89 protein-coding genes and 3 pseudogenes (2 of these 92 running past the window's edge) are annotated in these 113785 nt (G+C 72.1%); 42 read left to right on the top strand and 50 right to left on the bottom strand.

What is annotated here, in order from left to right; translation table 11 throughout:
* A protein-coding gene (locus N4G63_RS01835) for a sensor histidine kinase (RefSeq protein ID WP_260789048.1) crosses the window boundary here: on the bottom strand, positions 1-1374 show its 5' portion. The gene continues 156 nt to the left of window position 1, outside the view; only the first 1374 of its 1530 coding nucleotides appear in the window; it begins with the start codon at positions 1372-1374; its stop codon lies beyond the left edge, outside the window.
* Between the two features lie 70 nt (positions 1375-1444).
* Positions 1445-2116, bottom strand: a complete 672-nt coding sequence (locus N4G63_RS01830) for a response regulator (RefSeq protein WP_314599276.1) — start codon at positions 2114-2116, stop codon at positions 1445-1447.
* Between the two features lie 210 nt (positions 2117-2326).
* Here N4G63_RS01830 and recA point away from each other — a divergent pair, with 210 nt between their 5' ends.
* The 12 genes from recA (at position 2327) to N4G63_RS01770 (ending at position 15684) form a co-directional block, all read left to right on the top strand.
* Positions 2327-3373, top strand: a complete 1047-nt coding sequence (recA, locus tag N4G63_RS01825) for a recombinase RecA (RefSeq protein ID WP_260789050.1) — start codon at positions 2327-2329, stop codon at positions 3371-3373.
* Between the two features lie 49 nt (positions 3374-3422).
* On the top strand, positions 3423-4046 hold the full coding sequence (locus N4G63_RS01820) for a regulatory protein RecX (protein ID WP_260789051.1): 624 nt from the start codon (positions 3423-3425) through the stop codon (positions 4044-4046).
* Positions 4047-4445: 399 nt separating this feature from the next.
* Positions 4446-5606, top strand: a complete 1161-nt coding sequence (gene sucC / locus N4G63_RS01815; RefSeq protein WP_260788372.1) for an ADP-forming succinate--CoA ligase subunit beta — start codon at positions 4446-4448, stop codon at positions 5604-5606.
* A 17-nt stretch (positions 5607-5623) separates the two neighbouring features.
* Positions 5624-6523, top strand: a complete 900-nt coding sequence (sucD, locus tag N4G63_RS01810; RefSeq protein WP_260788373.1) for a succinate--CoA ligase subunit alpha — start codon at positions 5624-5626, stop codon at positions 6521-6523.
* A 189-nt stretch (positions 6524-6712) separates the two neighbouring features.
* A complete protein-coding gene (locus N4G63_RS01805; protein WP_260789054.1) occupies positions 6713-7435 on the top strand; it encodes a TerC family protein in 723 nt (240 codons plus the stop codon).
* Positions 7436-7541: 106 nt separating this feature from the next.
* Entirely contained in the window at positions 7542-8462 is a 921-nt protein-coding gene (locus N4G63_RS01800; RefSeq protein WP_260789055.1) for a serine/threonine-protein kinase, read from the top strand.
* Between the two features lie 74 nt (positions 8463-8536).
* Entirely contained in the window at positions 8537-9322 is a 786-nt protein-coding gene (locus N4G63_RS01795) for a Stp1/IreP family PP2C-type Ser/Thr phosphatase (RefSeq protein ID WP_260789057.1), read from the top strand.
* 73 nt (positions 9323-9395) lie between these two features.
* Positions 9396-10100: an FHA domain-containing protein gene (locus N4G63_RS01790; RefSeq protein WP_314599275.1), complete on the top strand. Its 705-nt coding sequence runs from the start codon at positions 9396-9398 to the stop codon at positions 10098-10100.
* Between the two features lie 480 nt (positions 10101-10580).
* Positions 10581-11351 carry an MBL fold metallo-hydrolase gene (locus N4G63_RS01785; protein ID WP_260789059.1) on the top strand — a complete coding sequence of 257 codons (771 nt, stop codon included), beginning with the start codon at positions 10581-10583 and terminating at the stop codon, positions 11349-11351.
* Positions 11352-11540: 189 nt separating this feature from the next.
* A complete protein-coding gene (locus tag N4G63_RS01780; RefSeq protein ID WP_314599274.1) occupies positions 11541-12005 on the top strand; it encodes a pilin in 465 nt (154 codons plus the stop codon).
* A 55-nt stretch (positions 12006-12060) separates the two neighbouring features.
* The gene (locus N4G63_RS01775) at positions 12061-13836 is read left to right on the top strand and encodes a pilin glycosylation ligase domain-containing protein (RefSeq protein ID WP_314599273.1); all 1776 of its coding nucleotides are present in this window, start codon (positions 12061-12063) and stop codon (positions 13834-13836) included.
* A 54-nt stretch (positions 13837-13890) separates the two neighbouring features.
* Positions 13891-15684 (top strand): PglL family O-oligosaccharyltransferase, encoded by a 1794-nt coding sequence (locus tag N4G63_RS01770; RefSeq protein WP_260789060.1) that lies wholly within the window; start codon positions 13891-13893, stop codon positions 15682-15684.
* Between the two features lie 13 nt (positions 15685-15697).
* Here N4G63_RS01770 and moaC read toward each other — a convergent pair whose 3' ends face one another.
* Positions 15698-16186 carry a cyclic pyranopterin monophosphate synthase MoaC gene (gene moaC, locus N4G63_RS01765; protein ID WP_260789062.1) on the bottom strand — a complete coding sequence of 163 codons (489 nt, stop codon included), beginning with the start codon at positions 16184-16186 and terminating at the stop codon, positions 15698-15700.
* A gap of 256 nt (positions 16187-16442) precedes the next feature.
* On the opposite strand from moaC, the gene N4G63_RS01760 reads away from it, so the two are divergent.
* Positions 16443-18119, top strand: coding sequence for a M48 family metalloprotease (locus tag N4G63_RS01760; RefSeq protein WP_314599272.1), 1677 nt, complete (start codon positions 16443-16445; stop codon positions 18117-18119).
* A gap of 127 nt (positions 18120-18246) precedes the next feature.
* On the opposite strand, the gene N4G63_RS01755 is transcribed toward N4G63_RS01760, so the two are convergent.
* The gene (locus N4G63_RS01755) at positions 18247-18606 is read right to left on the bottom strand and encodes a phage holin family protein (protein ID WP_260789542.1); all 360 of its coding nucleotides are present in this window, start codon (positions 18604-18606) and stop codon (positions 18247-18249) included.
* 326 nt (positions 18607-18932) lie between these two features.
* Between N4G63_RS01755 and N4G63_RS01750 the strand changes: the two genes are divergently transcribed.
* Positions 18933-19367 carry an SWIB/MDM2 domain-containing protein gene (locus N4G63_RS01750; RefSeq protein WP_260789543.1) on the top strand — a complete coding sequence of 145 codons (435 nt, stop codon included), beginning with the start codon at positions 18933-18935 and terminating at the stop codon, positions 19365-19367.
* Positions 19368-19461: 94 nt separating this feature from the next.
* Here the strand turns inward: N4G63_RS01750 and N4G63_RS01745 are convergent, their stop codons facing one another.
* Complete coding sequence (locus tag N4G63_RS01745; RefSeq protein WP_443112031.1) at positions 19462-20331, bottom strand: amidohydrolase family protein; 870 nt, start codon at positions 20329-20331, stop codon at positions 19462-19464.
* Between the two features lie 277 nt (positions 20332-20608).
* On the opposite strand from N4G63_RS01745, the gene N4G63_RS01740 reads away from it, so the two are divergent.
* Positions 20609-21652 (top strand): GGDEF domain-containing protein, encoded by a 1044-nt coding sequence (locus N4G63_RS01740; RefSeq protein ID WP_260789069.1) that lies wholly within the window; start codon positions 20609-20611, stop codon positions 21650-21652.
* 72 nt (positions 21653-21724) lie between these two features.
* Here the strand turns inward: N4G63_RS01740 and N4G63_RS01735 are convergent, their stop codons facing one another.
* The 3 genes from N4G63_RS01735 to uvrA form a co-directional block, all read right to left on the bottom strand.
* Entirely contained in the window at positions 21725-22894 is a 1170-nt protein-coding gene (locus N4G63_RS01735) for a hypothetical protein (RefSeq protein ID WP_260789071.1), read from the bottom strand.
* Positions 22894-23697, bottom strand: a complete 804-nt coding sequence (locus N4G63_RS01730) for a P-loop NTPase family protein (RefSeq protein WP_260789072.1) — start codon at positions 23695-23697, stop codon at positions 22894-22896. The genes N4G63_RS01735 and N4G63_RS01730 overlap by 1 nt, the downstream gene beginning before the upstream one ends.
* A gap of 137 nt (positions 23698-23834) precedes the next feature.
* Positions 23835-26870, bottom strand: coding sequence for an excinuclease ABC subunit UvrA (gene uvrA, locus N4G63_RS01725; protein WP_260789073.1), 3036 nt, complete (start codon positions 26868-26870; stop codon positions 23835-23837).
* 220 nt (positions 26871-27090) lie between these two features.
* Between uvrA and N4G63_RS01720 the strand changes: the two genes are divergently transcribed.
* A complete protein-coding gene (locus tag N4G63_RS01720; protein ID WP_260789074.1) occupies positions 27091-28203 on the top strand; it encodes a PEP-CTERM sorting domain-containing protein in 1113 nt (370 codons plus the stop codon).
* Positions 28204-28313: 110 nt separating this feature from the next.
* On the opposite strand, the gene N4G63_RS01715 is transcribed toward N4G63_RS01720, so the two are convergent.
* Positions 28314-29522 carry a glycosyltransferase gene (locus N4G63_RS01715; protein WP_260789075.1) on the bottom strand — a complete coding sequence of 403 codons (1209 nt, stop codon included), beginning with the start codon at positions 29520-29522 and terminating at the stop codon, positions 28314-28316.
* Positions 29523-29764: 242 nt separating this feature from the next.
* Here N4G63_RS01715 and N4G63_RS01710 point away from each other — a divergent pair, with 242 nt between their 5' ends.
* Complete coding sequence (locus N4G63_RS01710) at positions 29765-30466, top strand: Crp/Fnr family transcriptional regulator (RefSeq protein ID WP_260789076.1); 702 nt, start codon at positions 29765-29767, stop codon at positions 30464-30466.
* Positions 30467-30496: 30 nt separating this feature from the next.
* Here the strand turns inward: N4G63_RS01710 and recQ are convergent, their stop codons facing one another.
* Positions 30497-32407 carry a DNA helicase RecQ gene (gene recQ / locus N4G63_RS01705; protein WP_260789077.1) on the bottom strand — a complete coding sequence of 637 codons (1911 nt, stop codon included), beginning with the start codon at positions 32405-32407 and terminating at the stop codon, positions 30497-30499.
* Positions 32408-32612: 205 nt separating this feature from the next.
* Here recQ and ssb point away from each other — a divergent pair, with 205 nt between their 5' ends.
* From ssb to N4G63_RS01685, 4 genes and pseudogenes are all read left to right on the top strand, one after another.
* Positions 32613-33173 carry a single-stranded DNA-binding protein gene (gene ssb, locus N4G63_RS01700; protein WP_260789079.1) on the top strand — a complete coding sequence of 187 codons (561 nt, stop codon included), beginning with the start codon at positions 32613-32615 and terminating at the stop codon, positions 33171-33173.
* 93 nt (positions 33174-33266) lie between these two features.
* Positions 33267-33938, top strand: a pseudogene (locus N4G63_RS28380) (AlbA family DNA-binding domain-containing protein); the annotation flags it as partial.
* Positions 33939-34021: 83 nt separating this feature from the next.
* Positions 34022-34441: pseudogene (locus tag N4G63_RS01690) on the top strand (ATP-binding protein); the annotation flags it as partial.
* 51 nt (positions 34442-34492) lie between these two features.
* A complete protein-coding gene (locus N4G63_RS01685; RefSeq protein ID WP_260789560.1) occupies positions 34493-35161 on the top strand; it encodes a hypothetical protein in 669 nt (222 codons plus the stop codon).
* Positions 35162-35199: 38 nt separating this feature from the next.
* Here N4G63_RS01685 and N4G63_RS01680 read toward each other — a convergent pair whose 3' ends face one another.
* A complete protein-coding gene (locus tag N4G63_RS01680; protein ID WP_260789080.1) occupies positions 35200-36303 on the bottom strand; it encodes a cyclase family protein in 1104 nt (367 codons plus the stop codon).
* 223 nt (positions 36304-36526) lie between these two features.
* Between N4G63_RS01680 and N4G63_RS01675 the strand changes: the two genes are divergently transcribed.
* The 3 genes from N4G63_RS01675 (at position 36527) to N4G63_RS01665 (ending at position 39664) form a co-directional block, all read left to right on the top strand.
* Positions 36527-37564, top strand: coding sequence for a Tim44 domain-containing protein (locus N4G63_RS01675; RefSeq protein WP_260789081.1), 1038 nt, complete (start codon positions 36527-36529; stop codon positions 37562-37564).
* Between the two features lie 155 nt (positions 37565-37719).
* Positions 37720-39015: a hypothetical protein gene (locus N4G63_RS01670; protein WP_314599271.1), complete on the top strand. Its 1296-nt coding sequence runs from the start codon at positions 37720-37722 to the stop codon at positions 39013-39015.
* 64 nt (positions 39016-39079) lie between these two features.
* A complete protein-coding gene (locus N4G63_RS01665; protein WP_260789084.1) occupies positions 39080-39664 on the top strand; it encodes an NnrU family protein in 585 nt (194 codons plus the stop codon).
* Between the two features lie 30 nt (positions 39665-39694).
* Here the strand turns inward: N4G63_RS01665 and N4G63_RS01660 are convergent, their stop codons facing one another.
* From N4G63_RS01660 to N4G63_RS01645, 4 genes are all read right to left on the bottom strand, one after another.
* Positions 39695-39907, bottom strand: a complete 213-nt coding sequence (locus N4G63_RS01660) for a hypothetical protein (protein WP_260789085.1) — start codon at positions 39905-39907, stop codon at positions 39695-39697.
* A 101-nt stretch (positions 39908-40008) separates the two neighbouring features.
* The gene (locus N4G63_RS01655; RefSeq protein WP_314599270.1) at positions 40009-42156 is read right to left on the bottom strand and encodes a TonB-dependent receptor; all 2148 of its coding nucleotides are present in this window, start codon (positions 42154-42156) and stop codon (positions 40009-40011) included.
* Between the two features lie 79 nt (positions 42157-42235).
* The gene (locus N4G63_RS01650; protein ID WP_260789088.1) at positions 42236-42631 is read right to left on the bottom strand and encodes a hypothetical protein; all 396 of its coding nucleotides are present in this window, start codon (positions 42629-42631) and stop codon (positions 42236-42238) included.
* Between the two features lie 206 nt (positions 42632-42837).
* Positions 42838-43569 (bottom strand): SOS response-associated peptidase, encoded by a 732-nt coding sequence (locus N4G63_RS01645; protein ID WP_260789090.1) that lies wholly within the window; start codon positions 43567-43569, stop codon positions 42838-42840.
* 178 nt (positions 43570-43747) lie between these two features.
* Here N4G63_RS01645 and N4G63_RS01640 point away from each other — a divergent pair, with 178 nt between their 5' ends.
* The gene (locus N4G63_RS01640) at positions 43748-44056 is read left to right on the top strand and encodes a hypothetical protein (RefSeq protein ID WP_260789091.1); all 309 of its coding nucleotides are present in this window, start codon (positions 43748-43750) and stop codon (positions 44054-44056) included.
* Here the strand turns inward: N4G63_RS01640 and N4G63_RS01635 are convergent.
* The 5 genes from N4G63_RS01635 to N4G63_RS01615 all read right to left on the bottom strand — a co-directional run bounded on the left by N4G63_RS01635 (position 44039) and on the right by N4G63_RS01615 (position 48956).
* The gene (locus N4G63_RS01635; protein ID WP_260789092.1) at positions 44039-44716 is read right to left on the bottom strand and encodes a phosphatase PAP2 family protein; all 678 of its coding nucleotides are present in this window, start codon (positions 44714-44716) and stop codon (positions 44039-44041) included. The two genes, N4G63_RS01640 and N4G63_RS01635, sit on opposite strands and share 18 nt — an antisense overlap.
* Positions 44717-44725: 9 nt before the next feature.
* The gene (locus tag N4G63_RS01630) at positions 44726-45319 is read right to left on the bottom strand and encodes a DUF3299 domain-containing protein (protein WP_314599269.1); all 594 of its coding nucleotides are present in this window, start codon (positions 45317-45319) and stop codon (positions 44726-44728) included.
* A 78-nt stretch (positions 45320-45397) separates the two neighbouring features.
* Positions 45398-46738: an ABC transporter permease gene (locus tag N4G63_RS01625; protein ID WP_260789095.1), complete on the bottom strand. Its 1341-nt coding sequence runs from the start codon at positions 46736-46738 to the stop codon at positions 45398-45400.
* Positions 46735-47538 carry an ATP-binding cassette domain-containing protein gene (locus tag N4G63_RS01620; RefSeq protein WP_314599268.1) on the bottom strand — a complete coding sequence of 268 codons (804 nt, stop codon included), beginning with the start codon at positions 47536-47538 and terminating at the stop codon, positions 46735-46737. Before N4G63_RS01620 ends, N4G63_RS01625 begins: the two co-directional genes overlap by 4 nt.
* 167 nt (positions 47539-47705) lie before the next feature.
* Entirely contained in the window at positions 47706-48956 is a 1251-nt protein-coding gene (locus N4G63_RS01615; RefSeq protein WP_260789097.1) for a glycerophosphodiester phosphodiesterase family protein, read from the bottom strand.
* A 262-nt stretch (positions 48957-49218) separates the two neighbouring features.
* Here N4G63_RS01615 and N4G63_RS01610 point away from each other — a divergent pair, with 262 nt between their 5' ends.
* Positions 49219-49401: a hypothetical protein gene (locus N4G63_RS01610; RefSeq protein ID WP_260789099.1), complete on the top strand. Its 183-nt coding sequence runs from the start codon at positions 49219-49221 to the stop codon at positions 49399-49401.
* Positions 49402-49528: 127 nt separating this feature from the next.
* Here the strand turns inward: N4G63_RS01610 and N4G63_RS01605 are convergent, their stop codons facing one another.
* Positions 49529-50968 (bottom strand): methyl-accepting chemotaxis protein, encoded by a 1440-nt coding sequence (locus N4G63_RS01605; protein ID WP_314599267.1) that lies wholly within the window; start codon positions 50966-50968, stop codon positions 49529-49531.
* A gap of 340 nt (positions 50969-51308) precedes the next feature.
* Here N4G63_RS01605 and N4G63_RS01600 point away from each other — a divergent pair, with 340 nt between their 5' ends.
* Positions 51309-52601 (top strand): DUF4397 domain-containing protein, encoded by a 1293-nt coding sequence (locus N4G63_RS01600; protein WP_260789101.1) that lies wholly within the window; start codon positions 51309-51311, stop codon positions 52599-52601.
* On the opposite strand, the gene N4G63_RS01595 is transcribed toward N4G63_RS01600, so the two are convergent.
* The 5 genes from N4G63_RS01595 to N4G63_RS01575 all read right to left on the bottom strand — a co-directional run bounded on the left by N4G63_RS01595 (position 52602) and on the right by N4G63_RS01575 (position 62025).
* Entirely contained in the window at positions 52602-53849 is a 1248-nt protein-coding gene (locus N4G63_RS01595; RefSeq protein WP_260789103.1) for a hypothetical protein, read from the bottom strand.
* Entirely contained in the window at positions 53849-56371 is a 2523-nt protein-coding gene (locus N4G63_RS01590; protein WP_260789104.1) for a hypothetical protein, read from the bottom strand. Before N4G63_RS01590 ends, N4G63_RS01595 begins: the two co-directional genes overlap by 1 nt.
* 128 nt (positions 56372-56499) lie before the next feature.
* Entirely contained in the window at positions 56500-57564 is a 1065-nt protein-coding gene (gene queA, locus N4G63_RS01585; protein WP_260789106.1) for a tRNA preQ1(34) S-adenosylmethionine ribosyltransferase-isomerase QueA, read from the bottom strand.
* Positions 57565-57739: 175 nt separating this feature from the next.
* Positions 57740-59443, bottom strand: a complete 1704-nt coding sequence (locus N4G63_RS01580; RefSeq protein ID WP_314599266.1) for a GGDEF domain-containing protein — start codon at positions 59441-59443, stop codon at positions 57740-57742.
* 50 nt (positions 59444-59493) lie between these two features.
* A complete protein-coding gene (locus N4G63_RS01575) occupies positions 59494-62025 on the bottom strand; it encodes a penicillin-binding protein 1A (RefSeq protein WP_314599265.1) in 2532 nt (843 codons plus the stop codon).
* Between the two features lie 193 nt (positions 62026-62218).
* Here N4G63_RS01575 and N4G63_RS01570 point away from each other — a divergent pair, with 193 nt between their 5' ends.
* The gene (locus tag N4G63_RS01570; protein ID WP_314599264.1) at positions 62219-64405 is read left to right on the top strand and encodes an ATP-dependent DNA helicase RecG; all 2187 of its coding nucleotides are present in this window, start codon (positions 62219-62221) and stop codon (positions 64403-64405) included.
* A 129-nt stretch (positions 64406-64534) separates the two neighbouring features.
* Here the strand turns inward: N4G63_RS01570 and N4G63_RS01565 are convergent, their stop codons facing one another.
* From N4G63_RS01565 to N4G63_RS01535, 7 genes are all read right to left on the bottom strand, one after another.
* The gene (locus tag N4G63_RS01565; RefSeq protein WP_314599263.1) at positions 64535-65515 is read right to left on the bottom strand and encodes a 2-hydroxyacid dehydrogenase; all 981 of its coding nucleotides are present in this window, start codon (positions 65513-65515) and stop codon (positions 64535-64537) included.
* A gap of 73 nt (positions 65516-65588) precedes the next feature.
* Positions 65589-66128 (bottom strand): CinA family protein, encoded by a 540-nt coding sequence (locus N4G63_RS01560; protein ID WP_260789111.1) that lies wholly within the window; start codon positions 66126-66128, stop codon positions 65589-65591.
* Positions 66125-66700 carry a phosphatidylglycerophosphatase A family protein gene (locus N4G63_RS01555; RefSeq protein ID WP_443111992.1) on the bottom strand — a complete coding sequence of 192 codons (576 nt, stop codon included), beginning with the start codon at positions 66698-66700 and terminating at the stop codon, positions 66125-66127. The genes N4G63_RS01560 and N4G63_RS01555 overlap by 4 nt, the downstream gene beginning before the upstream one ends.
* Positions 66697-67737 carry a thiamine-phosphate kinase gene (gene thiL / locus N4G63_RS01550; protein ID WP_260789112.1) on the bottom strand — a complete coding sequence of 347 codons (1041 nt, stop codon included), beginning with the start codon at positions 67735-67737 and terminating at the stop codon, positions 66697-66699. Before thiL ends, N4G63_RS01555 begins: the two co-directional genes overlap by 4 nt.
* A 42-nt stretch (positions 67738-67779) precedes the next feature.
* A complete protein-coding gene (locus N4G63_RS01545) occupies positions 67780-71055 on the bottom strand; it encodes a transporter substrate-binding domain-containing protein (protein ID WP_260789113.1) in 3276 nt (1091 codons plus the stop codon).
* Between the two features lie 39 nt (positions 71056-71094).
* Entirely contained in the window at positions 71095-71793 is a 699-nt protein-coding gene (locus N4G63_RS01540) for a response regulator transcription factor (protein WP_260789114.1), read from the bottom strand.
* 70 nt (positions 71794-71863) lie between these two features.
* Positions 71864-74047 (bottom strand): two-component system sensor histidine kinase NtrB, encoded by a 2184-nt coding sequence (locus N4G63_RS01535; RefSeq protein ID WP_260789116.1) that lies wholly within the window; start codon positions 74045-74047, stop codon positions 71864-71866.
* A gap of 277 nt (positions 74048-74324) precedes the next feature.
* On the opposite strand from N4G63_RS01535, the gene N4G63_RS01530 reads away from it, so the two are divergent.
* From N4G63_RS01530 to N4G63_RS01520, 3 genes and pseudogenes are all read left to right on the top strand, one after another.
* Positions 74325-76619, top strand: coding sequence for an NADP-dependent malic enzyme (locus tag N4G63_RS01530; RefSeq protein WP_260789117.1), 2295 nt, complete (start codon positions 74325-74327; stop codon positions 76617-76619).
* A 407-nt stretch (positions 76620-77026) separates the two neighbouring features.
* Positions 77027-77383 (top strand): guanyl-specific ribonuclease, encoded by a 357-nt coding sequence (locus N4G63_RS01525; protein ID WP_314599722.1) that lies wholly within the window; start codon positions 77027-77029, stop codon positions 77381-77383.
* Between the two features lie 49 nt (positions 77384-77432).
* Positions 77433-77822 (top strand): annotated as a pseudogene (locus tag N4G63_RS01520) (barstar family protein); the annotation flags it as partial.
* A gap of 290 nt (positions 77823-78112) precedes the next feature.
* Here the strand turns inward: N4G63_RS01520 and N4G63_RS01515 are convergent.
* The 4 genes from N4G63_RS01515 to N4G63_RS01500 all read right to left on the bottom strand — a co-directional run bounded on the left by N4G63_RS01515 (position 78113) and on the right by N4G63_RS01500 (position 87279).
* Positions 78113-82432, bottom strand: coding sequence for a response regulator (locus tag N4G63_RS01515; protein WP_314599262.1), 4320 nt, complete (start codon positions 82430-82432; stop codon positions 78113-78115).
* A 131-nt stretch (positions 82433-82563) separates the two neighbouring features.
* Positions 82564-83334, bottom strand: a complete 771-nt coding sequence (gene rsmA, locus N4G63_RS01510) for a 16S rRNA (adenine(1518)-N(6)/adenine(1519)-N(6))-dimethyltransferase RsmA (protein ID WP_260789121.1) — start codon at positions 83332-83334, stop codon at positions 82564-82566.
* A gap of 124 nt (positions 83335-83458) precedes the next feature.
* Complete coding sequence (locus N4G63_RS01505) at positions 83459-84859, bottom strand: peptidylprolyl isomerase (protein WP_260789122.1); 1401 nt, start codon at positions 84857-84859, stop codon at positions 83459-83461.
* Positions 84856-87279 carry an LPS-assembly protein LptD gene (locus N4G63_RS01500; protein WP_260789123.1) on the bottom strand — a complete coding sequence of 808 codons (2424 nt, stop codon included), beginning with the start codon at positions 87277-87279 and terminating at the stop codon, positions 84856-84858. The genes N4G63_RS01505 and N4G63_RS01500 overlap by 4 nt, the downstream gene beginning before the upstream one ends.
* A gap of 157 nt (positions 87280-87436) precedes the next feature.
* Between N4G63_RS01500 and N4G63_RS01495 the strand changes: the two genes are divergently transcribed.
* Both N4G63_RS01495 and N4G63_RS01490 read left to right on the top strand, forming a co-directional pair.
* Positions 87437-88531, top strand: a complete 1095-nt coding sequence (locus tag N4G63_RS01495; protein WP_260789124.1) for an aminoglycoside phosphotransferase family protein — start codon at positions 87437-87439, stop codon at positions 88529-88531.
* Between the two features lie 178 nt (positions 88532-88709).
* A protein-coding gene (locus tag N4G63_RS01490) for an IS5 family transposase (protein WP_260789125.1) occupies positions 88710-89472 on the top strand; the annotation gives its coding sequence in 2 pieces (ribosomal slippage) (positions 88710-89029 and positions 89028-89472; 765 coding nt in all).
* Between the two features lie 6 nt (positions 89473-89478).
* Here N4G63_RS01490 and N4G63_RS01485 read toward each other — a convergent pair.
* Positions 89479-90441, bottom strand: coding sequence for a LysR family transcriptional regulator (locus N4G63_RS01485; RefSeq protein WP_260789127.1), 963 nt, complete (start codon positions 90439-90441; stop codon positions 89479-89481).
* A gap of 230 nt (positions 90442-90671) precedes the next feature.
* Here N4G63_RS01485 and N4G63_RS01480 point away from each other — a divergent pair, with 230 nt between their 5' ends.
* Complete coding sequence (locus N4G63_RS01480) at positions 90672-91073, top strand: hypothetical protein (protein ID WP_260789128.1); 402 nt, start codon at positions 90672-90674, stop codon at positions 91071-91073.
* An 89-nt stretch (positions 91074-91162) separates the two neighbouring features.
* On the opposite strand, the gene N4G63_RS01475 is transcribed toward N4G63_RS01480, so the two are convergent.
* Together N4G63_RS01475 and N4G63_RS01470 are read right to left on the bottom strand one after the other, a co-directional pair.
* Positions 91163-92638, bottom strand: a complete 1476-nt coding sequence (locus tag N4G63_RS01475) for a M20 family metallopeptidase (RefSeq protein WP_260789129.1) — start codon at positions 92636-92638, stop codon at positions 91163-91165.
* An 84-nt stretch (positions 92639-92722) separates the two neighbouring features.
* Complete coding sequence (locus N4G63_RS01470) at positions 92723-93640, bottom strand: alpha/beta hydrolase (RefSeq protein WP_314599261.1); 918 nt, start codon at positions 93638-93640, stop codon at positions 92723-92725.
* A 103-nt stretch (positions 93641-93743) separates the two neighbouring features.
* Here N4G63_RS01470 and N4G63_RS01465 point away from each other — a divergent pair, with 103 nt between their 5' ends.
* The 6 genes from N4G63_RS01465 to N4G63_RS01440 all read left to right on the top strand — a co-directional run bounded on the left by N4G63_RS01465 (position 93744) and on the right by N4G63_RS01440 (position 100332).
* Positions 93744-94382 (top strand): hypothetical protein, encoded by a 639-nt coding sequence (locus N4G63_RS01465; RefSeq protein ID WP_260789133.1) that lies wholly within the window; start codon positions 93744-93746, stop codon positions 94380-94382.
* Positions 94383-94440: 58 nt separating this feature from the next.
* Entirely contained in the window at positions 94441-95154 is a 714-nt protein-coding gene (locus N4G63_RS01460) for a S1C family serine protease (protein WP_260789134.1), read from the top strand.
* Positions 95155-95255: 101 nt separating this feature from the next.
* The gene (locus tag N4G63_RS01455; RefSeq protein ID WP_260789135.1) at positions 95256-96317 is read left to right on the top strand and encodes an efflux RND transporter periplasmic adaptor subunit; all 1062 of its coding nucleotides are present in this window, start codon (positions 95256-95258) and stop codon (positions 96315-96317) included.
* A 40-nt stretch (positions 96318-96357) separates the two neighbouring features.
* Positions 96358-99693, top strand: coding sequence for an efflux RND transporter permease subunit (locus tag N4G63_RS01450; RefSeq protein ID WP_260789136.1), 3336 nt, complete (start codon positions 96358-96360; stop codon positions 99691-99693).
* A gap of 38 nt (positions 99694-99731) precedes the next feature.
* The gene (locus tag N4G63_RS01445) at positions 99732-99956 is read left to right on the top strand and encodes a YgaP family membrane protein (RefSeq protein WP_260789137.1); all 225 of its coding nucleotides are present in this window, start codon (positions 99732-99734) and stop codon (positions 99954-99956) included.
* 85 nt (positions 99957-100041) lie between these two features.
* Positions 100042-100332, top strand: a complete 291-nt coding sequence (locus N4G63_RS01440; protein ID WP_260789139.1) for a metal-sensing transcriptional repressor — start codon at positions 100042-100044, stop codon at positions 100330-100332.
* A gap of 85 nt (positions 100333-100417) precedes the next feature.
* Here N4G63_RS01440 and ubiA read toward each other — a convergent pair whose 3' ends face one another.
* Positions 100418-101335 carry a 4-hydroxybenzoate octaprenyltransferase gene (ubiA, locus tag N4G63_RS01435; protein ID WP_260789141.1) on the bottom strand — a complete coding sequence of 306 codons (918 nt, stop codon included), beginning with the start codon at positions 101333-101335 and terminating at the stop codon, positions 100418-100420.
* Positions 101336-101397: 62 nt separating this feature from the next.
* Between ubiA and N4G63_RS01430 the strand changes: the two genes are divergently transcribed.
* Both N4G63_RS01430 and N4G63_RS01425 read left to right on the top strand, forming a co-directional pair.
* Positions 101398-102339 (top strand): pseudouridine-5'-phosphate glycosidase, encoded by a 942-nt coding sequence (locus N4G63_RS01430; protein WP_260789143.1) that lies wholly within the window; start codon positions 101398-101400, stop codon positions 102337-102339.
* Positions 102340-102537: 198 nt separating this feature from the next.
* Complete coding sequence (locus N4G63_RS01425) at positions 102538-104100, top strand: protein adenylyltransferase SelO (protein ID WP_260789144.1); 1563 nt, start codon at positions 102538-102540, stop codon at positions 104098-104100.
* Positions 104101-104125: 25 nt separating this feature from the next.
* Here N4G63_RS01425 and N4G63_RS01420 read toward each other — a convergent pair whose 3' ends face one another.
* The 9 genes from N4G63_RS01420 to N4G63_RS01380 all read right to left on the bottom strand — a co-directional run.
* The gene (locus N4G63_RS01420; RefSeq protein ID WP_314599260.1) at positions 104126-105181 is read right to left on the bottom strand and encodes a Bug family tripartite tricarboxylate transporter substrate binding protein; all 1056 of its coding nucleotides are present in this window, start codon (positions 105179-105181) and stop codon (positions 104126-104128) included.
* The gene (locus N4G63_RS01415) at positions 105181-106290 is read right to left on the bottom strand and encodes a porin (protein WP_260789148.1); all 1110 of its coding nucleotides are present in this window, start codon (positions 106288-106290) and stop codon (positions 105181-105183) included. Before N4G63_RS01415 ends, N4G63_RS01420 begins: the two co-directional genes overlap by 1 nt.
* Positions 106291-106343: 53 nt before the next feature.
* On the bottom strand, positions 106344-107243 hold the full coding sequence (locus N4G63_RS01410; RefSeq protein ID WP_314599259.1) for a metal-dependent hydrolase: 900 nt from the start codon (positions 107241-107243) through the stop codon (positions 106344-106346).
* Positions 107227-108210, bottom strand: a complete 984-nt coding sequence (locus N4G63_RS01405) for a Bug family tripartite tricarboxylate transporter substrate binding protein (protein WP_260789152.1) — start codon at positions 108208-108210, stop codon at positions 107227-107229. The genes N4G63_RS01410 and N4G63_RS01405 overlap by 17 nt, the downstream gene beginning before the upstream one ends.
* A gap of 94 nt (positions 108211-108304) precedes the next feature.
* Positions 108305-109594, bottom strand: coding sequence for a LysR family transcriptional regulator (locus N4G63_RS01400; RefSeq protein WP_314599258.1), 1290 nt, complete (start codon positions 109592-109594; stop codon positions 108305-108307).
* A 42-nt stretch (positions 109595-109636) separates the two neighbouring features.
* Complete coding sequence (locus N4G63_RS01395) at positions 109637-111271, bottom strand: peptide chain release factor 3 (protein ID WP_260789156.1); 1635 nt, start codon at positions 111269-111271, stop codon at positions 109637-109639.
* A 136-nt stretch (positions 111272-111407) separates the two neighbouring features.
* Positions 111408-111926, bottom strand: coding sequence for a Dps family protein (locus N4G63_RS01390; protein WP_260789157.1), 519 nt, complete (start codon positions 111924-111926; stop codon positions 111408-111410).
* Between the two features lie 59 nt (positions 111927-111985).
* Positions 111986-113017 (bottom strand): ABC transporter substrate-binding protein, encoded by a 1032-nt coding sequence (locus N4G63_RS01385; protein ID WP_314599257.1) that lies wholly within the window; start codon positions 113015-113017, stop codon positions 111986-111988.
* Positions 113018-113022: 5 nt separating this feature from the next.
* Positions 113023-113785: the 3' portion of an ABC transporter permease gene (locus N4G63_RS01380; RefSeq protein ID WP_260789158.1), read on the bottom strand. Its footprint extends 23 nt past the window's final position; 763 of the gene's 786 nt are visible here — the last part of the coding sequence; the start codon falls outside the window, past its right edge — the gene reads right to left on this strand; the stop codon is at positions 113023-113025.

Raw genomic sequence — 113785 nt, 5'->3', positions numbered from 1 at the left:
GGCCGCGTGCTGCTGCACGATCTCGTTGACGATGGCCAGACCCAGGCCGCTGCCGTCGGCGTTGGTGCCCAGCGCACGGTAGAAGGGCTCCAGCACCAGGGTGCGCTCGACCTCGGGAATGCCCGGGCCGGTGTCCTCCACCTGCAGCACCACCACCTGGCCGAAGGGGTCGTCCATCACGCGCACCGTCACCGTGCCGCCGGTGGGCGTGTACTGCAGCGCGTTGTCCACCAGGTTGCGCACCAGCTCGCGCGCCATCACCGCATGGCCCAGCAGCCGGCCGTGCAGCGCGTCGTCGCTGTCGGGGCCCTCGTAGCCGAGGTCGATGCGCTTGTCCATCGCCTTGGGCACGAAGTCGCGCACCGTCTCGCGCGCCAGTTCCACCAGGCACACGGTCTCGGGCTGGCGCGACAGCGTGCGCGCCTCGGCCCGGGCCATGGCCAGCAGCTGGTTGACCATGTGCGCCGCGCGCTCACTCGAGTGGGCGATGTACTGCAGCGAGCGCCCGAGCGACTTGGCGTCCTGCTGGCCGGCATCGATCTCGCGCTGGGCCAGCTCGGCCTGCATGCGCAGGCCGGCCAGCGGCGTCTTCAGCTGGTGCGCGGCGTCGGCCAGAAAACGCTTTTGCGTGCGCATCGACTGGTCCAGCCGCGCCAGCAGGTCGTTGATGGCGCTCACCAGCGGCGCCACCTCTTCGGGCACATCGCGCTCGGGCAGCGGCGCCAGGTCGTGGCTCTCGCGGCGGCGGATGCGCTGCTGCAGCTCGTTGAGCGGCTTGATGCCGCGCGCCAGCGCAAACCACACCAGCAGCACCGCCAGCGGCAGCACCACGAACTGCGGCACGATCACGCCCTTGATGATCTCGGTGGCCAGACGCGAGCGCTTGTCCAGCGTCTCGGCCACCTGCACCAGGGCCGGCAGCTCCCCCGGCACGCCGGTGGGCGGCAGCCACAGGTAGGCCACGCGCACACCGTCGCCCTGCAGCTCGTCATCGCGCCAGCGCAGCTCCTGGCCGGGCACCGGGTTCTCCTCGGGCACCGGCAGGTGGCGGTCACCGGCCACGAACTCGCCGCGGGCGCCCAGCACCTGGTACAGCACGCGCTCGGCATCGTCGGTGCGCAACACCTCGCTGGCCACCTCGGGATGGCGCAGGCGGATCGCGCTGGGCTTCTCGGTGCTGCCCGGCTCCACCACCACCTGGCGGGCCACGGTGCGCGCCATCGCCGCCAGGTCGCGGTCAAACGGCCGGCTGGCAATGCTTTGGGCCACCAGCCAGGTCAGCGCCACGCTCAGCGGCCACAGCAAGAGCAGCGGCGCGAGCATCCAGTCGAGGATCTCGCCGAAGAGCGAGCGCTGTTCGCGGGGGGTGTCCATGGTGGTTCGGGGCAGCATAACGCCGCCTGTCGGCACGGCCCCGGCCCGCCTGGCGGCGGCGGCGGCAGCCTCAGTTCGGGATCTTCTCCAGGCAATAGCCCAGCCCGCGCACCGTGGCGATGCGGATCGGCCCCTGCTCGATCTTCTTGCGCAGGCGGTGGATGTAGACCTCGATGGCGTTGTTGCTCACCTCTTCGCCCCATTCGCACAGGCGCTCGACCAGCTGGTCCTTGCTCACCAGCCGGCCGGCGCGCTGCAGCAGCACCTCCAGCAGGCTGAGCTCGCGCGCCGACAGCTCGACCATCTGGTCGCTGATGTAGGCCACGCGGCCGGTGGCATCAAAGGTCAGCGGACCGTGCTTGATGACGTTGGACGCCGCGCCCAGCCCACGCCGCGTGAGTGCGCGCACCCGCGCCTCCAGCTCCTGCAGCGAGAAGGGCTTGGCCATGTAGTCGTCGGCGCCCAGATCGAGGCCCTTGACGCGCTGCTCCACGCTGTCGGCCGCCGTGAGGATCAGCACCGGCACCGACGAACCGCGCCCGCGCAGCTTGCGCAGCACATCGAAGCCATGCATCTTGGGCAGCCCCAGATCCAGGATCAGCAGGTCGAATTCATGGGCCGCCAGCGCCGCATCGGCCTCGCTGCCACTGCCCACCTGGTCCACCGCATAGCCGGTGGCACGCAATGAGCGCAACAATCCGTCAGCCAGCACCTGGTCGTCTTCCGCGATCAGAATCCGCATCTTCGTCTCCCGCTGGTGCCCACCGTGTTCTGCATCGCCCGATCCGCACGATCCCGGCAGGCGACGAATTGATTCTAGGCAGCCCGACACTTGCACAGCCTGACAGCAACCCGGGGCACGGGTTCATCTGGGCTGTGGAAGTTGACAGGCTGTTCAGACATACAGTATCTCGGCTATCATCGGGCCATCTCGACCCGAGGAGAGCCCCACATGGACGCACCCGTGAAAGCACTGAACACCGAAAAAGCCAAGGCCCTGCAGGCCGCGCTTGCCCAGATCGAAAAGCAGTTCGGCAAGGGTTCCATCATGCGGCTGGGCGACGGCGAAGCCGTCGAGGCCCTCGAGGTGGTGTCCACCGGCTCGCTGGGCCTGGACATCGCGCTGGGCGTGGGTGGTCTGCCGCGTGGCCGCGTGGTCGAGATCTACGGCCCCGAGTCCTCGGGCAAGACCACGCTCACGCTGCAGGTGGTGGCCCAGATGCAGAAGCTGGGCGGCACCTGCGCCTTCATCGACGCCGAACATGCGCTCGACACCGCCTATGCGCAAAAGCTCGGCGTCAACCTGCAAGAGCTGCTGATCAGCCAGCCCGACACCGGCGAGCAGGCGCTCGAGATCGTCGATTCGCTGGTGCGCTCGGGCTCGGTTGACCTGGTCATCATCGACTCGGTCGCCGCCCTCACGCCCAAGGCCGAACTCGAAGGCGAGATGGGCGACAGCCTGCCCGGTCTGCAGGCCCGTCTGATGAGCCAGGCGCTGCGCAAGCTCACCGGCACGGTCAAGAAGACCAACACCATGGTCGTCTTCATCAACCAGATCCGCATGAAGATCGGCGTGATGTTCGGCAACCCCGAAACCACCACCGGCGGCAACGCGCTCAAGTTCTACAGCTCGGTGCGCCTGGACATCCGCCGCACCGGCAGCATCAAGCGCGGCGAAGAGGTGATCGGCAGCGAAACCAAGGTCAAGGTCGTCAAGAACAAGGTGGCCCCGCCGTTCAAGACCGCCGAGTTCGACATCCTCTACGGCGAAGGCACCAGCCGCGAGGGCGAGATCATCGACATGGGCGTCGAGGCCAAGATCGTCGACAAGTCCGGCGCCTGGTACGCCTACAACGGCGAGAAGATCGGCCAGGGCAAGGACAACGCCCGCGAGTTCCTGCGCGAGAACCCCGAGATCGCGCTCGAAATCGAGAACCGCGTGCGCGAAGCCCTGGGCGTGCCGCTGCAGCCCGGCCCGGTGGGCGACGGCGAGGCCTGATCCCCGCTCGTTCGCGGCCCGAGCGCCATACCCACGCCACGGCAGCGCGATGGCGCCCCGCCCCGCCTCGCTGAAGGTGCGTGCGCTGCAGTGGCTGGCGCAGCGCGAGCACAGCCGCACCGAATTGCGTGTGCGGCTGCTGCGCGCAGCGGCCGGCCGGCCCGTGGCGGCCATGTCCACCGACGCCGACGCCGACGCCGACCATGGCCACTGCGTCGAAGCCGCAGGCCTGGCGTCTGGCGATGCGCTGACCGAAGTTGATGGGGCCGGGCCAGGCATCGGTGCCGAGGTCGATGCCCACACCTCGCGCGGCCGTGGCCTTGACCACGCGCCCGAGGTCGACGCCCTGCTCGACTGGTTGAGCAGCCGCGGCTACCTGTCCGACCAGCGCTTCATCGACAGCCGCATCCACAGCCGCCAGTCGCGTTTCGGCAACCTGCGCATCGAGCGCGAGCTGGCCCAGCACGGCCTGGCCGCCGGCGACGAGACGCGCCAGCAGCTGCGCGACTCCGAGCTCTCGCGCGCGCGCGAGGTATGGCAGCGCAAGTACGGCGCCAACGCCACCGCCGACACCGCCGAGCGGCTGCGCCAGATGCGTTTTCTGGCCGGCCGGGGTTTCTCGCACGAGGTGGTGCGGCGCATCGTGCGTGGACTGCCTGACGACGACTGCTGACAACGCCCGAGCAAGCTGCCACGCAGACTCGCGGCGGCCCTGCCCGCCTCGCGGCGCACCAGCGCATCGGCGCATCGGTGCATCGGTGCATCGGCGCACCGGCGCATTGCGGCGGCGCGCGCGCCGGCCCGGGCCCGCTCGCGAGGCCTGCTTTGCCGCGTGCCCACCTCCGGCCGGCTTGGCCGCACCCAGCAACAACAGCCTCAAACCGCGTGCCGTTCTGGCACAGACCGCAAACCCGACTGCGTCACCGCGGCACTGGTTCGGGTTTTCCTGAGTACAACATGATAAATTTCGCAGGTTTGCTCGCCCCGCCTCGGGCGCCGGGCCGACACCGGGCCTGACCACGCCTTGCCGTGGCCAGGCAGCACCCATCCCCTCGACAGCCACGAGCCCACGATGAAGATCCACGAATACCAAGGCAAGGAAATCCTGCGCCAGTTCAATGTGCCGGTGCCGCGCGGCATTGCGGCGTTCTCGGTGCAGGAGGCGGTGGAAGCCGCGCAGAAGCTGGGCGGCCCCGTGTGGGTGGTCAAGGCGCAGATCCATGCGGGCGGCCGCGGCAAGGGCGGCGGCGTGAAGGTCACCAAGAGCCTGGACGGCGTGAAGGACCTGGCCGGCCAGATCCTGGGCATGCAGCTGGTCACGCACCAGACCGGCCCCGAGGGCCAGAAGGTGCGCCGCCTGTACATCGAGGAAGGTGCCGACATCAAGAAGGAGTACTACGTCTCCCTCGTCACCGACCGCGCCTCGCAGAAGGTGGCCTTCATCGCCAGCAGCGAAGGCGGCATGGACATCGAAGAGGTGGCCCACAGCACGCCCGAGAAGATCAGCACCGAGCTGATCGACCCGCTCACCGGCCTGGGTGATGCACAGGCGGCCAAGATCGCGCGCGCCATCGGCCTGCCCGAGGGCTCGGTGGCCCAGGCGGTCGAGATCTTCCAGAACCTCTACCGCTGCTACATGGCAACAGACGCCAGCCTGGTCGAGATCAACCCGCTGAACTGCGACAGCCAGGGCAAGCTGATTGCGCTGGACGCCAAGTTCAACTTCGACGCCAACGCGCTGTTCCGCCACCCCGAGATCGTGGCCTACCGCGATCTGGACGAGGAAGACCCGGCCGAGGTGGAAGCCAGCAAGTTCGACCTCGCCTACATCAGCCTGGACGGCAACATCGGCTGCCTGGTCAACGGCGCCGGTCTGGCCATGGCCACCATGGACACCATCAAGCTGTTTGGCGGCGAGCCGGCCAACTTCCTGGATGTGGGCGGTGGCGCCACGGCCGAGAAGGTGACCGAGGCCTTCAAGATCATGCTGAAGAACCCGGATGTGAAGGGCATCCTGGTGAACATCTTCGGCGGCATCATGCGCTGCGACACCATCGCCGAAGGCGTGATGACCGCGTGCAAGGCGGTGAACCTGTCGGTGCCGCTGGTGGTGCGCATGAAGGGCACCAACGAAGACCTGGGCAAGAAGATGCTGGCCGAAAGCGGCCTGCCGATCATCGCCGCAGACACCATGGCTGAAGCCGCCACCAAGATCGTGGCGGCTGTGGCCTGAGCCCAGGAGAAATTCAAATGTCCATCCTCATCAACAAAGACACCCGCGTCATCACCCAGGGCATCACCGGCAAGACCGGCCAGTTCCATACCAAGGGCTGCCAGGGCTACGCCAACGGCCAGGCCGCCTTCGTGGCCGGCGTCAACCCGAAGAAGGCCGGCGAAAGCTTCGAAGGCATCCCGATCTACGCCAGCGTGAAAGAGGCAGCCCAGGCCCAGAGCGCGACGGTCAGCGTGATCTACGTGCCGCCGGCCGGTGCCGCGGCCGCCATCTGGGAGGCGGTGGAAGCCGACCTCGATCTGGCGATCTGCATCACCGAAGGCATTCCGGTCAAGGACATGCTCGAAGTGCGCAACAAGATGAAGGCCAAGGAGGCCGCCGGCGGCAAGAAGACGCTGCTGCTGGGCCCCAACTGCCCGGGCCTGATCACGCCCGACGAGATCAAGATCGGCATCATGCCGGGCCACATCCACCGCAAGGGCCGCATCGGCGTGGTCAGCCGCTCGGGCACGCTGACCTACGAAGCCGTGGCGCAGCTCACCGAGATCGGCCTGGGCCAATCGAGCGCGGTCGGCATCGGCGGCGACCCGATCAACGGCCTGAAGCACATCGACGTGATGCGCCTGTTCAACGACGATCCCGACACCGACGCGGTGATCATGATCGGCGAGATCGGCGGCCCCGACGAGGCCGAGGCCGCACGCTGGGTGAAGGATCACATGAAGAAGCCGGTGGTCGGCTTCATCGCCGGCGTCACCGCCCCTCCGGGCAAGCGCATGGGCCATGCCGGCGCGCTGATCTCGGGCGGCGCCGACACCGCCGACGCCAAGCTGGCGGTGATGGAGGAGTGCGGCTTCACCATCACCCGCAACCCCAGCGAGATGGGCAAGCTGCTCAAGGGCCTGCTCAAGCTCTGAGGCACAGCGCGCCTTCTGGCGGACGCAGGTTGTTGATGACCTGAGCCCGCCACCGCGACCAGGCCACCTGCTGCAGGTGGCCGTTTTCTTTTCTGCGGCCCTGGCCACGTCTGCGGACTATGTAGTTTCCGCAGCGCGGGCACACGGCCGCCGCCTACACTTCCGCCGCTTTTCCAAAGAGAACACGCCATGGACCTGCTGTTGCACGCCGACTTCTGGATCGCCGTCGGTCAGATCATCATGATCGACATCCTGCTCGGGGGCGACAACGCCGTCGTCATCGCGCTCGCCTGCCGCAAGCTGCCGCCGCAGCAGCGCGCGCAGGGCATCCTGTGGGGCACGGTGGGCGCCATCCTGCTGCGCGTGGTGCTGATCTTCTTTGCACTCACGCTGCTGCAGGTGCCGTTCCTGAAGCTGGTGGGCGCCGCATTGCTGATCTGGATCGGCGTCAAGCTGCTGGCCCCTGGCGACGAGGACGAGCACGGCAACATCGAAGGCTCCGACAAGCTGTGGGCCGCCGTGCGCACCGTGATCGTGGCCGATCTGGTGATGAGCGTGGACAACGTGATCGCCATCGCCGGTGCCGCCGAAGGCGCTGGCGGCGACCACAAGATGCCGCTGGTGGTCTTCGGCCTGCTGGTCAGCATCCCGATCATCGTGTGGGGCAGCCAGTTTGTGATCAAGCTGATGGACCGCTTCCCGGTGGTCATCACCATCGGCGGCATGCTGCTGGGCTGGATCGCCGGCACCATGTCGGTGGGCGACCCCGCGCTCGCCAAGCTGATCCCGCAGGCCGCCGTGGGCGAGGCCGTGGCTTCGGTGCGCTACAGCGCCGGCGTGGCCGGTGCCCTGCTGGTGCTGGCGCTCGGCATGCTTCTCAAGCGCCGCGCCCAAGCCGCCAAGACCGACTGAACCAGCGGCCACGCCTCCCCCGCCTGCGCGAGCGGCGGGTGACCACAGGCAGCCGCCTGTGCTAACGTGCCCCGGCATGTCACCACCGGGCATCACGGGAGGCGTTGTGGCCTGGTTCTCGTTTCTCCGCCGCGACGCGGCCTCGGCCAAACCTGCGCCGACCCCGCCGCTGCTGGCGGGCCGCTACCGCATCGGCGCCCGCCTGGGCGGCGGCGCCGTGGGCGAGGTCTACGAGGCCGTTGACCTGCGCACCGGCGCGCCGGTGGCCGTCAAGCGCATCCCGCTGGCGGCCGACATCCCCTCGGCCGAGCGCGCCGAATGGCTCTCGCGCCTGCACCGCGAGGCCGACATCTCGCACCGCCTCGAGCACCCCGACATCCTGACCGTGCACGAGGCCGGCCTCACCGCGCAAGAGGCCTGGCTGGCGATGGAGCGGGTGCATGGCAACGATCTCAGCCGCTACACCCAGCCGCAGCGCCTGCTGCCCGAGACCCTGGTGCTGCGCATCGGCGCGCGGGTGGGGGCGGCGCTGGCCCACGCGCATGTGCGCGGCATCGTGCACCGCGACCTCAAGCCCTCCAACGTGGTGGTCGATCTGGGCACCGGCGTGCTCAAGCTGATCGACTTCGGCGTTGCCCGGGTTGACGATGCCAGCCAGACCCGCACCGGCATGACCCTCGGCACACCCGCCTACATGGCGCCCGAGCAATTGGCCGGCGCACCGGCCAGCGCCGCCACCGACACCTATGCGCTGGGCGTGATGCTGTTCGAGCTGCTGTGCGGCCGGCGACCCCACCAGGCCGACACCCTGGGCGAACTGCTGCGCTCCACCCACCGTGAGCCGCCGGCCCGCCTGGGCGTGCTGCGCCGCGATCTGCCGCCGGCGGTGGTGGGCGCCATCGAGCGCCTGCTGGCGCGCGAGCCCGAGCAACGGCCCGCCGATCTGGCCGACTGGTCGTCCGAGCTGGCGGCACTGGCCGCAGTGATGGCGCGCGTTCTCGCGCCCGATGTCGCGTTCCGTCTGTAGGGGGCAGCCGCAATGGCCACCGGGTTCCGATGCAAAATCGCCGGCTCTTCCGGCCCTCGCGCGCAGCGCACAGCATGAGCTTCGAGTTCTTTCACGCCGTCGACACCGGTCGCTCGCGCACCAACAACGAGGATTCGGTGGCCGTCGACGAGGCCAATGCGCTGGCCGTCCTGGCCGACGGCATGGGCGGCTACAACGCCGGCGAGGTGGCCAGCGGCATGGCGACCAGCTTCATCTGCACCGAGCTCGGCCGTTGGCTGGCCCAGGCCGCCCAGCGCGCCAGCGATCTGGAAGTGCGGCGCGCGATGGACATCTGCGTCGACAACGCCAACCGCGCCATCTTCAACGCCGCCAACGCCAACCCGCAGTACGCCGGCATGGGCACCACGCTGGTGGTGGCGGTGTTCCGCGAAGGCCAGCTGCGGCTGGGGCATGTGGGCGATTCACGCGCCTACCGCTGGCGCGGCGGTCAGCTCAACCAGATCACGCGCGACCACTCGCTGCTGCAGGAGCAGATCGACGCCGGTCTGATCACCCCCGAGCAGGCGGCGTTTTCGGCCAACAAGAACCTCGTCACGCGCGCAGTGGGGGTCGAAGACACGGTGCTGCTCGAGACCCATCTGCACGAGGTGCAGCCTGGCGACGTCTACCTGATGTGCTCGGACGGCCTGTCGGACATGCTCGACGACCCGATGATTGCGCGGCTGTTGCAGACGCACGACGCCCTACCTGCCGCGGGCAAGGCCCTGATCGACGCCGCCAATGAGGCTGGTGGAAAAGATAATATTGCGTTGATACTCGTGCGCGTGGCGGGTGGTTCGGCAGCACCCGGACGTCCGTGGTGGAAGTTCGGGCGCTGAAGCGGCGGTTCTGCAGCAAACGCAGACTCTGCATTGCCTGATCCAGGACGGAATAAAGCGAAGAAGGTCAAGCATGGGCAAGCTGGTTGTGTCTCTCGACGGTGTGGTGATCAAGGAGGTCCAGATCACCAAGGACAAGACCACGCTCGGCCGGCGGCCTTACAACGACATCGTCATCGACAACCTGGCAGTCAGCGGCGAGCACGCCGTGCTGCAGATGGTGGGCAACGACGTCTTCATCGAAGACCTCAACAGCACCAACGGCACCTACATCAACGGCAAGGCCATCAAGAAGCAGCTGCTGGCGCACAACGACACGGTCGAGATCGGCAAGTACAAGATCAAGTTCCTGGTCGAAGAAGGCAACGACTTCGAAAAGACCATGATCATGCGACCGGGCAGCAGCACCGGTGTGCCGCCGCACCCCTCGTACGCCCAGGCCCCCGCCAGCCACACCAGCTCGCTGGGTGGCGGCATGTCGGCGGGCATGGGCTCGATGGGCGCCGGCATGTCCTCGGCTGCCGCGTCGATCAAGGTGCTCACCGGCGCGGCGGCCGGCCGGGCCGTCACCCTGACCAAGGTGGTTACCACGGTCGGCAAACCCGGCGTGCAGGTGGCCTCGATCACGCGCCGGCCCAACGGCTACGTGCTGGCCCATGTGGAAGGCGTACAGCGCCCCACGATCAACGGTGTGCCGATTGCCGGTGACACCGCCCCGCTGCATCACGGCGACCTGATCGAGCTGGCCGGCACCCAGATGCAGTTCGTGCAGGCCTGAACAGGCGCGCACGAACCGGCCGCTCGGCCCCTCTCGGCCCCTCTCGGCCCCTCTCGGCCCGTCTCCACCCGTTTCAGCACATCGCCGCCCGCGGCTTGCCGGACGGCTGTGCGGCCGATGCGCTCGACCAGCCTGTGCGCACTTGCGGCATCTCTTGCGCCCCTTGCACGCCCTCCCCCTGGCGCCAAGGCTCGGCTTTGATCTGGCCGCGATCGGCGCACGCGCCTTGTCGCACCGCCGCCTGAGGTCCCGCCGTTCGGCGCCGTGATCGACTTCACGCCACCCCGGCCACCGCCTCACGCAGCGGCCTTGACCGTGGAGAACTGAGCGCACCCACGCTTGCGCCACTGGCGTGGGGCAGCGAGGATGCGCGCATCGGCGTCGGCAGGTATCGCGACGCCTGAACGCCTCGCCGGCCCTGATCTGTGGCGGCGCCTTCCACCATCGTTGCAGTCCGCCCAGGTGGCGGCACCGTTCTCCATGCAGATTCGCGTCCTGGGCTGCTCAGGCTCCATTGCCGCCGGCAGCCGCACCACGGCCTTCCTGCTCGACGACGACGTCCTGATCGACGCGGGCACCGGCGTGGGCGATCTGACGCTCGACGAGCTCGCCCAGGTCCAGGACATCCTGCTCACCCATTCACACCTCGACCATGTGCTGGGCGTGCCGCTGCTGGCCGACAGCGTGATGCGCCGGCGCGCCGGGCGCGCACCGATCCGCGTGCACGGCCTGCCAGCCACCCTGCAGGCCTTGCGCGACCATGTGTTCAACGGCCAGATCTGGCCCGACTTCACCTGCCTGCCTTCGGCCGAACGGCCGATCCTGAGCCTGCACCCCTTCGAGACGGGCCAGGTGCTGGCGCTGGGTGACCGCCGCATCGAGGTGCTGCCGGCCCTGCACACCGTGCCGGCCGTGGGCTTTGCGGTGCTGGCCCAGCCGGGCGCCTGGGTGTTCACTGGCGACACGGCCCCCAACGACGCGCTGTGGCAACGGCTGCAGACCCTGCCCGTGGCGCACCTGGTGATCGAGACCGCATTCCGCAACGACGAGCACCGCCTGGCGGTGCTGAGCCGCCACCTGCACCCGGCCGCCCTGGGCCAGGAACTGGCCCACCTGGCGCCCGGCGCCCAGGTGTGGATCACCCATGTGAAGCCCGGCGAGCTGGATGCCGTGATGTCCGAAATCGCCGCGCTGGCCCCTGGCCACACCGTCACCGCGCTGACGGCGGGTCAACGCATCGTGCTGACCTGATGCGGCAGGGCTGACGAAAAACGTCACCCCGCCAGCACGTGAAGTGACACAACGCGGCAGTTCGGCCGGTCAATCGTGATGTATCACCGGCAGAAGTGGCCCGCCCCCTCATGTTCAGCGTTGGCACGCGTCCTGCAACTTGGAAACCGTCGTTCACCCCCTGTTCGTCCCATCCGAGGAGCACGCATCATGAAGCGCAACCTGCAACAAGGTTTTACCCTGATCGAACTGATGATCGTGATCGCGATCGTCGGCATCCTGGCCGCCGTGGCCCTGCCCGCCTACCGTGACTACACGCTGAAGGCACGCAATGCCGAGACGATTGCCGCGGGCTCGGCCATGCAGAGCACGATCGCTGAATTTGCCTCGGTGAACAAGGACATGCCCACCACCGTGGACAGCCCGACCCTCGCCAGCACCTCGCATGTGGGTTCGGTGGCCTGGACGCGTACCAGCGCAACTGCCGGCACGATCCTGATCACGATGAAGGCGGCCGCACCGGCGCAAGAAGAAATGCGCAGCAAGACCGTGGTGCTGAGCGCTTCGATGTCCAGCGACGGCGGCGTGGTCTGGACCTGTGGCCCGGGCGCCACCGAGCCGATGCCGGTGAAGTTCCTGCCGTCGACCTGCCAGACCGCAGCCGGTTCGTCCTGATCCGCCTGAGTCCTGAATCAGCAAGCGTGGGGGCCATTGGCCCCCACTTTTGTTTGTGCGATTCACCCGTCCGCGTCCGCTGAACCCGGCCAACGCCGCGCCTGAAGGCTGGCCGGTGGCCGCGATGGCTGCCATCGCGCTGCCGCTGCTGTTCAGCTACGAACTGCCGCCCGCCCATCGCACGGTGCAGCAATGCCTGTCGGTGCTGGGATGGGGTTTGTGCCTGATGCTGGCGGCGCGTCTGAACGCTGGGCACCGGCGCGCCCACTGGCCATTGCCTGCGGCCCTTGGCGCGCTGTTGCTGGCCGCGCTGGCCAGCGTGGTCTGGCTGCAGGCCGCCCGCGCGCCGGCCTTGACCAGCGCAGGCCTGCTGCTTGTTGCGTTGCTGGTGGCCGATGCCGGCCACCGACAGGCCCAGGGTGCACGGGCGCAGGCGTGTTTTGAGGCCGTGTGCGCGGCCATTTTGCTGGCCGCCCGGCTCAACGCCGTGATCGGCATCGTGCAGCTGGCACTGCCCTTGCTGCCAGATTTGCCGATGCTGGCCACCACCCGCGTGCCAGGCCGTGCCACCGGCAACCTGCGCCAGGCCAACCAGCTGGCCAGCCTGATGCTCTGGGGGCTGGTGGCCACGGCCCACCTGCACGGTGCGCGGGCCGGCACACGCCGCGGCTGGGTGCTGGCCATCGACGCGGTGCTGCTGTCGGCGGCACTGGCTCTGAGCGGCTCGCGCTGGGGCCTGGCCGGCCTGGCACTGCTGGCCGCCTGGGCACTGCTGGATCGGTGCGCCTCGCCCGCCCTGCGTCGCGGGCTGGCCATCGCCGCCGCTGCTTGCCTCGCCACCGCCCTGCTCGGCCTGTGGCTCAGCGAGCACGGCGCGCAGGCCTCAGGCCTGGCCGCCCGTCTGCAGGCCGACACCGGCCCCGACGCAGGGCGAAATGGCCGGTGGCCGCTCTGGCAGGCAGCCTGGTCGCTGGCCCTGCAGCACCCTTGGACGGGCGTGGGCTGGGGCCAATTCAACCTCGCCTGGTCACTGCAGCCGGTGGCCCATCGCGGCACGGCCTTGTTCAACCACGCGCACAACCTGCCGCTGCAGCTGTGGGCCGAGATGGGCCTGCTGGCCGGCTCGGCCGTGCTGGCCATGCTGGGCCTGGCGCTGGCCAGGCTGCTGCGGCGCTGCATCGGCGACACCTCGCCGCAGGGCGCCATGCGCCGCAGCTGCTGGCTGTTCATGCTGGTGATGCTGGGTCACAGCCTGCTGGAGTTTCCGCTGTGGCACGCGTACTTTCTGCTGCCCAGCGTGTGGCTGCTGGCCTTTGGACTGGCGACAGAACCGAACCAGACACCCGAACAAGCACCTGGCCCTGCGCGCCATGCCGGCATGGGCCGGATCAGACTCGGGCTTGCGCTGGCCTGCGTGATGGCCGGCGCGGCCGCCCTGCTCGACTACCTGCACCTGACCCACGCGCCCTTGCCGGCCGATGCGCGCGGCCGCCCGCCGTCTAGCAGCCTGCTTTTCGCCCATGTGGCCGATCATCGAACGGCACGCGAAACGGCGGCCGTTGATCCTCCGGTGCTGCGCAGTGCACTGGCTTTTCTGGTCGACCCCGTGTTGCTGGACCGATGGGCCACGCATCTCGAGACCACGGGGCGGATCGACGATGCCTGGGCCGTTCGGCGGCGCCTGCACGAGTTGGCGTCCCGCACCGACCGCAGCGCGACAGCGCCCTTGCCCGACTGCCCTGGCGACCACCGCGCCGACCGCTGGCGCGAGCTCTTGGCCCTCGCACCCGGAGCGCGGCGCCATGAAACCGTCGCGGCAGGCGCCTGCTAGCATCTGCCGCTGTTTTTCCAGCGCTGCACCGCCGTGCAGATGCCCTGCCTGACGATGCGTTCCGCCCCTGCCCCGCAACGGGCCCATAGCAGCGCTGCGCTGCCCCTCTGGCTGGCCGCCCTGCTGGCGGCCTGCGCCCCCACCCTGCTGGCCTACAACGCCCCGCCGTCGGCCACGCTGCTGAACCAATGCGTGGCGGTGGCGGCCTGGGGCGTGTGGCTGCTGGCGCTGGCGCCATCGCGGCGCCCGCACGGCAGTGGCGTGCTGCTGGGCGCGCTGGGCCTGATGGCGGCGGCGGCGCTGGCCTCGTGGCTCTTTGGCGCGCTGCCGCGCTCGCTCAGCCTGGCGGCCATCGGCCTGCTGGGCGCGGCGGCGCTGATGGTGGGCGCGGGTGCCGAGGCCGCACGGCGCATCGCCCGCGTGGCCGTCTTCGAAGCCTTCTGCGTCGGCCTGCTGGTTGCCGGTGTGGCCAGCGCCCTGGTGGCCTTGCTGCAGGTGTTTGCGCCCGACCTCACCGACGGCAGCCTGATCGCCACCAGCGGGCTGCCCGGGCGCGCCGTGGGCAATCTGCGCCAACCCAATCACCTGTGCAGCCTGCTGCTGTGGGCGGTGGTGGCGGCCGTTGCGCTGCATGAACTGGGGCGCCTGCCGCGTGCGGCAATGGCCGGCCTGGTGGCGCTGCTGGTGCTGGGCGTCGAGCTCAGCGCCTCGCGCACCGGCGCCGTGGGCCTGGGCGTGCTGATGCTCTGGGGCCTGATGGATCGGCGGCTGTCGCCTGCATCGCGCTGGCTGCTGCTGGCCACGCCGCTGCTCTACGGCCTGGCCTATCTGGCGATGGGCTGGTACGGCGAACTGGCGCATCAGGCGCTGGGCGCCGAGGCGCGGCTCGACGCCGGTGGCCTGGGCGATGGCGGCAGCCGCAATGGCCGCAGCAACATCTGGCGCAATGCCTGGGCCCTGGTGATGGCCCATCCGTGGCGCGGCGTGGGTTTTGGCGAGTTCAATTTCGCCTGGACGCTGAGCCCGTTTGCCGGCCGGCCCACGGCCTTCTTCGACCACACCCACAACCTGCCGCTGCAGCTGGCGGTGGAGCTGGGCCTGCCGCTGGCTGCGCTGGTGTTGGCGCTGCTGGGCTGGGCGCTGTGGCAGGGCGCCAGCCGCGCCCTGCAGGCACCGGCCGAGGCGGGCAGTGCGGGCCGGGCTGCGCTGGTGCTGGTGCTGCTGGCGGCCTTGCACAGCATGGTCGAGTACCCGCTGTGGTACGCCTACTTCCTGCTGCCCACGGCCTTTGCCTGGGGCTGGATGCTGGGCCTGGCCGAGCCGGCCCCGGCATCGGCCGAGCCTGGCCTGGAGGCTTCACCTGCCGGGCCCTGGGCGGCCACGCTGGGCCTCGCCCTGGGCCTGATGATGAGCTTTGGCGGCGCACTGGCGGTGCTGGACTACCGCCGCGTGGTGGTGATCTATGCCCCGCCCGTGGGCAGCAGCTCGCTGGCCGAACGCATTGCCCAGGGCCAGCGCAGCCTGCTGTTTGCCCATCACGCCGATTACGCGGCAGCCACCAACGAGGCGCCCGCTGCGTCGCGTGAGCTGGGCTTTGCGCGCGGCACCCATTCGCTGCTGGACACCCGCCTGATGAGCGCCTGGGCGCAGCACCTGCACGCCCAGGGCCACGACACCCTGGCGCGCGGCGTGGCCGCCAGGCTGCGCGAGTTCGACAACCCCGAGTCGGATGAGTTCTTCGCGGCCTGCGCGGGCCAGCCCCAGGCACCGGCCTTTCCGTGCCTGGCGCCGGCGCCGGCACCCGGCTGGCACGACTACGCGGCGGCCGCCCGCCCTGCCCGGCGCTGAGGCCGTTGCGCCATCAGGCGCTGGGCTCGGCCAGCCAGTGCCCGCTCTTGCCGCCCAGCTTCTCGACCAGGCGGATGCCGGTCATCTCCATGCCGCGGTCGGCGGCCTTGCACATGTCGTAAATCGTCAGCAGGCCGACCTGCACGGCGGTCAGGGCCTCCATTTCCACCCCGGTGCGGCCCACGGTCTCGGCGGTCACGGCGATGTGCACCGCGCTGGCCGCGGTGTCGAGCTCGAAGCTCACGGCCACGCGGGTGAGCGGCAGCGGATGGCACAGCGGCACCAGCTCGGCCGTGCGCTTGGCGGCCTGGATGGCGGCGATGCGCGCGATGCCGATCACATCGCCCTTCTTGGCCGTGCCCGCGGCCACCAGCGCCAGCGTGTCGGCCTGCATGCGGATGCTGCCCACGGCGCGCGCCACGCGGTGCGTCTCGGCCTTGGCCGCCACATCCACCATGTGGGCCTGGCCCTGGGCGTCGAAATGGGTCAGCGGCGAGCTCATCGGCGGCATGTCCTGGCGTGGCGGTCGGGGCGATCGCGCGCCGGCTGCGCGAGCAACAGGCGGGCAAAGAAGGGGTGCGATGATAGGCGAAGCGAACCCGGCGGCCGCCGGCGAGTCCAAGCCCCGCCGGCCGGGCGCCGGCACCTGCGGCAGGCCGTCAAAGCAGGCCTGGCGGGGTGCCCGCCCGGCGCCACGCCGTCCACCTCGAGGCCCACGCTTGAACGCCCCATCCGCACGCTGCAACGCCCTCCGTTCCATGCCCACGCCGGGCCGTGTCGGCGTTCTGCAGCGGCGGCACTCGCCACGCCCGCCGCGCCTGCGGCCGCTGTGCCTGATGCTGGCGGCCAGCCTGGCCCTGCTGGCCGGCGGCCCGGTGGCGGCCCAGGGCGCACCCGCCCCGGCCCCGGCGCTGCGCCTGCCGTCGCTGGGGGAATCGGCGTCCGACGAGTTCGGCCTCAGTGCCGAAAAGCGCGTGGGCGAGGAGATCATGCGCGAGATCCGGCGCGATCCCGACTACCTGGACGACGCGGTGCTGCTGGCCTATGTGCAGTCGCTCTGGCAGCCGCTGGTGAAGGCCGCGCAGGCGCGCGGCGACATCGGCGTCGACACCGCCACGCTGTTTCCGTACGAGGCCTTCCTGGTGCGTGACCGCAGCGTCAACGCCTTTGCCCTGCCCGGGGGTTACGTCGGTGTGCACCTGGGCCTGATCGCCATGACCAGCAGCCCCGACGAGCTGGCCTCGGTGCTGGCGCACGAGCTGTCGCACGTCACGCAGCGGCACATCGCGCGCAGCGTCACCGCGGGCTCGCGCAGCAGCTCGCTGAGCCTGGCCGCCATGCTGCTGGGCCTGCTGGTTGCCGGCCGCACCGGCAATGCCGACGTGGCCCAGGCGGCCATTGCCAGCGGCCAGGCGGCCATGGTGCAGGCGCAGCTGAACTTCTCGCGCGACATGGAGCGCGAGGCCGACCGCAACGGCTTTGCGCTGATGGCCGACGCCGGCTTTGCGCCCTCGGGCATGGCCGCCATGTTCGACAAGCTCGACCAGGCCAACCGGCTGAACGACAGCGGCGGTTTCCCCTACCTGCGCAGCCACCCGCTCACGGTGGACCGCATCGGCGAGGCGCGCCAGCGTGTCGAGACCAACGGCAGCGTCACGCTGCCCCCACCCACGCTGCGGCACATGCTGATGCAGGCCCGCGCACGGGTGCTGATGGATGCCTCGGTGCAGGCCCTGCGCCGGCTGCAGGACCTGGACCGCCGCGCCGCCGAAACGGCCGCGCCCTGGGCCGAACGGCTGGCCGCGGCCACCGGCGCCGCGCTGGCCTCGACCCAGCTGCGCGACTTTGCGCGCGCTGAACGTGCTGCGCAGCAACTGGTGGCACTGCAGGCGGCGGCGCCGGCCGACGCGATCGACGCGACCACCGCGCGCGACCTGCGCCACCTGGCCGCCGAGCTGGCCCTGGCGCGCGCCGACCTGCCCGCCGCGCGCCAGGCGCTGCTGCCCGATTCAGCCGACGCCAGCCGCACCAGCCTGCTGCTGCGCGCACGCCTGGCCCTGGCCGACGGCCAGCCCGCCGGCCTGCGCAGCAGCAGCGAAGCCCTGCAGACCTGGCTGGCCGAGCATCGCCACGATGGCAGCGCCTGGATGCTGATGGGCCAGACCGCCGACCGCCAGGGCCTGAAGCTGCGCGCCGTGCGTGCCGAGGCCGAGGCCCAGGCCGCGCTCGGCAACCTGCAAGGTGCCATCGACCGCCTGCGCGCCGGCCAGCAGCTGGCGCGCAGCGGCCAGGCCGCGCCCGACTTCATCGAGCTGTCGGTGATCGATTCGCGCCTGCGCGACCTGCAGGGCCAGCGTCGCCAGCTGATGGCCGAGCAGCAACAGGGCCAGCGCGGCAACCGCCCCGACAACGGCGAGGGCAACCTGCACGACTAGTGGCTGTGGCTGTGGCTGTGGCTGTGGCTGTGGCTGTGGCTGGGCCTGCGCCCAAGCCAGCGGCCGGCTTGCGGCCGCCCGGCCGCCCGGATACCCGGCCGCCCAGCCACTATCGGCGGCGGGCCGGTCAGTACTCGCCGCGGTTGAACAGCCGCTCGATGGCCACATCGATGACCATGCCGCACAGGCTGTAGATCAGCGAACCGATCAGCGCGGCGCCGAAGCCGGTGACGTTGAAACCCGCCAGCACGCCGGCGGCCGACCAGAACATCAGCGCGTTGATCACGAACAGGAACAAGCCCAGCGTGACCAGCGTGACCGGCAGCGTGAGCAGCACCAGCAGCGGACGCACCAGCGTGTTCAACAGCCCCAGCACCAGCGCCGCCACCATGGCCGCACCGAAACTGGCCACCGAAACCCCTGGGTACAGGTGCGCCACCAAGAGCAGCGCGGCAGCCAGCAACATCCATCGCACAAGCAGCTTCATCATGGCCGCAAGCATAGCGCCGGCACTGCGCATGGCGCGCAGTTGCAGTGCCCCGGGCAGCACACCGGGCCGCCCGGACGTATACGGGTGACGGTACCCGCCGACACGCCTTGGCCCGCCTGCCCGTGCCCAGGTGATGCCTGGGGGCGACAAAAGCGCTTGCCACGAGGGTGGAAAGCGTGTTTTCAGAGGGAAAACAGCTTCTCAGCCCCATGGGGTGGCAGTACCATCGCGGCTGCTGCAGGCTACAGAGAGAAGCGTGGGTTCATGCAACCCCCGACCCAGGCCCCGGCACATCAACCACTCACGTGATGGAGAGCATCCAAATGGCAACTGCGAAGAAGGCCGCTCCGGCCAAGAAGGCCGCCCCGGCAAAGAAGGCCGCGCCTGCTGCAAAGAAGGCAGCACCGGCGAAGAAGGCCGCCGCTCCGGCAAAGAAGGCAGCACCGGCCAAGAAGGCCGCTGCGCCGGCCACCAAGGCCGCTCCGGCCAAGAAGGTCGCCGCCAAGAAGCGCACGCCGAACGCCGCCTTCATGAAGGCCCTGACCCCCAGCGCGGCCCTGGCTGCCGTCATCGGCGACAAGCCGCTGCCGCGCACCGAGGTCACCAAGAAGGTCTGGGAATACATCAAGAAGAACAAGCTGCAGGATCAGGTCAAGAAGACCATGATCAACGCCGACGCCAAGCTGAAGGAGATCTTCAAGCAGGCCCAGGTGTCGATGTTCGAGATGACCAAGCTGATCAACTCGCACCTCAAGTGATGCCAGCGGCGGGCCTCGCATGGCGAGGCCCGCTGTCAGCGCACTGTTCACGGCCGGCTTTTGCCGGCCGTTTTCATTTCAGCCGCCCTGCGGCTCAGGGTGGATCGGGCAGGCCGAACAGGCGCGCGCCATTGCCCCAGCCGATGCGCCGTGCGGCCTCGGGCGGCAGGCTTCCCAGCCAGCGCCGAGCCTCGGCCATCAGCGTCTCGTAGGCGCCCCAGCGCGGATTGACCCAGGTGTCCGAGCCCACCAGAAAACGCTCGCTGTGTTCAGCCAGCAGGGCCTGCCACTCGGCGCTCAGGCGGCCATCGTGGGCCGTCAGGCCGGGCCGGTAGGACAGCTCGCCCATCAGCGTGGGGTGGCGCTGCAGCAGCGCACGCACCCGCTCGACCGGCACGCCGCCGATGCCCGTGTGCGCCCACACCAGCCGGGCCCGCGGCGCATGGGCCATCAGGCGCTCGATGGCCTCGTCGTCCACGTGCGCCAGCACCACCAGGTCGCGCGCCTGGGCCAGCTGCATCAGGCGCCGCGCGATCGGGCCATCGGCATTGCGGCTGTCGTAGAGGTGGAACTCGCCCAGGCCGCGATAGGGCCCGGCCGGTGTGCCCGCCGCCAGCTCGTGCTGCACCATCGCGGCAATGCTGTCGTCGGCAAACCAGCCGGTGTAGTCGGCGCGGTTGCGGTACAGGCGCACGAAGGGCACCACCGCGACGCCGGCCGCACGCGTGGCCGCGGTGGCGGCGGCCAGGGTCTTGGTGCCGTCGTTCGGCCGGCTGTTGGCCACCACCGCACGCACGCCGGCGCGCTGCATCATGGCCAGCACCTCGGTCAGTGGATAGGGGCAGTCGGCGCCCAGCGCGCAGGCCTCGTCGTTGTAGTGCAGGTGGGCATCGAACAGCGGGCCGGCATAGGCCGGGCCGGTGGCCAGGGCCGGCCCGGGCAGGGGCAGCAGGGCCAGCACCAGTGCAGCCTGGGCGGCCCATGCGAGACGGCCCGCAACACGATCTCGGCGCGGCACGGCTTGATCTGGCGCAGGCTGGCGGGCGCCCGACGGCGCGGCGGACGAAGGGTCTGGCATCGTTTGCTCCACTTGTCACGCTGGCGCCCTGCACGGGCACGGGCACCGTTCAGCCTTGCGCCGGCGCTGCCGAAGATACGTCAACGGCCGCTTCCATGGCCCGCGCCACCGCCGGTGCGGGGCCGCGCAGGGGCCGGGCGCCTTGTTGTACTTTCGAGCTGTCATGCAGTACCCACACACCCCCGAGCGCAGCACCGAGCTGCTGCGACAGGCCCTGCCACTGATGTCGCGCCAGTCGGCGGCGCTGCATCCGATGAGCTATGCAGTCTGGTATGCCTACGTGGCCGACAGCGCCTCGGCGCTGCGGGTGGAGGTTGACCACCACCTGGCACAGCGCGGTGCGCTGGATGAAGCCACCACCGCGCAGCTGTACCGCCGGCACCTGGCCGACCTCGACCCGCAGGCGGCGCAGCGGGTCAGCGACGGGCTGCAGCAGCTGATCGGCGGCATGTCGGCGCAGGCCGCACTGGCCAAGGACCAGACCTCGCGTTACGGCCATGCCCTCGAACGCATGGCCGCCGAGCTGGCCGGCAACACCCACCCCGACGGCGCGCCGGCCGAGGCCGCAGGCCCGCCCGCCCTGCTGGACGAGCTGCGCACCCACACCCGGCAGATGCAGCTCGACATGGCACAGATGCAGCAGCGGCTGTCCGACAGCCAGCGCGAGATCGACCAGCTGCGCGGCGAGGTCCAGCGCGCGCGCGCTGAATCCCAGGTGGACGCACTCACCGGCCTGCCCAACCGCCGCGCCTTCGACGCGCGCCTGGCCGAGTGCCTGGCAGCCGCCAGCGCCACGCGCACGCCCTGCCTGCTGATCCTGGACCTCGACCACTTCAAGCGCATCAATGACAGCTACGGCCACCCGTTCGGTGACCAGGTGCTGCGCGCCGTGGCCCAGCTGCTGCAAACCCTGGTGAGCGAGCCGGCCATGGCCGCCCGCGTGGGCGGAGAAGAATTTGCCGTGCTGCTGCCGGCCACCACGCTGGCCGAGGCGCTGGCACTGGCCGAGAAGCTGCGCGTCACGGTGGCGGCCAGCCGCATCAAGCGCAAGGGCAGCGATCAGCCGATCGAGCGCATCAGCCTGTCGCAGGGCGCGGCCCTGTGGCGGCCGGGCGATGTGGCCGAGGCGCTGGTCGACCGCGCCGACCGCGCGCTGTACACCGCCAAGGCCGCCGGCCGTGACCGGGTGGCCGTGGCCGACCACTGACCCGGCGCACCCGCGCAGGCCCCTGGGCACCGGGCTCGGCCCGGCGCGCCGATGCCATCAACCAGCAGCCGCTCAGGCCGGCTTGGCACCAGGGCGTGCGGCCGCCGGTGCCGCCGCGCGCGTGGCCGGGCGACCGGCGGCTGCGGCCGCTGGCGCGGGCGGCTGGCTTTCCAGGTGATCGAGCCAGGCCAGCGCCAGCTCACCGGCCGCCGCCGCCTGCTCGTTGAGCGCCAGCAGCAGCGCCTGGTAGGCGCGTGCGCTGGCGGCATCGGTGGGCAGCCCGGCGGGATTGTCCGCGGGGTCGGCCGCGGGGTTGGCCGTGGCGCTGGCCATGGCGCCGGCCGGCTGTGTGCGCGCCTGAGCTTGAGCTTGAGCTTGAGCTTGAGCTTGAGCTTGAGCTTGGGCTTGGGCTTGGGCCTGGGCCTGGGCCTGCCGCCAGACCTGGCGCGCCGCCAGCACGGCCCGGTCGGCCTGCAGGGCGGCCTCGTGGCTGGCATGCAGCGTGGCCACGCGCTGTACCTGATCGCTGGTGCGGGCCGAGACGGTCATGCGCAGCGTGGGCGGCTCGGCCACCAGGTGCGGCAGGCGCCATTGCGCCAGTGGTGTGCCGATCTGCGCCACCAGCCCGTTCACCGGCACGCCGGCCAGGCTGGCCACGGCGTGGATGGCCTGGTCGCGCTTTGCCGCACGTCCGGCGGCAAAGCGCTCGGTCTGGGCCAGTTGCTCGGCCACGCGGGCCAGCGCGGTCTCGCGGGTCTCGGCCGAGCCGGCATCGGCATCGGCATCGGCATCGGCATCGGCATCGGCATCGGCATCGGCCGGCAGATCCATCAGCGCGGCCTGCTCGGCACGGGCCAGCGGCAGCAGGGCATCGGCCACCGACCATTGCGCGTGGTACACGCGCACCGCCACCCATTGCCGCGCCAGCGCCTGGGCGCGTGCGGCATCGTGCGGCGCCACCGGGGCCAGCAAGGCGGTGAGCACCGGGTCGTCGAAGCGTGTCCACCAATCGGCGCGCAAACTGGCGGCGGCGGCGGCGGCGGCGGCGGCGGCGGCGGCCGGCACGCCAGCGCCGCTGGCGGGGTTGGCCGCGGTGCCGGTTGCGGCAGCCGGTGCGGTGCCCGCCGTGGCCGCCCGGGCGGCCGGCCCGGCCAGGCAGGCCAGCACGGCCAGCGCTGCTGCCGAGCGCAGCGCCACGCGGGCCAGCACGCCCGGCACGGCGTCGGGGCGGAGCGGGCGCATCACGCCGCCACCCAGCGGCCGGCACCGCGCCCGCCGTGCAGCGGCACGCTGCGGTTGGCGCTGGCCGCCAGGCGGGCGTGGTCGGTGCTCATCAGAACGCAGCAGCCGTGCAGCGCGGCGGCCGTCCACAGCGACAGCCGCACTGCCGTGACCTGCAAGGGCGAGAGCCCGGCCTCGGGTTGCTCCACCACCACCAGCCGGCGGCGGCCCACCAGCGCACGGGCCAGCAGCACCAGGCGCTGCTCGTCGGGGGCCAGGGCCGACGGGCGGCGATGCATCACCTCCGACAGGCCCAGCGCATCCAGCTCGAGTGCCGCCAGATCAAAGGCATCGCCGGCCTGCGGCTGCACCAGGCGGCGCGCCACCGCCACATTGCCCAGCGCGGTGAGCGCGGGGTCCAGCACGTCGCCCAGCAGCGCCCGGCCGATGTGCCGGCGCTGCAGCAGCTGGCGCTGCTCGCCGCTCAGGCGCTCGGCATCCAGGCCCAGCACCTGCCAGCGGCCCAGCGGCTGGCGCTCGAGCACGGCGGTCTCGAGCACCGCGCGGCGGGTGGCGGCCACGCCCCCACGCAGGTGCACGATGTCGCCGCCCTGGGCCTCGAAGCCCACCGGCTGACCGTCGGCCGTGCGGCCGTGCACCCACAGCGCGGGTGACGCCTCGTCGCGCAGGCCCGGGTAGCGCGCCGGCAGCGCGGTGAGCGCACGCACACGCCGCCACGACGGCGTGATGGCCGTGGCCAGCGTGGGCACCGGCGCCGCAGCGCCGGCACGGGGTTCGGAAACGGCAAGCACAGCGGAGTTCATCGCAGGCCTTTCACGGCAGACACCATGGCGGTGAGCCTAGGCCGCGGCCTGCGCCGCGCTGTTGCGCGAACGTTGTGTGAGGTAAAGACCCGCGGCGGCGGGTGGCGTCGCGTACCCGCGGCGCCGGGTGCCCCACCTCAACGCGCCAGCAGCGGCTTCAGAAAGCGCCCGGTGAAGCTGGCCTCGCAGGCAGCCACGTCTTCGGGTGTGCCGGCGGCCACCACGGTGCCGCCGCCGGCGCCGCCCTCGGGGCCCATGTCGATCAGCCAGTCGGCGGTCTTGATGACATCGAGGTTGTGCTCGATCACCACGATGGTGTTGCCGGCCTCGCGCAGCTGGTGCAGCACGCGCAGCAGCAGCTCGATGTCGGCGAAGTGCAGGCCGGTGGTGGGCTCGTCCAGGATGTAGAGCGTGCGGCCGGTGTCGCGCTTGCTGAGCTCGAGCGCCAGCTTCACGCGCTGCGCCTCGCCGCCGCTCAGCGTGGTGGCGCTCTGGCCGAGGGTGATGTAGCCCAGGCCCACGTCCAGCAGCGTCTGCAGCTTGCGCGCCAGTGCCGGCACGGCGCTGAAGAAGCCGCGCGCCTCCTCCACCGTCATGGCCAGCACCTCGTGGATGTTGCGGCCCTTGTACAGCACCTCCAGCGTCTCGCGGTTGTAGCGCTTGCTGGCGCAGGTGTCGCAGGGCACGTACACGTCGGGCAGAAAGTGCATCTCGACCTTGATCACACCGTCGCCCTGGCAGGCCTCGCAGCGGCCGCCGGCCACGTTGAAGCTGAAGCGGCCGGCCCCGTAGCCGCGCTCGCGCGCCATCGGCACCTCGGCAAACAGCTCGCGGATCGGCGTGAACAGCCCGGTGTAGGTGGCCGGGTTGCTGCGCGGCGTGCGGCCGATCGGGCTCTGGTCGACGTTGATCACCTTGTCGAAGGCGTCGAGGCCCTCGATCTCGTCGTGCGCTTCGGGTTCGGTGTGGCTCTGGTACAGCTTCTTGGCCACCGCCGCGTACAGGGTGTCGTTGATCAGCGTGCTCTTGCCCGAGCCCGAGACGCCGGTCACGCAGGTGAGCAGGCCCACCGGGATGTCCACCGTCACGCCCTTGAGGTTGTTGCCGCGGGCATTGGCAATGCGCAGCGAGGTGGCCGTGCTCTGCGTGAAGCTGGGCCAGCTGCCGTCGGGCAGGCGCTTGCGCGGCGCGGTCGCCTCGGGCTCGGGGGCCGGCGACGGCGCGGCGGCCCAGGCCCGGCGCTGCTTCGGCACCTCGATGCGCAGCACCTGCGAGAGGTAGCGGCCGGTCAGGCTCTCGGGATGGGCGGCCACGGCCTCGGGCGTGCCCTGGGCGATGACGCGGCCGCCGTGCACGCCGGCGCCGGGGCCCATGTCGATGACATGATCGGCGGCGCGGATCATGTCCTCGTCGTGCTCGACCACCAGCACGCTGTTGCCCAGGTCGCGCAGGTGGCGCAGCGTGCCGATCAGGCGCTCGTTGTCGCGCTGGTGCAGGCCGATGCTGGGTTCATCCAGCACGTACATCACGCCGGTCAGGCCGCTGCCGATCTGGCTGGCCAGGCGGATGCGCTGCGCTTCGCCACCGCTGAGGGTGTCGGCGCTGCGGTCCAGGCTCAGGTAGTTCAGGCCCACGTCGTTCAGGAACTTCAGCCGCGCGCGGATCTCGCGCACCACCTTGTCGGCGATCTCGGCCTTGGCGCCGGTGAGGTGCAGGGCCTCGAAGTACGCCAGCGCCTCGGCCAGCGTGGCGTGCTCGATCTCGAAGATGGCCTGGCGCGGCACCGCCGGCTGGCCATCGGCGCGATCGGCGCCCACCAGAAACACATGCCGCGCCTCGCGCCGCAGCCGCGTGCCGTGGCAGTGGGCGCAGGGCTTGGCGGCCTGGTAGCGCGCCAGGTCTTCGCGCACGGTGACCGAATCGGTCTCCTTGTAGCGGCGCTCGAAGTTGGGAATGATCCCCTCGAAGGGATGGGCACGCTTGACCATGCGCGGCTTGCCCTTGGCCGTCTCCGACTGGTAGACGAACTCGATCTGGTCGGTGCCCGAGCCGTGCAGCAGCGTGTGCCGCGCGCTGGGCGGCAGCTCCTCGAACGGCGCCTCGATGTCGAAGCCGTAGTGCGCGGCCACGCTCTCCAGCAGGCTGAAGGTGTAGGCGTTGCGCCGGTCCCAGCCCTTCACCGCGCCACCGGCCAGGCTCAGGCTGGGGAATGCCACCACGCGCTCGGGATCGAACACCGTCTGCTGCCCCAGGCCGTCGCAGTGCGGGCAGGCGCCCATCGGCGCATTGAACGAGAACAGCCGCGGCTCCAGCTCGGCCAGCGCGTAGCTGCACACCGGGCAGGCGAACTTGCTGGAAAAGAGATGCTCCTTGCCGGTGTCCATCTCGAAGGCGATGGCCCGCCCGTCGGCGGCGCGCAGCGCGGCCTCAAAGCTCTCGGCCAGGCGCTGCTTGGCGTCGGGCCGGGCCTTGAGCCGGTCGATCACCACGTCGATGTCGTGCTTCTCGTTCTTCTTCAGCGCCGGCAGCTCGGTGGCCTCGACGATCTGGCCGTCGACGCGAAAGCGCACATAGCCCTTGGCCTGCATCTCGGCGAACAGCTCGACGAACTCGCCCTTGCGGTCGCGCACCACCGGGCTCAGGATCATCAGCTTGGTGTCCTCGGGCAGGGCCAGCACGAAATCCACCATCTGGCCCACGCTCTGCGCCTGCAGCGGCAGGTTGTGATCAGGGCAGAAGGGCGTGCCGGCACGTGCGAACAGCAGGCGCAGGTAGTCGTGGATCTCGGTCACCGTGCCCACGGTGGAGCGCGGGTTGTGGCTGGTGGCCTTCTGCTCGATGCTGATGGCCGGTGCCAGGCCCTCGATCACATCCACATCGGGCTTGTCCATCAGCTGCAGAAACTGGCGCGCATAGGCGCTCAGGCTTTCCACATAGCGGCGCTGGCCCTCGGCGTACAGCGTGTCGAAGGCCAGGCTGCTCTTGCCCGAGCCCGACAGGCCGGTGATCACCACCAGGCTGTGCTTGGGGATGTCGAGGTCGATGGCCTTGAGGTTGTGCGTGCGCGCACCGCGGATCTGCAGGTGGCTGGACGCGGTGATGGCGGGCGGTTTCGGCGTGGCGGCCGGGGCCTGGGCTGCGGTGGCGGCTTCGGCGGGAGACGGGCGGGACATGGGGCGCAGCAGTTCGAGGGCAACCGGACATGATAGTCGGCGGCGCCATCGCGGCCGGTTTCGGGCCTGTCGGCGTGCGCTGGGTCACAAGTTGTTTCCACTGCGCCCCCCGGAGTGGGGCACCGGCCCCCCGGATGCAGGTGGGGGCCGCCGCCGCGGCACGGGCCGGCGGCGCTAGAGTTTCCACTCTGTCAAGTCCGAGTATCCAGAGGAGCCAACGATGACCGCCCCGAAGACCCGCAAGAACCGTTTCCTGGCGCTGGCGCCGATGGCCGTGGCCAGCGTGCTGGCCCTGTCGGCACCCATGAGCGCCAACGCGCTGAACGTGGTGTACGACAGCCTGCTGGCCACCGGCACCTACTCGATGAACAACGGCCCGCTGGTCAACGTGCTGCCCTGGCTGGACACCCCCACCTCGAAGGACGTGCTGCACTTCGGCTACGCCGGCGTCAGCTCGGTGGGCATGCACAGCTACGGCGACGTCGCGGGCAGCTTCGGCTCGCGTTCGTCGGGCGGCGGCGTGTACGACGTGACCGGCAGCTTTTCGATCACCCTGACCGTCACCAACGACCAGCTCACCGCCCAGGCGCTGAAGTTCGACTACTACATCACGCCCGGTTCGCTGAACCTCACGCCCTTCGGCTACACCGGCAGCCAGTTCGCCGAAGCCAGCGTGGGCTTTGCGATCACCACCTCCGACAACCGCGCCAGCTGGGCCACCTCGGCCTATCTGCGCCATGACGCCGGCGGCACGACCTACACCGAAACCGGCGAAGACATCTACGGCGGCAGCGGCGATTCGCGCACCGTCGAAGGCGGCAGCAAGTCGCTGGATCTGGGCGTGCTGAACGCCGGCGAGTCGGTGAGCCTGACCTACACCCTGACCTCGGCTGCCAAGGGCGACGCCGTGAACGGCACGGCCACCGTGGTGCCGGCCTGGGACGAGGTGATCCCGGCGCACTGGATCGAGTACACCGACTGCGGCTACGGCTACGGCGGCTACGGCGAGATGCCCCAGCTGGCCCGCATGGCCGCGTCCGACTTCGAAGGCGAAGGCGACTGCAAGCTGGTGCGCGAGTTCGTGCCCGAGTCGGTGCTGCACCACCCCGAGGTCATCATCTCCGACGGCACCACCGGTGGCTCGCACTCCAGTTCGGGTGACCCGTTCACCTTCAACTCGCTTGACCAGTTCGCCAGCGTCTACTCCACCGCCGTGCTGCCGGCCGGCCAGACCCAGCAGGCACAGATCAGCGTGCCCGAGCCCGGTGCGCTGTCGCTGGTGGCCATGGCACTGGCCGGCCTGGGCTGGACGGCGCGCCGCCGCCGCAGCTGAGCCTGCACCGGCGCCCGCGGCTGGCCACCGCCGCGGCGCAGGCTGCCGTGATCTGCAAGGCCCCGCTATGGCGGGGCCTTGTTGCTTTTGGCGGCCGCAAACCGCCTCGCTCAGGCCCGGGGCAGGCGCTCCAGCCGCGCCAGCAGATCCTGCACCTGCGTGTCGTGGGTGAAGCCGCGGCGGCGCTCGGCAAAGGCGCGCGCGCCATGGCGTTGCGGCGCATCGGCGGCCAGCAGGCCCTGGATCAGCGCCTTGAAGTCGGTGGGGCGGCGGCGCAGGGCCGCGCTCAACCCCAGGCCGGCGCGCTCGACCTGGCGGGCCATCAGAAACTGCTCGGCCTGCATCGGCAGCAGCAGCACCGGCACGCCCGCCAGCAGGGCCTGCACCATCGTGGCCTGGCCGGCATGGCACACCAGCAGATCGGCACGGGCACAGGCCTGGCCCAGATCCACCGGGCCATCGGCGTAGTGCACCTGGGGTGACACCACCGGCGGCGGCTTGCCGCCGGCCACCTCGGGCAGGTAGCACTCCACCTGGCAGCCCAGGCTCACCAGGGCCTGCAGCACGGCCACATGGTCGGGGTGGGTCGACTTGAGGTACGCAAACACATGCGGCCCCTGGCCGGCCGGCCACTGCGGCGGCCGGCCTGACTGCGGCAGGTAGTTCGGCCCCAGCCAGTCGTCACCGCTGGTGTTGCCGCGGTCGTAGTGGTCGATCTCGGGCCAGCTGCACAGCAGCGGCATGTCGCCGCCGAACAGGTGGCTCAGCTGCGCCAGCGGCGCGGCGCCGTGCCGGGTGAGCACGCGGTTGACGTTGTCGAACACCAGCTGCTCGGCGCGCGCCAAGCGGCCCGGCGCAATGGGTTCCCAGTCTCGGTAGGCCGGCATGGGCTGCTGGTGCGGCGGCATCCAGAAGCCCATGCCCACGCTGGCTGCCGGCAGGCCGGCAATGCGCGCGGCGATCAGGGCACTGGGCGCGTAGTCGACCACCAGCGCCTGCGCACCGCTCAGCGCAATCAGCGCCAGCCAGCCCTGCACCAGGGCGTCCACCGCGTCGGCATCGATGTAGCCGCAGCCCATCAGGATCTCGGGCAGCGACACCTGCTGCTCGGGCACACCCACGGCGCGGTGCAGCCACACCGGCGCCTGCAGCCGCGGGCAGGGCAGATCGGCCAGCAGGCGCCGGGTTTGCACCAGGTCGCGCAGCGCCAGGGTCACGTGGTGGCCACGCGCATGCAAACCGGCGGCCAGCGGCTTCACGCGGCCGGCGTGGCCGAGCCCGCCGCCCAGTTCCCAGCCAATCAGGTAGTGGTGTGCCATGCCGCCATGTTCTCAGCTTTGCGCCACCCTGCGCCCGGCGCGCAGGCGTCGCCTGGACGCCACGCACCAGTCGCCCACCCAGTCTGGGGTGATGCCTCCAGTCGCAGCGCCCATACTCGATGGGTGCCAGGCTCCACGGGGGGTCCGGGCAGGCACGACACGGGGGCAAGGCAGTGAGCGCAAAGCACGATGTTCTTCCGGTCGGCACAGACAGTGCCGCGCCGACCAACGTCCGGCATCTGGTGTTCAACCCGCAGGCCCGCATCTGCCTGGACTGCGGTGTGCGGCGCAGCGCGCTGTTCGGCGTGCTGGAAGCCGACGCGCTGGAGCAGCTGCACGGCCACATCGCCGATCTGCACGTGCAGCCCGGCCAGCGCCTGTTCTCGGCCAACGACCCCGGCCTGGCGGCTTTCACGGTGCGCGAAGGCGTGGTGCGGCTCGAGCGCATGAGCGAGCGCGGCGAGCGCCGCATCGTGCGCCTGGCCGGCCGCAGCGACCTGATCGGCCTGGAGGCCCTGCTGGGCCAGACCTGTGCCGCCGACGCCGTGGCCTGCACGCCGGTGAAGGTGTGCCGCCTGCCGCGGCTGATGATCGACGAGCTGGCCAAGGGCCACCCGGAGATGCTGCGCGACCTGATGAAACGCTGGCAGGCCGCGCTCGACGAGGCCGAGGAGTGGCTCACCGAGCTGACCGCCGGCAGCGCGCGCTGGCGCATGCTGCGCCTGCTGCTGAAGATCAGCGAGTTCGGTGATGCCGACGGCCGGGTGTGGCTGCCCTCGCGCCAGCAGATGGGCGCCATGCTGGGCATGACGGTCGAGACCGCCAGCCGCCTGGTCTCGGCGCTCAAGCGCGAGGGCGTGCTGCTGGCCGCCGACACCGGCCACGCGCGCCTGGTGATGCCGGCGCTGCTGGCCGCGCTGAAGACGCTCAGCGACGCGGGCTGAGCCCGGGCGGGCCGGCCGGTGCGCGCCGGCTCAGCAGTCGCCCGCCGCCAGCACGCGCAGGATCTCACTGCCGTAGGCCTCGAGCTTCTTGGCGCCCACGCCGCTGATGCCGGCCAGATCGTCCAGCGAGCCTGGCGCCTCGCGCGCCATCTCGGCCAGCGTGGCGTCGTGAAACACCACGTAGGGCGGCAGCTTGTGCGCGCGGGCAACCTCGGCGCGCCAGGCCTTCAGCGCGGCAAAGCGCTGCAGGCCGGCTTCGTCCAGCGGCAGCGGCGGCGGCTTGGCGGCCGTGCCGCGGCTGCTGCTGCCGCCCGCGCTGCGGCGGCTGCGGCCGGCGCCCTTGGGTGCCTCGCTGGGCACGCGCAGGGTCACGGCCACATCGCCCTTGAGCACCGCGCGCGCCGAGTCGGTGAGCGACAAGGTGTTGTACTCGCCCTCGGTCTGCACATGGCCCAGCGCGATCAGCTGGCGCAGCACGCTGCGCCACTGGGTCTCGGCGATGTCGGCGCCGATGCCGAAGGTGCTCAGGCTGTCGTGCCGGCGCTGCACCACCTTGTCGGTGCGCTTGCCGCGCAGCACGTCGATCAGGTGGCCGGCGCCAAAGCCGAAGCCGCTGGCCTGGTGGCAGCGGTAGATGCAGCTCAGCAGCTTGCGCGCGGCCTCGGTGGCATCCCAGGTCTCGGGCGGGTTGACGCAGTTGTCGCAGTTGCCGCAGGGCTGGCTGTGCTCGCCAAAGTAGGCCAGCAGGCGCACGCGCCGGCAATCATGGGCCTCGGCCAGGGCCAGCAGGGCGTCGAGCTTGGCGCGCTGCAGGCGCTTGAACTCCTCGCCGGCCTCGCCGTCGTCGATCATGCGGCGCTGGTTCACCACATCGGCCAGGCCGTAGGCCATCCAGGCATCGGCGGCCAGGCCGTCGCGGCCGGCACGGCCGGTCTCCTGGTAGTAGCCCTCGATGTTCTTGGGCAGATCCAGGTGGGCCACGAAGCGCACGTCGGGCTTGTCGATGCCCATGCCGAAGGCCACGGTGGCCACCATCACGATGCCGTCCTCGCGCAGAAAGCGGTCTTGGTGGCGCCGGCGCACATCGGTGTCCAGACCGGCGTGGTACGGCAACGCCTGGATGCCCTCGGCGGCCAGCCAGGCGGCGGTGTCCTCCACCTTCTTGCGGCTCTGGCAATACACCACGCCGGCATCGCCCTCGTGCTCGTCGCGCACCAGGCGCAGCAGCTGCTTGCGGGCGTCGTCCTTTTCGACGATGGTGTAGCGGATGTTGGGCCGGTCGAAGCTGCTGATGAACAGCTCGGCCGATTCGAGCGCCAGCCGGGCCACGATGTCGGCGCGGGTGTGGTCGTCGGCGGTGGCGGTGAGCGCCAGCCGCGGCACCGTGGGGTAGCGCTCGTGCAGCTGGGACAGGCCCAGATACTCCTCGCGGAAGTCATGCCCCCACTGGCTGACGCAGTGCGCCTCGTCGATGGCCAGCAGGCTGAAGCAGCCGCGCTCGTGCAGCGAATCGAGCATCGCCAGAAAGCGCGGCGTGAGGATGCGCTCGGGCGCCGCATACAGCAGCACCAGGCGGCCGGCCAGCAGCTCGCGCTCGACGCGGCGCGCCTCGTCGCCATCGAGCGTGCTGTTCAAGAAGGCCGCGGACACACCCAGCTCATCGAGCGCGCCCACCTGGTCGTGCATCAGCGCGATCAGCGGGCTCACCACCACGGTCACGCCCAGGCCGGCGCGGTGGCGGGCGATGGCCGGCACCTGATAGCACAGGCTCTTGCCGCCGCCGGTGGGCATCAGCACCAGCGCGTCGCCGCCCTGTGCCACCTGCGCCACGATGGCCGCCTGCTGGCCGCGAAAGGCGGTGTAGCCGAACACCTGCTGCAGGATGTGCAAGGGATCGGTGTGACCGGGGTCGGAGGGGTCGGCAGCGCGCGAGGTGGGCATCGGGACGGGATGGTAACGACCCCAGCCCGCCAGCCGCGGCCCACGCCACCGAAAGGCGGCCATCATCCCCCACGCCACCCCCTCGCCACCCCCCGCGAGACGCCAGCGCGCACGACCCGCCGCCGGCCCGGGTGGCTAAGATGGCAATTCAGGGACAATCACGCCCCTTCCCCCCATTGCAGTCCGCGCAGCAGGAGCACCGGCCATGGCCTCGGTCAACAAAGTCATTCTCATCGGCAACCTGGGTCGCGACCCCGAGGTGCGCTACACGCCCAGCGGCAGCGCGGTGTGCAACGTGAGCCTTGCCACCACGCGCAACTGGAAAAGCAAGGACAGCGGCGAGCGCCAGGAAGAAACCGAATGGCACCGCGTGGTGTTCTTCGACCGCCTGGCCGAGATTGCCGGCGAATACCTCAAGAAGGGCCGCCCGGTGTACGTGGAAGGCCGCCTGAAGACGCGCAAGTGGACCGACAAGGACGGCGTGGAGAAGTTCACCACCGAGATCTTTGCCGACCAGATGCAGCTGCTGGGCGGCCGTGAAGAAGGCGGCATGGGCGGCGGCGGCGGCGGCATGGGCCGCGGTGCCCCCTCCGGCGGCGGCGGTGGCGGTGGCGGTGGCGAAGACGACTACGGCGACATGGGCGCCGCACCCGCCCCGGCCCCGCGCCGCAGCGCCCCGCCGCCGCGCGCGCCGGCCGCCGCGCAGCGCCCGGCGCCGAAGTCGAGCACCGGCTTCGACGACATGGACGACGACATTCCGTTCTAGGATCTACCTGTCCGCAGACGGTAAAGAAAGAGCCCTAAGTGCTTGTCGCTTAGGGTTTTTTCATTTTCAGCATCGAACCCTGATCGCCTTCTCATGCGTCACGCGGCCGATCTTCTGGAAGAGCTCAATGCGGTGGACGAGTCCACGCGAATTGAAGCCAAGCGTGCCAGCGAGTTGGGCAAGTCGGTCATGCAGACGGTCATCGCGTTTGCCAACGAGCCCGGCCTGGACGGCGGCTATCTGCTGCTGGGGGTGGATTGGTCGGTCAACGACAAGGGCGATACCGTCTACAGCGCCACGGGTCTTTCCGATCCCGACAAAGTTCAGCGCGATCTGGCCAGCCAATGCGCCAGCATGCTCAGTGTCACCCTGAGGCCGGAGATGCAGATCGAGGTGGTGGACGGGCGGGTCGTGCTGATCGTGCATGTTGCCGAAGCCGACGTCACGCACAAGCCGGTCTATCTCAAGGCAACGGGCCTGCCTCGCGGCGCCTACCGGCGCATTGCCAGCACTGACCAGCATTGCGTGGATGAAGACCTGTGGGTGCTGCGCGGCGAGAGCCAACCCAGCCACAGCCCGGATGCCAGCGTGTTGCCCGACGCTCGGATGGATGACTTCGACCCGGCCGCCATCGCCGTGTACCGGCGTGACCGCGCACGCTTCAACCCTCAGGCGGAGGTACTGGAGTACGGTGACCACGACATGCTCGAAGCTTTGGGCATGTCGCGCCGGGTGGATGGGCAACTGCAGCCCACCTTGGCCGGCATCGTGCTGTTTGGCAAGCCACTGGCGCTCCGTCGACTGCTGCCTGCCTTGCGGATCGACTACGTCCGTGTGCCAGGCAATGAATGGGTGGAAGACCCCGAGAACAGGTTCCAGTCCGTCGACATTCGCAAGCCTTTGCTGTTGGCACTGCCCCAGGCCGAGGCCAGCATCATCGACGAACTGCCCAAGGGGTTTCGGCTTCCGGAAGGTCAGCTGCAGAGCGTTCAGGAGCCCATCCTGCCGCGCAAGGTCATCCGCGAGGCGTTGGCGAACGCAGCCATGCACCGCACAGCTACACCGTGCACAGCCCCACCCAGATCATTCGCTTCAGCAACCGCATCAAGGTGCGCAACGTCGGCTACTCGCTCAAGGACCCTTCGAGCCTGGGGACGCCGGGCTCGCGACTGCGCAACCCCGTCATCGCCGCGGTGCTGCACGATTTGCACCTGGCCGAAGCCATGGGCACAGGAGTTCGCGCCATGCGTCGCTTGGCGGCGAAAGCGGGGCTGTCAGCACCGGAATTTCATTCGGACCGACAGGCCAACGATTTCAGGGTGACCCTGTTCCTGCACAACCTGCTCACCGAGGACGATCACGCCTGGCTGCGCGGCTTTGCAGGCACAGTGATCAGCGCCGACGAGGCCAAGGTGCTGATCTACGCACGTGGAACCAGCGCAGTAGACAACAGCGCCTGCCGTGATTTCTGTGGACTTGACACCTTGGCTGCCAGCCAGGTGTTGCGCCGCCTGCGCGACCGGGGACTGCTCGAGAAGGAAGGCTCTGGAAGCCGAACCTACTATGTGCTGACCGCTTCTGCTGCCCGACAGATGGACCCGCCCGCCCAGCTCGCCCTGGACATTGGTGCGGAATCCCCACAAGGTCAGAGACCAGCATCTGGGGTTTCGGCGAATCACCCTATGCCTGCCGCGCTATCCCCACCTGCGCAGCAGATGGAGATTCCGCCTGCCTTGCATCAGCGCATCCTTGCGGCAGGCAAGAAGCCTCGTCAGGCCATCGTGCGGGCGTTGATCCTGGACCTGTGCCGTCTGCGGCCGTACACCGCCAGCGATCTGGCACGCCTTCTGGGCGGCCGCGACCCAGGGGAACTCCGGCGCGAGCACCTCAAGCCGATGAGAGAAGCAGGACAACTGGCGCTGAAGTATCCAGAGACGGAAAAGCACCCCCATCAAGCCTACCTGGCAGTGCAGTTGCCACCGCAGTAGCCAGGATCGCTACACCGGCCTGCGGCGCCACATCTGGCTCACACCGTGGCCACCGGCGTCACCGGCGAGCCCACGGCCCCCGGCAGGCACAGGGGCGGTGCGGTGAGCAGGCAGCGCGAGCGGCCGTTGGCACGCAGCCAGGTGGCCAGCTCGCCCAGCCGCCACAGCTCGCCCAGCGGCACGCCCAGCTTGAACAGGCAGTGCTCATGCAGCGGCAGCGCCGCGCGCAGGCCCGGCACGTCGCGCGCGGGGTAGCCCTCCACCGCGTAGTTGTCGGCGCACAGCGCGGCCACGCCGCTGTCGCTGATCCACTGCAGCAGCGCCGGATCGCGACCGTCCAGCACCGCGCAGGCGTGGTGCAGCACCTGGGCGTCGGGCTCGCGCTGCATCTCGAGCACGGCCTCGGCAAAGCCGGTGTGGATCAGCAGCAGATCGCCCGGCTCGACCACCACGCCGTCATCGGCCAGGATGCGCATCAGCCGGGCGTGGTCGACGAACACCCGCTCGCGGCCGCAGTGCGCCGCCAGATCCACCAGCACGCCGCGGCCCTGGATGGGGTTTTCGGCAAAGTTGGCGATGCCCAGCGCGCGGGCGTACGAGCCGTCCTCGCCGCAGCCGCAGGCCGCCAGCAGGCGGTCGCCCGGGCCCACGATGTGCTCGTGGGCGCGATAGCCGTTGTAGTAGACCTTCTCGGGCTCGCCGTCGCCATCGGCGTCGAACCAGCTGCCCACATGGGCAAAGCTGTCCCACTGGGTGCTGTATTGCAGGCTCAGGGTGACCTGGTCGTCGCAGATCACGTCGGTGGCGCGCTCGACCACCAGCGACAGCGGCTGATTCATGAACGGCGTGCCGTTCAGCGCCGTGGGGCGCAGCTGCGGCGGCTTGCGGCGCGGGTTGAGCAGCGAGCCGCCGGGATAGTCCAGCGGCACGCTCAGGCCGAAGGCCAGGCCCTCGCGCACCTCGGCCACCGCAGCGCGGCGGCGCTCGGGCGTGATCAGGTTCAGGCGGCCCAGCTGGTCGTCGGGGCCGAAGTCGCCCCAGGTCGAGCCCTCGGGGCGGCGCAGCCAGCGCGGGCGGGCGCCAGGCTCGGCACCGGTGCCGGAACTGGGCGCGGCCCCGGACGGGGTGGCGTGGAGGGTCATGCAGGCGGCTCCCCGGGTGGTGATGGATGCGGGCGATGCTGCCGCGCTGGCCGGCACCTGACCACCCGGGCTTGCGCCACGCCGGCCTGTCGCTGGCGCGACAGAACACACACCCGCCGCTTGCCGGGCACGGAACCATCGGGCACCGGCGGGGCTCACAATCGCCAGCCGGACACGCGCGCGCCGCGCGCCGATGCCCGGATACCGCATGGAGACCTTGCGCATGAAAAAACTGCTGCTGACGTTGGCGATGGCCGTGACCATCGGTTCCCTGGGCGTGGCCCCGCACCTGGCCGAGGCCAAGCGCCTGGGTGGTGGCAAGGCCGCCGGGCTGCAACGCCAGATGCCCGCGGCGCCGGCCAAGTCGGCCACGCCGCCCACCCCGGCCCAGGCCCCTGGCGCCCAGCCTGCCGGCCAGCAGGCCGCACCGGCCATGGCCGGCGCCACCGCGGCGGCCGCGGCGGCGCCCGCCAAGCGCTCGTGGATGGGCCCGCTGGCGGGCCTGGCCGCCGGCATCGGCCTGGCGGCGCTGTTCAGCCATTTCGGCATGGGCGAAGGCCTGGCCAACTTCGTGATGATCGCGCTGCTGGCGGTGGCCGCCGTGGTGCTGCTGCGCTTTGTGATGGGCCGCCTGGCGCGCAAGGGCCAGCCGGCCACCACGCCGATGGGTCAGATGGGTCAGATGGGCCTGGCCGGTGCCGCGGCCGGGGCCGGCGGCCACCTGCGCGCCGCGCCGGTGCAGCAGCCAACAGCCCAGCCGCAGCAAGCCGCCACCCTGACCGAGCGCAGCAGCCTGGGCACGCCGACAGGCGCCACCGCCGAGGCCGGATCGTCGGGCGCCGCTGCGCTGCAGACCGGCGCCGCGGCGCTGGCGGCGATGGCCGGGCCGGCGCTGCCCGAGGGCATCGACCGCGACGACTTCCTGCGCCTGGCCAAGATGGTGTTCATCCGCCTGCAGGCCGCCAACGACGCCGGCAATGTGGACGATCTGCGCAAGTTCACCACGCCCGAGCTGTTTGCCTCGCTGCGCCTTGACCTGCAAGAGCGCGGCGCCAGCACGCAGCAGACCGACGTGGTGCAGCTCGATGCCGAGATTGCCGACACCACCCGCGACGGCATGGGCCAGGACGTGGTGAGCGTGCGCTACAGCGGCCTGATCCGCGAACAGGCCGACGCCGGCGCCACGCCCTTTGCCGAGCTGTGGCACCTGGTGCGCCCGGTGGGCGGCGACTGGGCGATTGCGGGCATCACGCCTCTGTGAAGCTGGGGCACCCGGCCTCGCGTGGACGCGAGTCCACCCGCCCTCCCCCACACCCGATACCGCCTGAAACCCGCTGGTAACCCGGTGGGTGGGCTGCGTCACGCGGGCTGACTACACTCCCGCCTTCGTTCTTCACCGCCTTACGGGGTGCCCGCTTGCCGATCCGCCATACCGTTTCCACGCGCCGCGCGCTGCGCGCCCTGACCCTGGCCACGCTGACGGCGCTGGCCGCCGGCGGCACTGCGCCGGCCCTGGCCCAGCAGGCTGCTGCAGCGGCCGCGCCCGCCGCCTCGGGGCCCACCGTGCGCCCCGAGACCGCCAAGCCCCTGCAGGAGGCGCAAGAGGCGCTGAAGGCCGGCAAGCACCAGGAGGCGCTGGACAAGCTGGTGACGGTGGAGGCCATCGCCGGCCTCACGCCGTACGAGCGCTACATCGTCGCCCGCTTCCGCCTGGCCGCCGCCAGCGGCAAGGGCGAGCGCGCGCTGGCGATGCAGACGCTGCAGGGCGTGATCGACAGCGAGTTCGTGCCCGAGGCCGAGCGCCGCTCGCTCAACGAGGCGCTGATCCGCCTGGCCGTGCAGGAAAAGCAGTTTGCGCTGGCCGTCAAGCGCTACCCGGTCTACGTGGCCAACGGCGGCAACAGCCCCGAGCTGCGCGAGCTGTACCCGCGCCTGCTGGCCGAAACCGGTGACCAGGCCGGTGCGGTGCGCGAGTTTGGTGCGCTGGTGCAGGCCGAAGAGGCCGCCGGCCGCGTGCCTGGCGAGGCGCTGCTGAGCCGCCTGGCGCTGGCGCACGGTGCCTTGAAGGACGACGCCGGCTACCTGGCCACGCTGGGCAAGCTGGCCAGCACCACCGGCAAGACCGATTTCTGGAACGAGCTGATCGTGCGCACCCACCAGCGCCCGGGCTTTGCCGACGAGCGCCTGCGCCTGGACGTCTACCGCCTGAAGATGGCGGTGGGCCTGCCGCTGCCGGCCGGCGAGCTGGGCGACATGGCCTTTCGCGCCAACCAGGTGGGCCTGCCGGCCGAGGCGCAGAAGCTGCTGGACGAGGGCTTCAACAGCGGCGTGCTGGGCAAGGACGCCAACGCCGCCGCCGACCGCAAGCTGCGCGAGGCCGCCACCAAGGCGGCCGCGGCCGACCGCGGCAGCCTGAACGACGCCGAAACCGCCGCCCGCAACGCCAAGGACGGCAACGTGCCCTTTGCCCTGGGCATGGCGCTGTCGGGTGCCGGCCAGCACGACAAGGCGCTGGCCGTGATGGCCCAGGGCCAGGCCAAGGGCGGCCTGCGCCAGCCCGACGACGCCCTGCTGCACCTGGGCGTGGTGCAGTGGCGCGCCGGCAAGGTGGCCGAGGCGCTGAACAGCTTTGCCCAGGTCAAGGGCAGCGACGGCACGGCCGAGCTGGCCCGGCTGTGGACCCTGTACCTGAAGAGCCCGGCCCGCAAATAACCCACCGGGCCTGGCCACGGCCAGGCGCGCGTGCCCTGCCCACCGCCACGGAGCGCGACGCGACATGACTGCACTGATCTTCGGCCTGCTGCTGTTTCTGGGCCTGCACTCGGTGCGCATCGTGGCCGACGACTGGCGCAGCGGCATGGTGGCGCGCCTGGGTGCGCAGCGCTGGAAGGGCCTGTACACGCTGCTGTCGCTGGCCGGCTTTGCGCTGATCGTGTGGGGCTACGGCCAGGCGCGCCTGGCGCCGGTGCCGCTGTGGTCACCGCCGCTGTGGACACGCCACCTCGCCGGCCTGCTGATGCTGGTGTCGATGCTGCTGCTGGCGGCCGCGTATGTGCCGCGCAATGCGCTCAAGGCCCGCCTGCAGCACCCGATGGTGCTGGCCGTCAAGGTGTGGGCACTGGCCCATCTGCTGGCCAACCACACGCTGGCCGACCTGCTGCTGTTTGGCGGCTTCTTGCTGTGGGCGGTGGCCTGCTTTCGTTCGGCGCGCCGGCGTGATCGCGCGGCCGGCACGGTGGCAGCGGCCGCCACGACCGCCGGCACGCTGACTACCGTGGCGGTGGGTGTGCTGGCCTGGGCCGCTCTGGCCTTCTGGGGCCATGCGGCGCTGCTGGGCGTGCGGCCCTTCGCCGTGGGCTGAGAGGCTGGGGCCGCGCGCTGCGGCGCCCGCCTAGCGCCGTCGGGACGCGGGCAGTGGCAGGCTGCCGAACAGGCGGTCGAACACCGTCTCGCTGTCGAGTTCGTTGACGTCCAGGCCGTCGATGGGCGCCGGAGACAACGAATCCGGCTCCAGCGGCATCGGGGTCGTGTCGGGCCAGACCTCGCGGGCCTCTCGGGCATCGCGGGGTTCGGCCGACATCGGCGCTGCGCGGTGGGTGTTCATGGGATCGACAGCTTACGCACTGCCGATCCCGCCGATGGGCTGAACTGGCGGGGCGCGATGGCCTTGTTCGGCCAGACATCACGCACCCGGCCTGCCCGTGCCTAGAAGCCGACGCGCAAGGCCGCGGTGAGCGCGCGCGCGCCGGCCGGACTGCGCTCGCGGGCCGGGCGCACGCTGCTGGCGCTCCAGGCCAGCGCATCGCCCAGATTGGCCAGCTTCAGCGTCCACAGCGCATCGGCTTGCGCCCAGCGCTGGCGCCAGCCCAGACTCAGGTCCACCCGGGTGGCGGCGGGCGTGGCGCTGTCGGTGGCCGGCACGCGGCGCTGCGCGGCCTGGTGCTGCAGCGCCAGGCCCAGGCTCAGCGCGCCCTGCGTGGCCTCCAGGCCCAGGTGCAGGCGCAGCGGCGGCAGGCGCGGCAAGGCCTCGCCGGTGGCCTGGTTGCGGCCGCGCACCAGGTCGAGCGCGGCCTGGCCATCGAGCGCCCAACCGGCCAGCTGCAGGCGGCTGCGGGCCTCGATCTCCAGGCCGTGCAGCGTGGCCGGCACACCGCGAAACAGGTACTCGGGCACGCTGCCGCCGCCGTCCACGCCCACCTCGTTGCCGCGGGCATCGAGCGCCAGGTAATTGGCGAAGCGGGTGCGAAACAGCTGCAGCTGCACCTGGTGCGCGCCCTGCTGCCATTGCAGGCCCAGCTCGGCATGGCGGCTGCGCTCGACGCCCAGCGAGGCGTCGCCGCGCTCGAAGGTGCCGGTGGCCACGTGCACGCCGTTGGCGTAAAGCTCGTAGTAGGCCGGCGCGCGCTCGGTATGGCCATAGCCGCCGCGCAGCGACCAGCCCGGCAGGCTGGCGGCCAGCGGCCACTGCGCGCCCAGCGACCAGCTGCCCGGCTGAAAGCGGCGCTCGGTGGCGGCACCGAAGCGCGGTTCGGCCTCGGTCTCGCCGCCGGCGGTGGCGGCGTCGCCATCCGAGCGCACCCGCGCGCGCTCGCGGCGCACACCGGCGCTCAGCGTGAAGGCCGGGCCGCGCCACTCCTGCAGCAGAAACAGGGCCTCGCTGGCGGTGTGCGTGCCGGGCACGAAGGCCTCCTCGCCCAGCGCCGAGAAGTCGAGCCGCTCGATCTGCAGGCCCAGCGTGCCATGCAGCTGGCCGCCGGCCAGCGCCAGCGGCGCCTGACGCGCCTGCAGCCGCGCCTCCTGCCCCAGGCTGCGGAAGGTGGTGCCGACCTCGCCGCTGCCTTCGAGCTCCTGGTGCTGGTAGCGGGTGCGGCTGGCCTGCGCCTCCACCGCGCTGAAGGGCCCGGCCAGGCCGCGGCGCTCAGCCGCCAGCGCCAGGCGTTCGCGCTGCAGGCGGATGCTGACATCGGGCTCGACCACCACGCCGTAGCGCTGGCGCAGGCCGTCGACCGCCAGGCCCACGAAACCCTGCGCGTCGGCCCACGAGGCGCCCAGCGCACCGGCGTGGCTGCGCCCGGCGCTGTTGGCCACGCGCCGGGTGGCGGTGGCTTCTTCCTCGGCCTCGGCCGGCGGCGTGAAGCGCGGCGTGCGCAGGTCCTGGCTCTGGCGGCTGGCGGCGTCCACATGCCAGTTCAGGCCGCTGGCGCCGCCTTCGAGCACGGCCGCGCCGGCCTGCTCGCGCGCGGCGCCACCCAGGCGCCATTCGGCACGCCCGCCCGGCGCGCCCAGCGCCGCGCGTGGAATGCGATTGTCCAGCGTGTTGACCACGCCGCCGGTGGCGTTGCCGCCGTACAGCAGCGCCGCCGGGCCGCGCAGCACCTCGATGCGCTCGACCACCAGCGGGTCCACCGCCACCGCGTGGTCGAAGCTGAGGTTCGAGGCGTCGGCCGAGGCGCCGCCGTTGTCGAGCAGGCGGATGCGGTCGCCATCCAGCCCGCGGATCACTGGCCGGCTGGCCTGCGGCCCGAAGCCCGAAGCTGCCACGCCGGGCAGGCCCGACAGCGTGTCACCCAGGGTGGCGGCGCGGCGCCGCGCCAGCGCCTCGCCGGTGAGCACCTCGGCCGGCTGCACCAGCTGGGTGGCCCCCAGCGGGTTGCCGGTGATCAGCACGCTGCCGGCCAGCGGCGAGGCGGCGGCCGGCGATGGGGCGCTTTGCGCCTGGGCGGCCAGCGGCCAGCCCAGTGTGAGCAGGGCCAGCGCCAGCGCGGTGCGCGGGGCGGGATGGGCGGTGGCGGGGCGCGCCGGGCGCGCGGCGGCAAACGAGGGCGCACGGCGGCGCGCAGGGGTCGACAACATGAAAGGTATTTCCTGGCAACGGATGACGGGCAACCGGCCGCGTCCGCCGCCATGGGCGGGCGCTGGCCGGTGCAGCAGATCAGACGAACGCAGGAACCCGCGGCGGCGCGCGCGCCAGGAAGGGCGTGGCCGCCGCCACCGGCAGCCCCGGCTGCAGCGCCACCGCCGGCGCCATGGCCGGGCAGGGGCTGGCCAGCCAGGCCAGCGCCGGGGGCTGCAGCAGCGTGCCCAGCCCGGCCAGCAGCTGGCAGCTGGCACACAGCGCCTCGGCGGCGGTGTCGTGCGGCGCCTCGGCGGGCGTGGCGGTGGCGGTGGCGGTGGCGGTGGCGGTGGCGGTGGCGGTGGCGGTGGCGGTGGACGGCGCGGCATCGGCCACCTCGGCCAGGCCTGCCAGGCCGCCCTCGGCCAGCGCCGACGCGCGCTGTGACGCGCTGTGCGCCACGCCATGCACCAGCGCCCACTGCTGCGCCAGCAACAGCCACAGCGCCAGGGCCAGCGCCTGGGCGATGGCCAGCGGGCGCGGGCGGCGGGTGGGCGACGGGGGCGGGCCATGGGCCGGCGAGGATAGCAGCGTTGCCGAAGGCCGGTCAGCGGCGCGGCGGCTCGGCCGGCCGCCTGGCCGCCTGCCTGGTTGATCGGCGCGTGGCGCCTGGCGGCGGCCGCCCGGTCAGCGGTCAGCCATCAACCATCCGCCGCCGGCCCGGCCGGTGGTGCAGCCAGCGGCTCGACCAGGGCCGGCCCCTCGTTGCCGGCGCGGCTGACGGTGCGCGCCACCGGCCAGGTCTGCAGCGCATCGCCCGGGCCGCTGCTGGCGTGCAGCAAGGGCGCCAGCGCCTGGGGGTCTTGCAGGTCGCGGCGCAGCCAGGTGGCCCAGTCAGCGGGCGCCAGCAGCAGCGGCATGCGGTCGTGGATCGGCGCCATCACCGCATTGGCGGCGGTGGTGATCACGCAGCAGGTGAGCAACCACTCTCCGTCTTCGCCTGCATCGGCGGGCCGCCAGGCCTCGAACAGGCCGGCCATGGCGAGAAAGGGCTGCGCGCCGGGCGAGATGTAGTGCGGCTGCTTGTAGGGCTTGCCGTCGCTGCCGGTGGCCACGGTCCACTCGTAGAAGCCGCTGGCCGGCAGGATGCAGCGACGCCGCCGCAGCGCCTGGCGGAACGAGGGCTTCTCGGCCACGCCCTCCACCCGCGCGTTGTTGAGCTTGGCGCCGATGGCGGTGTCCTTGGCCCAGTGCGGCACCAGGCCCCAGCGCATGGGCTCGCACACACGCTCGCCCTCGCGGGTGTCGTAGACCACCGGCACCGGCATCGTCGGGGCCACGTTCCAGCGCCGCTCGAAGGGCTGGATGCGGGTCAGGCTGAAGCCCGAGACCAGGGTCTGCGGGTCGTAGGCAACGACGTAACGTCCACACATGGCGACGGGCTCCGGGGGGTGTGCGCGGCAAAGGGGGGATGGTGGCACACCCCCCGGCGAGGGATGGGGGATGGCCGCGCGCGGGGGCCCCCGCCGGCCCCGCCGCGGGGCGATGGTGCGGCCGCCGGCCGGCCGGGAAGATGCCGGGCATCGACAGCCACCCCATCGGAGACCCGCCATGAACCTGCTGCCCAAGCCGCTGCGCCAGGCTTTTCGCACCTCGCCCCAGGCAGCCATGGTGGCCGCGGTGGGGGCGGCGACGGTGCTGCAGGCCCCTGCGCTGGCCGACGAGCTGGCGGCGGCCGAAGCGGCGGCGCGCCAGGCGGCCGAGGGTTTGGCGGCGCGCGGCTGCGGCTGGTTCGAGTCGAGCTTCGAGCTGCGCCAGGGCCTGGCGGTGAGCGAATGCGACGCCGCGGCCTGGTTCGACTGGGCCGCCGCCACGCCCGAGGCGCTGCGGCTCGAGCCCTCGTCAGCGCGGCTGCAGTGAGGCGGGCGCCCGCCGCGCAGGCGCGCCGCCGGCCTTGGGCGTGGCCGGGCCGGACTGCGGCGCCCAGCGCTGGAAGGGCTCAGTGCGGCCCGAGCTGGCCAGCGCCAGCCGCGTCACCCAGTCATGCGTGCGTGAGGCCGGGGCCCGGGCCACACCCAGGGCCAGCACGGCGCCCAGCGCCAGCGGCGCCAGCCGGGTGAGCGCCAGCCGCGGCCAGTGGCCGCGTGCCAGCACCACGCCGCTGGCGGCGGCCCCCAGCGCCAGGCCGGCCAGCACCTCGCTCCACGAATGGGCGCCCACCTGCACCCGCGACACCGCCACCAGCACCGCCAGCGCATAACCCGCCAGCCAGCCGACACCGGGCCGCGCCGGCCACCAGGCCGCGGCGGCCAGGCGCAACAGCGGCGGCCACACCGCCGCGGCAAACATCGCATGGCCCGAGAAGCCGGTGAAATCAAGCGCCGGCAGGCCCCAGCCATAGCCGATGAAGGCCACCTTGCTGACGGTGGTGATGGCCGCCGCCAGCACCGTGGCCGCCAGCCAGCCCAGGGCGGTGCGCGCCGGCTGGCGCTGCAGCAGCAGCCACAGCACGGCCAGCAGCATCAGCGGCAGCAGCAGCTGGGCCTCGCCCAGCCGGGTGATCCAGGTCCAGAACGCCATGCCGGGTCGTCAGCGCGCCGGGGCCTTGTAGCGCTCGACCAGGGCCGCCTCGAGCCGGTAGCCGCTGGCGCCCATCGGCGACTCGCCGCGCTTGGCCTTCAGCACGCCGCTGACCCACACCGTGTCCATGGTGCGAAAGCCTGCCGCCGGCTTGGCCGGCACCACCAGCACGATCTGGTTGGCCGGCGGTGGCGGCGTGTGCACGCAGGCGCCGAAATACGGCACCAGCAAAAACTCGGTGAGCCCGGCCTTCTCGTCCTCGAGCGGCACCACGTAACCGGGCAGCTTGACCTTGGCGCCATCGAGCTGCGGCTCGGTGGGCGCGTTGTCCCAGGCTTCGCGCAGGGTGCGCATCAGGTCCTGGGTCTTGGGGTCGGTGTCCTGCAGCGCGGCCGGGTTGGCGATGCCGCGGTCCTTGAGCTGCTTCATCGGGTCCCAGCCCTTGGGCACCAGATCGTCCCAGCGCAGCTCGGTGTAGCCGCCCGGGCCGGGCTTGGGCAGCGGCTGGGCGCCGGTCAGGCCGGGCCCCAGCGACAGGCCGGCCAGGGCGGTGAAAGATGCCAGGCAGCGGCGGCGGGTGAGAAGCAGGCGATGGGCAGTCATGCAGTGGTCGATGCGCGGCGGGCGCCAAAGTTCAGGGCCGGGGTGCGGCCGGGTGGTCGCTGGAATGGCGGTTCGGGCTCAGATGCGGGGACTCAGGCCATCGGCCAGCGACAGCCGGTAGGCGCGCCAGCCCGGCACCAGGCTGGCCACGAAACCGCCGGCCAGCACGGCGCCGATCAAGGCCCATTCTGCGCTGCCCGGCCAGGCCAGATGCAGCGAAATGCCGTGCTGCGCCTGCACCCACGGCGCCAGCAGCGCCACCGCCAGCGCACAGCCCACGGCGCCCAGCGCCACGCCGGCAGCGGTGACCAGGCCCCCTTCCAGCGCCAGCAGGGCCAGCACCTGGCGCGGCCCGGCGCCCACGGCGCGCAGGATGGCCAGCTCGCGCCGGCGCTCGTTCAGGCCGGCCAGGATCACCGCCACCAGGCCGGCCAGGCTGACCACCGCCACCAGCGCGCTCATGGCCTGCAGGCCACGCTCGCCCAGGGCCACCACGTCCCACAGCTCATCCAGCGCCACGCCGGGCAGCACGGCCATCAGCGGCTCGGCGCGAAAGGCCTGCACCTCGCGCTGCACCGCAAACACCGCGGCACGCGACTTCAGGCCCAGCAGCGCGGCGGTGATGCTGCGCGGCAGCGGCGGCTGGGCGGCCGGCGCCGATGCCGCCGGGCCGGGCACGCCGGCGGGCGGCGCCGCAACTCCCGCCAGCCCGCCGAACGCCGGCGCCGCGGCCGGCAGGCGCGTGCCGCTGGCCCAGTCGTCGTGGATGGCGCTCATCGCGCGCAGGCCGATGTGCACGGTGCGGTCCACCGGCGTGCCGGTGGGTGCGAGCACGCCGACCACGGTGAACGGGTGCTCGCCGTGGTCGTTGTGCGCCATGGCGCCGTCGCCGTGCGCCAGCACGATCTTCTGGCCGAGGCCGTAGCCCAGGCGCCGGGCCAGCTCGGCGCCGATCACCGCCTCGTACAGCGCCGCGCCAGCCGGGCTGCCGCCGTCGCCAAAGGCCCGGCCCTGGGCCAGCACCAGCGGCTGGCGCGCGCCGTAGCGAAAGTGCTCGAAATACGCCGGCGTGGTGCCCAGCACCGCAAAGCCGCGGTGGCTGTCGCCCAGCGCCAGCGGCACCATCCAGGCCACGGCGCGGTGGCGGGCCACGGCCTCGGCGCTGGCCAGCTCGATGCCCGACGCCGGCGCGCCGATGCGAAACACCGCGTACAGCAGCAGCTGCACCGGCCCCGTGCGCGCGCCGACGATCAGGTCGGTGCCCGACACCGCCTGGGCGAAGTTGGCCCGCACGTCCACGCGCAGGCGCTCGATGCCCAGCAGCAGCAGCGTCGACAGCGCGATCGACAGCGTCACCAGGCCCAGCGAGAAGCGGCGGTTCCAGGCGCTGCGCGCCGCCAGCTGCAGCAGCGGCGTCATGCGGCGGCGGCCGGCTCGGCCGGCAGGGCCGGGCGGGCCGCGCGGTTGAGCGCCGGCAGGTCCACGCTGCGGTCGAAGCGCGCCGCCAGCCGGGCATCGTGGCTGACGAACAGCAGCGCCGCGCCGGCCTCGGCGCAATGGCCCAGCAGCAGGGCCATGAAGGCCTCGCGCCGGTCTTCGTCGAGCGCCGAAGTGGGCTCGTCGGCGATCACCACCTCGGGCGCACCGATCAGCGCGCGCGCCGCGGCCACGCGCTGCTGCTGGCCCACCGACAGCTGGCCCGCGCTTTGGCGCCACAGCGCGGGCTCGAGCCCGCTGCGCTCGAGCAGGTGCTCGGCCGCGCCCGGCGCGGCGCGGCGCGCCCGTGCGGGCGAAAAGCGCAGCGGCAGGCGCACGTTGTCGAGCACCGACAGATAGGGCAGCAGGTTGAACTGCTGGAAGACCACGCCCAGGTGCGCGGCGCGGCGGCGGTCGCGCGCGGCGGCGCCCAGCGTGCGCCAGTTTTGGCCCAGCAGCTGCACCTGGCCGGCATCGGCCAGCAGCACGCCGGCGGCCAGCGCCAGCAAGGTGCTCTTGCCGCAGCCGCTGGGGCCGCGCAGAAACACGCGCTCGCCAGCGGCCAGCGTGAAGTGGTCGACCACCAGCGTGTCGGCCGCGGCGCCGGGCCAGCGGTAGCGCACGCCGTCCAGCGACAGCGCGGCGGGCGCGGCCGCGGCGGCCTTGGATGCGGCGGGGGTGGCCGCCGCCGCAGCGGCTGCGGAGGGGGCCGCCGGCGGGTCAGCAGATCGGACGTTGGGCATGGGCCGGGCATCGTACCGCCGGCCCGGGGCCGGGCCGTGACGCCGCGCGTGCCCGCCCGGTGCCTGGCTGCCGTGCCGCGGTGCGGCGATCAGCCGCGGCGGCAGGGCAGCAATCAGCCGCCGCGGCGGCAGGGCAGCGATCAGCCGCCGCAGCGGCAGGGCTGCGATCAGCCGCCGCGGCGGCGGCGTGCCGCGGCGCCCACGGCCAGCAGGCCGCCGAGCATCAGCGCGTAGGTGCCGGGCTCGGGCACCGCGGCGGCGGCCAGGGCGGCCACGCCGGTGTCGGTGAAGTCGGTGAACAGGCCGTCCACGCCCAGGCTGTAGTAGTACTGCATCTCGGCCTGCGGGTCGGCAAAGCCGTAGCCGCTGGCGTCGTTGCGGAAGGTCCAGGTGTGCACCAGCAGCCCGGCGGCATGCGCGGCCTCGATCACGCCGGTGGAGCCGACGACCAGGCGGTCGTTGATGTTGACCACGCCGTCACCGGTGCGGTCGATGCCGTCGTCGACGGTCTTCACCAGGTAGGGCTTCCAGGGGCCGATGCCGTCGGCATAGGTGGCCACCATGCGCAGGCCGACATCGCTGACCAGGTCGGCAAAGGTCACCGTGCGCCCGCGTGCGGCCTGGTCGTAGGGCCGGTCGTAGGGCGCCACCAGCGACATCGAGCCGTCGGCGCGCACGTCGTCGGCGTCCACCAGTTGCACCAGCTTGATGTCGGTGCGGGTGTTCAGGTACTGCAGGTTGTTGACCTCGAAGCTCTGGATGAACACCGGCGCATTGGCGCTGTTGCCGTAGGCCGCGTGCAGGGTGCTGACCAGCTTGTCCTCGAAGTAGGTGGCCGAGAAGCCCAGGGCCTGCGCCTGCTGCGAGGTGTAGGTGCTGTGCTTGAGCTCGGGATAGATGCCGATGGTGCGGCCGGTGGCCGTGCTCTGCGCCTTGGCCAGCGCGATGACCTCGTCCAGCGTCGGGATCGAGCGGTCGCTGTCGTAGCGGGTGATGTGGCTGCCGTAGTCGACCGTGCGGCCGCGGGTCTGCACCGCGCTGAGGGTCTTGATCTCGGCCAGCGTGAAGGTGTCGGCGAAGTAGGCGGTGGTGCTCACGCCGTCGAGCATGCGCGTGGTCTTGCGGCTGGCATCGAACACCGAGGCCACGTTGGTGGTGCCGTCCAGCACGGGCTCGTGGCGCGCGATCAGGTGGCCGTCGCGGGTCATCACCAGGTCGGGCTCGATGTAGTTGGCCCCCATCTGGATGGCCAGTGCATAAGACGCCAGCGTGTGCTCGGGGCGGTAGCCCGAGGCGCCGCGGTGGGCGATCACGATCGGCGCGGCGCCGTCCAGCGTGTTCCAGGTACTGGCCTGTGCCGGCAGGGCGCAGGCGATGGCGGCAGCGGCGGCCAGGGTGGTCGCGACGATGGTCTTCATGGGCATCCTCCAGAGGTGACGACATGCCGCAGGCGCTGGCCGGCGCCGCCTCCATGCGACCCGGCCACTCCCCGCCCCGACACGGGGGCTGGAGCGTATCGACCACCGGTGACCGGTTCGTGACGCCTGGCCGCCGGGCGCTCCATCGTCGTCGGCTGCCGTTCATCGTGTCGTGCAGGCGGCTGGTCGCAGGCCGCTGTCGGCCGCGTGCCTGCCTGCCTAGAGTTCAACCCATCGCCACCGCCAAGCCCTGGAGCCCGCCATGACCCGTCTGAACCTGTCGCACCAACTTCTGTCGCTCGCGCTGGCCGCCACGGTCACGCTGGGCCTGCTGAGCGGCGTGGGCGGCCTGGCCCGCCACGAGGCCGGGCGTGCGCTGGCCGCCCATGCGCAGCAGACCGCGACGCCGCTGGCCGCAGCCGAGCCGGCCGCGCCGGCCGTCTGAGCGCACGGCGCCCCCATGCAGAACGGGCCGCGATGGCGGCCCGTGTCTTTCACCACTCCTCTGCCATGGCCCCGCGATCCGGGGCGGCACTTTGCGGTCCGGCCTTCGCGCCGGACCTTTTTTTCGCTCAGGCCAGCGCCTGGCCCTGGCCCAGGCGGAAGCGGCCGATCACATCGCCCAGCTGACCGGCCTGGTCCTTCAGGCTCTCGGCGGCGGCGGCGCTCTGCTCCACCAGCGCGGCGTTCTGCTGGGTCATGCCGTCGAGCTGGGTCACGGCCTGGTTGACGGTGCCGATGCCGGCGCTCTGCTCGCTGGCCGCGGCGCTGATCTCGCCGATGATGTCCGACACGCGCTGGATGCTGCCGACGATCTCGTTCATCGTGGTGCCGGCGTCCTGCACCAGGCGCGAACCCGACTCGACCTTCTCGACCGAGGCGCCGATCAGGCTCTTGATCTCGCGCGCGGCCTCGGCCGAGCGCTGGGCCAGGCTGCGCACCTCGCCGGCCACCACCGCGAAGCCGCGGCCCTGCTCGCCGGCACGAGCGGCTTCGACCGCCGCGTTCAGCGCCAGGATGTTGGTCTGGAAGGCGATGCCGTCGATGGTGCCGATGATGTCGGAGATCTTCTTGGACGACTGGTTGATCTCGTCCATGGTGCTCACCACCTGGCCCACCACCTGGCCGCCGCGCTGCGCCACCGTCGCGGCCGAGCCGGCCAGCTGGTTGGCCTGGGCCGCCGACTCGGCGCTCTGGCGCACGGTGCCGGTGAGCTGCTCCATCGAGCTGGCGGTCTGCTGCAGGCTGCTGGCGGTTTCTTCGGTGCGCTGGCTCAGGTCGGCGCTGCCGCTGGCGATCTCGGTGCTGGCGGTGCGGATGTTGCCGATGGCCTGGCCGACACGGCCGATGGCCGAACCCAGGCGCAGCAGCGCGTCCTTCAGTGCCTGGCCTTCACGGGTGCTCACCGGCACGCGGTCGACGTCCAGCGCCATGTGCTCGTTGTCTTCGCCCAGGTGGTTCACCAGCAGCGCCATCTCCTGCGCGGCCACGGCGGCATTGCGCATCATGTGGGCCATGTAGATGCTGAAGCCGGCCTGCAGCACCACGTAGCCGGCGTGCAGCACCACCTTGGCAAAGTCGGGCTGGGTCATGCAGTACACGCCCACGCCGGCGGCCTGCAGGCGGTCGAAGGTCACATGGTGCACGGCGGCCAGGCCGGCGGCGGCCACGATGGGCTTCCAGTCGCGGTAGACCAGCAGCAGGCCCAGCGTGACGAACACGCCGAAGTGGTATTCCACCGTGCCGCGGGCCAGCTGGATGTGCAGCGCCACGCTGGCCATCAGCGCCATCGACAGCGCCAGCCGCGAGGCCGTGGTGCCGGGCGCACCGAACAGCGCCGCCGCGCCCACCACCGCCAGCACCAGCGCGCCGCCGATGGCCAGGCCCAGCTGGTCAAAGCTGTTGCCCACCCCCACCGCGAACAGGGCGCTGAAGACCAGCACGCTGAAGATCAGCCGGTCGGCGGTGATGGACAAGGACAGGGTCGACTTGTTGGCAGTGGCAGTTGTCATGGGCTTGAGGCAGGCAAGGTATGGCGGGACAGGCGAAGGGCCATGCCCGGCAGTCGGGCCACAGCGTGGGCTCTTGGTTGGACTATCGGCCGCGAGCGCGCCCGACAAGAGGCCGATGACCCCGCCTTTTGCAGGGGATTTCTCACGCCAGCGCCGCGGTGACGGCCGCGGTGCGACCCGGCGGGCCGGCTGCGGGCCGGCTCAGGGGCCTGGCGCCGGCGCCGGCGGCCCGGACACGTGGGCCCGAACTTCTTCACCTCGCAGCATCAATCGGCAAGCCCGGCTTGACGGCGGGCCGCTGCAATCGCGGCATCCGGAACAACTGTAAAGAGAGATTTCCATGCGGTGGATGATGCGCGCGGCGGGCTGGCTCGCGCTGGCGGGAACCCTGGGACTGGCTGCCTGCGGCGGCGGCGACTCGGACGACAACGGCGCGGGACACCTGCGCCTGCTGAACGCCAGCACCGGCTATGCCTCGCTGGACCTGTACGTGGACGACTCGGTGAAGAACAGCGCCGTGACCTACGGCACCCAGGGTGCCTATGTGGACGTGGGCACCAGCGACTCGCTGAGCACGGTGATCACCTCGACCGGCTCGACCACCGCGCTGTCGAGCTCGTCGCGCAGCTTCGTCAAGGACGTGTCCTACACCCTGGTGGCCTATGGCTGGCAGGGCGCGCTGAAGACCGCGCTGATCGAGGAGAGCACCAGCGCCGCCGACAGCGGCAAGAGCGCCCTGACCGTGCTGAACCTGGCCAGCGACGCCGGCACCGTGGACGTGTACGTGACCGGCAGCGACGAGTCGCTGGACGACGCCACCGCCATCGCCAGCGGCGTGGCCGGCGGCTCCAGCGTGAGCAGCATCTCGCTGGGCGTGGGCACCTTCCGCCTGCGCGTCACCGGCACCGGCGACAAGAGCGACCTGCGCCTGGACGTGCAGGGCCTCACGCTGGCCAGCACCCAGGTGGCCACGCTGATCCTCACGCCCGGCACGGGCGGCGTGCTGGTCAACGGCCTGCTGGCGGTGCAAAAGGGCAGCGTCACCGCGCTGTCCAACAGCAAGGCGCGGGCGCGGGTGGTGGCGGCGGTGTCGGGCAACGGCAAGGTCACGGCGCAGATCAACGGCAGCACGCTGGCCTCGTCGGCCACCTCGCCCAGCATCGGCAGCTATGCGCTGATCGACGGCTCGGCCACCGCCCCGGTGGTGCTGGCCGTCAACGGCACGGTGGTCAGCGTGGCCAGCCAGGCCATGCCGGCCGGCGGCGACTACACGCTGCTGGTGTGGGGCGACGCCGCGGCGCCGCAGATCACGCTGATCACCGACGACAACCGCCTGCCCAGCGTGACCAGCAACGCCAAGCTGCGCCTGGTGCACGGCGTGGCCGGCCTGGCCGTGCCGCTGACCCTGACCGCCGACTTCAGCGCCGTGGCCAGCAATGTGTCGCAGGGCCAGGCCTCGGCCTGGGCCAATGTGGCGGCCAGCTCGACGATGCGCATCGAGGTCAGCTCGCCGCTGTCGACCACGCCGCTGTACTCGCTGACCGACGCCAGCATCCTGGCCAAGGGCCTGTACACGGTGTTCATGCTGGGCGACAGCGTGACGCCGCAGGCCGTGCTGCGCAAGGACCGCTGATCAGAAGCCCTGGCGCCAGGCCAGGGCCCATTCGCGCGAGCGGGCGCCGCTGCCCAGACGGTCGGCACCCAGGCGCAGGCTCAGGCCGCGCCAATCCAGGCCCAGGCCCAGGCGGCGCTCGTGCACGCGCCACTCGGCCTGCCAGCCCAGGCCGGCCCAGCCGGTGGCCTGCGCCGCGGCCGCCGGCCACTGCCAGGTGAAGGCCGGCAGAACACCCCAGCCGGGCTCGCTGTCGAGCCGCACACCCCAGCGCTGGCCATCGGCCCAGGTCACGCCGCCGGCCAGGCTGGCGCGCCAGGGCATCCAGCGGGTCAGCGTGGTCTGCCGGTTCTGGCCCTGGATCAGCGGCTCGTAGACCAGAAAGCCGTCGGCATCGGTGCTGGCGGTGGCGGTGTCCAGCGTGGCCTGCTGCTGCGGCATGCCGCGCCAGCGCAGCCAGCCGCCATCGCGTAGGCTCAGCCGGGCCCACGGCGCCCAGTCGCCTGGTTGGCCCGGCTGGCTGCGGCCCGGGCCCTCGCCCTGCCAGTCGAGCTGCGCCGCCAGCAGCAGGCCGGCACCGCGCCGCGCCGCCGGCTGCTGAAACGGCAGCCTCAGCCGGTTGTAGGCCTCGCTTGAACCCAGCGCAAAGTCATAGCGCTGGCTGCTGGCATCCAGGTGCACCGGGCCGGCGATGTGGCGTTCGCGCCAGCTGCCCAGCACCAGGCCCTGCATTTCCCACGCGGCCTGCCAGCGCCCGGGCAGGGGCAGGCCGGTGAGGGCCTGCTCGCGCCCGACCGCCAGCCCCGCGCCGCTGAAGGCACGCAGGCGCACCCGGGTGTTCCAGTGGGCATCGGCGGCCTGCGGCTCGCCGCGGGCCAGCTGGGCGGCCAGCGCCAGCGCGTCGTGCGAGGCCACCAGCGTGGCCTGGCTGCGCGCCAGCAGGGCCAGCTGCCAGCCGTGCCAGGCACCGCCGTGCTGGCGCCAGCCCAGGCGCGCCTCGTCGTCGATGCGCGCCAGGTTGTCGCCACGGCGCGGGGCCACCTGGGCCCAGTCGCGGCTGTTCCAGTGGCCGTGGCCCATCAGGGCCAGCGACACCGGATCGGCATGGTGATCACTGCGCAGGCCGAACGTGACAACGCCGCCGGCGGTAGGCACCGCGGCGGCGTCGTAGACGGTTTGCGCGGCAGCCGGCAGGGCTGCCGCGGCGCAGGCCCACACCACACCGGCCAGCCCGCCCAGCGGGCGGTGGCAGCGTGTGGCGTGGTGCATCACAAGCCGATGTCCAGCGAGATGAAGCTGCTGTCGCTGAAGGTGAGCAGGCCGCTGCCGGCGTTCAGCGTGCCGATCTTGCGCACGTCGCCCAGCCACAGGTCCACCGAGTCGGCGCTCGGCGCCCAGGTCATCACCAGGCCCGAGGTGGCTTCGCTGAGCTTGAAGCTGCTCATGCCGTTGCCGGCCGCGTTGGCGGTGCCGGTGATCGAGACCACGCTGCGCGGCGTGCCGTTGACCAGGGTGCGGTACTGCAGGGTCATGGCGGTGGCGCGGCCTTCGTCGCTGTCCCTGAGCATGCCGGCGCCGATGCTGAACTCCAGGGTCGGCCGGTTGGGGGCGGTGACCGTGCCCACGAAGCCGGTATCCACGCGGTAGCTGTTGCTGCTGCTGAGGGCCAGCGTGGCGTCATAGGCGGCAATGCCGGTGGCGGTGACCGTGAACACGCCCTTCATGAACTCGGTGCTGGTGCCGCCGCTGAGGGTGCGCAGCGCGCCGCTGAGCGTGGCCTTGGTCGGGATCAAGGTGGTCTGGCTCTTGTCCCACACCGTGTCGGTGAGCGCGAAGACACCTTCGAACTCGGCCGAGGCGTTGCTGAACACCAGGTTCAGCGACACCGCGCCGGCAGTGTGTGCGCCCGACACCGTGCTGCCGCTCTTGCCGGGTGCCACCTCGTTGCCGTTGGCGTCAAAGCTCACCGGCAGCTGCATCATGCTGCTGGGCTTGATGGTCACGGTGGACACGGTGGCGCCACTGCTGCTCTTGGCCACCAGCGTGCCCGAGGCGGTGCTGCTCACCGTGCCGTCGGCGTTGCGCGTCTGCGTGCCTTCGAAGGCCAGCGTGTGCTTGAACGCGCGGGTGTCGATCTCGGGGCTGTCGTAGCCGAAGGCCGCCGGCAGGTCACCGGCGATGACCAGCTTGGTGATGTTGCCGAAGCTGGCGCTGAGCGTGGGCGTGATGGTGCCGCTGAAGCGACCGTAGTTGGCGTCGCTGGCGTCGGTCTGCAGCGCCTGGTTCAGCGTCACGGTGCAGCTGCCGTTGCTGGGGCAGGTCTGCACCCGCTTGCGGGCCCGGGTGACGTAGGTGAACGTGCCATCGGCCTGCGGCGTGATGGTGAACGCGTGGCGCCATTCGGTGCGGGTGAGAACCCCGTTGACCGAGCTGGCGATCACGTAGTGGCGCGCACCGCAGCCGATGAAGTTGGCGTTGTCGCGCGCCGTGGCCAGCCGCGTGGCGTCGCTGTCTTGGTACAGCGAGCAGCCGGCGGGATAGGCGTTCTGCTCCGAGATCCAGCTGCCGTCGGTGTAGACCTGGCTGGCATCACCGCGGCTGCGGCCAGTGGTGGTGACCGGTTCGCGGCCGGCCTTGTAGTCGTTGTAGAAGTCGATGCCCATGGCCATCGCACCCACGTCCTTGGCCATCACGTCGATCGGCACGCGCACATCGGTGGTGGCCTGGCTGAAGGCCCAGGCCTGCTGGTTGAGCGCGCCGGAAGCCACCGAGCTCACCTTGCCGCGGCTGAACATCGCCGTCCAGTCGCTCTTGATCTGCGTGAACAGCAGCTTGGCCGCCGCGATGGCGGTGGCCGTGGCATCCACCACCGGCGTGGTGCCGGTGGCCGCGGCCGCGCAGTTGGTGGTGCAACCCAGGTTGGCCACCACGGTGGCCAGCGTGGACGTGCCGACGCTGCCGCTGAGGGCCGGATCGGCCAGCACGGTGCTCACCGCGGCGCCGAGCTTGGCCGACACGTCGGTGGTGGTGCCACCGCTGGTGGTGGCGAGCTTGATGGTGCTGGTGCTGGCGGCGCTGGCCAGGGCCTCGACCACGCACTGGGTCTTGGCGCCGTTGCTGCCGCTGGCGCAGCCCAGGTCGCCGCTGTTGGCCAGCTGCGAGACGGCGGTGAGCATCACCGAGAGCTTTTTCTGGTCGTCCGAGGTGGCGCTGGCCACGTTCTCGGGCACGGTCACCTGGATCGGGTCGAAGCCCAGCAGCTGGGTGACGGTGGACACCGCCTGCTGCGCATTGGCGGCGGTGACGCCGCCGGTGGCCTTGGCCGCGGCGGCCACGGCCATCTCGCTGAACGGGGTGACGCTGGCGGCGGTGGTCTGCGTGGCGCTGCTGGGCGCCATCAGCAGGGTGCGCATCGAGAAGCCCGAGGGCAGCGCGTGGCTGGTCTTGCTCACCTCGTCGAGGTGGCTGCTGCTGCCATCGGCCTTGGCGGTGACCTTCACTACATAAGGCTGCGACTTGGGCACCTTGAACACCGGCAGGGTGTACTTGCCCTTGCTGTCGGTGGTGGTGCTGGCCAGCACGGTGGCGGTATCGACGGTGCCATCGGCCTTGACCGGATGCACCTTCACGTCGGCATTGGCCATGAGGCCCTTGGCGGCGGTGCCGCTCAGCGTGATGCTGGTGTCGGTGTCCTGCACGGTTGCCACGCTCTCGGTGCTGCCACCGCCGCCGCCGCAGGCCACCATCAGGCCGGCACTGGCCAGCAGGGCGCTCAAGCTTTGCCACTTCATCTCAGTACTCTCCCTCGAACAACTTCGCGTCGCCCCGGCACATCCGAAACATTCGCGCAATGATTGTTGCGTGGGGATATCTTGATAACCTCCTTAACAATGCCTATATCCCGGCACTAATCAACGTGTTAACGCACGCGATCCAGCAGCATCGCGTCGCCGTAACTGAAGAAGCGGTAGCGCGACTCGATGGCGTGGCGGTACAGCGCCCGCACCTGCTCGTGGCCGGCCAGCGCGCTGACCAGCATCAGCAGCGTGCTGCGGGGCAGGTGAAAGTTGGTGATCAGCCGGTCGACCACGCGGAACTGGAAGCCCGGCGTGATGAACAGCGTGGTGTCGCCGGTGCCGGGCTGCAGGCTGTCGGCACCGGCCTGTGCGCTGAGCTGCGCCGCCGATTCGAGCGCGCGCAGTGCGGTGGTGCCGGCGGCGATGACACGGCCGCCGCGGGCCCGCGCGGCGGCGATGTCGGCCACGGCCTGCGCGCCCACCTCGTACCACTCGCTGTGCATCTTGTGCTCGGCCAGGCTCTCGCTGCGCACCGGCTGGAAGGTGCCGGCGCCCACATGCAGCGTGACCCGGGTGCTGGCCACGCCGCGCGCGGCCAGCGCGTCGAGCACGCCCTGGTCGAAGTGCAGGCTGGCGGTGGGCGCGGCCACCGCGCCGGGCCGGCTGGCAAACACCGTCTGGTAACGCTGCACGTCCTCGGCGCCGTCGCCGTGGGTGATGTAGGGCGGCAGCGGCACATGGCCGTGGGCTTCCAGCAGGGCCAGCGGATCGGCCGGAAAGCGCAGGCGGAACAAGGCGTCGTCGGGCCCGCAGCGACCCAGCACCTCGGCCTCGAAGGCGCCCCGCGCAAAGCTCACCCAGCTGCCGGGCTTGGGCGACTTGCTGGCGCGCAGATGGGCCCACACCTCGTGCCTGGGCTGCACCCGCTCGACCAGCGCCTCGACGGCACCGCCGGTGTGCTTCTCGCCGTGCAGCCGGGCCTTGATGACGCGGGTGTCGTTGAACACGATCAGGTCGCCCGGCGACAGCAGCGCGGGCAGCTCGCGGAACACGCGGTCGGCCGGCGGGGCGCTGATCGGGCCGGTGCCATCGAGCAGGCGCGAGGCGCTGCGCTCGGCCGCCGGATGCTGGGCAATCAGCTCGGGCGGCAGGTCGAAATCGAAATCGGAAACGGTGTAGGTGCGCATGTCAGTGCCGCCCGGCCGCCCGAGGGCACTGACGCGCCCCCTCGTGGGGCAGCCGACGCGGTGAGCGTGGGATTGGGTTCATGTCGTTCAGGCTGTACCGGCCTGAAGAGTGGCTTCGGGCGCGGATTGTTCCATGCACGGGCGGCGCGGCGGCGCTGCCGCCGTGGGCGGCGAGTCACTTCCTGCGGTACATGTCCTCGTCGGCGCGCTGCACCAGGGTGTCGGCGTCGCGCGCGTCGTCAGGAAACATCGCCAGGCCGATGGCCGCGCCGGCCAGCGCGTCGTCCAGCCCGGCCAGGGTGCGCAGCGGCTCGCGCAAGCGCTGCTCGAGCAGGTGGCGCACATGCTCGGCATCGCGGCGGTTGCCCACGCTGTCGAGCACCACCAGAAACTCGTCGCCGGCATAGCGCGCCACGTCGTCCTCGGCCCGCACCGCCTGGCGCAGGCGCTCGGCCAGCTCCTGCAGCACGCGGTCGCCCATGTCGTGGCCATGGCTGTCGTTGATCTGCTTGAAGCGGTTGAGGTCGACAAACAGCACCGCAAACGGCCGCTCGTCGCCGCGGCGGCGGTGGCGCTGCAGGCGCTCGTCGATGCGCCGCGTCACCGCCTCGCGGTTGGCCAGGCCGGTGAGCCGGTCGGTCATCAGCCGGCGCTGCAGGGTGACGAAGCTGCGCGCCAGCTCGCCGATCTCGTCGCGCCGGGCCACCGCCAGCGGCGGCTCGGCCTGGCCTTCGCCAAAGCTGCGCGCCATCTGCGCCAGGCTGGCCAGATCGCGCGAGACCACGCCCAGCACGCCCAGGCCGATGGCCAGCACCGCCAGCGCGGCCAGCCCGGCCAGCAGCACGGTGTGGCGGAAGTTGTCGGTGACGCGGTGCAGGAAGTCGCTGCGCGGCACGGCCACCAGCACGATCCAGTCAAGCCCGGCGTTGTCGTGCATGCGCGCATGGGCCACCTGCACGGCGCCGCCGTCGGGGCCTTCAAACACGTCGGTGCGCGGCAGCTGGCCGCTCTGGCGCTCGAGCAGGCCCTGGTAGGCCTTGTAGGTCTCGCGCACCAGCGGGTTCTCGTGCTCGGCGGCGCTCAGGCGCACATTGCTGCCGTCGGCCTGGCGCTTCAGGTGCGGCCCGCGCGACACGCCGATCAGGTTGCCGTCGCGCTCGACCACGAAGGCCAGGCCATGGGCGCTGAGCGGCAGCGCGCGCAAGAACTGGTTGACCCGCTCGAGCGACAGGTCGGTGGCCACCACGCCGCGGAACAGACCCTCGGCGTCGTTGACCCGGCGCGCCCGCGTGGCCACCAGCTCGGCGCTCTTGAAGTCGATGTAGATCGAGGTCCAGGCGTGCAGGCCGCTGCTTTGCGCCACCTTGAACCAGGGCCGCTCGCGCGGCTCGAAGATGCGTTGCTCGGGCTGGGTGTCGCGCAGCACGCCGCTCATGCCCGAAAAGCGCGAGATGCTGCGCGGGCCGCTGCCCTCGACGCGCAGGCGCAGCTCGGCCTCGTCCTGGCCGTGGCGCCACAGGCCGAAGAAGTGGCCTTGCACATCGCCGTAGTAGGCGTAGTTGTTGGGGTCGCGGTGCACCGAGGTGGCCAGCCAGAAGCGGGTGCGCAGCGCCTGCAGGTCGTCGGCCACCGCCGCCGGTGCCGGCACGCCTTTCGGAAAGGCCGTCTCCAGCACCGCGGCCGAGCCGGCCACATGGCGGTCCACTGCCTGGGTGATGCGGTTCACCGTCTCGGTCAGCAGCTGGTCCGACAGCGTGTCCACCGCCTGCTGCCCGGCGCTGTACGACAGCGCGCCGATGGTGCCGGTGAGCAGCAGCACCAGCGCGATGTAGGGCAGCGTCAGCATCTGACGCAGCGTGAGGCGGGACAGCAATTGCATCGGTGGCCCTGTGCTTGGCGAGATCAGTGGAGGCCCCGGGCCGGCGCCGCTCAGCGCGGTGCCGAGCCCGGGGCCTGGCCGGCCGCCGCGGCCGCCGGCGGCAGCGGCGACGCACCGGCCGGCGCGGGTGATGGCGCGGGTGACTGCGTGGGTGACTGCACGGGTGATGGCGCCAGTGCCGGCCCGCCAGACTGCGGCGCCAGTGCGGCGCCCGAGGCCGCCCCCCCCGCCTCGGACGCCGCCGCCTCGGCGGCCGCGGCGGCGTCGGCATCCAGGCCGATGGTCGGCACGAAGGCGGCGTCGGCATAACGCCAGTCGCCGCCGTCCTCGCGCAGCAGGCCCTCGGGCGCCGGCAGCGGCGCCGCGGCGGGCACGCCGTCGAGGGCGCGGGCCATGTAGTCGATCCAGATCGGCAGCGCCAGGCCGCCGCCCGACTCGCGTGCGCCCAGACTGCGCGGCTGGTCGTGGCCCATCCACACCACGGCCACCAGGCCGCGCTGCTGGCCATCGGCGCCCACGCCGGCCTGGAAGCCGGCGAACCAGGCATCGACCGCATCGTTGGTGGTGCCGGTCTTGCCGTACAGGTCGCCACGCGCCAGCTGGCCCTGGGCGCGCGCGGCGGTGCCGTAGCGCGCCACGTCGTTGAGCATGCTGTTGACCAGGAACACGTTGCGCGCCGGCAGCGCGCGTTGCGCCTCGTCGGGCTGGGCCGCGGCGGGCGGGGCCTGGAACAGCAGCTTGCCCTGCGCGTCGGTGATCTTCTCGATCAGCACCGGGCTGACCCGCCAGCCGCCATTGGCCAGCACCGCATAGGCCTGGGCCAGCTGCATCGGCGTGGTGCCGCCGGCGCCCAGCGCCAGGGTCAGGTCGCTCGGCTGGCGCGCCGACTCGAAGCCGTAGCGCCGCAGCCAGGCCAGCGCCGGCGGCACGCCCAGCTGCTGCAGCACGCGGATCGACACCAGGTTCTTCGAGCGCGTGAGCGCCTGACGCAGCGTGATCGGGCCGTCGAAGCTGCCGTCGCTGTTTTGCGGCTGCCAGCCGTCGCCAAAGCTCAGCGGCGCATCGTTGACCAGGGTGCCGGGCATCACGCCCTCTTCCAGCGCGGCTGAATACAGAAAGGGCTTGAGCGACGAGCCCGGCTGCCGCCAGGCCTGGGTGACATGGTTGAAGGGCTGCTGCTGGAAATCGAAGCCGCCCACCAGCGCACGCACGCGGCCGCTGCCGGCATCCAGCGCCACCAGCGCGGCCTCGACCTCGGGCCATTGCACGATGCCCCAGGGGCCCGCGGCCGCCTCGCCGGGCCTGGCCGCGGCCGCTGCGTTGGCCTGCATCACACGGATCACCGCGCCGCGGCGGATGGCCAGCTCATCCGGCGCCTTGGGCACCAGGCCGGCAGCGGCGCGGCGCAGGCCCTCGCCGCTGATGCGCACGCGCTCGCCGCTGGCCAGCAGGGCCATCACCTCGCGCGGGCTGGCGGCCAGCACCACGGCGGCGCGCAGCACGTCGTCATCGCGCACATCCTTGAGCGCCTGGCCGGCGGCCTGGTCGAGATCGGGCGCGTCATCGCGCGGCAGCTCCACCTGGTTCTCGGGGCCGCGCCAGGCCTGGCGCTGGTCGTGCGCCAGGACGCCGCGGCGCAGCGCGGCCCAAGCCGCCTGCTGGTCGGCCGCGCGCAGTGCGGTGACCACGCGCAGGCCCTGCGAATAGGCCTCGGTGCCAAAGCGCTCCACCACCGTGCGCCGCGCCATCTCGGCCACGTATTCGGCATGCAGCACGGCCTCGCGCGGCTTGCCGATGGCCAGCACCTGGGTCTTGGCCGCCGCCTGCTGCTCGGCGCTGATGTCGCCGGTGGCCACCATGCGCGCCAGCACGATGCGCTGGCGGCGCGTGGCGCGCTCGAGGTTGGTGATCGGGTTGGCAAAGGCCGGGTTCTGCGGCAGGCCGGCCAGCATGGCCGCCTCGGCCAGCGTGATCTGCGCCAGCGGCTTGCCGAAATAGGTGTCGGCCGCCGCGGCAAAGCCGTAGGAGCGCTGGCCCAGGTAGATCTGGTTCAGATACAGCTCGAGGATCTTGTCCTTGGACAGCTTGCGCTCGATGCGCAGCGCCAGCAGCGCCTCCTTGATCTTGCGCTCGGGCGTGAAACGCTGCGACAAGAAGAAGGTGCGCGCCACCTGCTGCGTGATGGTGGACGCACCCTGGCGCATGCCGCCGGTGAGCTGCGCCGCGATGGCCCGCGCCACGCCCAGCCAGTCGATGCCCGAATGGCGGTAGAAGCGCGCATCCTCGGTGGCCAGCACCGCCTTCACCAGCGCCGGCGGCATCTGCTCGATCGGCACGAACACCCGCCGCTCGGTGCCGAAGGCGGCGATCTCCACGCCATCGGCGGTGAACACCTGCAGCTGCTGGCGCGGCTGGTAGGTGGTGACCGGCTCCAGCGAGGGCAGCTGGGGCAGGTACCAGGCCACCGCCAGGCCCAGCGCCAGCGCCCCGGCCGCCAGCGTGGCGCCGGCGCCGATCAGCGCGCGGCGCAGCCAGGGACGGCGAGGCAGCAGGCGGGACAAACGGGTCAGAGGGGCGGACAAGCGGGCTTTCGTGCGGTGGGCAGGTTGAACTGCGTCGGGCAAGGCGCGGGTGGCTGGATGGCGCGGCCGGGTGCAGCCGCAGGGCGGCCAGCCCGGATTATCGACAGCCGCGGCCCAGCCCCGGCCGGCCGGGCGAAGCCACGGGCCGCGCCGTGCAGGCGGTCACACCCCTGGCCAACGGCAGAATCGCCGCATGCCGTCTCCCCCCACCACCGCCCCCGCTGCCCCGCGCGAAAAATCCGCGCCGCAGAAGGCGATGGAAAAACTGGGCCTGCGCCGCGACATCGACCTGGCCCTGCACCTGCCGCTGCGTTATGAAGACGAGACGTGCATCACGCCGATTGCCGCGGCGCGTGATGGCGAGGCGGTGCAGGTGGAGGGCGTGGTGCGCGAGTGCCGCATCGAGCTGCGCCCGCGCCGCCAACTGGTGGTGAAGCTGGCCGATGACTCCGGCGAGCTGGTGCTGCGCTTTCTGAACTTCTACCCCAACCACCAGAAGACCCTGGCCGCCGGCCAGCGCGTGCGGGTGCGTGGCGAGGTGCGGCACGGTTTTTTTGGCCGCGAGATGGTGCACCCGCACTTCAAGGGCGTGGTGCCCGGCGCGCCGCTGGCCCAGGCGCTGACACCGGTCTACCCCACCAGCGCGCAGCTGCCGCAGCTGTACCTGCGCAAGGCCGTGGCCTCGGGCCTGCAGCGCGCGCCGCTGGACGAGCTGCTGCCGCCCGGCACCGTGCCGGCCGGTCTGCCGCCGCTGCGCGAGGCGCTGATGCGCCTGCACCACCCGGCACCCGGCCTGGCGCTGGCGGCACTGGAAGACCGCAGCCACCCGGCCTGGCAGCGCCTGAAGTTCGAGGAGCTGCTGGCCCAGCAGCTCAGCCAGTTGATGGCCCGCGCCCAGCGCGGCGCCCAGGCCGCGCCGCGGCTGCAGGCCCGGGCCGGTGGCCTGGTCGAGCAGCTGCTGGCGGCGCTGCCCTTCCAGCTCACCGGCGCACAGCGGCGTGTGGGCGAGGAGATTGCGCAGGATCTGGCGCGAACACCCAGCCCGCCGCCGGCCCACGGCGCACCCGATGCGCCTGACGCACCTGTCGCGCCCGATGCACCCGATGCACCCGCCACACCGATGAACCGCCTGCTGCAGGGCGATGTGGGCTCGGGCAAGACGGTGGTGGCCGCGCTGGCCGCCGCGGTGGCCATCGACAGCGGCTGGCAGTGCGCGCTGATGGCGCCCACCGAGATCCTGGCCGAGCAGCACTTTCGCAAGCTGGTGCAGTGGCTGGAGCCGCTGGGCATCGCCGTGGCCTGGCTCACCGGCAGCCGCAAGGGCAAGGCCCGGCGCGAGATGGTGGCGCGCGTGGCCAGCGGCGAGGCCGGCCTGGTGGTGGGCACGCATGCGGTGATCCAGGACGACGTGCACTTCGCCCGCCTGGGCCTGGCCATCATCGACGAGCAGCACCGCTTCGGCGTGGCCCAGCGCCTGGCGCTGCGCGAGAAGCTGCAGGCCGTCGGCGGCGAGGGTGGCGAGCCTGGCGGGGGCCGCGACGGCGCCACCCGCGCACTCGAGCCGCACCTGCTGATGATGAGCGCCACGCCGATCCCGCGCACCCTGGCCATGAGCTACTACGCCGATCTGGACGTGAGCACCATCGACGAGCTGCCGCCCGGGCGCACGCCGGTGCTGACCAAGGTGTTTGCCGACGACAAGCGCGAGATGGTGGTGGCCAACATCGCCGCCGAGGTGGCCAAGGGCCGCCAGGTGTACTGGGTGTGCCCGCTGATCGAGGAGAGCGAAAAGCTCGACCTGGAAAACGCCACCGCCACCCACCAGCGCCTGGCCGACGCCCTGCCCGGGCACAGCGTGGGCCTGCTGCACGGGCGCATGCCGCCGGCCGACAAGGCGGCGGTGATGGCACAGTTCTCGGGCGGCGCGATGCAGGTGCTGGTGGCCACCACGGTGATCGAGGTCGGCGTGGACGTGCCCAATGCCAGCCTGATGGTGATCGAGCATGCCGAGCGCTTTGGCTTGAGCCAGCTGCACCAGCTGCGCGGCCGAGTCGGCCGCGGCGCGGTGGCCAGCGTGTGCGTGCTGATGTACCAGGGCCCGCTGTCGCCCACCGGCAAGGACCGCCTGCGCGCGATGGCCGAAACCACCGACGGCTTCGAGATCGCCCGCCGCGACCTCGAGATCCGCGGCCCCGGCGAGTTCATGGGCGCGCGCCAGAGCGGCGACGCCCTGCTGCGCTTTGCCGACCTCAACGACGACGCGCCGCTGCTGGCGCTGGCCCGCGAGCAGGCGCCCAGGCTGCTGCGCCAGCACCCGGCCGCAGCCCAGGCGCATGTGGCGCGCTGGCTGGATACGCGGGCCGAGTACCTGAAGGCCTGAGGGCCCGTCAACCTGGCCCGTCAACCTGGCCCGTCAACCTGGCCCGCCAACCTGGCCCGACAACCTGGCCCCAGGTGGAGGCACCGGCTGAGCGGGCGCCCCGGCGGCGCGGCGCGGTGGCCCGGCCGCTCAGTAGCCCGTTGCCCGTTGCACCAGGTTGGCGATGGGCCGCCCGGCAGCCAGCGCGGCGATGTTGGCGGCGGCAATGGCCGCGGCGGTGCGCGCATCGGTCATGGCCGCGGCATGCGGCAGCACGCTCACCTGCGGGTGCTGCCAGTAGCGGTGATCGGCCGGCAGCGGCTCGGTGCTGAACACGTCGAGCACGGCGTGGCCGATCTGGCCGGCGTCGAGTGCGGCCAGCAGGTCGGCATCCAGCACATGCGCGCCGCGCGCCAGGTTCACCAGGCCGGCGCCCCGCGGCAGCGCGGCCAGCAGGCGGGCGTTGATCAGGCCGCGGGTCTCGGGCGTCAGCGGCAGCAGGTTCAGCAGCACCTGGGCGCCGGCCAGCGCGGTGCCCAGGCCGTCGGGGCCGTGCACCTCGTGCACCGCGTTCACCGCAGCCTGACCGGCCCCGGCCGCCGGCGCCTGGCGCCGCCACACGGTCACCGGGTAGCCGTTGGCGGCCAGCCGGCGCGCCACCGTGCCACCCATCTGGCCGGCCCCCAGCACCAGCACCGGCAGCTCGTCGGCGCGGCGCTGGGCCAGCGGCTGCCAGCGCCCGGCGGCCTGCTGGCGGGCATAGGTGAAGAAGCCGCGGTGCAGGGCCAGCACGGCCCACAGCGCGGTCTCGGCCATGGCCTCGTTCATCATCGGATCGACCATGCGTGCCACCGGCACGCCGGGCGGCAGCGTGGCATCGGCCAGCAGGCGGTCAACGCCCGCCCACAGGCTCTGGATCAGGCGCAGCTGCGGCAGGCCCTGCAGGCTGCCGGGTGGCGGGTTGGCCACGATGGCGGCGGCGATGGTCTCGTCGGGCACCTCACCACGCGCGCTGAGCAGGCGGTGCCCGCCGGGCAGGGCCGGGCGCAGCGCGGCATCGAGCGCAGCGGCCCATTGGCGGTGCTCGGCCTCGTCATCAAAACTGCCGGCAAGCAGGATGTTCATGGGCATGGCCGGCGGGCCTTGGGGCCGCGCCAGTGGCGGGTTGGGGAGGCCGGGGCCAAGGCGCCCGGGGCTGCGCGGCTCACGAACCTGCGGCCGGCTGAGCTGGCGCCGGCTGCACCGCCAGCGGCGCCTGCGCGAGCAGGCCCTGAAGCGCACGCGCCACGGTGGCCGCGCGCACCGCGGTGCGGTCGCCGGCAAACCGCTCGGCCACGGCCTGCACCTGCGCCGCACCGGCGGCGTCGCGCCAGGCCCAGGCCAGCCACACCAGGCCCACCGGCTTGCTGGCCGTGCCGCCGCCGGGGCCGGCCACGCCGGTAACGGCCACGGCCAGCGCCACCGGCGCCTGCGCCAGCAGGCCGGCGGCCATGGCCCGGGCCACCGGCTCGCTGACCGCGCCATGGTGGTGGATCAGCTCGGCCGGCACGCCCAGCAGCGCGGTCTTGGCGGCGTTGCTGTAGCTCACCACGCCGCGCTCGAACCAGTCGCTGCTGCCGGCCAGATCGGTGCAGGCAGCGGCGATCAGGCCACCGGTGCAGCTTTCGGCGCTGGCCATCTGCAGGCCGCGGGCGCGCAGCGTGGCGGCCAGCGTGGCCACCAGGGTGTCGATGGCGGGGCTCATCCCAGGCTGGCCTTCCAGATGGCGATGACCAGCAGCGTGCAGCCGGCGGCCACCAGATCGTCGAACAGGATGCCGAAGCCCTCGCGCCAGCCGATGGGCCGGCCGGGGCGCTGCTTGAAGCGGGCATCGGCCCAGCCCACCGGGCCGGGTTTGGCGGCATCGAAGAAGCGGAACAGCGCAAAAGCCACCGCCTGGGCCCACAGCGAGGCCGGTGTCAGCAGCCACAGCACCAGCCAGAAGGCCAGGATCTCGTCCCACACGATGGCGCCGGGATCGCTCAGCCCCAGGCGCTGGGCGCAGCGTGTGCAGGCCCACCAGCCGACCAGCAGGCCACCGGCCAGCACCAGCGCCCAGCCGGCCTCGCCCAGCCACTGTTGCAGCGCCAGAAAGCTGGCCCAGGCCCACAGCGTGCCCACCGTGCCCGGCGCCAGCGGCGAGAGCCCGCTGCCAAAGCCCAGCGCGATGAAGCTGGCCGGGTGGCGCAGCATCAGCCCGGCCGTGGCCCGACGCGGCGGCGTGCCGGCCGGCGCGGCGAGCGGCTGCGTCACCACGGGGGTGGCCGGCTCGCTCATGGCGTGGCGAAGTGGTCGAAGCCGCGCAGCGCCAGGGCCAGCGCCTGGCCGCTGCCATCCACCAGGCGCAGCGCGGGCCCGGCAGGCGCGGCCGCCGTGAGCCGGCCGATGCGCCGCACCGCCACCGCCGGGCCGCCGGGCCGGGCCGCGTTGGCGGCTTCGGCGGCCGCGCGCACGGCGCCATCGGCCTCGGCCGGCGCGGTGAACAGCAGCTCGTAGTCGTCGCCCCCGGCCAGCGCGTACTCGCGCTGCAGCGCCAGCGGCAGCGTGGCCAGGTCGGCGCTGATCGGCAGCGCGTCCACGTCGATCTCGGCGGCCACGCCCGAGCGGCGCAGGATGTGGCCCAGATCGCCCGCCAGGCCGTCGCTCACGTCAATGGCCGCCGTGGCCAGGCCACGCAGCGCGCGGCCGAGGTCGAGCCGCGGCTGCGGCAGCTCCATCGCCTGGCGCACGCGCTCGAAGGCCGCACCGGGCAGCGCCAGCGTGCCGCGAAACACCTCCAGCGCCAGCCGCGCATCGCCGATGCCGCCGCCCGCCGGGTGGCTGACCCACAGCGCATCGCCCGCACGCGCGCCGTCGCGGCGCAGCGCCTGGCCGGCCGGCAGCTCGCCGAACACGGTGATGCACAGGTTCAGCGGCCCGGCCGTGGTGTCGCCGCCGACCAGCGCGATGCCGTGCGCATCGGCCAGCGCGAACAGGCCCTGCGACAGGCCGGCCAGGAAGGCTTCGTCCACCCGCGGCAGCGCCAGCGCCAGCGTGAAGGCCACCGGGTCGGCGCCGCAGGCGGCCAGATCGCTCAGGTTGACCGCCAGCGCCTTGTGGCCCAGGCGCTCGGGCCGCACCGTGCTGAGAAAGTGCCGACCCTCGACCAGCATGTCGGTGGACACCGCCCACTGCCGCCCGGGCACCGGCTGCAGCAGCGCGCAATCGTCGCCCACGCCCAGCACGGTGTGGCCGCCCGGCAGGCCGGCGCCCAGGCTGGCCCGCGCCGGCCGGGTGAAGTACTTTGTGATGAGGTCGAACTCGCCAAGGGCCATGGCGCGGCATTGTCACCGAGGGCCGCCACGCGGCCGCCTTGCTCAGGCCTTGTCGGCGGGCTCGCCCACCAGGCCCATGTTGCGCAGCAGCTCGCGCATCACCTCGGCGGTGACCGGCTTGCGCAGCGCGGCGTCCAGGCCGGCGCTGCGCGCCGCCTCCACCGACGGCGGGCTGCCGCTGCACAGCACCAGGCGCGGCCGCTGCGCGGGCGGCGCCTCCTGCAGGATGCGCTGCAGCAGCACCAGGCCGTTGCCGTCGGGCATGTGCTGGTCGCTGATCACCGCCGCCACGTCGCCGCGCAGCCAGCGCAGGTAGGCGCTGGCGGTGTCGGCGGCCTCGGCCACCACCAGGCCTTCGCCGCGCAGCAGCTCGCTCAGCAGCAGGCGGCTCACCGCGTCGTCGTCCACCAGCAGCACCACCGGGCCGGCACCGCCGGCATCGGCCGGCACGGCGGCGGCCGGCGTCGCCACCGCGGGCGTGGGCGCGGCGGCAGGCACTTCAGGCGCTTCGGGCGGCAGCGGCAGATCGAGGGTGACCGTGGTGCCCAGGCCCGGCGTGCTGGTCAGCACGATGTGGCCGGTCATGGCCTCGGCCAGGCGCTTGCAGATGGCCAGGCCCAGGCCCGAGCTGCCTTCGGGCGGCGCATCGGCCGGCGCATGCAGCATGCCGAAGGGCTCGAACAGCGCGTGCTGGCGCTCGGGCGGAATGCCCACGCCGGTGTCGCGCACGGCGATCAGCAGGCGCTCGCCCACGCCGTCGGCGCTGGCCACGCGCCGCGTGCTGACATGCACCTCGCCCTGCGGCGTGTACTTGACGGCATTGCCGACCAGGTTGACCAGCAGCTGGCGCAGGCGCAGGCCGTCGGCCAGCACGCGCACCGGCAGCTGGGGATCGAGCGTGAGGCCCAGGCGCAGGCCGCGGCTTTCAGCGGCCAGGCGGTGGTTGTCGACCAGCTGGGCCAGCAGCGCCGGCAGATCGAGCGGCTGCGGGTTGAGGGTCAGCCGGCCGGCCTCGAAGCGGGCCAGGTCGAGCACGTCGTCGATCAGCTGGGTGAGCGCCGACGACGAATCCTGCGCAATGCGGCAGACCTGGCGCTGGGCGGCATCGAGCGGGCCTTCGGACAGGCGCTGCAAGGCCAGCGTCACCGCCTGCAGCGGGCCGCGCAGCTCGTGGCTGGCGCTGGCCACGAACAGGTTCTTGGCCTGCATCGCATCCAGCAGCTGGGCCTGCAGCGCGCGCTCGGTGGACACGTCGACGATGTAGCCGGTGAAGGCCGAGCGGCCGCTGCCCAGCTGGCGCACAGCCACTTCACAGTGCAGCCAGCGCTCGCCACGGCGCGGATCAAGGTAGCGCCAGGTCAGCTTCAGCGGCTTCTGGCGCCGCGCACTGTCGCGCCGCGCCTGGCGCAGCATGGCCGCGTCTTCGGGCCGCATGTGGGCGCTCAGGGCCGCCACCACGCTGTCGGCGGGCGAAATCCGGGTGCCGAGAAAATCTTCGGCGGTGGGGCTGATGTAGCGCTGCTCGCGCTGGCCATCGGCCGCCAGCACCACCTGGAACACCACGCCGGGCAGGCTGGCGGTCACGTCCTCGAGCCGCTGCTCGGCGGTGCGGCGCTGGCGCACCTCGGCCGCCAGCCGGCGCGTCCACCACAGGCTGGCGGTCAGCAGCAGCAGCAGGCCGGCCCCCACGGCCAGCACCCACGGTGCATGGCGCCGCCAGGCAAAGCCGGGCGTGAAGTCCACCGCCACCCAGCGCCGCAGCATGCGCGAGCGCTCGGTGGCCGGGATGTCGGCCAGCGCGCGGTCGATCAGCGGGATCAGCGCCGCCGATTCGCGCGAGGCCGCGAAGTGGAACTGCGCCGGCAGCTCCTCCACCTGCGCCACGGTGCGCAGCAGGCCGTTGTTGTCGTGGTTGATGCGCAGGTTGGCATACAGCTTGACCTCGACCGCGGCATCGGCCTCGCGCCGGGCCACCATGTCCATGGCCCCGCCGCCGGGCGGCGCGTCGACGATGCGGATGTCGGGGTAGCGCTGGCGCAGCAGCTCGCGCAGCGGGTGCTGGGCGGTGAGCGCCAGGCGCTTGCCGCGCAGGCTGTCGAGATCCCAGAACAGCGGCGCGTCGCTGCGCGCCACGATGAAGTAGGGCATCTCCAGATAGGGATGCGAGTAGGCCACCTCCTGCGCCCGCGCCGGCGTGAAGGTGAGAAAGGGCACCAGGTGGATCTGCCCGGCCCGCAGCGCGTCGAGCATCTGCGCCACGCTGTCGAAGGGCACCATGTCGACCGCCACGCCCAGGCGCGCGGCCACCTGGGCGGTGTAGTCGGCGGCAATGCCGGCATGGCCGCCATCGGGCGTGGCCTCGTTGAGCAGCTCGAGCCCGCGCACCGCGCCCAGGCGCAGCACGCTGCGGCCGGCCAGCTGCCTTTGCTCGGCGGGGCTCAGGCCCAGCATCGGCGCGGCCACCTGGCCCTGCAACTGCTGCATGGCCGCCTGCAGCCCCGGCAGCGGCGTGGCGCGCAGCGCGGCAATGCCCTTGCTGAGGGCCGAGGCCAGCAGCGGCCAGTCGCGCCGCACGCCGAAGTGCATCTGCCCGGTGGCGTAGAGCAGCGACTTCTTGACCTCCAGCCCGGCCACGCCGTCGCGCTGGATGCGGTCCATGGCCATCAGCATGCTGCCGACGTAAAAATCTTCCTCGCCCAGCGCCACCGCGCCCAGCGCGCTGCGGGTGTCGGGCTGGTCGGTGATCAGCGCCTCGGGAAAGGTGCGGCGCACGAACTGCTGCGCCACGTAGCCGCGCTCGATGGCCACGCGGCGGCCGTTCAGCGTGGGGTTGTCGCCAAACCGCGTGTCGATGGCGCGGCCGATGATGGCGCCGGGGTTGGGCGCGGTGCCCAGCGTGTAGACCATGTAGCCCTCGCGCGAGGGCTCGTAGCCCACGGTGGCCATCAGGTCGATCTCGCGGTTGCGCAGCGCCGCCAGCGTCTCCGGAAAGCTGGGCAGCACCACCGGTCGCAGGCGCAGGCCCAGCGATTGCGACAAATGGGTCAGGATCTCGATCTGGATGCCCGAGATCTCGCCGTTGTCGGAGATCACCTCGTAGGGCCGGTTGTCGGGCAGGTTCAGGCCCACGCGCAGCTCGGGCAGCTCGGCCAGAAACTGGCGCTCGGCGGCGTCCAGCAGGTCGCGTGCCGGCAGCACCGGCGTGCCGCCCGGGGCCTGGCGGAAGCGGAAGTGGTCGGCAGCGCCGGTCGGCAAGGCCAGCGACGCCAGCCCCAGCAGCAGGGCCAGGCACAGCAGCAGCTTGTTCGGCAGGCGCATCGTGTGAACAGCTCCGGACGCGACGACCACCCGCGCGGCTCAGCCGCCCTGGCTGGCGCGCGGGCTGCGCAGCAGGTTGGCCAGCTCGACGGCCGAGCGCACGCCCATCTTCTCGAACACGCGCGCGCGGTGCACTTCCACCGTGCGCACGCTGATCGCCAGCTCGTCGGCGATCTGCTTGTTGGCCAGGCCGTCGGTGACGCGGTGCATCACCTCGCGCTCGCGCTCGGTCAGCTCGGCCAGCGATTGCGCCACGCGCTGCCGCTCGCGCCGGCGCAGCAGGGCCGCGGCGCTGTCGGCCAGCGCCAGCTCGATGCGGTCGACCAGGGCGTTGTCGGAAAACGGCTTCTCCACGAAATCAAAGGCGCCGCGCTTGACCGCGGCCACCGCGGTGGGCACGTCGCCATGGCCGGTGAGAAAGATCACCGGCAGCGCCTCGAGCAGGCCGCGCTCGGCCAGGCGCTCGAACAGCACCAGGCCGCTGGTGCCCGGCATGCGCACGTCCAGCAGCAGGCAGCCCGGCGCATCGGGCCAGCGCTCGGACAGCGGCGCGCCGCTGGCGCCGGCGTCGGGGCGCGCGGCCAGCCAGGCCTCGAACGCCTCGGCATTGGCAAAGCCCTCGGACAGCAGGCGGCGTGAGCGCAGCAGCCAGGCCAGGGCGTCGCGCACCACGGCCTCGTCATCCACCAGGTACACCACTGGCAGACCCAGTGGCGGCGAAACGGGCACGGCGGTCATGGCGCCGGAGTATCGGGCATGGCCGCACACCCGGCCAACTGCTGCAATGCCGGCTCAGGCTTGACCCACATCACGCCCGCAGCGGCGGCGTGACCGGGCGCGGCGGCGGCGGCGGCAGCGTGAAGCGAAACAGCGTGCCGCAGATGGCGCCGTCGGCGCCGGTCAGGTTCTCGAAGTCCATCACCCCGCCGTGCTGCTCGACCACGGTGCGGCACATCGACAGGCCCAGGCCCATGCCCTCGGGCTTGGTGGTGAAAAAGGGCGTGAACAGGCGCTCGGCCACCTCGGGCGCGATGCCCGGCCCGGCGTCGCGCACGCTGAACATCACCCAGCGCCCGGCCGTGCCCGGCTCGCCGCCCAGCCCCGGCGCCCCGTGCACGCCCAGGGTCAGGACCCGCTGGGCCAGCGGTGTGTGCGACTCCATGGCCTGGATGGCGTTGCGCGTGAGGTTCAGCAGCACCTGCTCGACCATGGTGCGGTCCACCCGCACCCGCGGCGCCGGCTGCGCCACGTCGAGCGCGATGCGCACCCCGCCCTTGCGCGCCGACAGGCGCACCAGCGGCAGCACCGAGTCGACCAGCACATCGGCGCCGATCACCTCGTGCGCCTGGTGACGGCGGCGCACGAAGTCGTGCACGCTCTTGATCACCCGGCCGGCGCGCTCGGCCTGTTCGGCGATGCGCTCGGTGGCGTGGCGCAGCAGGCGGCGCAGCTCGTCGGCATCGGGCGGCGGCAGGTGCAGCGCGGCGCTGTCGGGCGCCGCCGGGTGGGCGCTGGCGGGCGCTGCCGCCCGCGCCGCGGCGGCTTCGGCATCGGCCAGCAGGTTCAGCGAGCCGGTGGCATAGCTGGCGATGGCGGCCAGCGGCTGGTTCAGCTCGTGGCTGAGCAGCGAGGCCATCTCGCCCACGCTGGCCAGGCGCGCGGTGGCCTGCAGCCGCTCCTGCTGCTGGCGTGACAGGTCTTCCACCCGGCGCTGGGCCGACAGGTCGAGCACCGCGCTCATCCAGCCGGTGTGGTGGCCGGTGCCGTCGACCAGCGGCGCCTCGTACACCATCACCGGAAAGCGCTCGCCGCTCTTGCGCTGGAACTCGGTCTCGTTGCCCTCGCGCGAGGGCGGGTGGTGCGCATCGGCCGCCAGGCGCTCGGCCTGGCGGCGCTGGTAGGTGGCCACCTGGTCGGGCGGCCAGTAGGGCGGCAGATCGGCGCGCATCAGCTCGTCGGCGGTGTAGCCCACCATCGCGCAGAAGGCCGGGTTGACATAGACGATGCGGCCGCTGCGATCGCGCGCGCGCAGGCCGGTGATCAGCGAATCCTCCATCGCCTTGCGAAAGGCCAGCGCCTCCGCCAGCGCCGACTCGGCACGGGCGCGGCGGCGGGTGTCGCGCACCAGCAGCAGCACCACCACGAACAGGCCCACCGACAGGCCCAGCACCAGGGCCGTGGCCAGGTTGGGGATCAGGTTGGGCCGGCGGTCGGCGGCGTCCACACGCACCTGCAGCGGCGCACCGGTGAGGTCGATCAGGCGATCGGCCACAAACACGCCGGCACCGCGCACCGGGCCGCTGCGGGCCAGCCGCGTGCCGTCGGCCTCGACAAAGCTGAGCTCGTGGCGGCCGCCGTAGGCCGGCAGGCGCACCGCATCCAGCAGCTCCGACAGCACGATGGTGGCCACCGCAAACCCCACCAGCTGGCCAGACTGCTGCACCGGCACGCAGGCATCGACCACCTCCACGCCCATGCCGCCGGGCAGCGGCACGAACTGGCTGGGCGCAAAGGCCGGCGCCATGGTGCGGCGTGCGGCGGTACAGGCCAGCTGGGTCTCGAAATCGACGCTGTGGCGCGGCAGGCGCTGGTACAGCGGCTCGTGCCAGGGCGAATCGGCCGCGGCCACCACGCGGGCCGCGGTGTCGCGCTGCTCGATGCGGCCCAGCTCGCGCTGGGCGCGCAGCAGCGCGGCGGCGTTCTGCTGCCAGGCGGCGTCATCGGCGCTGCGCGGCTGCAGGCCCTGCAAGCCCTGCAGCACGCGCTGCACGCCGCGGCGCAGCTCGCTTTGCACCGCGGCGGCCACCTCGTCGGCGCGCTCCTGGGCGCGGGCTTCCTCGTAGCGCAGCGACAGCAGCACCAGCAGCGTCTGCGCCACCAGCAGCAGGGCCACCAGGGCGCCCCACAGCAGCGCGCGGCGCGCGCGGCGCGGCGGCACGGGCAGCGGTGGCAGGGCCGGCGCGGCGGCAGGCGCGGGAGCAGGCGCAGACATGTCGGCAGAGTATTGGCGCAGCCGCTGACCCCGCCGCTACGCAGTTTCGCGCATGTGCCGGGCCGGCCGCCGGGCGCACACTGCCGGCCACGCCCGCCGCCCAGGCCGGCGCCATGCCGAAGCCGCATGGCGCCATGCCCGAGCGGTGTGCCGCGCACAGACCCGCTGCCTAGAATCGCCGTCCCACCTGTCGCCCGGGTGACGGCGCTGGGCCCCAGGCCTTGCGGCCGCCGCGCCGACGCCCCGGGCCGACCACTCTCTCCACCGCTCCACGCCCATGTCCACCTACGAAGAAAAACGCGCCGAACTGCGCCGCAGCGCCCTCGAGTACCACGAGTTCCCGACGCCCGGCAAGATCGCGATCACCGCGACCAAGCAGTTGGTGAACCAGCGCGATCTGGCGCTGGCCTATTCGCCCGGCGTGGCCGCCGCCTGCGAAGAGATCGTGGCCGACCCGGTCAACGCCTTCCGCTACACCAGCCGCGGCAACCTGGTGGCCGTGGTCACCAACGGCACGGCCGTGCTGGGCCTGGGCGACATCGGCCCGCTGGCCAGCAAGCCGGTGATGGAGGGCAAGGGCGTGCTCTTCAAGAAGTTCGCCGACATCGACGTGTTCGACCTCGAGATCAACGAGAAGAACCTCGACAAGCTGGTCGACATCATCGCCGCGCTGGAGCCCACCTTCGGCGGCGTGAACCTCGAGGACATCAAGGCGCCGGATTGCTTCTACGTCGAGCGCAAGCTGCGCGAGCGCATGAAGATTCCGGTCTTCCACGACGACCAGCACGGCACCGCCATCGTGGTGGGCGCGGCCCTGCTCAACGGCCTGAAGGTGGTGGGCAAGAAGATCGACGAGATCAAGCTCGTCACCTCGGGCGCCGGCGCGGCGGCGCTGGCCTGCATCAACCTGCTGGTGAAGCTGGGCCTGCCCAAGAAGAACATCTTCGTCACCGACCTGGCCGGCGTGGTCTGGCAGGGCCGCACCGAGCTGATGGACCCGGACAAGGCCGAGTTTGCGCAAGATACGCCGCACCGCACGCTGGCCGAGGCGATCGTGGGCGCCGACGTGTTTCTGGGCCTGTCGGCCGGCGGCGTGCTCAAGCCGGCCATGGTGGCCAGCATGGGCGCCCGGCCGCTGATCTTCGCGCTGGCCAACCCCACGCCGGAAATCATGCCCGAGGAGGTCAAGGCGGTGCGCGACGATGCGGTGATGGCCACCGGCCGCACCGACTACCCGAACCAGGTCAACAACGTCCTGTGCTTCCCGTACATCTTCCGCGGTGCGCTCGACTGCGGTGCGACGACGATCACCGACCAGATGGAGATCGCCGCGGTGCACGCCATCGCCCAGCTGGCCCAGGCCGAGCAGAACGACGTGGTGGCCGCGGCCTATGCCGGCGCCACGCTGAGCTTCGGCCCCGAGTACCTGATCCCCAAGCCCTTCGACCCGCGGCTGATGATGATGATCGCGCCGGCCGTGGCCCGCGCCGCCGTGGCCTCGGGCGTGGCAGCCCGCCCGGTGACCGACTACGACGCCTACGAGATGAAGCTGCAGAGCTTCGTCTACGCCTCGGGCAATGCCATGAAGCCGATCTTCGCGGTGGCCAAGAAGGCCCTGCGCAAGAACGTGGCCTTTGCCGAGGGCGAGGATCGCCGCGTGCTGCGTGCCGCGCAGGTCATCGTTGACGAGGGCCTGGCGCGGCCCTGGCTGGTGGGCCGCCAGGCCATCATCGAGGCGCGCATCCAGAAATACGGCCTGCGCCTGCAGCCCGGGCGCGACTGCGAGATCGTCAACATCGACAACGATGTGCGCTACAAGGACTTCTGGCAGACCTACCACCGCCTGACCGAGCGCAAGGGCGTGACCGAGCAGTTCGCCAAGATCGAGATGCGCCGGCGCCTGACCCTGATCGCCGCGATGCTGCTGCACAAGGGCGAGGTGGATGGCCTGATCTGCGGCACCTGGGGCTCCACCGCCCAGCACCTGGCGCACATCGACCAGGTCATCGGCCGCCGCGCCGGCGTCGCCAACTACGCCTGCATGAACGGCCTGATCCTGCCCGGCCGCCAGGTGTTCCTGGTCGACACCCATGTCAACTACGACCCCACCGCCGAGCAGCTGGCCGAGATCACCATCCAGGCCGCCGAAGAAATGCTGCGCTTTGGCGTGGCGCCCAAGGCCGCGCTGCTGTCGCACAGCAACTTCGGCTCGTCGAACCAGCCCTCGGCGGTGAAGATGCGTGAGGCGCTGGCGCTGATCCAGGCCCGCGCGCCCTGGCTCGAGGTGGACGGCGAAATGCACGGCGACGCCGCGCTGGATGCCGCCTACCGCAAGGAGCTGATGCCCAACAGCAGCCTGAGCGGCGAGGCCAACCTGCTGGTGCTGCCCAACATCGACGCCGCCAACATCAGCTACAACCTGCTGAAGACGGCCGCCGGCGGTGGCATCGCCATCGGCCCGGTGCTGCTGGGTGCGGCCAAGCCGGCGCACATCCTGACCCCCTCGGCCACGGTGCGCCGCATCGTCAACATCACCGCGCTGACGGTGGCCGACGCCAACGCGGCACGGTAAAAACGGCAGCGGCGGCGGGCATCGCCCGCTGCCTGGCGAACGCACCCGACCGTGCAATGGCGCCGCCCCGGCCGCCTGCCCGGCATGCGGCCCGGGACGCGGCCCGGCGCACCGTCCGCTGACGGCGCAGGCCCGCCAGCACCGACCTGGTGCACACCCGCAGCACCCCCGGTCTGCGGCCTGCCAAGCCATGACTTTTTGGCTTGACATCTTGAAATCGTCGACATGGCAGGCACTTAGGCGCTTGTGAGTACCCACTCATATCCTTTTGACTTTGCCCAAATTTGAGGCAATGTCTTGAGTTTTCGGGGGCACTCCAGTACCATCTCTCGTTCAGATTTCAGGGTTAACCCGTGGCAAAGACCGCTCGGTCATCGATCATGTCCTCCTGGCGAACGCTGGGTGTCATGGCGACGGTCGTGTCGGCGCTGCTGGCGAATGCGCCGGTCGAAGCCAAGGGCCCGGTGGGCAACGACAGCACCGTGGTTCTGGCCACGCTGCCGGCCGAAGCCCAGCAGACGCAGCGCCTGATCGTCGCCGGTGGTCCGTTCCCGTACGCCAAGGACGGCACGGTCTTCGGCAATCGCGAACGTCTGCTGCCAGCACGCCAGCGCGGTTTCTACCGCGAGTACACCGTGCCAACGCCCAGGTCGCGAGACCGGGGCGCCAGGCGCATCGTGTGCGGCGGCCGTCAACCAACCCAACCCGAAGCCTGTTATTACACGGCCGACCATTACGCGAGCTTCCAGCGCATCGTGCAATGAGCGGTCAGACGAGTCGGAATCCACCCCTGTTTCTGGAAGGAACGTGACCATGCTGCTGCAGACCGTCCGTCCCAACATCGTTCAGGCCATCCGGGCCTACCGTGTCGAAGACCTGATGGTGGCCGCCGAGAATGTCGGCCAGCATTTCCTGTACGCCAACCTGCAATCGGCCCAGACCAAGCAGGACGTGCTTGAGCAGATCGCCGAGTCGTTCCTGTTCCCGTCGCACTTCGGCAAGAACCTCGACGCGCTCTACGACTGCATGACCGATCTGGTGCACCGCGCCGGCGCGCAGCCGGGGTTCGTGGTTGTTCTGGAGCAGTTGCCCGACAACGCCCGCTTCGACCGCGAGGCGCGCGAGCAGCTGCTCGACGTGTTCCGCGACGCCGCCGATTTCTGGGGTGAGCGCCGCGTGGCGTTCCGCTGCTTCTATTCGTTCTCGGTGGCGCGCAGCGTCGAAACCAGCGCCTGGGAGCGTGTGAACGAAGCCGCCCAGGCGGCCGAGAAGGCGCCGGTGAAGGCCGCCTCGAAGAACGGCGCCAACCCGAACTTCGGCATGAACATGCCGATGATGTGCAGCGCCTTCGACACCGCGATGTGGGTCAACGGCGCCTGAGCATGGCCTGACCGCGGCCGGCTGCGGCGGCGACGCCAGACCACAGTGTCAGCCCAAAACGCGAGACCAGCGCCAGACAAGCACGGGCGGCCAGCAGGCCGCCCGTTGTCGTTTCAGGCGGGCAAGGTTTCCTGGGCGCGGTCGGTCAGTGCCCGCAGCGCGCTGCGCAATGGTTGCAGCAAGGGCGCGCGCCCTTCCAGCGCCGCCGCCTCGGCGCCCAGCGCCAGCGCCTCGAGCTCGCTGGCGCCGATGGCGCCGGCCGCGCCGCGCAGTGAATGCAGGGCCCGCGCCAGATGGGCCGGCTCGTCGGCGTTCAACGCGGCCCAGCCCTTGCCGTCCGGGCCGTACAGGCTGATGAAGCGCGCCAGCACGCGCTCATAGACATCGCTGCGGCCGCCGGTGCGGGCGATGCCGGCGGCGGCGTCCAGGCCGACGATGGCCGACCAGGGCGCATCGGCGCGCCCGGCGCGCGACGCCCCCTCGGGCAGCCAGCGCAGCAAGGCCTCGAACAGCTGCTGCGGGTTGACCGGCTTGGTGACATGGTCGTTCATGCCGGCGGCCAGGCATTCGGCGCGGTCGTCGGCAAAGGCGTTGGCGGTCATCGCCAGGATCGGCAGGCCGGCGCCCAGCGGCAGGGCCCGGATGGCGCGCGCAGCCTGCAGCCCGTCCATCACCGGCATCTGCATGTCCATCAACACCAGGTCGTAGCGCTGGCGCTGCAGCTGGGCCATGGCCTGGGCGCCGTTGTCGGCCACATCCACCTGCAGGCCCACCTCGGCCAGCAGGGCCACGGCCACCTCCTGGTTGACCGGGTTGTCTTCGGCCAGCAGCACGCGCGCGCCACCATGGCGCTGGCGCAGGCGGTGTTCGATCTCGTACAGCGGCGGCGCGGCCACCGGCGGCGCGCTACCGCGCCAATGCCGGTGCACCAGGGTGCGCAGCAGGGCGTCGAGCAGCGTGGAGGCGGTCATCGGCTTGTGCAGCACACCCAGAAAGCCTGCCGCGCGCGCCAGGTCGGCGGTGGCGGCCTGGTCTTCGGTGCTGGTCAGCAGCGCGGGCGGCAGGCCGTGGCGGGCCTGGTCACGCAGGCGCCGCAGCGCCTCGAGGCCACCGAACCCGGGCATGTCCTCGTCGAGCAGCATCAGGTCGAAGCCGGCGGCCGCGTCGTCCTGGCAGGCCTCGAGCACCGAGGGGCCGTCGGGCACGGCCACCACCTGCAGGCCCATCTGGCCCAGCATCTGCGTGACCGCATGGCGCACCGCCGGCAGGTCGTCGGCCAGCAGCACGCGCCGGCCCTGGAACTGCGCCAGCTCGGCCAGCGGCGGCGTGCTGCGCGCACGCGCCAGCCGGGCGCTGAACCAGAAGCGGCTGCCCTGGCCGAGCTGGCTTTCAAGACCCACCTCGCCGCCCATCAGCTCGGCCAGCCGGCGGGTGATGGCCAGGCCCAGGCCGGTGCCGCCGTAGCGGCGGGTGGTGGAGACATCGGCCTGCTCGAAGGCCTGGAACAGCCGCCCCTGGTGCTCGGCGGCAATGCCCACCCCGGTGTCGCACACATCGAAGCGCGCCATCACCTCGCCCGCCGCACCCGCACCGGCCGGCGCCGGCAGGCGCTGGGCGCGCAGCACGATGCTGCCGTGCTCGGTGAACTTGGTGGCGTTGTTGAGCAGGTTGAGCAGGGCCTGCGACAGGCGCGTGGCATCGCCGCACAGGCGGTCGGGCAGGTGGTCGGTGTCGACCACCAGCTCCAGGCCCTTGGCGCGCACGCGGTCGGCCACCAGCGCCACCACGCGGCCGATCACCGCATCCAGCGAAAAGTCGGCCTGCTCCAGCTCGAGCTTGCCGGCCTCGATCTTGGACAGGTCGAGCACGTCGTTGATGATCGCCAGCAGGTGCTGGGCGGCGGTGTCGATGCGCGCCAGGCGGTCGCTCTGGCGCGGCTCGGCGGCCTCGCGGCGCAGCAGGTGGGTGAGGCCGACGATGGCGTTCATCGGCGTGCGGATCTCGTGGCTCATGTTGGCCAGGAAGGCGCTCTTGGCCTCGCTGGCGGCCTCGGCGCGGTCGCGCGCCACCACCAGGGCCTCGTTGAGCTGCTGCAGGCGCAGCTCGGCCTGCTTGACCGCACCGATGTCCGACAGCACCACGAACAGGCCGCGCACGGCACCGGCTGCAGCGCCCTCGCCCGGCGCACCGGTGCCACCAGTGGCATCGCCGCCATCAGCCGGGCTGCGGTCGGGCACCAGATGGGCCAGGGCATGGCGCACGGCCGGCGCGTCGGTGCCGGCACCAGCCTCCGCGGGCACGGCCAGGGTCAGCTCGAGCGTCTGCGGCTGGCCGGCCAGTGCCGCCACCAGGGCATCGCCGGCACGCGCCAGCGCGGCCGGCCCCAGCACCTCGGCCATCGGCCGGCCGAGCAGCTGCTCGGCGGATTGGCCGAACCAGGCCTCGCAGGCCCGGTTGGCAAAGCGCCAGCACAGCAGGCCGTCCCAGTAGCCCACCACGCTGGGAATGGCATCGGCCACGGCCTGGGTGAAGCGCAGCGCGCGGGCCTGCGCGGCCAGCGCCTGCTGCAGCTCGGTGGTGCGCTCGGTGACGCGCTCTTCGAGCCGGTGGCGGTGCTGGTCGAGCTCGGCCGCGGTGCGTTTGCGCTCGCTGATGTCGCGGCAGGCGCTCAGCGACAGGCGCTGGCCGCCGAAGTCGAAGCGCGAGGCGCTGATCTCGACATCGAAGCAGCGGCCGTCGGGGTGGCGAAAACGCGTTTCGAACAGCACCTGGTCGAGGCCGTTGCCGGCGATCGACGCGTGAAAGCGCGCGGCCGACCAGTCGGGGTCCCAGTCCCACACGTGCAGGCCCGGCACCTCGTCGGGGGCGCGGCCGATCAGGGCGGCGAAGGCCGGGTTGGCCTCGATCACGCTGCCGCTCTGGTCGACCACCACCACGCCGTCGTGGGCATGCTGCAGCAGCATCGCGCGCAGGGCCATGCCCTCGTCGAGCCGGCGCTGCAGACGCGCCAGCTCGCTGATGTCGCGCATCACGGTGAACACGCCGGCCACGTCGCCATCGGCGCCACGCAAGGGCCCGAGCGTGACATGCCAGATGCGCGGCTCGCCGTGCGGCGCATCGCCCGGCGCGGCCTGCGCCACCTGCAGGCGCCGTGGGTGGCCCTCGGTGAGCACCTGCTGCTCGAGCGCGGCGGTGTCCAGCAGCGCCTGGGCTGGCGGCAGGCTCAGGCCCGTGCGGCCCAGCATGTCGGCCGGGGCCACGCCCAGCAGGCGGCCGGCCGCGGCATTGAACAGGGTGAAGCGGCCTTGCAGATCCTTGGCGGCGATGGCGTCGTCGGTGCCGTCGGCAATGGCCGCGTACAGCGACAGCTGCTGCAGCGCCTGCTGCTGCTGCTGGCGCTGCAGCTGGGCCAGGCGCAGCTGCTCGCGCTGGCGCAGTGCGCGCGCCCCGACGGCCAGCGCCAGCAGGGCCAGCGCGCCACTGACGGCGACCCACACCAGCTCGCCCAGCCATTCGCCCAGCAGCTCGTCGCGCTCGATGCTGGCCGCCACCCACCAGTCGCTGCCCGGCACCGGCCGCAGCGCGCCGATCACCGCCCGGCCCTGGTGGTCGGACAGCCTCTGCCAGGCCGCCGCGGTGGGCGGCTGGGCGGCCAGCGCGGCGGCCGGAAACCGCGCATCGGCCAGCGCCAGCGCGGTCACGGGCGCCGAGGCCGCGTGGGCGGCGGGCGAGCCGGCCTGCAGGCCCGATGCCCGGTCGGCGCCCAACGCCACGAGCTGCTGGCCGTCACGGCGCCACAGGCGGGTGCGGGCGCTGCGGCTTTCAGCCGGCCACTGGTTCAGGCGGGCCCACAGCGCGGCGCGCGCATCAACCTGCAGCACCGCGGCCAGCTGCGCCGGCTGGCCGCTGTGCACATACGGAATCACCACCTGCAGGCGCGGCACGCCCTGGCTGTCGGTGGCTGGCGGGGTGATCTGCACCTCGCCGCTGCCGAGCGCGCGGTCGAGCGCCTGGCGCAGGCTGTCGGCCACGTCCAGCGGACCATCGGCGGCCACCACGTCGGCCTGGGCATCGAGCACCGCCACACGCTCGGCGCCGTCGGCGCGGCGCATCTCGCCAAGCCGCTCGATCAGGCGGGTGCGTGCCGTGGCATCGCCGGCCTGGAGCTGGCGGTACAGGTCGACCATGTAGGTGCTGGAGCGCACGAAGCGCGCCTCGGCCTGGCGCTCGGCCAGCCAGGCGGCGATCTCGCTGGCCCGCAGCTCGGCCACAAAGGCCACCCGCGCACCCTGCACCTGGTTCTGCTGCTGGTGGCGCGACCACGCGGCGCCCAGGCAACCGGCCACCACCAGCAGCGCGGCCACCACCAGCGCAGCCCGGCTCAGCGGTGCGGACGACGGGATCGACGGCGTGGAGACTTCGGTGCGAGGCATGCAGACAGGGCGGTACAGCCGCCCCGATTCTGATGGGCCCGGGTGTCAGCCAAAGCCTCAATAAACCCCGATGCGCGGCCGCTGCAGGCGCCCGCCTGAGCAGCGGCCGGCCGCCGGGCTGGCAACGCCGCTCAGGCGGCGCGGGGGCCGACGGCCTGGGCCAGCGCCACGTACTCGGCCACCGGCACTTCCTCGGCGCGGCGCTGCAGGTCGAAGGCGCCGCCGAACTGCTGCTCGGTGAGCCAGCGGCCCAGGCTGTGCCGCAGCAGCTTGCGGCGCTGCGAGAAGGCCACGGTGACCAGCTCGCCCAGGCGCGCCGGATCGAGCGCCGGCGGCTGCGCCAGCGGGCGCATGCGCACCATTGCCGAATCGACCCGCGGTGGCGGATCAAAGGCCTCGGGCGGCACATCCAGCGTGGCCTCGATGGCATAGCGCCACTGCAGCATCACCGACAGGCGGCCATAGTCCTTGCCGCCCGGACCGGCGGCCATGCGCTCGACCACCTCCTTTTGCAGCATGAAGTTCTGGTCGCGCACCCGGTCGGCCACGGCCAGCAGGTGAAACAGGATGGGCGTGGAGATGTTGTACGGCAGGTTGCCCACCACGCGCAGCGGCTGGGCCGCGGCGTCGGCCAGCGCCGCGAAGTCGACCTTCAGCACGTCGGACTCGATCACCGTGACGCCCTGGCGGGCACGCCAGCGCGCGGCCAGGTCGCGGTCGAGCTCGACCACGGTGAGCGCGCCGCAGCGCTCGAGCAGCGGCTGGGTCATCGCGCCCAGGCCGGGGCCGATCTCGACCAGCGGCTCACCCGGCCGCGGATCGATCAGCCGCACGATGGCGTCGATGAGCCCGGTGTCGACCAGAAAGTGCTGGCCAAAGCGCTTGCGCGCGATGTGGCCCATGCTCAGGCCACCGCCGCAGCGCGCAGCCCGAACCCGGCGGCCGCCACGCTGCCGGCTTGGCCGGGCCGCTGGCGGCGCCCCCGTGGGGGGCAGGCGCCGAAGGCGCTGCGGGGGAGCGCCCAGCTCACAGCGGCGGCTCGCGCATCTCGATGTAGGCGCGCATGCGCAGCTCCTTCACCCAGTCGGCGTAGGCCTGCTCGAACTTGGCCTCGCGCAGCTGGTTGCGGGCCTGCTCGCGCACCTCCTTGGGGTCGAGCGTGACGTTGCGGCGCTCGTCCACGCGCAGCAGGTGCACGCCGAAGCGCGAGACCACCGGGGCCGACAGCGCGCCGGGGGCCAGCTTGTTCATCGCGTCCTCGAACTCGGGCACGAATTGGCCGGGCGCGGCCCAGCCCAGGTCGCCGCCATTGGCCGCGCTGCCGTCTTCGGACACCTCGCGCGCCACGTCCTCGAACTTGCGCGCGCCGCTCTCGATCTGGCGGCGCAGGTCTTCCATGCGGCGCAGCACGGCCGGCTGCTGGGTGGCGTCGCCCACGCGCAGCAGCACATGGCGGGCGTGGGTCTGGGTGACCTGGTAGAAATCGGGCGTGCGGCGGTCGACCACCTTGAGCAGGTGGAAACCGGCCGCGCTGCGCACCGGCGCCGGCGTGACCTGGCCCACCTCGATGCCCTTGACCGATTCAACGAACAGGTCGGGCAGGCGATCGGCCGGGCGCAGGCCCAGCTCGCCGCCGGCCTCGCGGTTGCCGTCTTCGCTGAGCTCGCGCGCCACCTGGGCAAAGGCCTCGCCGCGCTGCAGGCGCTGCAGGGCGGTCATGGCGATGGCGCGCCGCTCGGCCACCACCGATTCGCTGGCGGCTTCAGGCAGCTTCACCAGGATCTGCGCCAGGTTCAGCTGCACATCGCCGGCCAGACGGGCACGCTGCTCGTCGAGCAGCTTGTCGATGTCGGTGTCGGTGATGCGGATGCGGTTGATGACCTCGCGCTCGCGCAGGCGCTCGACCAGCAGCTGGTCGCGCAGATTGGCGCGAAAGCGGCTCCAGTCCATGCCCTCGGCGTTGAGCCGCTCGCGCAGCTGCGGCACGGTGATCTGGTTCTGCGCGGCCACGTTGGTGACGGCGCGGTCGAGCTCGGCGTCATCGACCTTGGAGCCCGAATCGCGCGCGTAGGTGACCTGCACCCGCTCGTCGATCAGCGCCTCCACGGCCTGCTGGCGCAGCGCGTCTTCGGCTGGCAGCTGGCCGCCCTGGCGGCGCAGCTCGGCCTGGGCGCGGCCCAGGCGCAGGCCGACCTCGACCGAGGTGACCAGCTCGGTGTTGACCACCGCCACGATGAAGTCGCCGCTGCGGCTGTTGCGCTCGGCCACGGCGGCCGGTGCGCCGCCGGGCCGGGCTGCGGCGGCCTGGGCCAGGGCGGCCGGGGCGGCGAGGCAGCCCGCCAGGGCCAGCGCACCCACGAGCAGGCGCAGCGAGCTGCCGCCGGCAGGGATGCCAGCGCAATGGCCGGTGAGGGGAGATTGGGTCATGGATCGAGGCGAGGAGACGACTGGCCCGGCGTGTCGCGCAGCAGCCGGTAACCGGGCACATTGTCCTTCAACAGTTGCAGGGGGTTTGTCCCGATGCGCGACAGGCCCGACAGCTCGAGCTGCACCGACAGCTGGGTGCGCGCCTCGGCGCGGCCGGTGGACAAACGGGTGAGCACCAGGCGGCCGATCCAGCAGGCGCTGTCGTACTCGAGCCCGACGATCGAATCGGTCAGCCGGCTGTCGCGCAGGCTGTAGTTGAGCCGGCCCACGCCGTACACCGTGCCGCCACAGCCGCCCGAGGCGCCCACCGGCCGCGCGCTGCCGCGGTAGATGGGCCATTGCCAGCCCAGCTCGGCCTGCTCGGACAGGTTGCGCGCCAGGCGGTAGCCCATGCTCAGCGTGTGGAAGGGCGCCGGCGAATAACGCGCGCCGAGGATCGAGCGCACCACGCGCGAGCTGTCGGGGTTGTACTGCAGCGCCACGTCCAGCCTCCAGGGGTTGAACACCGCGGTCGAGCCGTCGACCAGCAGGTCGGAGAAGCGCTGGGTCTGCGACTCGCCCGACAGCACCACGCGCTGGTCGCGCAGGCGGATGCGCTGGGCGATGCCCAGGCGCAGGGTTTCGGCGCCGGTTTGCGCATCGACCATGCGGCTGGTGACGCCGGTGGTGATCTGGTGCGCGTCCGACACCCGGTCGACGCCCGAGAAGGCGTTCTCGGCATAGATCGACACGGCGTTGAAGTCGCGCTCGGCGGTGTCGAACAGCGGCAGCTGCGACTGCTCGCGGTAGGGCGTGTTGACGTACAGCAGGCGCGGCTCGAGCGTCTGGCGCTGCGCGCGGCCAAACCAGCGGCTGTTGCGCTCGAACACCATGCCGGTGTCGAGGCTGGTGGTGGGGATCAGGCGGCTGCGGCGGCGCTGCGCGGCGTCGGTCTGGTCGATGTGGTAACTGGCGGCGTTGAGGCTCAGCTTGGGCGTGAACCACCAGCCGGGCTCGGTGAAGGGCCGCGACAGGCTGCCCAGCGCATGCCAGCGCCAGCCGGTGGGCAGCGTGGCCGAGGCCGAGGCGTCGGGCCGGTCGAAGCGGTTGAGCTCGGTCTCCAGCGAGGCGCGCAGGCCCAGCGGCAGCAGTGGCGCCGCCCGCAGGCCCAGCTGCGGGCTGCGCCGGTAGGGCGCCACGATCAGGTCGTCGCCGCTGCCGGTCTGCAGTACCTGCCAATGCTGCAGCCGGGCATAGGCCGTCAACGCGCCCCAGCGCGTGCCGAACTGCTGCTCGGCGCGCACGTCTTGCGGCAGCAGGCGCGGCGAGTTGCCGGGCACGGTCTGGCTGAAGTCTTTCCAGTAGGCGTCGTCCGAGACCTTGTAGCCCAGCACCGCAAAGCGCAGGCCCGCCACGCGGCCCTGCTGCTCCAGCCGCAGCGCATGGCGCGAGCCGCCGGTGTCGCGGTCGTGCGGCAGCAGGTGCAGGCCGATCTGGCCGCTGTGCCCGGGCTCGAGGTAGCGGAACTCGGCGCCCAGCGCCATGCCGCGGCGCGCCAGCAGCGTGGGCGTCAGCGTGGCGTCGCGGTTGGGCGCGATGTTCCAGTAGTAGGGCACCGCCAGCGTGGTGCCGTTGCGGCTGTCCACCGGCACGATGGTGGGCGGCAGCCAGCCGCTCTTGCGGTCGTCCGAGAGCGGAAAGCTCACCACCGGCAGCGCCAGGATCGGCAGGCCCAGGAACTCGAGCACCGCGCCCTCGGCAATGCCTTCGTTGGCCTGCAGATCGAAGCGCACGCGGTCGGTGCGCAGCAGCCAGTCGGGGCCCTGGCCATCGTCGCGCGGGCAGCTGGTGTAGATGGCCTTGTGGGCACGGCTGCGCGTCGAATCGAGAAACTCGATGCGTTCGGCGCGGCCGCCGGCACCCAGCGTCAGCAGCTCGAACTCGGGCTGCTGGAAAAAGCCCTCGAAGCGCTGCAGCTGCAGCTGCAGCTCGCTGCCGCGGTAGCGCACGCCGGGCTGCTCGATCTCGACCTTGCCGCGTGCATTGGCGGTGTCGGTGGCGCTGTCATAGGCCAGGCGGTCGGCGCGGATCAGCATGCCGGCGCGGCGGAACTCGACCGCGCCTTCGGCCACGGCGTCGATGTCGGGGCGCACGGTCAGGCGCTCGGCCTGCACGATCAGCGGCCGCTGGCGCGCGGCGTCGCCATCGGGCGGCGGGTTCAGCCGCGGGCTGGCCTGCAGCGCAGGGGCGCTGGCAGACGATGCCGCTGCGGCGGCGGCCGATGCTGATGCCGATGCCGCCGCCGGCATGGCCGCAGGCGCCGTGCCTTGCGCCGCCACCGGCAGCGCCACCCAGCCGGCCAGGGCCAGTGCGCAGGCCAGCGGCAGGCGGCCCGGCGTGAACAGGTGGGCAGGGCGGTGGCGAAAAACGGCGTGGGGCACGGGCGGCAAACGCGGGCGCACCCGGGACGCGGGGCGAAGTCGATGGGCGGCAGGGCCGCTGCGAAGGGGCTGAACGCGGCGCGACAGGGTCGGCTTCGTAGAATCGGCGGATTATCCATGAGGGCCCTCGCGCGCCCGCCCTGCCCCAAGCCCCCCCATGACGCCTGTTGCTGCCGCGCCCTCGAGCCCCGCCCTGATCGCCTGGCCCGACGCCGCGCGCGAAGCCGCCTTCTGGCACTGGTTCACGCCGCTGGCGGCCCGCGAGGGCCTGGACCCCGCCACGCTGGCGCCGGCGTCGGCCGATGCCAGCTTTCGCCGCTACCTGCGGGTGCAGGGCGCCAACGGGCGCAGCTGCATCGTGATGGACGCGCCGCCGCCGCAGGAGGATGTGCGGCCCTTCGTCGACATCGCCGGCCGCATCCAGCGCGCCGGCCTGCACGGCCCGCAGGTGCTGGCCGCCGACGCGGCCCACGGCTTTCTGCTGCTCACCGATCTGGGCAGCGAGCTGTACCTGCGTGCGGTGCAGACCGAGGGCGGCACCGGCCCCAGCGAGCGCGCCGAGCCGCTGATGCGCGACGCCATCGCCGCGCTGCTGCACTGGCAGCGCAAGGTCGACGCCAGCGGCCTGCCCGAGTACGACGACGCGCTGCTGCGGCGCGAGCTGGCGCTGTTTCCGCAATGGTGCGTGGCCACCGAGTTCGGCATCACCTGGACTGACGCGCAGCAGGCCACCTGGCAGACGCTGTGCGACCGCCTGGTGGCCAGCGCGCTGGCCCAGCCGCAGGTGGCGGTGCACCGCGACTGGATGCCGCGCAACCTGATGGTGAGCACGCCCAACCCCGGCATCCTCGACTTCCAGGACGCCGTACGCGGCCCGGTCACCTACGACATCGCCTCGCTGCTGCGCGACGCCTTCCTGAGCTGGGACGAGGCGCAGGAGATCGACTGGGCGGTGCGCTGGTGGCAGGGCGCGCGCGCCGCCGGCCTGCTGGGCGAGACGGCCCTGGCCGAAGACTTTGGCGAATGCTGGCGCGCCGTCGAGTGGATGGGCCTGCAGCGCCACCTGAAGGTGCTGGGCATCTTCTGCCGCCTCAAGCACCGCGACGCCAAGCCGGCCTACAGCGCCGACCTGCCGCGCTTTTTTGCCTACGCCACCAAGGTGGCCGTGCGCTACCGCGAGCTGGCGCCGCTGGTGCGCCTGATCGAGCCCATGAGCGGCACGCTGACGACCACCGGCTACTCGCTGCGCTGAGGCAGCACACCAGCTGGAAAACAACGCATTTTCCAAGTCGTTGATTGATAGGGATTTTTCAGCAACAACGGCATTGCATTCCAGGATCGTAGAAAACAAGCCCGTGGCCCGCTTTAAGTCCTGACCAGGGCGTTTTAACACTATTTGAATAACCCCCAAATGGCGCGACACTGTGGGCATGGAACTCACACCCGCCCAGTTCGCGCAGATCGAGAAGTACCTGCCCACCCAGCGAGGTAACGTCAGTCTCTCCAACTTGGCCGTCCTCAACGCAATCCTGTACGTCGCCGAGCATGGCTGTAAGTGGCGTGGGCTGCCTGCGCGCTTCGGCAACTGGCACACGGTCTACACGCGCATGAATCGCTGGGCCAAGGCTGGCGTCCTCGACAGAGTGTTCGAGCAACTTCAGCAGTCGCAGGTCGTTCGCATCAAGATCGAAGCGGTCTGCCTGGACAGCACCAGCATCAAGGTACACCCGGATGGCACGGGGGCGCTAAAAAAACGGCCCCCAGTCCATCGGCAAGTCCCGTGGCGGATGGAATACCAAGATTCACATGCTTGCCGCGGACGCGCGTACGGCCATAACGTTCTCGCTCTCGCCGGGGCACGCACACGATGCGCCCGAAGGACGCGCTTTGCTGACCCGCCTGGGTGCACCCAATCGGCCGCTGCATCTGCTTATGGATCGCGCCTACGAGGGCAACGAGACGCGCCAACTGGCGCTCGATCTTGGTTTCATCCCAGTCGTGCCGCCGCTGAAGACCCGGATCGAACCTTGGGAGTACGACCGTGAGATGTTCAAGCGGCGCAACGAGGTCGAGCGTCTGTTCCGACGCCTCAAGGGCTATCGCCGCATCTTCTCCCGATTCGAGAAACTGGACGTGATGTTCCTCGGCTTCATCAGCTTCGCGCTGATCGCAGGCGGGCTCCGGTTGTGTTAACAGGCCCTAGTCGCACCCGCCCGTCTCGCAGCCCGCCGCCGCCAGCCAGGGGTCGCGGTCTTCGCCGCCAAAGGCCTGCAGCAGAAAGTCCAGGAACACCCGGGTGCGGGCCGGCAGGTGCTTGCGCGTGGGCAGTGCGGCCCACAGGGTCAGCGAGAACAGGCGCCAGGCCGGCAGCACGCGCTCGAGCGCGCCTTCGAGCAGGGCGTCCTCGATCACGAACGACGGCAGGCCGGCCACGCCCAGCCCGTGCAGCGCACCGGCGTACATGGTGTCGGTGTGGTGGGTGGTGAGCAGCGGGCGGCGCGGCGGCACGGTGGTGGCGCTTTCCAGGCCGCTGCCGTCGGCCCGCGGGCGCTGGAAGGTGATGCCGCGCTGCAGGTCGCTGATTGGCGGCAGCAGCGTGTCGTGCCGGGCCAGATCGTCGGGATGGTCCGGGCGGCCGTGGCGGGCCAGGTACTCGGGCGCGGCGCACAGGATGACCTCGGTGCGCGCCAGCCGCCGCGCCACGAAGTCGCCCTGCAGCGGCAGCCGGCTGGACAGCAGCGTCAGGTCGAAGCCCTCGTCCATCGTCTCCACCGGGCCGGGCGAGTGCAGCTCCACGCTCACCTGCGGGTAGCGCGCATGGAAGGCCGGCAGCAGCTTGGCCAGCTGGTGCACGGCCAGCGCCGGCGGCGTCAGCACGCGCAGGTGGCCGCGAGGCTCCTGCGTGTCGCGGCTGGCGGCGGCACTGGCGTCGTCCACATCGGCCAGGATCTGGCGTGCGCGCTCCAGGTACTCGGTGCCCACCTCGGTGAGCGTCAGCCGGCGCGTGGTGCGCTGCATCAGGCGGGCACCGAGCTGCTCTTCCAGCTCGGCCACCAGGCGCGTCACCACCGGTGGTGTGAGGTCCAGCGCGCGCGCCGCAGCGGCAAAGCCGCCTTCGTCGGCCACGCGGGCAAACACGCGCATGGCGCGCAGCTGGTCCATGGGATCTCCGGGTTCAGATTGCCGCCAGATGACAGCCAGATTACTGCGATGTTCGTTATCAACGAGCCATCTAAGCTTCACATCATTCCATGAAATGGAATGGTGCATTCGAGCCTGGCCGCTGTTTCAGCCTGGGGTAACTACCTAAAGTTGAGCCCATCGACACACCGGCGCCACCCACCCGAGGCGAGCCCGGTGTCCTTGCCACCCTGCTGACTCAGGAGCCCATCATGACCGTTCGTTCGACCCTGCTCACCGCCGCCACTGCCGCCGTTGCCCTGCTGGGCGCCGCCACCTGCCAGGCCGCCACCACGACCGACTGGTACCCCGCCGGCGAGGGCGAGGTGATCCAGCACAGCCAGCCGCTGCGCAGCACCCTGAGCCGCGCGCAAGTGGTGGCGCAGGTCGAAGCCGCCCAGCGCCAGCACACGCTGGCCGCCCCCGGCGAGCTGGTGAACCTGCCCGCGGCAACCACCGGCACGCCGACGCTGGCGCGCGCCGACGTCAAGCGCGACACCGTGGCCGCCGTGCGCGCCGGCCAGCTGCTGAGCGCCGGTGAAGCCCTGGCGGTGAACCGCCCGGCCGCACCGCGCGCCGCGGCCGCCGCCAAGACCACGGCCGCCGGTCAGTGAGCCCAGGCGGTCGGCCCGCGCGGGCCGGCCGCACGCCCTGCCCAGGGCGCCCCCCCACAGAGGGTGTGCCCCAGATGAGAGGCACCCCCTCAGGGCATGGCCGCAATGACCTGCGCCACGGCGGCGGTGAGCCGCTTGGCGTAGGGCACGTGCAGAAACTCGTTGGGCCCGTGGGCATTGCTCTTGGGGCCCAGCACGCCGCAGACCATCATCTGCGCAGCCGGAAAGCCCTGCTGCAGCATGTTCATCAGCGGGATCGTGCCGCCCTGGCCGATGTAGCCCGTTGGCGCGCCGTAATGCGCCAGGCTGGCCTCGTTGAGCGCGCGCTCCAGCCAGGGTGACAGATCCGGTGCGTCCCAGCCGGTAGCACCCAGCTCGCCGGCGCGGCCATCGGGCTGGAAGGTCACCTTGGCCTGGTAGGGCGCGTTGTCTTCCAGCAGGGTCTTCAGTTTCAGGCTGGCCTCGTGGCCGTTCACCAGTGGCGGCAGGCGCAGGCTGAGCTTGAAGGCGGTGAAGGGCCGCAGCACGTTGCCCGCGCTCTTGAGCTCGGGAAAGCCATCGACCCCGGTCACGCTGAGCGTGGGCCGCCAGGTGCGGTTGAGCAGGGCCTGCACCGGGTCTTGCGTCATCGGCAGCACCGGCTGGCCCTCGGCACCGCAACTCCAGGGGTAGGACTTGAACACCGCGTCGCCCAGCGTGGCCGCCGCAGCCTGGGCCTGGGCCACGCGGCCGGCCGGAACCTGGCAGTGAAAGGCCTCGGGCAGCAGCCGGCCGGTGGCCGAGTCTTCCAGCCGGTCGAGCACATGGCGCAGGATGCGAAAGCTCGACGGCACCACGCCGCTGGCATCGCCCGAGTGCACGCCCTCGGTGAGGATCTCCACCTTCAGCACGCCCGAGACCATGCCGCGCAGGCTGGTGGTGAGCCACAGCTGGTCGTAGTTGCCGGCGCCCGAATCCAGGCACACCACCAGGCTCACCTGGCCCAGGCGGGGGCGCAGCAGGTCCAGGTAGGGCGGCAGATCGTGGCTGCCGCTTTCCTCGCAGGTTTCGATCAGACCGACGATGCGCGGGTGCGGCAGGTTCTGCGCCTTCAGCGCCTCGACCGCGGTGATGGCGGCGTAGATGGCGTAACCGTCGTCGGCGCCACCGCGGCCGTAGAGCAGGCCGTCCACGTACTTGGGTGTCCACGGGCCCAGGCCGGCACGCCAGCCATTGAACTCGGGCTGCTTGTCGAGGTGGCCGTACATCACCACGGTGTCGGTCGATCCCGCCTTGGTGGATTCGATCTCGAAAAAGATCACCGGCGTGCGGCCATCCAGGCGGATGACCTCCAGCGTCAGGCCGGGCAGCTTGCGCGCCTCCACCCACTGCGCGGCGTCGCGCACCACGCGCTCGATCAGGCCGTTCTTCTGCCAGTCGGCATCGAACATCGGGCTCTTGGCCGGCACCGCGATGTAGTCGGTCAGCGCGGGCAGCAGGGCCTCGTCCCAGCGGCGGCTGGCAAAGGCGCCCAGCGCGGTGGCTTCATCGGGTTGCAGGGGTTGCAGCGGATCGCGGGCGTTCATGGGCGTTCCTGTCGAAGGGGCTGGGGCCGTTGTGGGGCCCGGTCGGCGGATGGCAGGCCGCGGATCGGCGGCCCGGCCCTCAGTTTAGGACGCGGCCTGTGCCGACACCACCGAGGTTGACACCGTCGGCGACACCGCGGGCCGCCCCCCCGGCAGCGGCGCAAACCGCGCCTGCAGCCAGGTGGTCAAGTCGGCCAGCACGCGGGCCTGCTCGGGCTCGTTGAAGATCTCGTGCGCCAGGCCGGGGTAGGCGGTGGCCTGCACCCGGGCTGCCGGCGCCGCGGCGGCAAAAGCGGCACTGCCGCGCGGCGCCACGCAGCGGTCGGCACCGGCGTACAGCAGGCAGGTGGGCGTTGCCCACTGCGCGGCGCACGCCCGCACCTGGGCGCCGGCATCCAGCATGAAGCGCACCAGGCGCGGCGCAATGCGCCCGTGCACCAGCGGATCGGCCTGGTAGGCGCGCACCACGGCCGCGTCGCGGCAAATCCAGTCGGGCTTCAGGCCGTTGGCCACGCCCAGCCCGGGCGCGATCGGCCCCAGCACGGCCAGCAGCGCCTTCTGCGCCAGGTTCATGCCCAGGTCGAGCGCCGGCGAGGACATCACCAGCGCATCCACGGCCTGCCACCAGGGTGCCGGCCGCCGGGCCAGGCCCTCGGCCACGAAGCGGCCCGCCACCAGGCCACCCAGGCTGTGGCCCAGCAGCAGCAGCGGAACGCCGGGCTGCCCGGCGCGCACCTGGGCCAGCACCGCGCCCAGATCGGCCAGCAGGCTGTCGGCTGTGGGGATCACGCCGCGCGGGCCCTGGCTGCGGCCATGGCCGCGGTGGTCGTAGGCCATCACGTCGAAGCCGCAGCCGGCCAGGTGCCGCGCCACATGGGCGTAGCGGCCGCTGTGCTCGCCCAGGCCGTGCACGATGAGCACCTGGCCACGCAGCGGCGCGGTGGCGGGCACGCGCGGCGCCAGATGCAGTGCGCAGGCATCGGCAGTGACAAGCTCGGTCATCGGTTCAGTGTAGGCGGGCGGGTGGCCGCCGGCACCGGGGGGCGCGGCCTACACTGGCCGCCGCATCCACCCTGAGCGCACGCGGCCGCCGCGCTGCCCGCCCATGCCCCAGCGCCTGCCCCAGGCCCAGCCCCAGCGCCTGCCCCTGCAGATTGCCGCCGCCCTGGCCTTGGCCACGCTGGCGGGCTGCACCAGCCTGCCCGAGGCGGTGCTGCCCGACTACCCCGCACCGGCCCCGGGCCAGCCCTGGGCGCGGCTGAGCCTGCGCGCCGCGGTGCCGGGCAATGACCGCTTCGCGCTGCGGGTGCTGGCCGACGAGGCGCAATGCCAGCAGGCCCAGCGCCTGACCGGTGGCACGCCCCAGCAGCCAGCCTTGCCGGCGCGCCTGGCGGCCGGCCAGCGCGTGACGCTGGAGTTCGTCGTGCACCGCAGCGGCCAGACGGCCTGCAGCGTGCGCTGGAGCTTCACGCCGCGCGCCGACCGCCTGTACCTGGTGCAGGGCATGACCGTGGCCGATGGCTGCCCGGCCCAGTTGCTGGACACCACCCAGCCCGAGCGCGCCAGCCCGCCGGCCGACCTGCTGCTGCGCAGCACGGCCACCCAGGCCTGCGTGCCGCTGGCGCAGGCGCAGGCCGCTCGCGCGCAGGCGGCCTCGCCGATCCGCGGCGGCCAGGTGAACGGCGAGGCCGTGTTGAACCCGCGCGCCACCACCGACGATCTGCGTGGGCTGATCCGGCCATGAGCGCGCCGGGCCGCTCGCAGGCGCGCATCCCGCAGCGCACGGCGCCGAGGGTGGTTCAGTGAGCGCGCGCCACGCCAGCCGCCGCGCCCCGCCAGGCGTCATCCGCCGCGCCCTCCCGGGCCTGCTGCTGGCCGCGGCGCTGCCGGCCTGGGCCCTGACGCCCGCCGAGCTGTTTGCGCAGGTGGCGCCCAGCGTGTGGCGGGTGCAGACCTTCGACCGCGACGGCCTGCCGCTGGGCCAGGGCAGCGGCGTGGTCACCGGCCACGCCGAGCTGGTGACCAACTGCCATGTGCTGGCCCGGGCGCAGCGCGTGCAGATCCGCCGCGACGGCCTGCCGCAGCCGCTGCCCGCCCGCCTGGCGCGCTGGGATGTGCAGCGCGACCTGTGCCAGCTCTCGGTGCCCGGTCTGGCCGCGCCGCCGGTGCGCCTGGGCCGCGCCGACCAGGCCGCGGTGGGCCAGGCGGCCTACACCGTGGGCCATCCCAAGGGGCTGGACCTGACCCTGGCCGCCGGCCTGGTGTCGTCGATCCGCCGCAACGACGCCGGCCAGCTGGTGCTGCTGCAGACCTCGGCCGCCATCTCGGGCGGATCGTCCGGCGGCGCGCTGTTCAACGAACAAGGCGAGCTGCTGGGCCTGACCACGCTGGGCATCTTTGGCGCCGACAGCCAGAACCTGAACTTCGCCATTCCCGCCGAGTGGATCCTGGACCTGCCGCGCCGGCACGAGGCCGCGCGTGCGGCAGCCCGCGCCGCCGCCGCCGCCAGCCGCTGATTCAGCCCTGCCACAGGGTGTGGTCTTGATACCCCTTGGGGGTATGCGATAAGATACCCCCTATGGGTATCAATCACCGCCATTCCTCTGCCGCCGGCCTGATGGCCGTCGCCCTGCTGTTCGCGGCACTGGCCGCTGCACCGGCCGGGGCTGCCACGCCGGTGGCCACCGTGCCGGCCCGCGGCGGCACGGCCAGCGGCGCGATGTCGCTCGACGGCGTGCTGCAGCCGGTGCGCCAGGCCACGCTGGCCGCCCAGGTGGGCGGCAATGTGGTGGCGCTGCAGGTCAAGGCCGGCGACCGGGTGAAGGCCGGCCAGCCGGTGGCCCGCGTGGACGAGCGCGAGCTGCAGGCCGGCGTGCTGCGCAGCGAGGCCGGCGTGGCGCAGGCCGAAGCCGAGTGGCGCAATGCCCGGCTGGCGGCCGAGCGGGCGCGCGAGCTGCGCGGCCACGGCTTCGTCAGCCAGGCCGCGCTCGATCAGGCCGACACCGCGCTGAAGGCCGCCCAGGCCGGCCTGGCCCAGGCCCAGGCCGGGCGCACCCAGGCCAGCCTGGTGCGCGGCTTCAGCACCATCAGCGCACCGTTTGACGCCGTGGTGCTGGCCACCCATGTGCAGGCCGGCGACCTGGCCACGCCGGGCCGGGCCATCGCCACCGTCTACGCCCCCGGCGCGCTGCGCGCCGTGGTGCAGGTGCCGGCCTCGCTGGCCGCTGCGGCCCGCGGCGCGCAGCAGGTGCAGGTGGAGCTGGCCGACGGCCAGCGCATCACGCCGGTGGCGCGCCAGCTGCTGCCGGGCGCCGATGCCGTGTCGCAAACCGTGGAATGGCGGCTCGATCTGCCGGCCGGGCTGGCCTCGCGCGCCACCACCGGCCAGCCGCTGCTGCCGGGCCAGCAGTTGCGCGTGCACTTCGCGGGCGCGACGCCCGCCGCAACGGCAGCGGCCGCCCAGACCCCGCTGGTGCTGCCCGCCGCTGCCGTGCTGCGCCGCGGCGAGCTGAGCGCGGTATATGTGGCCCAGGGCACGCGCTTTGTGCTGCGCGCGGTGCGCACCGGTGCCAGCCGGGGTGCCGACGGCATCGAGATCCTGGCCGGCGTGAAGCCCGGCGAGCGCGTGGCGGCCGACGCCGTGCGCGCCGGCCTGGCCGACGCCAGCCCCGCGCCGTGAGCCGCCCGCCGCCCCCGCCGACTCCACCGACACCCAGGCCATGAGCGATACCCCGACCCCCATCAGGCCGGCCGACGCCGCCGCGCCGCGCCTGGGCGTGGCCGGCCGCCTGGCCGCGGCCTTCCAGGCCAATGCCCTGACCCCGCTGCTGGCCCTGGTGGCGCTGCTGCTGGGCCTGTTTGCGGTGCTGGTGACGCCGCGCGAGGAAGAACCGCAGATCAACGTCACGATGGCCAATGTGCTGATCCCCTTCCCGGGGGCCAGCAGCGCCGATGTGCAGGCCATGGTGGCGCGGCCGGCTGAACAGGTGCTGGGCCAGATCGCCGGCATCGAGCACACCTTCTCGGTGTCGCGCCCCGGCCTGGCGGTGCTGACCGTGCAGTTCAAGGTGGGCGTGCCGCGCACCGAGGCGCTGGTGCGCCTGTACGACGTGCTCAATGCCAACCAGGACTGGCTGCCCGCCGCTGGAAGCGGCGCGGGCGCCTCGGGCCTGGGCACGCTGGCGCCCATCGTCAAGCCCAAGGGCATCGACGACGTGCCGGTGCTGGGCATCACGCTGTGGGCCGACGACGCGCGCAGCGCGCTGCAGCTGCAGGCCGTGGCGCACACGCTGGAGGCCGAGTTGAAGCGCGTGCCCGGCGCGCGCGAGGTGCAGACCATTGGCGGCCCCGGCCGCGTGGTGGAGGTGGCGCTCGACCCGACCCGGCTGCGCGAGCGCGGTGTGGACATCCTGCGCCTGAAGGCCATGCTGGCGGCAGCCAATGTGGGCATGCCCGCCGGCAGCGTGATCGACACCCAGGGCCGCGGCGGCCTGCTCGCGGTGCAGACCGGCGAGTTCCTGGCCTCGGCCGACGAGGTGGCCGGCCTGGTGGTCGGCAGCCATGCCGGCCGCCCGGTGTACCTGCGCGAGGTGGCCACGGTGCGCGACGGCGCCGCGCAGCCGCAGCGCCATGTGTGGTTCACCCCCGGTGCGGGCCAGGCCGCCACGGCGCCGGCAGGGGCGGCCAGCATGCCGGCCGGCACGGTGGCGCCGGCCGTCACCGTCACCGTGACCAAGAAGCCCGGCGAGAACGCCGTGGACGTGGCTGCCGGCGCCCGCGCGCGCCTCGACCAGCTGCGCAACACCGTGCTGCCCGAGGGCGTGCACGCCAGCATCACCCGCGACTACGGCGAGACCGCCGCCGAGAAGGCCAACAAGCTGATCCAGAAGCTGGGCTTCGCCACCGCCTCGGTGATCCTGCTGGTGGGCCTGGCGCTCGGCCGGCGCGAGGCGGTGATCGTCGGCGCGGCGGTGATCCTCACGCTCACGGCCACGCTGTTCGCCAGCTGGGCCTGGGGCTTCACGCTCAACCGCGTGAGCCTGTTCGCACTGATCTTCTCGATCGGCATCCTGGTCGACGACGCCATCGTGGTGGTCGAGAACATCCACCGCCACCAGCAGCTCGCGCCGGGCCAACCGCTGCGCCAGATCATCCCGGCGGCGGTGGACGAAGTGGGCGGTCCCACCATCCTGGCCACGCTGACCGTCATCGCCGCGCTGCTGCCGATGGCCTTCGTGTCGGGCCTGATGGGCCCGTACATGAGCCCGATCCCGATCAACTCGAGCCTGGGCATGGCGCTGTCGCTGGCCATCGCCTTCACCGTCACGCCCTGGCTGGCGCTGAAGCTGATGAAACCGGTGGCCGCCCACGGCAACGGCAACGGCCATGGCGGCGCGGCCCAGGGCATGGCCGGCCGCCTGACGCGCCTGTTCGAGCGCCTGCTGCGCCCGCTGCTGGCCAGTGCGCGCAAGCGCTGGCTGCTGCTGGCCGGCATCCTGGCGGCGCTGGCGCTGTCGGTCGGCCTGGCGATCGTGCAGTGGGTGGTGCTGAAGATGCTGCCCTTCGACAACAAGAGCGAGTTCCAGCTCGTCGTCGAGATGCCCGCCGGCACACCGCTGGAAGACACCGCCGCCACGCTGCAGGCGCTGGCCGCGCACCTGGCCGCGCAGCCCGAGGTGCGGGATCTGCAGGGCTATGCCGGCACGGCCAGCCCGATCACCTTCAACGGCCTGGTGCGCCAGTACTACCTGCGCGCCGAGGCCGAGCAGGGCGACCTGCAGGTCAACCTGGTCGACAAGCGGCACCGCCAGGAACAGAGCCATGCCATCGCGCAACGCCTGCAGCCGGCGCTGATCGCCATCGCGCAAGCGCACGGCGCGCGCCTGAAGCTGGTGGAGGTGCCGCCCGGCCCGCCGGTGCTCAGCCCGCTGGTGGCCGAGGTCTACGGCCCCGATGAAGCCGGCCGCCAGCGCGTGGCCGCCGCGGTGGCCCGGGCCTTTGCCGCCGCGCCCGACATCGTGGGCATCGACAGCACGCTGAAGGAGGACGCGCCGCGCGCCTTCCTGCGCGTGCAGCGTCAGCGCGCCGAGAGCCTGGGCATCCCGGTGGCCCAGGTGGCGCAGACGGTGCAGGCCGCGCTGTCGGGCACCGACGCCGCCTGGCTGCACGACGGCAGCACCTACCCGGTGCCGGTGCGCCTGCAGCTGCCGCGCGAGGCCCAGGTGGGGCTGGACGCGCTGCTGGCCCTGCCGATGCTGGCCGCCAACGGCCAGCAGGTGCCGCTGTCGGAGCTGGTGCGCGTGGAGCGCGGCGTGATCGACAAGCCGCTGTTCACCAAGGATCTGCAGGGCGTGAGCTACGTGCTGGCCGATGTGGGCCAGCGCAGCGCAGGCAAGGCGGCCACGTTGCCCGACTCGCCGCTGTACGGCCTGGCCGCCATCCGCCCGCAGCTGGCGGCGCTGACGCTGGGCCATCCGCTGGACGAGTACTGGATCCGCCAGCCGGCCGACCCCTACCGCGCCTATGCGCTGAAGTGGGACGGCGAGTGGCAGATCACCTACGAAACCTTCCGCGACATGGGCGCCGCCTATGCCGTGGGCCTGGTGCTGATCTACCTGCTGGTGGTCGCTCAATTCAGGAGCTACACCACGCCGCTGATCATCATGGCGCCGATCCCGCTCACCATCATCGGCGTGATGCCCGGCCATGCGCTGCTGGGCGCGCAGTTCACCGCCACCAGCATGATCGGCATGATCGCGCTGGCCGGCATCATCGTGCGCAACAGCATCCTGCTGGTCGACTTCATCGAACTGCAGGTGGCCCAGGGCCTGGGCTTTCAGGATGCGGTGGTGGCCTCGGCCGCGGTGCGCGCGCAACCCATCGCGCTGACGGCGCTGGCGGCCATGATCGGCGCGCTGTTCATCCTCGACGACCCCATCTTCAACGGCCTGGCCGTGGCGCTGATCTTCGGCATCCTGGTCGCCACGCTGCTGACGCTGGTGGTCATCCCGGTGCTTTATTACGCCGTGTACCGGCGCCGACACGAAGGCGCCTGAGGCGCCGCCCCATGCCTTCAATCCCCTGGAGTCACACCATGACCATCGAACGCTGGATCCGCGTCATCGCGGGCACCTTCATCATGATCTCGCTGCTGCTGGGCGTGGAGGGCAGCCCGCTGTTCGTCAGCCCCTGGGCGCTGGCCTTCACCGCCTTCGTCGGCGCCAATCTGTTCCAGTTCGGCTTCACCAACGTCTGCCCGCTGGCCATCGTGCTGAAGAAGCTGGGCGTGCCCGCGTCGCGCGCCGCCTGCAACAGCTGACGACACACTGGGCACACGCCGGCCGTTGCAGTTGGCGACAATGGCCCGCTCTGCATCACCCTTGCCGGCTCCGGAGGCCTGCACCATGGCGAAGTTCACCGACGAAAGCGCACGCACCGATCTGCTCAACCGCCTGAAACGGGCCGAAGGCCAGCTGCGCGGCATCCAGCGCATGATCGAAGGCGGCGAACCCTGCCTCGACATCGCCGGCCAGATGGCCGCCGTGCGCAAGGCCCTCGACAGCGCCTATGTGCGCATGACGGTGTGCTTCATGCAGCAGGAGCTGCACAGCCGCCTGTCACCCGACGCCAAGCGCGAAGCCGAGTTGAGCGCCGTGCTCGACGACGTGCAAACCCTGCTGGGCAAGCTGCGCTGAGCCGCCCGGCCAACCCACCCGCTCAACCCACCCGCTGAACCCACCCACCATGACGCGCCCGGGCCGCGGCGTCATGCGCGCCTGGTCAGCGCAGCGCCAGATCCAGCACCACGCCGGCAAACACCGCCAGGCCCAGCCAGTGGTTCTGGCGAAACGCCCGAAAGCAGCCCTCGCGCGAGCGCTCGCGGATCAGCGTGTAGTGCCACAGCGCCTGGGCCGCGGCCACGCCGATGCCGGCCATGAACGGCAGCCCCAGCCCCAGCGCATGGCCGATGGCCGCCCATGAACCCAGGTAGGTGGCGTAAAAGCCCATCACCGCGGCCACGTCCCAGCGGCCCAGGGTGATGGCCGAGGTCTGGATGCCGATCTTCAGGTCGTCGTCGCGGTCGACCATGGCGTACTCGGTGTCGTAGGCCAGCACCCAGAACAGATTGCCCAGCAGCAGCCACCAGGCATGCGCGGGCACGGCCGCCGGCACGCTGGCCAGCGCCCAGTCACGCCCGCCCTGGGCGGCCGAGAAGGCCATCGGGATGCCGAACGAGAAGGCCACACCCAGCACCGCCTGCGGCATGCTCACCAGGCGCTTGGCATAGGGATAGGCCAGCGCGATGGCCAGCGCCGCGAACGACAGCCAGATGGTGGGCGGGTTGGTGCTGAGCACCAGCACAAAGGCCGCCATTGCCAGCACGGCGCCCAGCTTCAGCGCCTCGGCCACGCCCACCCGGCCGCTGGTGACCGGGCGCTGCGCGGTGCGCTTGACATGGCGGTCGAACTCGCGGTCGGCCACGTCGTTGACGCAGCAGCCGGCCGAGCGCATCAGCACCGTGCCCAGCGTGAACACCACCAGCAGATGCCAGCCTGGAAACCCGTCGGCGGCGATCCACAGCGCGCTGAGCGTGGGCCACAGCAGCAACAGCCAGCCGGCCGGGCGGTTCCAGCGGATCAGGTCCAGGTACAGCGGCAGGCGCGGCAGGCGCGGCGGGGTGGCGGCAGGGGTCGGCATGGGCGGCAAATTGTGGCACCGCGTGCCGACCGGGCCGGCCCGCACGCCGACAATCGGCGCCGATGAGCCCCACCCTGAACCCCCTGCTCGACATCCACCCCGAGGTGGCCGAGGCCCTGGCGGCCGGCCGGCCGGTGGTGGCGCTGGAATCCACCATCATCAGCCACGGCATGCCCTGGCCCGACAACGCCCGCACCGCGCTGGCGGTGCAGGCCGAGGTGCGCGCCCACGGCGCCGTGCCGGCCACCATCGCGGTGATCGACGGCCGCCTGAAGGCCGGGCTGGATGCCGCGCAGATCGAGCGCCTGGGCCAGGCCGGCCAGGCCACCGCCAAGGCCAGCCGGCGCGACCTGCCGCTGCTGGTGGCCGGCGTGATGGCCGGCGGCACCGGCGCCACCACGGTGGCGGCCACGATGATCATCGCCGCGCTGGCCGGCATCCGCATCTTTGCCACCGGCGGCATTGGCGGCGTGCACCGCGGCGCCGAGACCAGCCTGGACATCTCGGCCGATCTGCAGGAGCTGGCGCGCACGCCGGTGGCCGTGGTGTGCGCCGGCATCAAGAGCATTCTCGATCTGGGCCTGACGCTGGAGTACCTCGAGACCCACGGCGTGCCGGTGATCGGCTATGGCACCGACCGTCTGCCGGCCTTCTACAGCCGCGACAGCGCGTTTGGCGTGGACGCCCGGCTCGACAGCCCGGCCCAGGTGGCCGCGGTGATGCAGGCGCAATGGGCGCTGGGCTTGCGCTCTGGCCTGGTGGTGGCCAACCCGGTGCCGGCCGAACACGCCATGCCGCGCGAGACCATCGACGCCGCCATCACCCAGGCCCTGGCCGAGGCCCAGGCGCAGGGCGTGGCCGGCAAGGCCGCCACGCCCTTTTTGCTGGCACGGGTGAGCGCGCTCACCGGCGGGCAAAGCCTGGCCAGCAACATCGCGCTGATCCTGGCCAACGCGCGGCTGGCGGCGCAGGTGGCGGTGGCGCACGCCGCGGCCGGCGGCTGACACCCGCGCATCCGCCCGCCGCCCAATCCCCCCGGCGCCAGGAGGACATGCCTGCGCCGGCCGCCGCCCGCGCCGCCTGGGGCTCACCATCGCGCCTGACCTCGCGCCTGACCTCGCGCCTGACCTCGCGCCGCACCCGCCCGCCGATCCCCACGCCCACGCCCACGCCCTGCCCACGCCCTGCCCACGCCCTGCCCCATGCCGCTACCGCCCATCGCCTTTGACAACAGCTACGCCCGCGAGCTGCCCGGCTTCTACACCGCCTGGCCGCCGGTGCCGGCGCCGCAGCCGCAGCTGCTCAAACTCAACCACGCGCTGGCCGCCGAGCTGGGGCTGGATGCCGCCGCGCTGGCCTCGGCCGACGGCCTGGCCGTGCTGTCGGGCCAGGTGGTGCCGGCTGGCGCCGAGCCGCTGGCCCAGGCCTATGCCGGGCACCAGTTTGGCGGCTTCTCGCCGCAGCTGGGCGATGGCCGTGCGCTGCTGCTGGGCGAGCTGATCGACCGCCACGGCCGGCGCCGCGACTGGGCTTTCAAGGGCTCGGGCCGCACACCCTATTCACGCGGCGGCGATGGCAAGGCCGCCGTGGGCCCGGTCTTGCGCGAGTACCTGATGGGCGAGGCCATGCACGCCTTGGGCATCCCCACCACCCGGGTGCTGGCGGCGGTGGCCACCGGCGAGCCGGTGCAGCGCGACCGGGTACTGCCCGGCGCCCTGCTCAACCGCATTGCGGCCAGCCACATCCGCGTGGGCACCTTCCAGTTCTTTGCCGCGCGCGGTCGGCACGATGACGTGCAGCGCCTGGTGGCCTACACCCTCGCCCGCCACGACCCCGAGCTGCAGGGCACCGAGCCGCCAGCGCTGGCCCTGCTGCGCGCGATGGCCGAGCGCCAGGCGGCGCTGATCGCGCAGTGGATGGGCGTGGGCTTCATCCACGGCGTGATGAACACCGACAACATGACGCTGTCGGGCGAGACCATCGACTACGGCCCCTGCGCGTTCATGGAGCAGCACGATCCGGCGGCGGTGTTCAGCTCCATCGACCACGGCGGGCGTTACGCCTATGGCCAGCAGCCGCTGATCGCGCGCTGGAACATCGCCCGCCTGGCCGAATGCCTGCTGCCGCTGATCGACCCCGACGCCGACCGCGCGGTGGCCGCCGCCACCGCGGTGATCGACGCCTTCCCGGCCATGTACGCGGCCCGCTGGCTGGCGGTGATGCGCGCCAAGCTGGGCCTGGCCGGCGACGCGCCCGAGCACGACGAGGCCGACCGCACGCTGGCCGAGGCCTGGCTGGCGCTGCTGCAGGCCCAGGGCGCCGACCACACGCTGGCCTTTCGTGCGCTGGCTGATGCGGTGGACGGTGCAGCGGGCGTTGCGGTGGGCGACGCGGTGGCCGATCACGCCGCGCCAAGCGCCCGGATCTCGGGTGTGCCCGCCACCCACACACTGCAGCAGCTGCTGCCCGAGGCCCCCGCGCGCGAGGCCTGGCTGGCCCGCTGGCGCGCGCGCCTGGCGCAGCAGCCGCAAGCGGCCGGTGGCCACGCCGCGGCGCTGTGCCGCGCCAATCCGCTGTACATCCCGCGCAACCACCGGGTGGAGGCGGTGCTGACGGCGGCCATCGAGCACGCCGACCTGAGCCCCTTCGACGAGCTGCTGGCCGTGCTGCAGCGCCCGTTCGAGGCCCAGGCGGGCCACGCCGCCGATGCCGAGCCGGCAGCGCGCGAGCAGACGGCCTGCTACCAGACCTTCTGCGGCACCTGAGGCCCGGGCGGCCGGGCGCCGGGCCTTACTCGGGCTCGATGCGCGCCGTGCGGATCACCTCGCCCCAGCGCCGGATCTCGCCGTCCAGCAGGCGGGCCATGTCGGCCGGCGCGCTGGCGGCCGGGCGCATGCCCAGCTTGGCCAGGCGCTCCTGCACGGCCGCCTGGCCCAGCGCCTCGCGCACGGCCTGGTTCAGCGTGGCGATCACCTCGGGTGGCGTGCCGGCCGGCGCGGCCAGGGCGTTCCACGAGGCCACGTTGTAGCCGGCCACACCGGCCTCGGCGACGGTGGGCGCGTCGGGCAGGGCCGGGTTGCGCCGGTCGGACGACACCGCCAGCACCCGCACCGCACCGGCCTGCACCTGGGCCACCATCGGCCCCAGGATCTCGAAGGCGACATCGATCTCGCCGCTGCGCAGCGCGTTCACCACCGCCGGGCTGGCCTTGTAGGGCACCACGGTCAGGTCGATGCCGGCCACCGTCTCGAACAGCTTGGCCGCCAGGTGCTGGGTGCTGCCCACGGCGATGGTGCCCACGTTCAGCCGCCCGGGCTGGGCGCGGGCGGCGGCCAGCAGATCTTTCAGCGACTGCAGGCGCGAGCCGGCGCCGGTGAAGACACCGATGTCGAAGAAGCCCAGCGTGCTGATCGGCGCAAAGTCGCGCCGCGTGTCGTAGGGCAGCTTGCGGAACAACCCCACGCTCACCGCATGGCCGTTGCTCATCAGCAGCAGGGTGTGGCCATCGGGCCGGGCGGTGGCCACGGCCTGGCTGGCCACGATGCTGCCGGCGCTGGGGCGGTTGTCCACCACCACCGGCTGGCCCAGGCGGCGGGCCATGGCCTCGCCCACGGCGCGGGCGGTGATGTCGGCAATGCCGCCGGGCGCAAAGGGCACCAGCAGCGTCATCGGGCGCTCGGGAAAGCGCTCGGCCGCGCGGGCGCTGCCGGTGGCGGCCAGCAGCGCGCTGGCGCCGGCCTGCCCGAGCAGGGCGCGGCGTTGCGGGTCGGGCCGGTCGGGAGACTGGTCGAGCTGCGGGTCGAGCTGCGGGTCGGGGCGCAGGGTGGGGTGCGGGCGTCGGGTCATCAGAAGCGGTGGCGCAGGCCGAAGGTGGTGCCGGTCTGGGTGCCGGTGGTGCCCATGAAGGCGGGCTTGGCGTAGCCGCCGGCCACCCGATTCTGGTCGAGGCCGCCGTACACGTCACTGCGCTTGCTGAAGCGGTAGCTGGCCTGCACCCAGCTCACGCGGCGCGAGCCGGTCAGCGCCGCACTGCCGCGCTGGCGGTCGTCCAGGTGCTGAACGCTCAGCGTCACCAGCGGGTGCAGCTCGACATTGGCGCCCAGCGCCCACACGGTGTTCTTCTGCAGGCTGATCGCCGCCTTGCGCTGCATCAGGCCGCCAAACAGGCTCAGCGTGCCGTTCAGCCGGTAGTTGCCGCCCAGCGCCGCGATCTGGCGTGTCTCGGTGCCGGCGCGGTTGTTCATCTGCTGCACCACGCCGCTCAGCGACCAGGCGCCCTGGCTGTAGCCCGCACCCAGGGCCCAGGCGCTGTTGGCGCTGTCGCCGCGGGTCTGCTCGCCGAAGGTGCGCGAGGCCACCAGCTCCACGCCGGCCACTTTGCCGTCCAGCCGCAGCAGGTTGTCCTGGCGCGGCACATGGTGGCTGCTGAACAGCGAGAAGGCCGGGTGGTTGGGGTTGCCCAGCGGCTGCCAGCGCACCGCCATCTCGTGCGCCACGGTGTACTGCCGGCCCAGCGTGATGCCGCCCAGCGGGCCGCGCAGGTTCACGAAGCTCTGGCGGCCGAAAAAGCGGCTGGCCGCGGCGTCCACGCCGTAGTCGGCCGCGGCGGCCGCGGTGGCCAGCGTGGCGCTGCCGGTGCCCAGGTCGATGCCGCCCTCCAAGGTGAAGCCGGCCGACAGGCCGCCGCCCAGGTCCTCGCGGCCGCGAAAGCCCAGGCGGCTGCCGGTCATCACGCCGTCCTCCATCGACGTGAGCGACGCGCGGCTGGCGGCGGCGTTGCTGGCGTGGCGCAGCGCCGCGTCCATCAGCCCGTAGATCACCACGTTGCCGGTGGCGGGTGGCGACTGCGGCTGCGACTGCGACTGCGGCTGCGCGTGCGCGGCGGGGCTGCACAGGCCCAGGGCGGCCAGGGCCGCCGCCGCCACACGGGCTGGGCGGCAATGCGGATGGGTCATGTTTGTCTCCTCGAATTCTTGTGGTGTGGGGTCAAGGGCCAACGGCCGGCCGGCTAAAAGCGCATCGGCGCTCCGGGTACGGCCACGATCACGCGCACCGGGCTGGCGCCCATGGCCTCGACAAAGGCCTGCGCCGTGCCGCGCGCCAGCGGGTTGGCGCCGTAGTGCATGGGGATCACGGCGGCCGGGCGGATCAGCTCCTTCACGGCCCAGGCGGCGTCGTCGGGGTCCATCGTGAAGTTGCCGCCGATGGGCACCAGCGCCAGGTGCGGCCGGTAGCGCTCGCCGATCAGGCGCATGTCGCCGAACACCGCGGTGTCGCCGGCGTGGTAGATGCGAAAGCCGTTCTCGAGCGTGATGATCCAGCCCAGCGGCTCGCCGCCGGGCTGGGTTTCGTCCTTGCCGGTCAGCGGGTTGCGAAAGACATAGATCGACGAGTGCTCGGCGCGCACCGCCGTCACGGTGATGCCGGGCACCGGCGTCACGCTGCCGCCCTTGTTCATGCGCGGCAGCTGGGCCGCCGGCAGCAGGCCCAGGGTGGCGAGGCTTTGCGCCAGATCGCCCGGCGCGCGCAGCGCCACCTGGTAGTGCTGGGCCAGCGCCACCGCGTCGGCCATGTGGTCGAAGTGGCCGTGGCTGACCAGCAGCACGTCGAGGCGGCCAAACACCTCCAGCTGCTTGAAGGCCGGCGGCGTGAGCGGGTTGGTGCGCAGCCACGGATCGGTGACGATCACCTTGCCGCCGGGCGAGACGATGCGAAAGGCCGACTGGCCCAGCCAGGTCAGCTCCACCGCGCCGGCCGGCCCGCTCAGGGCCGCCGGGCCGGGCGTGCCCGGGCCCGGCAGGCCCGGCCCGGCACAGGCGCTCAGTGCGGCCAGCGCCGCCGCGCCACCGCCCAGCAGCAGCTGGCGGCGCCCCGGGCCGCCGCTGCGGCGCTCAATCGGGCTTGACATTGGCGGCCCGGGCCACTTCGGCCCAGCGGGGAATCTCCTTGCGGATCAGCGCGGCAAAGGCCTGCGGCGTGCCCGGTGCCGGCACGGCGCCTTCCACGGCCAGCTGCTGGGCCACATCGGGCAGGGCCAGGGCCTTGTTGACCTCGGCGTTCAGCCGCGCCACCAGCGCGGCCGGCGTGCCTGCCGGGGCCACGAGGCCGTACCACTGGTCGGCTTCGAAGCCGGCATGCCCGCTCTCGGCCACGGTGGGCACATCGGGCAGCGAGGGCAGGCGCTGGGCGCTCGATACCGCCAGCGCGCGCAGGCGGCCGCTGCGGATGTGGCCGATCACGGCCGGCGACCCGGTGAAGGTGCAGTCCACCTGCCCGGCCAGCACATCGGTGACCGACGGCGCCGTGCCGCGGTAGGGGATGTGGGTCATGAACACCTGGGTGCGCAGCTTCAGCGCCTCGAAGCCGATGTGGGCCGCACTGCCGTTGCCGCCCGACGAATAGGTCAGGCTGCCGGGCCGGGCGCGGGCCGCGGCCACCAGGTCCTTGAGGCTCTTCCACGGCGCATCGGCCTTGACCACCAGCACATTGGGCACGCGCGCCACATAGGCCACCGGCACAAAGCTGGTCAGCGGGTCGTAGCCTAGCTTGGGGTAGATGGCCGGGTTGACCGCCAGCGTGCCGATGTGGCCCATCAGCAGCGTGTTGCCGTCGGCCGCGGCCTTGGCCACCTCGCTGGCGCCCAGCGAGCCGCCGGCGCCGGGCTTGTTGTCGACCAGCACGTTGACGCCCAGCGCGGCCGCCAGCTTGGGCGCCAGCGCACGCGCCAGGATGTCGGTGCTGCCACCGGGCGTGAAGGGCACCACCAGGCGGATGGGCCGCGGCGCCTGGGCGCGCGCCGGGCCGGCGCCAAGCCAGCCGGCGCCGGCCAGGGCCAGCAGGTGTCGGCGGCGCAGGGCCGCGAAGCAGGACGTCATGGAATGGGCAGACCTCGGAAACCGGACGCCGGAACTGTCGGCGATCCAGCGTCGGCCGGCCCTGCGTCCTGCCCGCGCAGCCCTTGCGTTCTGCCTATGGCGGCCCGATGGCCCGGCCGCCGGCCACGGTGGCCTGCAGCTGCGCGATCACCTGGGCACAGGCCGACGAGGCCAGCGCATGGCGGCGCTGCGTGATGCCGATCACCCGCTCGGACTGCGGCAGCGGCGCCGACGCCCAGGCCAGCAAGCCGGCCTCGACATCGGCCTGGGCCTGCCAGGGCGACATCAGCGTCACATGGTCGCTGCCGCGCAGCAGCGAGCGCACCACCGCCGTGCTGTGGGCGCGCAGCGTGACCCGCGGTGGCGGCAGGCCGGCCAGCGCGAACAGGCGGTCGAAAACCTGGAAGGCCGGCGTGCCGGCCAGCGGCCCGATCCACGGGTACGAGGCCAGGCGCCGCAGGCTGGTGAGACGGCGACCGGCCAGCGCCGGGTGGCCGCGGCGCGCCACGGCAACGAAGCGGTCGGTGAACAGCGGTGTCTCGGCCAGGTCGGCGGCGGCACCGGCGCCGCGCAGCGGGCCCACCAGCAGGTCGATCTCGGCCTGGCGCAGCAGCTGCACCAGCGACTCGTAGGTGCCGTCCTTGACCACCACGCCCAGGCCCGGCCGGCGCGCCAGCAGCGCGCCCACTGCGCTGGGCAGCAGCACCTCGCCGGCCATCGGCAGCGCACCCAGCACCAGGGTGGCGCCCGGGCGGCCGGCCTCGCGCTCGCCGTCGCCGGCCAGGTCGTCGCGGCCGATCCGCAGCTCGGCCAGCACCAGCCGAAAGCGCTGCTGCAGCCAGTCGCCGTCTTCGTTCAGGCGCCAGCCCTGGCGGGTGCGTTCGGTCAGCGGCAGGCGGGTCAGGTGGGTCAGGCGGCGCAGCGCCTCGTTCAGCGAGGGTTGCGACAGCCCCAGCGCCGCCGCGGCGGCGCTCTCGCTGGCATGCTCGCCGCGGGCGATCAGCGCGCGCATCAGCGCGTCGCTCACCTGGCGCGGCAGGGCCTCCACCGCCGGGCCGGCACCGCGGCTGCGCAGGCCCTGGGCGGCCTCACGCAGCAGCGCCAGGGCGCGCTCGGCCCGCAGCACGCACAGCTGGCCGGCGGTGGTGGGGGCCATGCCCAGCGCGCCGCGCTCGAACAGGCGCTGGCCCAGCTCGCTCTCAGCCGCCTGCACGGCGCGCGACACGGCGGCGGGCGACAGGTGCAGCTGCCGCGCCGCGCCGCCCAGGCTGCCCGCGGCGGCCACGGCCGCCACCGCGCGCAGGCTGCGCAGCGACGGGGCGGGCGGCCCGCCGGTGCCGCCGGTGCCGCCGGTGCCGCGGGGGCTGCTGCGGGTGCCGCTCATGCCGCTCATGGGCGCCGGTAAAAAGGCAACCGGCGCCGGGGCTCAGCCGTCGATCTGCTTCTGGAACACCAGCCCCGCGTGCTCGCGCAGCGCGTGGAACTTGATCTTCGGCCAGTTGGCCTCGATGGCGCGCAGCTCGGGCGCGTATTCCACCAGCAGCGTGGGCGCGTTCACCGCGTCGTAGGCCATGCGGTGGCTGTTGGCATCGATGAAGCGGTTGAGCTCGCGCTCGTCGGCCGCCGCGCCGTCGCCGGTCTCGCAGGTCACCCAGCGCGCGATCTGGAAGCGGCAGGGGCTGATGCGCGCCTTGCAGCTGTATTCGTGCTCGAGCCGGTGGGCCACCACCTCGAACTGCAGCTGACCCACCGCGCCCAGCATCAGCACGCTGCCGGCCACCGGCTTGAAGACCTGGATCGCGCCTTCTTCGCCCAGCTGCTGCAGGCCGGCCTTGAGCTGCTTGGTCTTGAGCGGGTCGGCCACCTCGACCATGCGGAACATCTCGGGCGCGAAGAAGGGCAGGCCGGTGTACTGCAGCGCCTCGCCCTCGGTGAGCGTGTCGCCCAGCTGCAGCACGCCGTGGTTGGGGATGCCGATGATGTCGCCGGCAAAGGCTTCATCGAGCAGCTCGCGCTTCTGGCTCATGAAGGTGACCACGGTGTTGGGCCGCAGCGTCTTGCCGCTACGCACCACCTTCAGGTTCATGCCGCGCTCGAACTTGCCCGAGGCCACGCGCAGGAAGGCGATGCGGTCGCGGTGGGCCGGATCCATGTTGGCCTGGATCTTGAACACCACGCCGGTGAACTTGGCCTCCTCGGGGTGCACGGTGCGCTGGATGGCGGTGCGGTCACCGGGCGGTGGGGCCAGGTCCACCAGGGCATCCAGCACCTCCTGCACGCCGAAGTTGTTGACCGCCGAGCCGAAGAACATCGGCGTCTGGCGGCCGGCCAGGAAGGCGGCTTCGTCGAAGGCCGGCGCGGCGTCGCGCACCAGCTCGATCTCGCCGGCGGCCTGCTCGAAGGCGCTGCCAAAGCGCTGGGCCAGCGCCGGGTTGGCGATGCCGTCGACGATCTCCTCGGTGCCGGCCACGCGGTCTTCACCGGGGGTGAACACGCGCATCTGGTCCTTGCGCAGGTCGAGCACGCCGCCGAACACCTTGCCCATGCCCACCGGCCAGGTAAAGGGCACCACGGTCATGCCCAGCTCGCGCTCGATCTCGTCCATCAGCGCCAGCGGCTCCTGCACCTCGCGGTCGAGCTTGTTCACGAACGTGAGGATGGGCGTGTTGCGCGCCCGGCAGACCTGCAGCAGGCGCCGCGTCTGCGGCTCCACGCCGTTGGCCGCGTCGATCACCATCAGCGCCGCGTCCACCGCGGTGAGCACGCGGTAGGTGTCTTCCGAGAAGTCCTGGTGGCCCGGGGTGTCGAGCAGGTTGATGACGCAGTCGCGGTACTCCATCTGCATCACCGAGCTGGCCACCGAGATGCCGCGCTGCTTCTCGATCTCCATCCAGTCGCTGGTGGCGTGGCGCGAGGCCTTGCGCGCCTTCACCGAGCCGGCGATCTGGATCGCGCCCGAGAACAGCAGCAGCTTCTCGGTGAGCGTGGTCTTGCCCGCGTCGGGGTGGCTGATGATGGCAAAGGTGCGCCGGCGGCGGACCTGGGGGGCGAGATCGGACATGGCGGGCTCAAATGCGCACGGCCCGCACAAGTGCGGGCCGCGGCAAGGTCGGGAGGCGGTGGCGCGATTATCGCCGCCGGGGCCGGGCACCGGGGCGCCGGGGCTGCGCGGCGCCACCGGGCGCCGCGGCGGCGGCTTACTCCTCCAGCAGCGAGCGCAGCATCCAGGCCGTCTGCTCGTGCACGGTCAGGCGCTGGGTCAGCAGGTCGGCGGTGGGCTCGTCGTTGGCGGCATCGGCCAGCGGAAAGATGCTGCGCGCGGTGCGCGCCACGGCCTCGTGGCCCTCGACCAGGATCTGCACCATCATCAGCGCCTTGGGCGGCGTGCCCGGCGCGTCGGGCAGCGAGGACAGGCTCTTGAACTGCGCATACGAGCCCGGCGCGGCATGGCCCAGCGAGCGGATGCGCTCGGCGATCGGATCGACCGCGTTCCACAGCTCGGTGTACTGCGCCATGAACATGGTGTGCAGGGTGTTGAACATCGGCCCCGTCACGTTCCAGTGGAAGTTGTGCGTGGTGAGGTAGAGCGTGTAGGTGTCGGCCAGCAGCTTGGACAGGCCGCCGGCAATGGCGCCGCGGTCTTTCTCGGTGATGCCGATGTTGATGAGCGGGCCGTTGCCGCCCGCGCTCGTGGACTTGGATTTGCCTTTGGCCATGGTGCGCAGCTCCTGGGGTTCGGTCAGGGGTTGAGGTTGCTGTTGCCAGTGTGCCGCGATCAGCGGCCGCCGAGCCGGGCCTTCACGTCCTGGCCGACGCTCTTGTTGACGAACTGCAAGGTGGCCACCTTCGACAGGTCCACCTCGCCGGGCTTGTACAGGCCGGCCTTGACCATCTGGCCGTAGAAGTCGGCAATGCGCGCGGCGTTCATCGCGCCCAGGCCCTTGGCCTGGGCCTCGCCGCTGTCGACGATGCCCTGGCTCTTCATCAGCGCCACGCTGGCCTCGATCTCGGCCTCGCTCATCTCGGGGTTGTCCTTCATCAGCAGCGCATTGGCGGGCTTGCGGTTGCCGTAGAGGTAGTTCACCCAGCCGATGATCGAGGCATCGACAAAGCGCTGCACCAGCTCGGGCTTGGCCTTCACGGTCTCGGTGCGCGCCTCGATCACCGTGCTGTAGGTGGAGAAGCCGTGGTCGGCCAGCAGGTGCACCACCGGCTTGAACCTGCCCTGGTTCTCGGCATAGATCGGCTCGGCCACCGAGTAGCCCTGCTGGATGGCCTTGGGGTTGGCCAGCCAGGGGGCCAGGTTGTAGTTGTAGGGCTTGAGCGCCTCGTCCTTGAAGCCGTGCACGGCCTTGAGCCACTGCCACCAGCTGAACTGGCCGTCCTTGGCCACCAGGGCCAGCGGCGCGTTCTTGAGGCTCTCGAACTTGTCGTAGCCCTGGCCGGGGTGGGCCATCAGCGCCTGCGGGTCTTTCTGGAACATGGCGGCCACCACCACGGTGGGCACCTTGTTCTTGACGTTGTCAAAGCTGTGCAGCAGGTTGCCGGTCATCAGGAAGTCGATCTTGCCGGCCGGCAGCAGCGGCCGGTTGTTGACCTGCGGGCCGCCCTGCTGGATGGTGACCTCGAGCCCGTGTTTCTTGTAGGTGCCGTCGGCCAGCGCCTGGTAGAAGCCGCCGTGCGCGGCCTGCGCCTTCCAGTTGGTGGCGAAGGTCACCTTGTCGTCGGCGCGGGCGGCGCCGTTGGCCAGCAGCAGGGTGGCGGCCGCGGTGGCCAGCAGCGTGAAGCGCATCGGGTGGTCCTTCATCGGGATCAGTCGGTTCGGCCGGATTCTGACGCGTGCCAGCGCCCCAGCACCCCGCGTGACAGGGCGTTGAACAGCGCAAAGATCATCACGCCGGTGGCCACCAGCAGCAGCAGGGCGGCAAACATCTTGGGCGTCTCGGTGCGAAAGCTGGCCTCGAGGATGCGCGAGGCCAGGCCCGTCTCGCGCCCGGCCGCGCCGGCCACCATCTCGGCCGACACCGCGCCGATCAGCGCCAGCCCGCCCGAGACCTTGAGCCCGGCGATGAAGTAGGGCAGCGCCGAGGGCACGCGCAGCAGCGCCAGGCGCTGCCAGGGCGTGGCGCGGTACAGGCGGAACAGGTCGCGCAGCTGCGGATCGGCCGCGCGCAGCCCGATCACGGTGTTGGACAGGATCGGAAAAAACGCGCTCAGCCAGGCACACAGCAGCAGCGCCGAGGTGGTGCTGTCCAGGTAGATCAGCATCAGCGGCGCCACCGCCATCAGCGGCGTCACCTGCAGCACCACGGCCAGCGGAAACAGCGCGCGCTCCAGCGTGGGCGAGAGCGCAAAGGCGCTGGCAATCAACACGCCGCCGGCGCAGGCCAGGGCCAGCGCGCCGAAGGTGATCTTCAGCGTGTACCACCAGCTGCCCAGCAGCGAGACACCGTGCTCGGCCAGCGACTGGGCGATGCGGCTGGGCGCCGGCAGCGTGTAGTCGGGGATGCCGGCCCAGCGCACGCCCAGCTCCCAGGCCAGCAGCAGGCCCAGCATCACGGCGGCGGGCAGCAGC

The organism is Aquabacterium sp. OR-4 (genome assembly GCF_025290835.2).
Taxonomy (GTDB): Bacteria; Pseudomonadota; Gammaproteobacteria; order Burkholderiales; family Burkholderiaceae_C; genus Pseudaquabacterium.
This window is presented reverse-complemented; position numbering and strand designations above follow the sequence as displayed.

What these genes read in the sequence shown, in the direction of transcription:
- moaC (WP_260789062.1), bottom strand. Translation starts at nt 16,186, where the DNA reads ATGAGCTCGCCGCTGACCCATTTCGACGCCCAGGGCCAGGCCCACATG.
- N4G63_RS01385 (WP_314599257.1), bottom strand. Translation starts at nt 113,017, where the DNA reads ATGAAGGACCACCCGATGCGCTTCACGCTGCTGGCCACCGCGGCCGCC.
- N4G63_RS01485 (WP_260789127.1), bottom strand. Translation starts at nt 90,441, where the DNA reads ATGGACCAGCTGCGCGCCATGCGCGTGTTTGCCCGCGTGGCCGACGAA.
- N4G63_RS01645 (WP_260789090.1), bottom strand. Translation starts at nt 43,569, where the DNA reads ATGTGTGGACGTTACGTCGTTGCCTACGACCCGCAGACCCTGGTCTCG.
- N4G63_RS01730 (WP_260789072.1), bottom strand. Translation starts at nt 23,697, where the DNA reads ATGAACTCCGCTGTGCTTGCCGTTTCCGAACCCCGTGCCGGCGCTGCG.
- N4G63_RS01635 (WP_260789092.1), bottom strand. Translation starts at nt 44,716, where the DNA reads ATGGCGTTCTGGACCTGGATCACCCGGCTGGGCGAGGCCCAGCTGCTG.
- N4G63_RS01680 (WP_260789080.1), bottom strand. Translation starts at nt 36,303, where the DNA reads ATGACCCTCCACGCCACCCCGTCCGGGGCCGCGCCCAGTTCCGGCACC.
- ubiA (WP_260789141.1), bottom strand. Translation starts at nt 101,335, where the DNA reads ATGCCGACCCCTGCCGCCACCCCGCCGCGCCTGCCGCGCCTGCCGCTG.
- N4G63_RS01605 (WP_314599267.1), bottom strand. Translation starts at nt 50,968, where the DNA reads ATGACAACTGCCACTGCCAACAAGTCGACCCTGTCCTTGTCCATCACC.
- N4G63_RS01530 (WP_260789117.1), top strand. Translation starts at nt 74,325, where the DNA reads ATGTCCACCTACGAAGAAAAACGCGCCGAACTGCGCCGCAGCGCCCTC.
- N4G63_RS01425 (WP_260789144.1), top strand. Translation starts at nt 102,538, where the DNA reads ATGCCGCTACCGCCCATCGCCTTTGACAACAGCTACGCCCGCGAGCTG.
- N4G63_RS01750 (WP_260789543.1), top strand. Translation starts at nt 18,933, where the DNA reads ATGGCAACTGCGAAGAAGGCCGCTCCGGCCAAGAAGGCCGCCCCGGCA.
- N4G63_RS01625 (WP_260789095.1), bottom strand. Translation starts at nt 46,738, where the DNA reads ATGACGCCGCTGCTGCAGCTGGCGGCGCGCAGCGCCTGGAACCGCCGC.
- queA (WP_260789106.1), bottom strand. Translation starts at nt 57,564, where the DNA reads ATGCGCACCTACACCGTTTCCGATTTCGATTTCGACCTGCCGCCCGAG.
- N4G63_RS01535 (WP_260789116.1), bottom strand. Translation starts at nt 74,047, where the DNA reads ATGTCTGCGCCTGCTCCCGCGCCTGCCGCCGCGCCGGCCCTGCCACCG.
- N4G63_RS01790 (WP_314599275.1), top strand. Translation starts at nt 9,396, where the DNA reads ATGGGCAAGCTGGTTGTGTCTCTCGACGGTGTGGTGATCAAGGAGGTC.
- N4G63_RS01420 (WP_314599260.1), bottom strand. Translation starts at nt 105,181, where the DNA reads ATGACCCGACGCCCGCACCCCACCCTGCGCCCCGACCCGCAGCTCGAC.
- N4G63_RS01660 (WP_260789085.1), bottom strand. Translation starts at nt 39,907, where the DNA reads ATGAACACCCACCGCGCAGCGCCGATGTCGGCCGAACCCCGCGATGCC.
- sucC (WP_260788372.1), top strand. Translation starts at nt 4,446, where the DNA reads ATGAAGATCCACGAATACCAAGGCAAGGAAATCCTGCGCCAGTTCAAT.
- N4G63_RS01455 (WP_260789135.1), top strand. Translation starts at nt 95,256, where the DNA reads ATGGCCGTCGCCCTGCTGTTCGCGGCACTGGCCGCTGCACCGGCCGGG.
- N4G63_RS01465 (WP_260789133.1), top strand. Translation starts at nt 93,744, where the DNA reads ATGCCCCAGCGCCTGCCCCAGGCCCAGCCCCAGCGCCTGCCCCTGCAG.
- N4G63_RS01600 (WP_260789101.1), top strand. Translation starts at nt 51,309, where the DNA reads ATGCGGTGGATGATGCGCGCGGCGGGCTGGCTCGCGCTGGCGGGAACC.
- N4G63_RS01440 (WP_260789139.1), top strand. Translation starts at nt 100,042, where the DNA reads ATGGCGAAGTTCACCGACGAAAGCGCACGCACCGATCTGCTCAACCGC.
- N4G63_RS01760 (WP_314599272.1), top strand. Translation starts at nt 16,443, where the DNA reads ATGCCCACGCCGGGCCGTGTCGGCGTTCTGCAGCGGCGGCACTCGCCA.
- N4G63_RS01740 (WP_260789069.1), top strand. Translation starts at nt 20,609, where the DNA reads ATGCAGTACCCACACACCCCCGAGCGCAGCACCGAGCTGCTGCGACAG.
- ssb (WP_260789079.1), top strand. Translation starts at nt 32,613, where the DNA reads ATGGCCTCGGTCAACAAAGTCATTCTCATCGGCAACCTGGGTCGCGAC.
- N4G63_RS01785 (WP_260789059.1), top strand. Translation starts at nt 10,581, where the DNA reads ATGCAGATTCGCGTCCTGGGCTGCTCAGGCTCCATTGCCGCCGGCAGC.
- N4G63_RS01395 (WP_260789156.1), bottom strand. Translation starts at nt 111,271, where the DNA reads ATGTCCGATCTCGCCCCCCAGGTCCGCCGCCGGCGCACCTTTGCCATC.
- N4G63_RS01640 (WP_260789091.1), top strand. Translation starts at nt 43,748, where the DNA reads ATGAACCTGCTGCCCAAGCCGCTGCGCCAGGCTTTTCGCACCTCGCCC.
- N4G63_RS01820 (WP_260789051.1), top strand. Translation starts at nt 3,423, where the DNA reads ATGGCGCCCCGCCCCGCCTCGCTGAAGGTGCGTGCGCTGCAGTGGCTG.
- uvrA (WP_260789073.1), bottom strand. Translation starts at nt 26,870, where the DNA reads ATGTCCCGCCCGTCTCCCGCCGAAGCCGCCACCGCAGCCCAGGCCCCG.
- N4G63_RS01665 (WP_260789084.1), top strand. Translation starts at nt 39,080, where the DNA reads ATGACTGCACTGATCTTCGGCCTGCTGCTGTTTCTGGGCCTGCACTCG.
- N4G63_RS01515 (WP_314599262.1), bottom strand. Translation starts at nt 82,432, where the DNA reads ATGCCTCGCACCGAAGTCTCCACGCCGTCGATCCCGTCGTCCGCACCG.
- N4G63_RS01830 (WP_314599276.1), bottom strand. Translation starts at nt 2,116, where the DNA reads ATGCGGATTCTGATCGCGGAAGACGACCAGGTGCTGGCTGACGGATTG.
- N4G63_RS01495 (WP_260789124.1), top strand. Translation starts at nt 87,437, where the DNA reads ATGACGCCTGTTGCTGCCGCGCCCTCGAGCCCCGCCCTGATCGCCTGG.
- recA (WP_260789050.1), top strand. Translation starts at nt 2,327, where the DNA reads ATGGACGCACCCGTGAAAGCACTGAACACCGAAAAAGCCAAGGCCCTG.
- N4G63_RS01615 (WP_260789097.1), bottom strand. Translation starts at nt 48,956, where the DNA reads ATGAAGACCATCGTCGCGACCACCCTGGCCGCCGCTGCCGCCATCGCC.
- N4G63_RS01565 (WP_314599263.1), bottom strand. Translation starts at nt 65,515, where the DNA reads ATGCCCATGAACATCCTGCTTGCCGGCAGTTTTGATGACGAGGCCGAG.
- N4G63_RS01805 (WP_260789054.1), top strand. Translation starts at nt 6,713, where the DNA reads ATGGACCTGCTGTTGCACGCCGACTTCTGGATCGCCGTCGGTCAGATC.
- N4G63_RS01770 (WP_260789060.1), top strand. Translation starts at nt 13,891, where the DNA reads ATGCGTTCCGCCCCTGCCCCGCAACGGGCCCATAGCAGCGCTGCGCTG.
- rsmA (WP_260789121.1), bottom strand. Translation starts at nt 83,334, where the DNA reads ATGGGCCACATCGCGCGCAAGCGCTTTGGCCAGCACTTTCTGGTCGAC.
- N4G63_RS01720 (WP_260789074.1), top strand. Translation starts at nt 27,091, where the DNA reads ATGACCGCCCCGAAGACCCGCAAGAACCGTTTCCTGGCGCTGGCGCCG.
- N4G63_RS01675 (WP_260789081.1), top strand. Translation starts at nt 36,527, where the DNA reads ATGAAAAAACTGCTGCTGACGTTGGCGATGGCCGTGACCATCGGTTCC.
- N4G63_RS01475 (WP_260789129.1), bottom strand. Translation starts at nt 92,638, where the DNA reads ATGAACGCCCGCGATCCGCTGCAACCCCTGCAACCCGATGAAGCCACC.
- N4G63_RS01405 (WP_260789152.1), bottom strand. Translation starts at nt 108,210, where the DNA reads ATGACGTCCTGCTTCGCGGCCCTGCGCCGCCGACACCTGCTGGCCCTG.
- N4G63_RS01400 (WP_314599258.1), bottom strand. Translation starts at nt 109,594, where the DNA reads ATGAGCGGCACCCGCAGCAGCCCCCGCGGCACCGGCGGCACCGGCGGC.
- N4G63_RS01470 (WP_314599261.1), bottom strand. Translation starts at nt 93,640, where the DNA reads ATGACCGAGCTTGTCACTGCCGATGCCTGCGCACTGCATCTGGCGCCG.
- N4G63_RS01715 (WP_260789075.1), bottom strand. Translation starts at nt 29,522, where the DNA reads ATGGCACACCACTACCTGATTGGCTGGGAACTGGGCGGCGGGCTCGGC.
- N4G63_RS01555 (WP_443111992.1), bottom strand. Translation starts at nt 66,700, where the DNA reads ATGAGCGAGCCGGCCACCCCCGTGGTGACGCAGCCGCTCGCCGCGCCG.
- N4G63_RS01595 (WP_260789103.1), bottom strand. Translation starts at nt 53,849, where the DNA reads ATGCACCACGCCACACGCTGCCACCGCCCGCTGGGCGGGCTGGCCGGT.
- N4G63_RS01570 (WP_314599264.1), top strand. Translation starts at nt 62,219, where the DNA reads ATGCCGTCTCCCCCCACCACCGCCCCCGCTGCCCCGCGCGAAAAATCC.
- N4G63_RS01590 (WP_260789104.1), bottom strand. Translation starts at nt 56,371, where the DNA reads ATGAAGTGGCAAAGCTTGAGCGCCCTGCTGGCCAGTGCCGGCCTGATG.
- N4G63_RS01580 (WP_314599266.1), bottom strand. Translation starts at nt 59,443, where the DNA reads ATGCAATTGCTGTCCCGCCTCACGCTGCGTCAGATGCTGACGCTGCCC.
- N4G63_RS01430 (WP_260789143.1), top strand. Translation starts at nt 101,398, where the DNA reads ATGAGCCCCACCCTGAACCCCCTGCTCGACATCCACCCCGAGGTGGCC.
- sucD (WP_260788373.1), top strand. Translation starts at nt 5,624, where the DNA reads ATGTCCATCCTCATCAACAAAGACACCCGCGTCATCACCCAGGGCATC.
- N4G63_RS01735 (WP_260789071.1), bottom strand. Translation starts at nt 22,894, where the DNA reads ATGCGCCCGCTCCGCCCCGACGCCGTGCCGGGCGTGCTGGCCCGCGTG.
- N4G63_RS01610 (WP_260789099.1), top strand. Translation starts at nt 49,219, where the DNA reads ATGACCCGTCTGAACCTGTCGCACCAACTTCTGTCGCTCGCGCTGGCC.
- N4G63_RS01445 (WP_260789137.1), top strand. Translation starts at nt 99,732, where the DNA reads ATGACCATCGAACGCTGGATCCGCGTCATCGCGGGCACCTTCATCATG.
- N4G63_RS01545 (WP_260789113.1), bottom strand. Translation starts at nt 71,055, where the DNA reads ATGCGCCTGCCGAACAAGCTGCTGCTGTGCCTGGCCCTGCTGCTGGGG.
- thiL (WP_260789112.1), bottom strand. Translation starts at nt 67,737, where the DNA reads ATGGCCCTTGGCGAGTTCGACCTCATCACAAAGTACTTCACCCGGCCG.
- N4G63_RS01415 (WP_260789148.1), bottom strand. Translation starts at nt 106,290, where the DNA reads ATGACCCATCCGCATTGCCGCCCAGCCCGTGTGGCGGCGGCGGCCCTG.
- N4G63_RS01795 (WP_260789057.1), top strand. Translation starts at nt 8,537, where the DNA reads ATGAGCTTCGAGTTCTTTCACGCCGTCGACACCGGTCGCTCGCGCACC.
- N4G63_RS01410 (WP_314599259.1), bottom strand. Translation starts at nt 107,243, where the DNA reads ATGTCAAGCCCGATTGAGCGCCGCAGCGGCGGCCCGGGGCGCCGCCAG.
- N4G63_RS01505 (WP_260789122.1), bottom strand. Translation starts at nt 84,859, where the DNA reads ATGACCCAATCTCCCCTCACCGGCCATTGCGCTGGCATCCCTGCCGGC.
- N4G63_RS01390 (WP_260789157.1), bottom strand. Translation starts at nt 111,926, where the DNA reads ATGGCCAAAGGCAAATCCAAGTCCACGAGCGCGGGCGGCAACGGCCCG.
- N4G63_RS01780 (WP_314599274.1), top strand. Translation starts at nt 11,541, where the DNA reads ATGAAGCGCAACCTGCAACAAGGTTTTACCCTGATCGAACTGATGATC.
- N4G63_RS01560 (WP_260789111.1), bottom strand. Translation starts at nt 66,128, where the DNA reads ATGAGCCCCGCCATCGACACCCTGGTGGCCACGCTGGCCGCCACGCTG.
- N4G63_RS01540 (WP_260789114.1), bottom strand. Translation starts at nt 71,793, where the DNA reads ATGACCGCCGTGCCCGTTTCGCCGCCACTGGGTCTGCCAGTGGTGTAC.
- N4G63_RS01755 (WP_260789542.1), bottom strand. Translation starts at nt 18,606, where the DNA reads ATGAAGCTGCTTGTGCGATGGATGTTGCTGGCTGCCGCGCTGCTCTTG.
- N4G63_RS01525 (WP_314599722.1), top strand. Translation starts at nt 77,027, where the DNA reads ATGGCGACGGTCGTGTCGGCGCTGCTGGCGAATGCGCCGGTCGAAGCC.
- N4G63_RS01620 (WP_314599268.1), bottom strand. Translation starts at nt 47,538, where the DNA reads ATGCCCAACGTCCGATCTGCTGACCCGCCGGCGGCCCCCTCCGCAGCC.
- N4G63_RS01655 (WP_314599270.1), bottom strand. Translation starts at nt 42,156, where the DNA reads ATGTTGTCGACCCCTGCGCGCCGCCGTGCGCCCTCGTTTGCCGCCGCG.
- N4G63_RS01630 (WP_314599269.1), bottom strand. Translation starts at nt 45,319, where the DNA reads ATGACTGCCCATCGCCTGCTTCTCACCCGCCGCCGCTGCCTGGCATCT.
- N4G63_RS01450 (WP_260789136.1), top strand. Translation starts at nt 96,358, where the DNA reads ATGAGCGATACCCCGACCCCCATCAGGCCGGCCGACGCCGCCGCGCCG.
- N4G63_RS01480 (WP_260789128.1), top strand. Translation starts at nt 90,672, where the DNA reads ATGACCGTTCGTTCGACCCTGCTCACCGCCGCCACTGCCGCCGTTGCC.
- recQ (WP_260789077.1), bottom strand. Translation starts at nt 32,407, where the DNA reads ATGCCCACCTCGCGCGCTGCCGACCCCTCCGACCCCGGTCACACCGAT.